Source organism: Hymenobacter sp. PAMC 26628, assembly GCF_001562275.1.
Taxonomy (GTDB): domain Bacteria; phylum Bacteroidota; class Bacteroidia; order Cytophagales; family Hymenobacteraceae; genus Hymenobacter.
This window is the reverse complement of sequence record NZ_CP014304.1, coordinates 3,810,052-3,925,394: the sequence shown is the minus strand read 5'-3', so window position 1 is coordinate 3,925,394 and position 115,343 is coordinate 3,810,052. Positions and strand designations below refer to the sequence as shown.

The following is a 115,343-nucleotide window of genomic DNA, read 5'->3' as shown; positions in this document are numbered from 1 at the left end:
GCGGCGGCGGCGGGGCCCTATATCGTGCTATTTCCGGGGGCCAGCGCCCGGCAGAAGCGCTGGCCCACCGGGCACTTTGCGCAGCTGGCGCAGGGGCTGCACCGGCACTTTGGGGCCCGGTACCGGCTGGTTACCGCCGGTAGCGCCGCCGACGATGCCTACGCCCGGCGCATCATGCGGGCTGCCGGCCCGGGCGTGCCCTTCGACAACCGCTGCGGCCAAACCGACCTGCCCGCGCTGGCCGCGCTAGTGGCCGGGGCCCAGCTGCTCATCAGCAACGACACCGTGACGGCCCACCTGGGGGCCCAGGCCGGCGTGCCGCTGCTAGTGCTACTGATGGGCGAGAACTACGGCAAGTTCTTCCCGTACCCCGCCGCTTTGCTGGGGGCCCCGTGCCGGTGCCTGTTCCCGCCCAGCCAGGAGGCGCGCTTCGCCCAAGGCGATTTCAGCCCGCCAGTCCGCGACCCGCGCATCGACCAAATCACCCCCGCCCGGGCGCTGGCCGCCGCCATCGAGCTGCTGCCCAAGGTATAAAAAGTGGTTTGAGTTAATTAAAATCTTTCTTCGGCGGTCATGCTGAGCGGAGCCGAAGCATCTCTACTGCTCAACTAATCAGGATTACTGCCGCAGGAGAGATGCTTCGGCTCCGCTCAGCATGACCGCCGAAGAAAGATTTTAAGAGCCGGGTGGTTTGTGCATAAAAAGAGCCGGCCCGCATTGCTGCGCGCCGGCTCTTTTTTGGTAGCCCCGGGGCCCTGTTACTGCTGCCCTTGCAGGTAGGGCTGAAGCACGGCAAATGCCTTCTGGGCCCGCACGGTGTCGCCGGCCTGCAGGGCCGAGCGGTACACGTATTGGAGGTTGACGAGGTGCAGGCGCTGGTCGTAGTCGAAGAGGCTGCCGTCGGGGCGGGCGGCGTAGTACGACAGCATCTGGATGGAGCGGCGCGTCATGGTGTCGAGGATTTCGTCGGCGCGCTGCTTCTCACCACCTGCAATGAGGGCCGGCACCAGCTGCGGCGAGTAGTAGTCGTAGGGAATGGCCTTGTCGGGCATCACCTGCAAGCAGTAGTCGGCCACCTCTTTGGCCTTGGCTTTGTCGCCGCGCTCGAGGTAGGTGTTGGCGAGGCGGGCAAACTTGTCGCGGTAGTTCGACGGGAATTTCAGGTTGTTCTCGTCGTAGAAAATCTTGTCGTTCGTCAGGCCGCGGTAGCTGAAAGTTTTCATCAGCTCGCGGTAGTTCAGGTCGAGGTCCACGTAGCCGTCCTCGCCCTGGGGGGTGTAGTTGGGGTCCTTCAGCGGCAGCAGGCGGTAGGCCAGGCCTTCCAGCTGGAAGTAGGGCTGGAGGTTCATGTAGTCGCTCGGCGTGACGGTGGAGCTGAAGTAGATCGGCCGCTTCCAGTTGTTGGTGGCAATCATGTCAAGAATGACCAGGTTTTTCTTCTCGATGCCGCGCTTGCCCATGCTCCAGTCCATGCGGTCCACGAGCTGCTTCTCGCGGCCCTTGGGGATGAGGCCCAGCTTCTTAAAGGCCGTCGTGTCCACGGGCAGGTAGAAGTTTGGCGTCGGGAACGACATGATGCCGGGGCCGTTTTCCTGGTACTGCACTTGCAGCAGCGGGTTGTTTTGCTGCACTAGTTGGATGAACTGCTTCACGTCCACGTCCTTCACGGCCGGGTTTTGGGCGAAGGGCAGGTAGTCGTTGGTGCCCTGCGCGTAGCCCTTGTCGCCCATGCTGATGGGCAGCGGCTGCGAGAGGTACGAGCGGCGCTTCATCTGCTGGATGTACCAGTCGGTGTTCAGGTAGCTGAGCACGGCCACGCGCACGTCGGTGCGCACGCCCTCCACCTCCTGGGCGTACCAGAGCGGAAAGGTGTCGTTGTCGCCGTTGGTGAACAAAATGGCGTTCGGCGCGCAGCTGTTGAGTAGGTTCCGGGCCGAATCAACCGAGTTGTAGCGGCCCGAGCGGTCGTGGTCGTCCCAGCCCTGGGCTACCAGAATGCCCGGCGCCACTAAGCCTAGAGCCAAGGCAATGGCCGCCCGGGGCCCTTCGCTCTTGACGACCGAGCGCAGCAAATCGGCGATGCCGAGCACGCCCAGCCCAATCCAGATGGCGAAGGCAAACGTGGCCCCCGCAAACGTGTAGTCGCGCTCGCGCGGCTCCAGCGGCGGCTGGTTGAGGTACACGATGATGGCCAGGCCGGTGAGCAGGAACAGCAGGCCCACCACCAGGGCGTCCTTGCTGTCGCGCCGGCTCTGGAAGAACAGGCCGATGAGGCCCAGAATCAGCGGGATGGCGAAGAAGTTGTTGTGGGCCTTGCTCATGCCGATGCGTTCGGGCAGGCTGTGGGCGCTGGGGCTGAAGGGCGTTACCACCCCGGCCTGCTGCACGTCGGACTCGCGCCCCACGTAGTTCCACATGAAGTAGCGCCAGAACATATGGCCCATCTGGTAGCGGAACAGAAACGATAGGTTCTGGCCCATCGTGGGCTTCACGCCGTCCTGGATGTCAACCCATTTCTTGTACTCCTGCACGTGGTTCGGCTCGGGGCTGTAGATGCGCGGGAGCAGCATCTTGTCCTCGTCGCGGTAGCCGGCTTCCTGGGCGCGGGGCAGGGCCTCGTCGTAGGTGTTGGTGGTGGGGTTGCGCACGTAGCGTGGGGCCCCGGGCTCGTTGTGGTCGGGCTGGGCGTTGAACTGGGGCCCGTAGAGCAGCGGCCGCGAGCCGTACTGCTCGCGCTTGAGGTAGCTCACGAAGCTTAGCACGTCCTCGGGGTCGTTCTCGTTGATGGTGGGGTGGTACGACGAGCGGATGGGCACGATGAGGTAGCTCGAATACCCGATCAGGATGAAGGTGAAGCACAGCATGGCCGTGTTCAGCAGCTGGCTCTTGCGCCGGAACGACACCCGGAACCCGTACACCATCAGGCCGATGAGGGCCACCACGAAGATGATGAGGCCCGAGTTGAAGGGCAGGCGCACGGTGTTCACGAAGAACACTTCGAAGTAGCCAGCCAGCGTGGGCAGGCCCGGGATGATGCCCACCAGCACGGCCGCGAGCAGCACCAGGCACACGGCCATTACCAGCACAATGCCCTTCACGTTGGGGTTGGGGTTGCGGCGGTAGTAGTAGATGAGGCCCAGGGCGGGCAGCGTGAGCAGGTTCAGCAAGTGCACCCCGATGCTAAGGCCGATGACGTAGGCAATCAGCACGATCCACTTGTCCGAGTCGGGCTCGGCGGCGTGGCCTTCCCACTTCAGCATCAGCCACACCACGGCCGCTGTGCACAGCGACGACATGGCGTACACCTCGCCTTCGACGGCATTAAACCAGAACGAATCGGTGAAGGCAAAGGCTAGGGCCCCAATGGCCCCCGCGCCCAGAATCAGCAGCGTGTCGGTGCCGGTGGGCTCCTCGGTGGGCGTGTTCACGGCCGAGCGGCGCAACACCAGCTTGGCGGCCATGCGGGTGATGCTCCAGAACAAAAACAGCACGGTGAAGGCGCTGCTCAGCCCCGACAGGGCGTTGACGAGCACGGCCACCTTGGTGGGGTCGCCGAACGAGAACAGCGAAAACAGCCGCCCCAGCAGCAGGAACGTGGGGGCCCCGGGCGGGTGCGGCACCAGCAGCTTGTAGGCGCAGGCAATGAACTCGCCGCAGTCCCAGAACGAGGCCGTGGGCTCGAGCGTGCTGAGGTAGGTGGCGGCGGCGATGGCGAACACGAGCCACCCGACGAGGTTGTTTAATCGTTGAAAACGCATAGCAAAAAAAGTGCGGCCCCGGTACCCCGTGGGGCCCGCGGGCAAATCGAAGAGGACCGGGCGCGGCTAGGAAAGCTCAAAAGTAGGCACGGGCGCCGGGCCGCCCGCCCGGTGGGCTCCAGGGCCCCGGCACGTCCATAAACACCAAAAGCAGCCGGGGGCTGCTTTCGGGAAACGAAGAAGTGTGGGCGGGGCCCCCGGCCGTCAGTTTTGCAGCACCAGGCGCTTGGTGCTGGCCACCTTGCCATCCACCATTAGGCTGTAGAAGTACAGGCCGCCGGGCAGGTCGGCCAGGTTCAGGGACAGGCCAGCGGCGCCGAGGTCGGGGCGCAGGGCCACGGAGCGAATCTCCTGGCCGATGACGTTGCTTAGGCGCAGCTGGTAGGCGGGGCCCGGGGGCTGGCGCAGCTGCACCGTCACGGAGCCGTGGCTGGGGTTGGGAAACAAGCTTAGGGCAAGGGCCGTGAGGCGGGCATTCTCGGTGGCCGTGGGGGTGCCCTGCACTGTGATGGTGCCGCTCATGCCTACGAGTACGCCGTTGCTGAACCCGCCGTGGGCTGTGCAGTGGTAAGGGTACACGCCGGCCGTGGTGAAGGTGATTTTTTTGGTGCGGTTGCTGGCATCGAGTGGAAACATGGCCCAGGCCGCCGGTGAACTATCCGACATGGTGGGGTGGCTGGACGTGCCGGTGGCGTAGCTCCACGTCACGGCGTCGCCCACGCCGATGGTGACCGTGCCGTTGCTGACGCCGCCGAAGTTGTAGGCGTTGTCGACGACGGCAATAGTCACGTCGGCGGCTAAAACTGGGCCCGCGCCCAGGGCTACTGCCGCCAATGCCAGGAGAAAACGAGTAAAGTTTTTCATCGGACGCACAGAAATTGCTGATTAATAATTGCTTGTGCCCCTGAAGGTACAAACTTTTCCGGAAAGATACCGCCGCCCGTGCTTCGTTAAATCAAGCACCGTGCCTTAATATTTACTACTCGGGGCCGCCCACCAAAAGGTTGCCTACACGTGGCGAATTTCCTGTAACCCGAACCGGCGCACCGCCCCGTCGATTTCCACCGCCAAGCGGCCGTCTTCGCCCACCCCGACAATCTGGCCGCGCACCCGCTGGCCGGCCACCTCGTAGGCGTGGGGCTCCTGGTAGCGGTACAGCACGCGCAGGTAGTTGCGGCGCAGGCCCCCCACCTGGCCAGCCCGCAGCTGGAGGTAGCGCCGCTCCAGGCACTCGAGCAGGCGGGCGGCCAGGGGCCCCAGGTCGTAGGCCCGGCCGGTGAGGGCCGCCAACGACGAAGCCGTGGGTACGCCAAATACCAGTTGGTTCACGTTCAGGCCGATGCCCACCACGCTGTGCTGAATCTGGGACCCACTTAGCGCGTTTTCGATGAGGATGCCGCCCAGCTTTTGGCCGCCATAGTACAGGTCGTTGGGCCACTTCAGGCGCAGAGCCGGGGCGGGGCCCAGTAGCGCGGTGGCCCAGTCGTGCACTGCCAGCGCCACCGCTTGGCTGAGCAGAAATTGCTGCCCAGCCGTCAAGAACGTGGGCATCCACACCACGGATAGGGTCAGGTTTTCGCCGGCGGCGGCTTCCCACTGGTTGCCGCGCTGGCCCCGGCCAGCGGTTTGGTGGCCGGTGGCCACGGTGCAGCCTTCGCTGGCCCGGTTTTCGCCAAGCAGGCGCTGGGCCTCCGCGTTGGTAGATCCGCACGCGGGCAGCCACAGCAGCTGCTGGCCCGTGAACAGGGTTTGGGGACTAATTTCCATCACCTTTGTTGTGTAACTTGCATTGAGGGCCCCGGCGGAACCGGAGTTCAAACCTAATTATACCTTATGAAAAGCACCTTGGTCCGGCAGGATTCGGACACATTGGCAGACGTAGTAGTACGCGGCATGCAGGACAAAAAAGCTTCTGACATCGTCGTGCTCAACTTAAAAGAGCTAAAAAATGCTGTGGCGGATTATTTCATCATCTGCTCGGCCAATTCCGATACCCAGATCGATGCCATTGCCCGCTCGGTAGAGGAAGAAGTAGAAAAAGTCACCGGCGATTACCCCTGGCAGACCGAAGGCCGCACCAACCGCGAGTGGGTGCTGCTCGATTATGTCGACGTGGTGGTACACGTGTTCCTGCGCGACCGCCGCAAGTTTTATGCGCTGGAAGAATTGTGGGGCGATGCCCAAATTTCATACATCGAAGAGGTAACGGCCTAGCACGGGCCTGCCGCTTTGTTTTTAAGCGTTTTCGGGACGGATTTTGCTGCCGTTGGTGTTACGTAGCTGCCCCAGGGGCCCAACGAAAAGCGCGCCGGTTGGTTAGTCCAAAATAAAACCGCGCTGGCCACGTCTACCCCGGCGGGCCCAGGGCCCCACTCCCGTAAAAATCCGTGCTTTTTAACCTCGTGTCTTATGTCTGATAAAACGCCTAACGGCACCAACAAGCGGAAAAAACCGACGCCCAACCCTACGCCCCGGCCCGGGGTGCAGCTTTGGGTACTGGCGGGCCTGCTCGTGTTCATGTTTGGGGTGATGTTCGTAAGCAACATCAACCAGCCCGCCAAAATCAACCAGCAGAAGTTTGAACAGATGCTGGCCGCTGGCGACGTCGGCAAGATTACCCTCGTCAACGAGAAGGAAGTTGACGTGTCGCTCACGCCAGCCGCCCTGGCCAAAAGCCAGTACGCCACCGAGCTGGTGCGTAAGTCGCCGTTCGGGGTGAGCGGCGACGCCCACTTCTACTTCCCCATTGTCGACGCCAAACTGTTCCAGGAAAACCTCGACCAGTTGCAAAAAGAAACGCCCCTGCCCCAGCGCCTCGCCCTCAATATCGAGTCGCGCGAGGGCCTGAGCGACTTCATCGGCAAGTGGGGCTTGCTGGCCCTGCTCGTGGTGGGCTTCCTCTTCATGATGAAGCGCATGGGCGGCGCCGGGGGCCCCGGCGGCCAGATCTTTAGCATCGGCAAGAGCCGCGCGGCCTTGTTTGAGGGCGGCGACAAAGTGAAAATCACGTTCAAGGACGTGGCCGGGCTGGAAGAAGCCAAGGAGGAAGTGCAGGAGATTGTGGAGTTCCTCAAGAACCCCAGCAAGTTCACCGTACTCGGCGGCAAAATTCCGAAGGGGGCCCTGCTCGTGGGCCCTCCCGGCACCGGCAAAACCTTGCTAGCCAAAGCCGTAGCCGGCGAGGCCGACGTGCCGTTCTTCTCGCTATCGGGCTCCGACTTCGTGGAGATGTTCGTGGGCGTGGGCGCGGCCCGGGTGCGTGACTTGTTTAAGCAAGCCAAGGCCAAGGCGCCGTGTATCATCTTTATTGATGAGATTGACGCCGTGGGCCGCTCGCGTAGCAAGGGCAACATGCCCGGCGGCAACGACGAGCGCGAGAACACGCTGAACTCGCTGCTGGTGGAGATGGACGGCTTTGGCACCGACTCGGGCGTTATCATCCTGGCCGCTACCAACCGGCCCGATACGCTGGACTCAGCCCTGCTGCGCCCCGGCCGCTTCGACCGCCAAATCAGCATCGACAAGCCCGACATCAACGGCCGCACCCAGATTTTCCAGGTGCACTTGAAGCCCCTGACGCTGGGCCCCGACGTGGACGCTAAGAAACTGTCGGCCCAGACGCCGGGCTTTGCGGGCGCGGAGATTGCCAACGTCTGCAACGAAGCGGCCCTCATCGCCGCCCGCCGCGACAAGAAATTCATCACCAACCAGGACTTCACCGACGCCATCGACCGCGTAATTGGGGGCCTGGAGAAGAAAAACAAAATCATTTCGCCCAGCGAAAAGCGCATCGTGGCCTACCACGAAGCCGGCCACGCCATCGTGGGCTGGTTCCTGGAGCACTGCGACCCATTGGTGAAGGTTAGCATCGTGCCCCGCGGCGTGGCCGCACTTGGCTACGCGCAGTACCTGCCCAAGGAGCAGTTTTTGTACAACACCGAGCAGCTGATCGACGAGATGTGCATGGCCCTGGGTGGCCGCGCCGCCGAAGAGCTGGTGTTTGGCAAAATTTCGACCGGGGCCTTGAGCGACTTGGAGCGCATCACCAAGATGGCCTACTCCATTGTGACGATGTACGGCATGAACTCGAAGCTCGGCAACGTGTCGTACTACGATTCGAAGGGCCAGAACGAGTACGGTTTCTCGAAGCCCTATTCGGAAGCTACTTCGCAAATGATTGACGAAGAAGTTCGTACCATCATCGATCAGGCCTACACCCGCACCAAAGAACTGCTCAACGAGCGCCGCCACGAGCTGGAGGTAATCGCCAAGGAGCTGCTGGAAAAGGAAGTGCTGCTGCAAGACGACCTGGAGCGCCTCGTGGGCAAGCGCCCCTACGGCGGCCAGACCAACTACCAGGCCCATATGGCCGGCACCGACCGCAGCGAAACCGCCAGCGAGCTAGTCAACGAGCACGTCGGCGCCACCATCGGCAGCGATTTGCCCGAGCTGCACCTGCCCGGCCTCGACACCGGCAGTGGCCCCAGCGAGGCCGCCGCGCCCAGCGGCAGCGCCGTAGCTGGCGTTTAGCCAATTCACTCGCCCAACAAAAAGCCCGCCTTCGGTAATCGAGGGCGGGTTTTTTGTTGGGCTTATAATTTGTGTGAGGCCCCTAAATTAATCGTTGTAGGAGTGGGTGAGGCAAATCCAACCTGGAGCCAGGGTGAGCAATACCGGCGGCACTTGATACGCCGGGTAGAACGAATGCAAGAAGTAAATGGTCATTTTATAGGTAAATAGCTAATTGGAAGGATATTAGTCTGCTACTGTTCGTAAAGATAGGTGCTAAAATAATGCCGCGACCCTGCTTAAACATGCGAGGCGAGGGACCCAAGATGCTAGGCTGGCGTGGCTGAGGGAAGCTGGGGCGCTGGCCCAACCCCAGTCGTATCTTCACCGTCTTGTTTTCTTTGTTGCATGGTTTCTGATTTTTCCGCTGCCGTGGCGCGCGCCGCCGTACTAGCCCGCATCCGCCAAGGGCTGGCACAGCCCGCGCCGCAGCCCCCGCGCCCCGATTTTGGGGTTCCGGTGCATCCGCCGCTGCCGGCCGACTTGGCTGTGGCTTTCGCCGAAAGCTTCGTGCGCGTGGGCGGCTTGTTTTTCTACTGCGTGTCCGAAGCGCACTTTATTGCGCAGTTGGGCGTGTATTTGAAGGAGCAGCAAATCAGCCGCCTGTTTGCCTGGGAGGCGGCGCTGCAACGCGTGCTCTACACGGGCCACGTACCGTTCGTGGCCGATGAAACCGAATTTTTGCCCCACGCCGACGCGAGCCTTACCACTTGTGAGGCCTTGGTGGCCCGTACTGGTAGCCTGCTGGTGGTCCCGGCCACGGCCAGCGGCCGCCGCCTCAGCGTGTACCCCGACCAGCACTTGGTGCTGGCCCGTGCCAGCCAAGTGGTGGCCGAAATTGGTGATGCGTTGCGCGGGCTGCAAGCCCGCTACGGCGACACCTTGCCCTCGATGGCCTCGCTGACCACGGGCCCCAGCCGCACCGCCGACATCGAAAAAACCCTGGTGCTGGGGGCCCACGGCCCACGCCGGCTCGTATTATTTCTTCTTGACGACGCGCCCGACGCCGGGGCTCCCGACGACCTTGCTGCATGAGCCCACTGCCCCCCACCTTGCCTCCGCTGGCCCTGCCCCCCGGCCGCCGGGTGTATTTTGCTTCTGATTTCCACTTGGGCACGCCTGACGCGGCCACTTCCGCCGTGCGCGAAAAGCGCATTGTACGCTGGCTCGATATGGCTGCCCGCGATGCGGCGGCCATCTACCTGGTCGGCGACTTATTCGATTTCTGGTTTGAGTACCGCCATGCCGTACCGCGCGGTTTCATCCGGCTGCAAGGCAAATTGGCCGAGCTGGCCGATGCCGGCCTGCCGATTTACATCTTCACCGGCAACCACGACCTGTGGATGTTCGACTACTTCACCGAAGAGCTAGGGATTCCCATTTTGCGCGAGGCCGTGACGCAGCAGATTGGCAACCAGCTGTTTCACATCGGCCACGGCGACGGCCTGGGGCCCAAAGACCACAGCTACAAGGCCCTGAAAAAGGTGTTCACCTCCGACTTGGCGCAGTGGCTTTTTGCCCGGCTGCACCCCAACCTGGGCATCGGCCTGGCCAGCGGCTGGAGCAAGCGCAGCCGCATCCAAAACACGGCCGCCGATGCCAAGTACTTTGGTGAGGACGAGTGGCTGCTGGTGTATTGCCGTGCGCTGGAAGCCCGCCAGCACCACGACTACTACGTGTTTGGCCACCGCCACCTGCCCCTCGACCTGGCCGTGGGCCCCGGCAGCCGCTACGTCAACCTCGGCGAGTGGGTCAATTATTGCTCGTACGCCGACTACGATGGCAACGACTTGGTTTTGCGGTACTTTGAGCAATAAAAACGGCGCGGCGCGCGCGCTGTGGGCCCTGCTGTTGGCCGCCGGGCCCCTGGCCGCCCAAGGCCAAGCCACCGTGCCCAGCGCGGCCTCGGTGGCCCCCGCGGCCGTGGTGGCCCCCGTAGAAACCCCGCGCCCAGCGGCCGCCCCCGCGCCGGCCGAGGTGCCCGCTGCCGGGGCCTGGGCCCTAGTGCGGACCCTGCGCCTGCCCAACCCCGGCGCGGCTTCGCTCGACCGGCGCGGGGGCCTGTACGTGGCCGATGCCGACAACAACATCCGCCAGTTTGGGCCCGAGGGCTTGCCGCTGAACACCTACGCGCCCACCCAGCCCGGCCATGTGGCCCAGCTCGAAGCCTTTAACCTTACCAACACGCTCGTTTTTTACGACGACCGCCAGCAGCTGGTGCTGCTCGACCGCTTTTTGGCCCCGCTGAGCGAGCTGCGGCTGGCCGACTACCTCGACGGCACCGTGCGGGTGGCCACGCTGGCCCCCGATAATCAAATTTGGCTGCTCGACGAAAGCACGCTTACGCTGCGCGAATTTGACCCTGGTACGCTGCGCTTGGTGCAGAACACACCGCTCGACTTGCTCATTGGCCGCACACGGCCCGATTTCCGCTTCATTCGCCAGTACCAGAACAACACGTACCTGGTGGATAAAACCACGGGCGTGTACGTGTTCGATAACCTGGGAAACTACAAAAAGAAGCTGCCGCTGCCGGGACTGAGTACAGTGGGCTTCCGGGGCGACGAAATGTATTACCTCGACGGCAGCCAATTGTGTTTCTTTCACCTCTATACCCTTACGGTACGCACGGTGGCTTTGCCGGCGGGCACCGATGTGGGGGCCCTCCGCCAAGTGTTGGTGGGTGAGAAGTACGCTTATCTTTTTACCGCCCAAGGCGTGGGCATTTACCAGTTGCCGTAGAGCCCCGGCGCAAGCTGGGCGGTAGCAACCCTGGCCGGAACGGGCCGTTGGAAAGGGGAGAAGTCCTGTTCATTTTTCCAAAACCAACCCCCAACCCCATGAAGGCATTAGTGTATCACGGCATGCGAGACGTGCGCGTCGACACCGTGGAAGACCCCAAGATTGAGGACGGCCGCGACGCCATTATTCGCGTTACCAGCACGGCCATCTGCGGGTCCGATTTGCACATTTACAATGGCAGCCTGCCCCAGCCGCGCCCCATGGTGCTCGGCCACGAGTTCATGGGCATTGTGGAGGAAGTAGGTAAAGGCGTGGGCAACAAGCTGAAAGTGGGCGACCGGGTGGTGGTGCCCTTCCCCATTGCCTGCGGCACGTGCTTTTTTTGTAACCACGACCTGCCCGGCCACTGCGAAAATTCCAACCCCGACCACTATGGCCCCGAGGGTGGCCTGCTGACGCAGAAAGGTGGGGCCCTGTTTGGCTACACCGACCTGTACGGCGGTTACAACGGCGGCCAGGCCGAGTACGTGCGCGTGCCCTACGCCGATTTTGGGCCCCGGGTCATTCCAGATTCGCTCACCGACGACCAAGCCCTGTTCCTCACCGACATCTTCCCCACCGGCTACTCGGCCATCGACTGGGGCAACGTGCAGGGCGGCGAAACGGTGGCCATTTTTGGGGCGGGCCCCGTGGGCATCATGGCGGCCAAGAGCGCCTGGCTGCGCGGCGCGGCCCGCGTCGTAATCGTCGATACCTTGCAGTACCGGTTGGACATGGCCAAGAAATCGGCCAATGTGGAAACCATCCTCTGGGAAAACCACGACGACGTGGTGAAGCAAATCCGCGAGCTGACCGGCGGCCGCGGCGCCGAAGTGTGCGTGGACGCCGTGGGCTTCGAGCCCGACCGCAGCCTCGTGGACCGCGCCAAGGCCGTGCTGAACCTGGAAAAAGGCTCGCCCAAAATCATCGAAACCTGCATGAGCGCCGTGCGCCGCGGCGGCATCGTGTCGGTGGTGGGCGTGTACGCCACGCCGTTCGACAACTTCCCCATCGGCCAGTTCTTCGACAAGGGCATCACCCTTCGCGGCGGCCAGGCCCCCGCCCAAAAGCACATCGACAAGCTCCTCCAGTACGTCGTCGACGGCAAGGTGCAGCTCGACGACATCATCACTCACCACATACCGCTCGCCGACGCCGCCCACGGCTACGACATCTTCCGCAACAAGAAGGAGAACTGTGTGAAGGTGGTGTTGAAGCCTTAGGGCCCCAGCGTCTGCCTACCAGCAAAAACGCCCTTCGCAAGCTTGCGAAGGGCGTTTTTAGTTTTAAGCCAAGGCTGAGCTAGCTTCGGCAAGCTACCGAAGGATCCAGCCCGGCGAAAGGCTTAGGTCAGGCCTTCGGCCATGGTGCGCATTTGAATCTCGATGATGCGCGAGCCCGCCGACTGGGTGCAGGCCAGCAGCACCGCCCCGGCTACGTCCTCGGGCTCCAGCATGCCCGACTGGGCCACGCTATCCTCGGTGCGGCCGCGGCCGAGGGCAAACTCGGTTTTGACGCCGCCGGGGCAAATAACCCCGACCTTGATGCCATGGGGGCGCAGTTCCTTATCCAAGGCTTGGGTGAAGCCGACCTGGGCGAACTTGGTGGCGCAGTACACCGCCTCGCCCGCGAAACCGTAGATGCCGGCCATCGACGAAAGCATGAGGATGGTGCCCGAACCCTGCTTGATGAGAACCGGCGCCGCGTGGCGCGTGAACAGGAACGTCGAGCGCATGTTGGTGTCCATCATGTCGTCGTAGTCGTCGGCGCTGGTGTCCACCAAGTTCTTGTAGTTGCCGGTGCCCGCGTTATTGAGCAGGATGTCGAGGCGGCCAGGGCCGTCCAGCGCGGCTTGCACGGCCTGGCGGGCCGTTTCCTCCTCGCGGGCGTCGCCAACGACGATAATGGGCCGGGGGGCGTGGGCCGCCAGCTCGTCGGCCAGGGTTTCGAGCCGCTCGGTGCGGCGGGCGGTGAGAATGAGTTGGGCGCCTTCGGCAGCCAACGCGCGGGCGCAGGCTTCGCCAATGCCGGCACTGGCTCCCGTGATTAAAGCTACATTGCCGGTGAGTTTTCCTGCCATAATGGAAGATGCTTGGAGATGAGTAAAGTGAAACCTGCCCCAGGGTAGAGCTTGAAGCCAAGCTAGCTGATTGTTTTCCCTAACGAACGAAAAGCAAAAGTGGCTACTTGTTTTTTGGCCGCCGCGGGTAGCCAGATGCGGTAGGTGCCGCTGCAATGCATCAGCCTTGGGAGGTAGCGCCGGCCGTCGTAGACGCGCGCCATCCAAATGCGCGGCACCGGGGCGTGCCATAACTCCTTCAGTACGCCATCGACGGTAAGGTGCAGCTCGACGACGTCATCCCCCACCACTTGCCCCTGGCCGACGACGCCCACGGCTACCGCATCTTCCGCAATAAACAAGGAAGAGAACTGCGTGAAGGTGGTGCTGAAGCCCTGGATCCCCAGCGCCTGCTTAGAGCCGGTTCCTCGGATTGGTTTACCTGAAAAGCCCGCGGCTCTGCCGCGGGCTTTTTTTATGGCCTAGCCAGGGGTTGGGGCCCCGGCGGCCGGGCGTCGTTGCGGGTTGCCCGTAGGCTTTCCGAAACGATTATCTTTGCTAGATTCCGAACTTTCTGCGGCCCGGACAAAGCGCCGCCTCACGATATATATACCCTTAGCCTAATGGCTTGTTCAACTTGTTCCTCCGGCGGCGGCTGCTCTACCAGTAAGGTGGGCGGCTGCGGCTCCAAAGGCGGGTGCAGCAGTGGCTGCACCCGCCTCAACGTCTTCGATTGGCTCGCCGACGTAGACGTGCCCGACTCGTTCGCGGGCTTTGACATTGTGGAAATCCGCTTCAAAGGCGGCCGCAAAGAGTTCTTCCGCAACGCCGACCGCCTGCCCCTCGTCACCGGCGACGCCGTGGTGGTGGAGGCCACTGGCAGCGGCTGGCACCTGGGCCACGTGAGCCTGAAAGGCGAGCTGGTGCGCCTGCAAATGCGCAAGAAGAAGGTGCCCACCGACACCAAGGACATCCGCAGCATCCTGCGCGTGGCCACGCCCGACGACGAGGAGCGCTGGCAGGCCGTGCGCGACCTCGAGAACGGCACCATGTTCCGGGCCCGGGCCATGGTGGGCGAGCTGCGCCTGCGCATGAAGCTGAGCGACGTAGAGTACCAAGCCGACCGCACCAAGGCCCTGTTCTTCTACTCGGCCGAAGACCGGGTGGATTTCCGGGAGCTGATTCGGCGGCTGGCCGACGAGTTCCGGGTGCGGGTGGAGATGCGCCAGATTTCCTTGCGCCAGGAGGCGGGCCGCATCGGCGGCATCGGCATCTGCGGGCGCGAGTTGTGCTGCTCGACGTGGCTCACCGACTTTAAAACGGTGAGCACCACCGCCGCCCGCTACCAAAACCTGAGCCTGAACCCCCAGAAGCTGGCCGGCCAGTGCGGCCGCCTCAAGTGCTGCCTCAACTACGAGCTCGACGCTTACCTCGACGCCCTGAAGGACATTCCGCAGGTGCAGCGCCCACTGCAAACCACAAAGGGCGAGGCCTTTTTGCAGAAAACCGACATCTTCCGCCGCCGCATGTGGTTCGCCATCAAGGGCGATAACAACTGGGTGATGCTGGAGGCCGCCCGCGTGCGCGAACTGCTCGAAATGAACAAGCGCGGCGAGAAAATCGAGACCCTGCTGCCGCCCCGCGAGGAGGAGCCGGAGCCCGAAGTATCGGCCATCGTGGAAGGCTCGCTCGACCGCCTCGACGACCAAATCCGAACCAACAGCAAGCGCAGCAAGCGCAAAAAAGGCAAGCCCGCCGACGGCGTTGCCGAAACCCAGGCGCCCACCGTACCCCCACGCGCGCCACGTGCCGAGCGCCCCGCCACCCGCGAGCCGCGTGAACAACGGGAACCCCGTGAGCCTCGAGGGGAACAACGGGAACGTGAGCCGCGCGAGCCCCGGGAACCTCGTGAACAACAACGGGAGCCCCGCGAGGCCCGTCCCGCCGCCGAGCGCCGGCCCGCACCAACTGCTTCAGAAGCGCCCCGCGAAGCCACCGGGGCCCCGGACGGCGGCGATGCGGCCCCCGAGCAGCGGGGCCGCCGCGGCGCCGCCGCCCGCCCCCTCAACCGCCGCAACAACCGGGGCCGCTCGGCCGACGGCCCCCGCCCCGAGGGCGAAGTCGGCGAGCCGCGCCCGCCCCGCGCCGAGCGGCCCGAGGGCCCCCGGCGCAACCCCGATGCCCCCGCCCCCCGCCCCGTGGACGACGCTGGGGCCCCGCGCGAAGGCCGCGGTGGCCGCGGCTCGCGCCGCGGCGGCGGCCGGGGCGGTGAAGGCCGCAGCGGCGCAGCTAACCCTGGTGCTGGCCCCGCGCCGGCCGGTGCTTAAGTTTTTGACAGCAAATGCCTATGCTTCGCTTTTTCGACGTGAGATTTTTGGCCCGGCCGCGGGCCTTGGTGGGGGCCCTGGGGCTGCTGGCGCTGGCTGGCTGCGACCCCAACCGCGTATTTGAGGAGAACACCGACTTCCCCAGTAATTCGTGGGACGTGCAGCGCAAGCCCGCCTTCACGTTTGCCATTGCCGACACGGCGGCGCGCTACGACGTGTACTTCGACGTGCGCAACGCCTCAGTGTACCCCTTCTACAACCTCTACGTGAAGGCCACGCTCACGGGCCCCAGCGGCCGCGTGGGGGCCCCACTGCTGCACCAAATGCTGCTGATGGACCCCAAAACCGGCGAGCCCCGCGGCAGCGGCACCGGCGACATCTACGACCACCAGATTCTGGCGCTGCCCCGCCAGCGCTTCGCCCAACCCGGCAACTACACCCTCACGCTGGAGCAGTTCATGCGCCAGGACCAGTTGCCCGGGCTGATGGCTGTGGGCGTGCGCGTGGCCAAACACCAGGCCCCGGCAAAGAAATAACGGCCGCAGCGCAACGCAAAAAAGCCGGCCCCGCAGTGCGCGGGGCCGGCTTTTTTAGGGGATAAAGGGACTACACGATGCGCGTGACGTCGACGGCGTTGGGGCCCTTCTTGCCGGCTTTGATGTTGAACTGCACCCGGTCGCCCTCCTCTATTTCGTGGATGAGGCCGGTTTGGTGCACAAAAATTTCCTCCTCCGTGCCATCGGGGATGATGAAGCCGAAGCCCTTGGCGTCGTTGTAGAATTTAACCGTACCGGTTTCCATAAGCAGCGAATCGAAAATAAAAGAGAAGCGTAGCCGGCAAAAATACGGCCCCGCCCGCAACCCGCCGCGCCGGGGCCCCAACCGTGGCCCGGGGGGCGCGTATAGTTTGGGGCCCCCTGGTCCTTCTTCCTCCCTAATCTCCTCGCCCCATGAGCACGGACAACCTCAACACCGAACCGAACGACATCGCCGGCAACCGCCTGGGCGGCCCCGCGGGCAACACGGCCACGCAGCCCGTGCCCCCGGCGGGCACGCCGCCAGTCCGGCCGGTGTCGAGCGAGCAGCTGGCCGCCGCCGAAACCAGCGTGGGCCAGGGCGGCGTCGACAGCGATGGCCAGCAGGAAAACAAGGAAGCCGACCCGGACGACCTCGCCCCCGAGCCTGGCGACCCGGCCGCGGCCGGGCAGCCCAACATCTATGGCGGCAACCTAAGCAACGCCACCCAGGCCGTGTTCGACGACGCAGCCCGCCTCGACAACCAGCAGGCCGACGCCAGCCGGGGCGAGTTTGGCCGCCAAGGCGACCACAACACCCACGGCGGCTACGGCAACCAGTACCGCGAGGCCGACTACGAACCCCACAATTCGGCCGAAGACCGCTACTACGGGGGGCCCGGTGAGCCCGGCCCGCAGCACAACTCCTACCTGCCCGACCGCGACCAGCTGGTTCACGCCAACTCGCCCGACGCCGCTCTGCCGCCCGCGCCGGGCCCCGAAACGCCGGGCCCCGACGGCCGCGGCAACCAGCACGATACCCGCAACCTGCCCGGCCGCACCGACGCCCGCGCCAACCAGCAGAACGACAACAGCGCCGGCCCCGCCCAGGGCCCCGGCTACGCCGCCGACTACGGCCACACGGCCTTTGGTGGCGGGGCCCCCACGCCCACGGCGGCGCCCACCGCTACGCCCCAGCGCAACCAGGGCGAAGACGACCGCTCGTCGCGCGGAGGCTACGACAACCAGGGCTCGGCCAACGGCCCCGGCGGCTCGGCGGCCACCGGCGCGGCCCCGGCGCCTCCCGCCACGGGCGGCACCCCCGCCCCGGATGCCGCCGGCGAAGGCTACGGCGACAAAGGCCGCCAGGGCGAAGCCAACCACCCCGATTACGCCACCGGCAACGACCGCAGCGGCTTCGGCGGGGGCCCCAACGCGGCCCAGCAAGCCAACCACGAAGGGTTCGGCTCGAAGGGTGGCTCCTACGACGACCAGTACGCCGCTGGCCAGCCCGGTGCCACTGGCGGCTCGCCGGCCCTGGGCGACTATACCCAGCACCAGCGCGACGCCAAAAACAGCGGTTCCGCTGCCCAGGAAAGTTCGCGCCCCGCCAGCACCCCTGATGAGCAAGCCGACACGGCCCCGAAGCCCAACGCCGGCCGCGCCACAGCCGACGAGCAATAGCCCAGCGCTCGCGCTTAAACCAAACAGCCCAGGCTTTCCAATTGCTGGAAAGCCTGGGCTGTTTAGGGCTTTCGTACGTTGGGCCGGCCGCGGCTTTGGAACTGCCCGCGCCAAACGGTGGAGGCCCGCTGAACCGAATTGAGTGACTGGCTGTAATATTACACTCCAGTAAGCGTCTTCCTGCGTATGCCTGCGCTCCCCCGTGCCACTTCCGATTTCTTCGACGACCTCACCAACGCTCTGTTGGTGTTGCGGGTGCAGGCGCAGCGCCGGTTTCGGCTACTGGGCCCCGAAGTGCTGAACCGCCGCCCGGGCCCGGGCCCGGGGCCCTGGAGCGTGGGCGAGTGCTTGGAGCACCTCAACATTGTGGGCGGCTACTTTCTGCCCACCATCGGCGCCCGCCTGCGCCGGGCCCAGGAGCGTGGCAGCCAGCCGGCCCCCATAGTGAAGCACGGCCTGATAGGCGCCCGCCTAGTAGCCAGCCTGCGCATACCTGCCGCCGAAAAACCCCGCGTGACGCCCCAGCGCTACGCCCCCACCGGCACCCGCCTCACCCGCACCGTGACGGAGGTGTACAGCCGCCAGCTCGACGAGCTGCTGAGCATCGTGCTGCGCGCCCGCCAGGTGAACGCCAACGCGGTGCGCATCCCCAACCCGCTGTTTCCCTTGCTGCGCCTGCGGTTGGTGGACCAGCTCGAATACCTTGTGGTGCACTTGCAGCGGCACGCCGCCCAGGCCGAGCGCGTACTGGCCGCACTGCCCGTGGTGGCCAGCGAATAGCGCCGGGCCGCTTATAAGTATAGCCCGGCCATGTGCTGCCAGGCCGGGGGCGCGTGCGCTTCACCGGCCCACACGTGCAGCTGGTGGGCAATGCCCTTGGCGTGGAGCAATTGGCTCAGAAACAAGTTGTCGGCCAGGAATGCATCTTCGGCCCCAACCGCCAATGTGATTTCCAGCCGCCGCAGGCTGGCCAGGTAGTAGGCATCGGTGAGGTTGGCCAGGAAGCGGTTGGGCGTGTTCAGGTACACAGCTTCGTCGACGTAGCCCTGGAACAAGTCCTGGAAGGAGGCCATCGGCTGGGTCAGGTCGTAGCGCCCGCTCAGGCCCAGCACCTTGCCGAACAAGTGCGGGTGCCGGAAGGCCAGGTTGACGGCGTGGTAGGCGCCCATGCTGCACCCGGCGGCCATCAGGCAGGGGTGGGGGTTGCGCTGGGTGAGGGGCAGCACCTCGTCGAGGAGGTAGCGCTCGTACTGCAAGTGGCGCCCGATGCGCTCGGCCGGGTGCTTGGCGGCGCAATAGAGGCTCTCGGCATCGATGCTGTCGAGGCAGTAGAGCTGCAAGTAGCCGCGCTCCACCTTGGGGCGCAGGGCCTCCACCACGCCCCAATTCTCGTAGTCGAAAAAATGGGCCCGCCGGGTGGGAAACAGCAGCACCCGGGCCCCGGCCTCACCAAAAACGAGCAGCTCCATTCGCCTACCCAAAGCCGGGCTAAACCATTCGTGATATTCGCGGTGCATGGGCAGGGCGGGGGCTAAGTGAAGGCAGATCAAGCGGGTTCCGGCGGCAAGGCTTGCAGGTGCATCCGAATCAGCTGGGCGTCAATTTGTTGCTGCCAGAGGGCGTAGCCCTGCGGCGAGAGGTGCAAGCCATCGGCCACGAACAAGGCCGGCTGGGGGATGCCGCGCCCGTCCAGCATCCGGTCGTAGACGTTGAGAAAGTACAGCGGGGGCCCCACCGCCGCCACCCGCTGGGCAATGCAGGCGTTGGCGTACTCGATGCGGCCGCGCAGGTGCAGCCGGGCCGGGCTGGGCTTTATGGACACGAAGCACAGCGGCACGGCCCCCAGGGCCGCCGCGACCGCAGCCCGCAGGTGGTCGAAAAACAACACCACTTCCTCGGCCGTGCGGCCGTCGCCCAAGTCGTTGTCGCCGGCGTACACCAGCAGGGCATCGGGCCGGTGCGGGGGCACCACCTGCGCAAAAAACCAGGCGCAGGCCGCCAGCGTCGAGCCCCCAAATCCCAGGTTAACGGCCTCCACTTGCGGGAAGGACCGCTCCAGCCCCGGCCACTGCGTGAACGTGGAGCTGCCGTAGAACGCAACCTTGGGCCGCCCGCCCCGGCCCGGGGCCTTGGCCAGCAGCCGCGCTATTTCTTCCTGGTACCACTGCATTTGTTGCAAAGAAAGGGGCGGGCCCCGGCCGCCCGCGGGGCCCCGGCGGCTGTTGCCACGGATAAATAATTTATGTTTTCCGGCCAGAGAAATACCCCGCCCAAAGATCGGCTTCCGGCAATATATAAACCTTATGGCGCAGATTATCAGTAAATGATGTTTGCGGCGGGCGGGTGGCGGGCGAAACGCATTTAATTGCGCGGCCCGTGTGGAATCTGGTGGAGCCCGGCATCTTTAAGGCCCCAACCTCTCCCTTCGTTGCCGATTATGCGCCCGTTTCTGCTTGCTTGCCTGCTGTTACTGCTGACCTTTTTTGCCGACCGCGCCGCGCCGGGCCCCGCCACGCCGTACCCCGCGCAGTGGAAAAAAATCGACGCCCTCCTGCAAAAAGAGCAGACCGCCACCGCCGCGCCGCTGGTCGAAAAAATCTACCAACAGGCCCGGCGCGAAAACAACGCCCCGGCCTACGTCCGGGCCCTGCTCTACAAAATCCGGCTGCTGGAGAATAAGGAAAACGACGCAGACGAGAAGGCCATCGCCCTGCTCGAAGCCGACGTGAAAACGGCCCAGTTCCCGGCCCGGCCTGTGCTGCACTCGCTGCTGGCCGGCCTCTACGCCGACTACTACAACCAGCACCGCTACCAGCTGTACCAGCGCACCGCTGGGGCCCCGCCCACCGCCGACGGCGACACGCCCGGCGCGGCCGACGGCGGCACCACCCTCGCCACCTGGGACGCCGCCCGGCTCGGCGCGGCCATCGTGCGGCACTACTTCCAGTCGGTAGAAGACGCGCCCGCCCGCCAGCTTACCACCACCCTGGCCGACCTCGGCGACCTGGCCACGGGCGGCGACGCCGAGGGCCGCGCCCTGCGCCCCACCCTCTACGACCTGCTGGCCCAGCGCGCCATCGCCGGCCTGCAAAACCAGGAACTGTACCTCACCCGGCCCGTGCAGCAGTTCCAGGTAACTGATCCTCAGCTGTTCGGCAGCGCCCAGGAGTTTGCCGGCCTGCCGCTGGGGGCCCCGGCCGCCGACCCGCTGAACGGCCCGCGGCTGGCGCTGCAGCTGCTGCAGCGCCTCACCGCCGCCCGCCTGCCGCTGGCCGCCGCCAACCCCGGGGCCCTGGCCGCCGTGGACTTGCAGCGCCTCGACTACCTGCACCGCCTCACCCAAAACACCGATTTGGCCGATGCGTACGGCCCCGCCCTGGCCCGCGCAGCCGACGCCTACAAAGCGCTGCCCATCAGCACCGAATTCTTGGCCGCCCAAGCCGTCCTGGCCCGCGACAGCACCCCGGTGGCCGCCGTGGCCCGGGCGCGGACTGCCGAAGCGCGGTTCCCCAAGTCGCGCGGGGCGGCCCGTGCCCGGGCCCTGCGCGCCGAAATCGAGCGGCCAGAGCTAACCTTTTCCGCCGCCGAAATTGTGGTGCCCGGCCAGCCCTGGCGCCTCGACGTGACGGCCCGCAACGTGACGGAGCTGCACGCCTGGGCGTATCGGGTTTCGCTGAAGGAGTGGGAAAAGTCGGGCGATTACGATGAGCGGCCGCTTTCTAAGCAATATGCCCGTGCCTTACGCGTTGCGCCCGCGGCCACCTGGGCCGTGCCAGTGCCCACGCACCCACGCGATTACAAAGACCAAAAAATAGCGGCTGCCGGAACAGGGTTGCCGGCTGGGTATTACCTCGTACTGCTGAGCAACAAGGCCCGGCTTTCTACTGATGCGGCGGCTTCATCAGCACAGGCGGGTACCGTAACGGCGTATGCATTCGTGGGCGCTAGCGAATTAAGTGCCGTGAAACGGGTGAATGGGCAAACGGGCGTTACGACGCTGTTGCTACTGAACCGGCAAAGTGGGGCCCTGCTAACGAACGCCACGGCGCGGGGCATATACCAGGCTTACAACCGTACCAAATCCCGAACTGATATTCGCCTGGGGGAAAAAATAAAAGCCGCCGCTACTGGCGAAATAGCCGTGCCCGCGCCACTTCTACTAACGGCGCCGACAGAGCACGAGCGCCTAGCCACGGCGCAGGTTTGGCAAGGCCGCGACACGTTGCTGGTGAACATAGAAAACGAGCAGTATGCTACGTCCGGTAAACCCCTTGTTGAACAGCCCGCGCGCCGCACATTTCTTTTCACTGACCGAGCCATTTACCGGCCGGGGCAGACGGTGTACTTCAAGGGCATTCTTACGCAGGTGCTCCGCGGCAAAGCCGACCTGCTAGCTAAACAGTCGGTAAGCGTGCGGATGGTGGACGTGAATGGCCAAACCGTGCAAACGCAGCCCTTTGTTACGTCCGATTTCGGCAGTTTTAATGGCTCACTGGTGTTGCCTACTGGGTTGCTCAACGGCGAAATGACGTTGCGGACGGACGATAATAGTATTCAGTTTGCCGTGGAAGACTACAAGCGGCCCACCTTCTACGTGCAGCTCGACTCGGTGCCCGGCCGCCCGCAGCTGGGCCAGCCGCTGGCCGTGAGCGGCCACGCCCGCGCCTACGCTGGGCAGGCTACCGACGGGGCCGCGGTGAATTACCGTGTCACGCGCCGCGAGCTGTACGCGCTGTTTGACTACAATTTTCGCCGCGGCGGCTACCGCCCCGGCCCGGGCGCTGGCAACCAGGAAATTGCCCACGGCACCGCCACCACCGACGCCGACGGCCGCTTCAGCGTCACGTTCACGCCGCCGCTGGGGCCCCCGCGGGCCGGCCGGAGCGGCTGGGAGCCAAGCTACTTGTTCGAAGTGACGGCCGACGTGACCGACGCGGCCGGCGAAACCCGCAGCGCCACCCGCGGCTTTCCCATCGGCCGCAACCCGCTCAGCCTGAGTATCCAGGGCCCCGGGCTGGCCGACAAGCAGCACCTGCCCACCTTCCGGCTGCTGGGCACTAACGCCACCGGCGAGCCGCTGCCGGCCGCCGGCACGCTGCGCCTGCTGGCCCTGCGCTACCGCCCCAACCCAGCCGGCGTGCCCGGTCTCGCGCCCGAAACCGTGGAGAACGAAGCTGCGCCAGAGTTGGTCAAAACCCTGGCTTTCGACACCAACGCTAGCCCCGCCCTCGCCCTGAGCGCCGCCCTGGGGGCCCTGCCCACCGGCCGCTACCGCCTCGAAGCCCGTGCTGCGGGCCGCGATTCGGCGCGGGCATTGCACAATTTCACGCTCTATGACTCTGGGGCCCCCACCGTGCCCTTCGCTACGCCCGACTGGTTTGTGGCGCTGGCCGACACTGTGGCCCCCAGCCAATCCGCCGCCATCTTGCTGGGCAGCAGCGAGGCCGAGACACGCATCCTGCTCGAAGTGGAGCACGGCGGCCAGCTACTGCGCCAGGAGTGGCTGACGCTGCGCGCCGGCGAGCAGCGCCGCGTGGCCGTAGCAAGTGGCCCCGCCAACGCCCCGGGGCCCCTGTACATCCACACCACGCAGGTGCGCGCCAACCGCCTCTACCGCCACGACGCTACCGTGCAGGTAACCGAAAAGCCGCAGCCGTTGCAGCTCGCCATCAGCACCTTCCGCGACCGGCTCCAACCCGGCCAAAAGGAAACCTGGCGCATCGCCATCCACCAAGCCACCGGCCAAGCCGCCGCCGCCGAGCTGCTGGCCACGCTTTACGACCAGAGCCTGGACGTATTCCGGCCGCACAGCTTCCAGGGATTGGGCTTTGGGAACCGGTATTACCCGCCGCGGTTTGGGTGGCAGGGGCAGTTTGGGGAGTTGAATTCTGTTTCGTTGGCGGAGCCGGGTGCGGAGCCTAGGCAATTAGCGGTGAGCTATCCAATATTAAACGACTGGGCTTTGGCCTTTGAAAATAGATTGATGGGGCGCGGGGCCCCTGGCAATAGGATAAGTGTCAGGATACGAGGAATTTCAAGCGTCGCTGCCGCAACCCCGATGATGGCTGATAGTCAATCATTAAACGAAGTGGTGGTAGTGGGCTATGGGACGCAAAAACGCTCCGACCTGACGGGTGCCGTGAGCGCCGTTGCGAAGCCGGCCCAACCCGACCTCTCCACCGTGCCCACCCGCACCGATTTCCGCGAAACGGCCTTATGGGAGCCGGCCTTGCGCACCGATAAGAACGGCGACGTGGTGCTCGAATTCCAGATGCCGGAGGCCGTGACGCGCTGGCAGCTGCTGGCCCTGGCCCACGACCGAAACTTGCGCACCGGCCAGCTGGCCCGGCAGCTCGTTACCCAAAAGGAAGTGCAGATTACGCCCAACGCCCCGCGCTTCCTGCGCCAGGGCGACACGTTCACCTTCCCCGCCAAGTTCTCGAACCTGACCAACTACGCCACCAGCGGCACGGCCCAGCTCTTCCTGCTCGACGCCGCCACCGGCCAGGACCTCACCGCTCACCTGCTGCGGGGCCCCGCCCAGCAGCCCGTGGCCGCCGGGGCCCACCAAAGCGCCGCCCTGGGCTGGGAATTGCGCTTGCCCGCCGACTTTGCGCCGGTAGCCGTGACGTATCGGGTAGTTGTTAGTTCTTCGTTGTCGGTTGTTAGTGAGCAAAAAAACGCGGCTGACAAACTAACAAAGAGCCAACGGAAGGCCCGCAAAAAACGAACAACTGACAACGAACAACTGACAACTACCTACACCGACGGCGAGGAAAACACGCTGCCCGTGCTGCCCAACCGCATCCTCGTCACCGAGAGCCTGCCGCTGCCCATGGTGGGCCCCGGCGCCCGCACCTTCGAGCTGAAGAAGCTGACCGGCCCCGCCTCGCCCACGCGGCGTAACTACTCCCTCACGCTGGAAATGACGGCCAACCCCGCCTGGTACGCCGTGCAGAGCCTGCCCTACCTGATGGAGTACCCCTACGAGTGCTCTGAGCAGGTGTTCAGCCGGCTCTACGCCAACGCATTGGCCGCCCAAATCCTGCGGTCCAATCCCCGCTTCAAAGCCGTGCTGGCCGAGTGGAACCGCCAAGCTCAGAGCGGCACCTCCTCCCAGCGCAACGCCCTGGAAAGCAAGCTTAACCAAAACCAGGAGCTGAAAAACCTGCTGCTGCAAGAAACCCCCTGGGTGCGCGACGCGCAGGGCGAAACCGAGCGCCTGGCCCGCCTCACCACCCTGTTTGATACCGTGCGGCTGCGCACCGAAACCGCCCGCGCCCTGGCCAAGCTCCAGGCCATGCAGGGGCCCGGCGGCGCGTTTCCGTGGTTCGAAAAAATGCCCGCCGACCGCTACCTCACCCAGCTCATCGTGGCCGGCTTCGGCAAGCTGAAAAAACTGGGGGCCCTCGACGCCAGCCAAAACGCCGCCGCCCGCCCCCTCCTGCAAAACGCCCTGCGCTACCTCGACGCCGCCACCGCCCGCGACTACGCCGAGCTGCGCCGCCAAAAGGCCGTGAAGCTGGCCGACAACCACCTCGGCGACCTGCAAATCCAGGCCCTGTACGCCCGCAGCTTCTGGCCTGGCCAGCCCGTGGCCAAAGCCGCGCAGCCCGCCTACGCCTACTACCGCGGGCAGGCCGCCCAGTTCTGGCCGGGCCAAACGCGCTACCTGCAAGCGCAAGTGGCGCTGGCGCTGTTTCGGGAAAGCAAGGGGGCCCCGGCGGCCCAGCAAATCCTGCGCGCCCTGGCCGAAAACGCCTTGCATTCGCCCGCGCTGGGCATGTACTGGAAGGAGGTGGCCGGCGGCTACTACTGGCGCGAAGCCCCCACCGAAACCCAGGCCACGCTCATCGAAGCCTTCGACGAAGTGAAAAACGACCAGAAATCGGTTGACGAAATGAAGCTCTGGTTGCTCACCCAAAAGCAAACCCACCACTGGCCCAGCACCCGCGCCACCGCCGACGCCTGCTACGCCCTGCTGCTGCGCGGCTCTGACTGGCTGGCCGCCCCGCAGCCGCTGCAAATCAGCGTGGGGGCCCAGCCCGTGCGGCCCGAAGCGGCCCAGGCCGGCACTGGCTATTTCAAAACCAGTTGGCCGGCGGCCGAAATCCTGCCCGCGCAGGGCAACGTCACCGTCGCCAAGGCCGATGCGGGCGTGGCTTGGGGCGCGCTGTATTGGCAGTATTTTGAGGACATCGACCGGATTACGCCCGCCGCCACGCCCCTCAGCCTGGAGCGCCAGCTCTACCGCGAAACCCGCACCGCCGGGGGCCCCATGCTCGAAAAGCTAACCGCCGCCGCGCCCCTCAAAGTGGGCGACGCCTTGGTGGTGCGCCTCGTGCTACGCACCGACCGGGCCCTAGAGTACGTGCACCTCAAAGACCAGCGCGCCGCCGGCCTTGAGCCCATCGGTCAGCTCAGCGGCTACCGCTACCAGAACGGGCTGGGCTACTACGAGAGCCCCCGCGATGCGGCCACTAACTTTTTTCTGAGCGCCGTGCCGCGCGGCACGCACGTGTTTGAGTACCGGCTGCGGGCCAGCCAGGCCGGCGATTTCTCGGGCGGCCTAAGCCAGGTACAGTGCCTGTACGCGCCCGAATTTGGGGCCAATTCGGCTGGGCAGCGGCTAATCATTGCGCGGTAGGAGGGGGGCAAATCGGGGCCCCGGGCGGGGGCAAACGGGGTGGCCGCCGGGCCAGGTGGGGGCCCGGCGGCACTTGCATCTTGCCAAGAATGGGCTTAGCTTTGCCTTTCGACCAATTGGATAATGATTATACTATGAAGCAGTTGTTAGCCCTGGCGGCCCTATTTCTGACCCTGGGCACGGCCCACGCCCAGACGCCCGTAACGAAACTTCCCGGCGAAGAAAACCTGAGCCTGCGCGAGCGCGCCGAGCGCGATTTCCTGATGCCGGTGCGCCGCAAAAAGGCCGAAACCGTTCGCGCCGCCGCTACTGACGATGCCACCGCTTCGCCCGAAAACGACGCTACCGCCCACGCCACGGCCAGCGCCGAAGAGGCCCGGCCCGAAGAAGCCACCGTAGCCACCCGCGAAGCCCACACCACCCGTTCCTACGCCGCCCGCCACGCCGCCTGGCTATCCGCCCGCCGCGCCGAGGCCCGGGCCGAAGAGCGCGCCTCCGAGCGCCGCGCCGCCCGCCACAGCAGCAGCAAGCACAGCTCAAAAGCCAGCCGCAACAAAGCCGCCAAGACGAAAACCAAGTCGAAAGCCGCCCGCGCCAAGGAGGCCCGCGCCGCCAAAAGCAGCAAGAGCCACCACAGCACGACCAAAACCAAGCACAAGGCCGCCGCTAAAAAAGTGACCGCGCACAAAAAGTCGTCGTCTGCCAAAAAGAAGGCCACGGCCAGCCACAAGAGCAGCAAGAAGCACCGCCGCTAGATTCGGTTTTTGCCACAAAAAATCCCCGCCAGTTACTGGCGGGGATTTTTTGTGATTTGTAGCGTGGACTCTGCGAGTTCGCGCGTTAAACGGTCGCCCAACGATTATCGGCAGGACGAAGCGAGTGACGCGGACGCGCAGCGGCCACGCTACAGCGCATTACCCAGCGATGCGCACGACCAAGCCGTCATTACGCGGCTCGAGGCGAATCTGGCAGCTCAGGCGCGAGCCTTCGTACACGTGGGGCAGGGTTTCGAGCATGTCCAGCTCGGCGTCCTGGGGCTCCGGTAGGACGGGGCCCGCTAGCACCTCCACGTGGCAGGTGGCGCACAGGGCCATGCCGCCGCACGTGGCCTGAATGGGGTAGTCGTTGGCCTTGAGCAGCTCCATCAGGCTCAGGCCCATGTCGGTAGGGGCCTCCAGCTCGCGGCGCTGGCCGGGGGCCTCCTCTACGTAAATGCGTATGTCGTTTTCCATATAATTAGTGAGTCAAATAAGGAAACAAGCAGAACGTCATGCTCATCTGTCGTCCGCGCAGCCGAAGCATCTCTCCCGCAGCAGTAAACCAATCGATTAGATTAGTTACGCGGGAGAGATGCTTCGGCTGCGCGGACGACAGATGAGCATGACGTTCTTTTCTCTCGTTTACAAAGTGGGCACCCCGTTCACCGTCGTGTACTTGAGGGTGTATTTTTTGTCGGGGTAGATGTATTTAAATGCGCCCTGGCACATCAGCGCGGCCTCGTGGAAGCCGCAAAGGATGAGCTTGAGCTTGCCGGGGTAAGTGTTGATGTCGCCGATGGCGAACACGCCGGGCGTGGACGTGCTGTAGTCCAGCGTGTTTACTTGCACGGCGTCGTTCTCCAGGCCCAGGCCCCACTCGCCGATAGGCCCCAGCTTGGGCGTGAGGCCAAACAGCGGCACGAAGGCGTCGAGCGGCACGGTTTCGGCCACACCGTCGTTGCCGGTGATGGTGACTTCCTGCAAGTGGCCGTTGCCGTGCAGGTGCGTCACATTGGAGCTGAGTACGAGCTTGATTTTGCCGGCCTCGTGCAATTTCTGCACTTTCTCGGCCGAGTCGGCGGCCCCGCGAAAGGTGGTACCGCGGTGCACGAGCGTTACCTCCGAGGCTACGTTGGCTAGAAAGTTGGTCCAGTCGAGGGCCGAGTCGCCGCCGCCGGCAATCACGATTTTCTTGTCGCGGAAGTGCTCAGGGTCGCGCACCATGTAGTGCACGCCCTTGCCGCCCTCGAAGCGCTCCAAATTTTCGACGGCCGGCTTGCGGGGCTCGAACGAGCCCAGGCCCCCGGCGATGGCCACGGCTTTGCACTGAATCTCGGTGCCATCGGTGGTGTAGAGCTGGAAGGTGCCGTCGTCGAGCTTGGCGAACTGCTCCACTCGCTCGCCCAGCGTGAAAGTGGGGTGGAAGGGCTCGATCTGCTTCATCAGGTTGTCGACCAGGTCGCCGGCCAGCACTTCGGGGAAGCCCGGGATGTCGTAAATCGGCTTCTTGGGGTAGATTTCGGTGAGCTGGCCGCCGGGCTGCGGCAGGGCGTCGACGACGTGGCAGCGGAGCTTGAGCAAGCCAGCTTCAAATACGGCAAACAGGCCCACTGGGCCGGCCCCGACGATGCAGATATCGGTGGAAATTACGTTGGGCATAAACGAGCTAAGTCTCTGAAACAAGCGGCCGCAAAGGTAGCCGTTGCGGCCGGGGCCGCCAACGGCCCCGTACTAATACAACAACCCAGGGCCCGAAATCGTTGGCTGTTTTGGTGTTGGCCGCGCCGCTTTGGCCTGCTATGTGCAGGGAGCGGCCGGGCCGCGCGCCGGCCCTACCTTGTTGCCGGAAACCTTCGCGGTGCCCGTTGCCTCTCCCTACAGTCCGTTTCCCGGCGCATGATTTCAGCTTCGATTCTTAGAAAATACGCCCTGCTGCTGCCGCTGAGCGGGCTGGCCGTGGCCTGCGGCTCCGGCGGTGAGCCCGTTAAAATTGCTGGGGGCAAGCCCGCCGCCGGGGCCCCCGCGGCCGCCGATAAAATTAATCAGCTCAACGTGTTGGTCGACGCCTCGGGCGGAATGCAGGGCTTCATGCACGCCAACGCGCCCGGCGAGCCTGGCAGCAACTTCCAGCAAACGGTGGCCGCGCTGCTCTCGGATGTGAACGGCCAGCACGGCGCCCCGGCGGCCTACTACTTCGTGAAGGAAGCCACCGGCGCCGACCCGCGCATCCTGGTGCCCACCAGCTACGGGGCCCTGACCAGCGCCGTGAGCACCGGCATCCAGAAGCCCGCCCTGGGCACCGAGCTGCCCCTGATGCTGGCCGAGGCCCTGAAGCTGCACGCCAAGCGGCCCGGCACGGTGAGCATCATCGTGTCCGACTTCATCTACAGCCCCAAAAACGCTGGCGAAACCTGGCGCGTGAAAACCGACGTGAAGGACGCCCTCGGCACCGCCGACGCGGCGCAGCTGGCCGTGTCGGTATTCGCTGGCACGTCGGAGTACCGGGGCAATTTTTACCCCGGCAACCGCACCCGCCCGCAGGCCTTGCGGGGCGAAAAGCTGCCCTACTACATCTGGGTGGTGGGAGCCCCGGCATTGGTGGGCCAGGTCGACGGCACGCTGCTGAAGCGGCTGGCCGGCCAGCCCCAGGCGCACTTCAACACCCGGTTTGCGCCGCCCTACGCCGCGCTCGACCACTTCCAGAACCAGGGCGAATGGTACAAGGCCGACCCGGTGAACGGCGTGCCGGCCCTGAGCTTCACCAAAAGCGTATCGCGCAAGGAGCCGGCTGAGGTTGTGTTTGGCCTCGACCTGAAAGGCGTGCCCGCTGAGTGGCAGAAAGCCGCCGCCCAAGGCCTGCGCCTCGACGCCGCCGCCACCGACGCCACACTGCTGCGCACCTGGCCCGTGGCCCAGGAGCCCAGCGCCGCCACCCACGCTAACTTGCAGCAGTACACGCACCTAGCCAAAATAAAGCTGGGCCAGGTGCCCGGCGCCGGGGCCCTGCTGCACCTCACGCTGCCCCGCCCGCAGCCCGCCTGGGTCGCCCAAACTTCTACCGCCAACGACAGCAACATCGCCAAGCAGGGCCCCAAAACCTTTCTCCTCACCGACGTCATGCAGGGCGTGGCCGACTACTTTGCCGACCAGCCCAGCGCCCAGCAAGCCCTCGATTTGCTCATCCGCGTGCAGCGCGCGGAGTAGCGTGGACGCTGCGAGTCCGCGCGTTGAACGGTCGCCGAACGGTTATCGGTAGGACGAAGCGAGAGCCGCGGACTCGCAGAATCTACGCTACAGCGCTGGGGGCCCAATTTTTATACAATCTGCCAACCCAACCCCTTTATGTTTCAACAGCTTTTCACTTCGCTCTACCAAGCCTTACTGGGTACGCCGGCGCCGTCGTCGCTTATTCCCGTGTACCAAAAAAGCATCTTCCCCGGCGTGGGCCTCAGCACGTTTTTCGCCGTGGCGCTGGGCATGGCCCTGGTGTACTACGTGGTGCTGAACCGGGTGCTGACCACGGCGTTGTTCAAAACTTCGCACTGGCTGCTATTCGTGCTGCTCACGGCCGTGGTGGCGGCGGGGCTGGCGTATTCGCAGGCGCACTCGGTGGTCACGGAAAGCCTCAACAGCAGCGGCGTGGCGCTGGAAGGCATTGAGCAGTCGGCTTATAACCGCTACGTGCTGGGCTTTTTGTGCGTAAACGCGTTGTTCGGGGCCCTGTTTTTCGTGTTTTGGTCGTTTGTGGTGAAATTCTTCTCCACCAGCGCCCGCACTACACCGGTGCGCTGGCCAAATTAGGGCCCTCATTGGAATACCTTGAACGTCATGCTCATCTGGCGTCCGCGCAGCCGAAGCATCTCTCCTGCGGCAGTAAATACTAGTTAGTGAGCGGGAGAGATGCTTCGGTTGCGCTCAGCATGACGGGCTAATTACTTTTTTACCCTATTCTACCTCAATGGCTAAACTGTTTTTATTCGGTATCGGCGGCACGGGCTCGCGCGTGATTCGCTCGCTGACGATGCTGCTGGCGGCGGGCGTCGAAATCAAGAACTGCGACACGGTGGTGCCCATCATCATCGACCCCGATGCCCGCAACGGAGACATGAACCGCACCGTGGAGCTGCTCAAAACCTACGCCCGGCTGCGCAAAGGCTTGCAGCCGGCCCCAGCCGTGGGCGACTTCTTCCACACCGACATCAAAACGCTCTCGGCCATTGCCCAAACCGGCAGCGGCGACGTGAAGGACGCTTTCGTATACGATTTCGGCAACATCAACGAGAGCTTCCGCGACTACCTGCACTACGACCGGATGCCGGTGGAAAGCCGCCACCTGGTGGATTTGCTCTTCACGCCCGAAAACCTGGCCAGCCCGCTCACCGTGGGCTTCAAGGGCAGCCCCAACGTGGGCTCGGTGGTGCTGAACGGGCTGATGGGCTCGGCCGAAATTCAGGCGTTTGCCAACAACTTTAACGAGCAGGACGGCGACCGGGTGTTTTTCATCAGCTCCATCTTCGGGGGCACCGGAGCGGCGGGTTTCCCGCTGCTGCTCAAGAACCTGCGCTACCCCGACCTGAGTGGCGGCCAGCGCCTGCCCAACGAAAAAGCCCTGCGCGAGGCCCCCATGGGCGGCCTCTCGGTGCTGCCCTACTTCAAGGTGAACCCAAGCGCGGAAAGCGCCATCGACTCGCGGTTTTTCATCACCAAAACCAAGGCGGCCCTCAGTTACTACGAAACTAATCTGCGGGGCCTCAACTCGTTGTACTACCTGGCCGACCCCGTCACGAAGAGCTACGACAACCAGGAAGGCGGCGCCAATCAAACCAACGGGGCCCACTTCATCGAGCTGGTGGGGGCCCTGGCGGTATTCGATTTTATGGCCCACAGCAAAGCCGAGCTGCAAGGCCAGGAGCTGTTTTTTGAGTACGGCCTGGAGAAGGACGACCGGCCGGTGCGCTTCGGCTCGCTCGACGCCGACAAGAGCCTGCAGCTGCTGGGCCGGGCCCTGACGCGCTTCCAGCTCTTCGCCATCTTCCTCACCCACGGCTTGCCCGGCACGATGGACGCGGTGTTCGCCAAAACCCTGCAACTGCCCGCCGACTGGAAGCACGACGACTTTTATAGGGCCCTGCGCGAGCTGCTCGACAACCCCGCCTACGGCTTCACGCCCTGGCTCAAAGAGCTGAGCGCCAACGACCGCGCCTTTGCGCCGTTCCAGCTCGGCTCGGCTGACTACAACGATTTGGTGTACGGCCAGCGCGTCGAAACCGGCTTTTTCGACAAGGGCATCGTCACCAATTCGCTGCGCAAGTCGCTGGACGACAGCGCTACCAAAACGAGCCACCCCACCCGGCCGGGCCAGTTCGTGGAGCTATTCAGCAAGGTGATGCGCGAGACGGTGGACAGTAAAATCAAGGGGTTTTAGCAGATTGCCAATGGCGCGGGGTTCTGCCCCGTGCCGGCTATGTTTGGGAGGCTCTGCCTCCCGCCGTTAGGTTCGTTGCCACCGTAAGCCGTTCAAACCGGGGAGGCAGAGCCTCCCAAACGTAATCGGCACGGGGCAGAGCCCCGCGCCAGCAGTGAAATAGTAGAGCTAGATAACTCATTATGAGCACCATCCTTCGCCTGCACCAGCAGGGTAAATCGTTGCTTCGCGGCTGGCAGCAGTCCGACCGCATCAGCGACAACCAGATTAAAACCATTGCCGACCCTGACGGCGGCTCGGCGCACGTCACGAGCACGTCGATTCCGACGCCGTTTGGGCAGCTGCACCTGCTGGCCGAGGCGTTCGAGTTTGTGCGCCACGAGCCGAACGGCACCTCTGTGTACCACCACTTGGTGACGCACTGCTTGGACTTGCTGGAGCTGCTGTTCTTTCGCCAACAGTTTGCCAACTATAGCCTTACGCTGCTACCCTGGCACAAAGACGACCAGCTTAGGGCCCTGCAAAGCAACGATGCTACCCGCCTGATGGGCCGCACGTTGGGCCTGTACCTGAACGACCCGCAGTTTGCGGGCGTCGAAACGCTGTTCCTGATTTTTGGGGAGGCGCGCGGCAGCGGGCGGCGCGAGCTGCTGGGGCTGACGTCGCCGTTTACGCTGGTGTTTGCGCGGCAAGGGCTGCGGGCGCTGGATATTCAGCGGGTGAACGGCACCGGGCGCTACTTCGACCAGGCCATTGTGCCGCTGGCGCAACGGGCCCCGGAGTTTCAGAAGTTTCTGTACGGTTGGTTCGACGTGAACAAGAACCTGCGCGATAAGACGTTTGCCAATAGCCTGTTCCGCTACTTGCAGGACACCGACCGGCAGCGCGTGAACGACGTGGCGGGCCAAAACCTGAGCCCCACCGAGTTCCTGGCCGACTACGAGCCGCTGCCTTACGAGGGCGGCGTGGTGCGCATCAAAGGGGCCGAATTGTACCAGGCGCGCGTGTCGCAGAAGCCGGGTACCAGCGACTGGTTCATTGCCGCCACCCGCGTGCTGGAGGGCCCCGCGCCGCTCGTGCTCAAGCCCGACCTCGACCTGACGGGCAGCAACTACTACGGCGGCACCAAGGGCGCGGCCGGCATGGGGGCCCAAATCGGCTGGGCCGACGCCGAGCCCAACCTGGCCGCCCGCGTGCTGCCCGCACTGGGCATCACCTACCCGTACCTGACGGTGAACGACCTGCTGGAAGACTTCCTCGTGGAGCTGCCCTACGGCTTGAACCGCGACAAATTTGCCGCCGGCCGCCAGCCGGTTATCTACGCGCCGGGGGCCCGGAAGGCGTACCAGTACACCGACTTTGACACGGATGCGGACTTGCAGTTCCCGTTTCTACTGCCGATTAAGAAACAGTTCTTCAACTACTTCACCCCGGAAGACGTGAACCGCCTGGTGCAGTTCACGGTGGAGATAAACTACGTGACCGTGACCCTGACCGTGCCCGTACAGCACGGCCAGCCCGTGGTGTACGAGCGCCACTACTACCGCAAGCTGCCCAGCGCTGTGAGCCAGCGCCCTGAAAACGGCTTCCTGGTGGAGACGCTGGTGAACCTGGGCGTGTTTCCGTTCTACAAGCACGAGCGGGCCGAAATCAACAACACTTACGAGGTGATGCTGGTGGACGATAACTCCGGCGCGACGCTGGCCGACCTGCACTTCCACGACGCCCAGGGGCCCCGGCAGGCCGAAAAACAGGTGCGCGTGGCCCGCAACCCGTTTGGCGCGGCCAGCATCTATTACCAGTTGCGGCAGGCGCCGTTTGATTTTGTGGAGCTGGAATGCCCGCTGCCGGATGCGCCGGGCACGCCCTTTCGCACGGTGCGCAACGTGGTGGTGCCGCGCTGGAAAGCAGTAACGAGCGGCCCAGCTAACTTCACGTTTGCTGTCGATTTTGGCACCACCAATAGCCACGTGGCCCTGATGCGCGGCGCCGACACCACGCCCGAGCCCTTCCGCATCGCCACCGAGGACGAGCTGCAAGTGGTGACGCTGAACCAACCGCTGAAGCGCGCCAACTCCCTGCCCGAGCGCTACAGTACCAGCTTCGGCAGCCTGGCCTACGCCCGCACGGTGCAAAACCGCGAGTTCGTGCCCGCCTTCATCGGCACATCGGGTGCCGACTACGCCTTCCCGATTCGCACGGCGACCTGCGAAACGCCCATTTTTGCGGGCCAGATTACCCAGCTGTTTGGCAACGTCAACATTGGCTTCAACATCAACCGCGACGAGCTGAACGGGGCCGTGGGCCACTACCGCACCAACCTGAAGTGGGAAACCAGCGGGGCCGACAACGAGGCCGGCCAGCGCCGGATGCGTGCCTTTCTGCGGGAAATGCTGCTGCTCATCAAGCACAAAACGGCCCTCAACAACGGCGACGTGAGCAAAACCCAAGTGGTGTGGTTCCGGCCCTTGAGCATGAACGCCGCCGCCCAGCTGGTGTTCGAAAACACCTGGGCCGAGGAGTACAAGTGGGTGTTTGGCGAGCGCCAGCAGTTCCCGCCGCGGGTGCTGAGCGAGTCGCTGGCCCCGTACCTCGACCTGGTGAAGCAAGGGGCCATCGAGCCGCGCGACGGCGTGAACGCCGTGAACGTGGACATCGGCGGCGGCACCACCGACGTGCTGTTTGTGCGGGGCGAAAAGCCGGCCGCCATCAGCTCGTTCCGCTTCGCCGGCGACGTGCTGTGGAGCGACGGCTCGCGCCAAACCCGCGGCGGCCGCCTCAACGGCTTTTTGCGCTACCAGGACGCGCTGGTGGGTAAGATGGTGCCCGACGAAACGAACAAAGACGCTTTCCAAAAGGCGCGCAACGCGTTTGAGAAGGCCATGAAAAACGGCGATTTCTACGCTTCCGACGTGGTGAGCCTGCTGTTTGGGTTCGACGACCAGCTGCGGTTCAGCGAGAAAATCATTCTGGCCCAGCACCTGCGCGTGGTGCTGCTGCTGCACTTCGCGGCCATTGCGTACCACGTGGGGCAGGCGGCGCAGGCCCAGGGCCTCAGCCCGTTGCCGCGCCACCTCAGCTTCAGCGGCAAGGGCAGCACCTACATCAAGCTGCTCGATTTCCGCCCCGGCCAGCCCACGGCCACCAAGCTGGCCCGGCTGGTGCTGGCCTTTGCCACCGGCCAGCCCGTGCCCGCCGACTTCCGCCTCACCGTGGCCACCGACCCTAAGGAAGCCACCGCCAACGGCGGGGCCCGCCTCTTCGCCGCCCAGCAGGGCGAGCACCTGGCCCTGCAGGACCTGATGGAAAACATGAAGGCTTCCGCCATCATCGGCGACACCTTCCCAAAAGACGCCGACGGGGATGAAGCGCCTGATGCCGCCGGGGCCCCAGCCGCGCCGCCGCTCACCGGCCGCGCCGCCCAGCCCACGCTGGCCCAGGCCCGCGAGCGGCGCGACGCGGTGCTCGTGAACGCCCAGCGCCTCATCGACTTCCTGGCCAACGACCCCGATGTGGAGGAGCTGCTGCCGCGCCTGAACGTGGAGTTCGACGCCGATTTCCTGAGCGAGTTCTTCCGCCAGGAGATGGGCGACAGCCTCAACGCGGGCTTCAACCAGCTCTCCGCTAATACAGCCAAGGAAACGTCGGCCATTAGCGAAACGCTGTTTTTTTTCGCCTTCCGCGACGCGCTGCCCAAGCTTACCCAACGCCTTTACGAACGCCATTATGCTGCGCAAACTGCTTAATTTCGGTGGCCGGGCGGCCCGTGTGGCGGCTTGCGCTGCGCTGCTGGCCGGCGGGCATGGGGCCCTGGCCCAGGGCATTCCAAGCCCCGAACCTACAGTGGCCACAGAGGAAGCAGCTGCCCAACCGGTGGCTGCCCAGGCCGTGTCGCCCAGCCGCGACTGGAGCGAGTGGGCCTTGGCCTTGTCGGTGCTGAGCTTGATTGGCGTGGCTTTTTTGGTTGTGACCCGGCCCAAGCACCGGCACCGCTCGTCGTCAAGCAGCGGCTCCGGCAGCCCAACCACGCGCCTGGCAGGTGCAACCGATGAGTTGACGCCCGGGCAGTTCAAGGAAGTGCAGAAGATGATAGCCCGGGCCCTGGCCGACCAAAACCGGCCAGGGCCGGGCCCGGCTGGGCCCGCTGCTGCTTCAGCGGCCAGCAACTCAGCCAACCGTCCTAAGCTGGCAGCCAATACGCCCCGTCCCAAAACCGCCTCGACTGCCCTGCCGCCGCCCGAGGCGCCGGCCGCGCCAGTTGCCGCCGAGCCGCAAGCCGCTGCCGAGCCCGCGGTAGCCGCTGAGCCGGCGCCCGCCCCGCCCGCGCCAGTGGGGCCCCGGCGCGCCTACGTTAGCTCGGCGCCGGTGAACGGGCGGTTCCGGCGCAACGTGTTGCAGGGCCAGCCGGCCCACAACAGCATTTATGAGTTGACCTGGGACCCCGCCCGGCCCGACGAAACCACGTTCCAGGTGAACCCCGACGTGGCCTCGCACCCGCGCCACATCAGCTCCTACGCCGACGTGCTGGAGCCGGCCTGCGAATTTAATTTGCCCCAGGGCGCGGCCTCGCGCATCGTGACGGAGGCGCCCGGCCTGCTGCGCCGTGTGGACGGCGACGACTGGGAAATCGTGCGAAAGGCGCGCATTTATTTCGCCTGATGCGGGGCCCCACCCCTGGCCCCTCCCCGGCGGTGAGGGGTGCCTTCAACAAGCTGTTAGCTGACGACTGGCACCCCTCCCCATCGGGGAGGGGCCGGGGGTGGGGTCGAATCGGTAACGCATTCTAAAACAACTCTATGCTGGTAATAATTGAGGCCCTGGCCGTCATCCTGCTGATTGGCTTGCAAGTGCGCGCCTTCCTGGGGGCCCGTGCCCAGATTGGCCGTTTAGAGAAACTATTCCCCGGCGCCGGGGCCCTGCTTCTCACCAAAGTCAGCGACCCGGCGACGCACCGCGAAGTGGATACGGTGGCCAGCACCGCGCCCTCGCCGGAGTTTGCCGAAGTGCTGGCCAACACCAACGTGTACCTGCTCAAAAACAAGGGCACGGCCGACTTCAACATCCTGCAAGACCTCACCGAGCGCCGGGTGGGGGCCCTGGACAGCGAAATCCAAGCCACCACGTCGCTGCCGCTCTACCTGGGGCTAATGGGCACGTTTGGCGGGGCCATTTTGGGGCTGGTGAGCCTGGTGCTGGGCGACGGCAAGTTTGACGACGCGGCCATCGCGGGCTTTCTGCGGGGCATCACAGTGGCCATGGTGGGCAGCCTGTGCGGCCTGGGCCTCACGCTGTGGGGCAATGCGCTGTACCGCGGGGCCCGCCGCCAGGCCGAGCGGCTGCGCAACGACTACTACTCGTTTTTGCAGGTGGAGCTGCTGCCGATTTTGCACTCCGACATGGCCGGCAGCCTGAGTACCCTCAAAACCGTGCTCGACGGGTTCAACGTTAAGTTTGTCAACGATATTCAATCCATCGGCCCGGCCTTTGAACAACTGCGGCCGCTCATCGACCAGATTATCAGCAGTACGGAGGTGCAGCGGCGGTTTCTGGAGCGGCTGCAGGGCATTGGGTTCACCGAGATGGCCAACGCCTCGGTGGCCGTGTTCGACCGGATGGACCGCAGCGCCCACATGTTCGAGGACTTTTTGGTGTACCAGGAAAAACTAAATGCCACGCTGGCCGCCGGGGGCGAGGTGGTGCGCAAGGTCGAAGGCCTGCTGAGTCGCCTCACGGGTCTCGAAACCGGCCTCAACCAGGTGCCGGCCATGCTCCAGCAGCACAACGACACGGTGGACCGCCAGTTCCGCTTCTTCAACCAGAGCCAGGAGCGCATGGACCGCATGGGCGCCGACACGGAGCAGTACTTCGACAAGGCCAGCCGCCAGCTCACGGGCATGATGAGCACGCGCCTGGCCCACTTCAACGCCGACGCCGAGAACGCCCAGGCCGAGTGGCAGCGCCGCTTCGACACGCTCAAGGCCGACAACATTTACCAGCGCATCGTCGAGTACCTCAACCCGTTCAGCCAGCTGCCGGCCCAGCAGCAGGCCCTGAACCAGCTACAGGAGCGCCAGGCCCAGCAAACGGCCCAGGCCATCCAGGCCCTCCAGCAGCGCCTCGACGCCGACACGGCCTTGCAGCAGCAGCTGCTGTTCCAGGTCACGCGCACCAATGCGGTGCTCGAGCAGCTCACCGAGCGCAGCTGGTTGCAGAAAGCGCTGGGCCTGAACAGAAAGTGAGATTTTAGTTGCTGGTTGTCCGGGCTCCATGCCCTCACCGTGCCATTCATGGCCGTCATGCAGAGCGCAGCGAAGCGGAGTCGAAGCATCTCTACCGCAGCACTAACTCAATTGATTGAATTACTTACGCAGTAGAGATGCTTCGACTCCGCTTCGCTGCGCTCTGCATGACGGCCTGGGCCCCCCAGATGGCGGACAACTAGCAACGAACAAATAGCAACTAAAAATGAACCAGGACCGCAAAGATTTCTTCTGGCCCAGCTACGTGGACCTGATGACGGCCCTGTTTCTGGTGATGCTGGTGCTGTTCGTGCTCAGCTACAAGCGCTTCCAGGACAAGCAGCGCACCAACGAAAACCTGATTGCCGAACTGAAGGTGCAGGTGCAGGAAAAGCGCAAGCTCGACGAAATCAAGGCCGCGCTGCAACGCCTCGAAAGCAGCTACTTCACCTACAATCAGCGCTACAAGCGCTACGAGCTGAACTCCGAAGTCACGTTTGCGCCCAAGAGCGACGTGCTGCCCGCCGCCGCCCAGGGCCCCCTGGTGCAGGCCGGCCGCTTCCTGCTGCGCCAAATGCAGAGCCTGAACAAACAGGATAACGTGCAGTACCTCATCGTAGTGGAGGGCCGCGCCGCTAAGGACCTGCGCTACCCCGCCACCGACCCGCACAACCTCGACGGGCCCGCCGTGCGCCAGCTCAGCTACAGTAGGGCCCTGGCCGTGCTGCGGCTCTGGGAGCAGGCCGGCCTGCGCTTCCCAACCAACCTGGAGGTGGTAGCCGCCGGCAGCGGCTTCCGCGGCGCCGGCCGCTACACGGGCGCCGAGGAAGCCAAGAACAAGCGCTTCATCATCCAGATTCAGCCCAAGATTGGCTCCATCGGCAAATAATAACCTGGGGATAACAACCGGGGCCCCCGGCGGGCCGTTGGAGGTTGATTACCAATGGCCCGCCCCCATGAAACGCGACGAAATTATTCCCCGCCAAACCCGCATCGTGTACGCGTTAATGGCCTTCGCGGCGGCGGCGGGCTTCGTTTGGGCCCTGTGGGAGCACTTCCACCGCGCCGCGTAGGCCGCGGCCGGCTTACAGCTTGGCGTCCTGGGTTTTATCGGTCATGGCGGCCTGCAAGTAGCCGAGCATGGTCTTGATTTCGTCGTCGGTGTTGACGCGCAGCAGATTCCAGGTTTTTTGCATGAGGGCATCCGTTACTGCGTCGGTGTAGGCCGAGGCCAGGTGTGGCTTTTCCCGCTCGAAGGGGCCCATGCCGTAATCGCCGGTGGGGGTAGGGTGGGTGTTCACAAAGTGGGTCACGTCGTACTGGTACTGCCCTTCCTTGAGGACGTGGATGCTGAGCACGTGGCCCACGGGCCCGCAGCTGTGGCCGTTCACCAGGGCCTGCGTGCGGCCCTTAACGATGATGTTGCCGGTGGCTGCGTCCTGCACTTGCAGCACCGCCGCGTCGCCCTTGTAGCGGCGCAGGGCCCAGGCACGGGCCCGGCGGTACAGCTCGCTTTCGGTGGCCCCGGGGATTTCGACCACGGCGGAGTAGGCCACCAGGTGCGTGGTGGGGTCGATGGGCAGCGCGGGGGCATCTTGGGCGCGCACGGCCGGCGCGGCCAGCGCGGCCAGCGCCAGGGATAAAAAGAGTAGCAGGCTTTTCATAAAACTAATGGGTTGGTAGATAGAGGGTATAGTGTGGGAGTGAAGGGCGACTGTGAGCGGCGCATTGCGGGCCGCGGGATAGAAAAACTATTTAATCGGGCTTAAATCATAGTGATTGGCGCATAAAAAAAAGGCCCTTGGCGCAGTGCCGAGGGCCTTTTAGGAAAAATCGAGGCGCGAACGTTGCGTTCGCCAGATTTGGTGCATCATTTGAAACAGAGCGCGGCGGGGTAGGGCCGTTGCGCGGAGCAAAGGTAAGCACGCCGTCGTCAGTGGGCTTGTCGTGCCGGGGCCCTTTGGATCAGGCCTATTTTAAAAAAAACGCAATAAAAAAGCCCCTCAGCGTGATGCTGAGGGGCTTTTCGTGGTCGTGTAAGGAGTCGAACCTTAAACCTTCTGATTCGTAGTCAGATGCTCTATCCAATTGAGCTACACAACCATTTCCCGCGTTGGGAGCACAAAGGTAGGGAGGCTTTTTGAGCTGCCACAACTTTGGCCTGACTTTTTTTGCTGCGCCGCGGCAAACCCGTTCAGTATCAGGGCAAGATTTTTGCGTCGGTGGCCGCATTTGCCTGCAAGCTGCGCTTCAGGGCCCGGTTGAACACGAAAAACAGGCCAAATAGCGATGCTGCTACCAACCCCACCAGTACAAGCTTGCTCAGGGCCCCCTGGTCGGGGTCGCGGAGCAGGGCCAGCACGTCGGAGGCCTCGGTGCCGAGCCAGTAAAAAAACAAGCTGCGCGGCAGCATCCCCAGCACCGAGGCGGCCAGGAAGCGGCGGCGCGGCACGCCCACCATCGCCAGCACGAACGTCATGAGGGCAAAGGGCAGCACCGGCGAGAGGCGCGTGAGGACGATGAGCGACCAGCTCTGGGATTGTAATTGGTCGACCACGCCCCCGGCCTTGGGGAACAGGTGCAGGAACTGGCGCAGCTTGCCGTGGTCGAGGCGCAGGGCCAGCTCGTAGCCGATGGCGGCGGCCACGGCGTAGGCCGCCACCATGCCCGGCAGCCCCGCCCAGCCAAAGTAGTAGCCCGTGGCAATGGCCACGAACGTGGTGGGCGTGAGGGCAAAGGCCATCGTGACGGCCGTGAGGGCGAAGTACAGCAGCGCGGGGCCCCAGCGCAGCCCTTCCAGCAAGTGCTGGTTCCGGAGGAGCAGCGCCGCCACCGCCGTCGAGCCCAGCAGTGGCACGGCCACCAGCAGGAACATGGTGAGCAGGGTGGAGAAATTCTTCTGGAAAAGCGCGCGCAAAAAAGCCATCGGGAACGGTAAGGGTAGGGCCGGGGCCCCAAAGAAACGGGCCCACGCCGCCACCGGCCGGAGCCGGGGCGGGTGGGCCCGTTTACGGCGGCGCGGCGCGCGCGGCCCAGTCAGTGGCTTTTACACCGTCCAGAGGCGCAGGCTCATCCAGCCATAAGCGCCCAGCACCGCGGCCAGCCAGCCCAGGGCCCCGTAGGTGAGCAGCAGGTACCAGGCCACCGCCGGGCGGCGGAACCGCTTGAAGTACCGCACCGTGAGCACCGCGCCGGCGATGATAAAGGCCACGAACACGAGTGGCCCCAGCGAAGCGGCCACGGAGGACACCAAGCTCAGATGGCCGTCCGTCGTGAGGTGCTCGACAAGGCTGGTAAGGGCACCTGCTGTGGCCACCAGTGCACTCGTAGCTAGCAAGGGCAGCAGACGGGGCAATAGCTGCGCCCGCGGAAGCTTGCGGCGCAATACCCGCACTAGGCCCACCAGCGCGGCCAGGCTGCTGGTGGTAATTAGTAGCACGGAGAGGGCCAGCAAGGCCGGGGGCAGCCACCACCAGAACCCCGCCGCCAACGCATAATCAGCTTGCGCTGTTGGCAGTGTGGTTATCAGTACCCGCCGGCCTTCTTTGTCTTGCGTGAGCACGGTGGTGGCCGTTTGCTCATTCGGGTGGCGGAAGGTGAGCGGGCCGGTGGGCATCAGGGTGTCGGCCTTGCCAATGAGGGGCTCCAGCAGCAGTAGATTTCCTTGCCGGCGCAGATTGGCGCCACCGGCCAGATAGTCGGCAAGGCCGGTCAGCTCTTGGCGGGGCGCGGCGCTCCGGTAATGGCCGAGGTAGGGCGCCACGGCCGCGGCATCGAGCGGCACCGCGGGCGACGGCCCGCGCGTGGGCAGCTGCCGCAGCAAAAATGCTTGCACCAGTTGTTCCAGCTTCGGGGCGCGCTGTCCGCCGTTGTTCGAGAAAGCATAGCCCATGCCCAGCTCGCGGTTGTAGCCGAAGGCGCTGATAAACCCGGCCATGCCGCCGCTGTGCCCCCGGAAAAGCGCTTTGCCCTGCAAGCCAAGGGGCCAGTTGGCCAAGCCATAGCCGGCGGGCAGGCCGGCGCGGCTGGCCAGGGTCGTGTGCACGGTTTCCAGCTCGCGCAGGCTGGCGGGCTGGAGCAGGGCGCGGCCATCCGGGGTGCGGCCCTCGTGCAGAAAAAACTTCACCCACTGCGTCATGTCGGCCGCCGAGGCACTCATCGAACCGGCCGGGCCGAGGTAGATGGGCAGAAGGGGGAGGGACTGGTAACGCCCATCGGCGTAGCTGTAGCCCCGCGACATGCCGGGGCCGGGGGTGATGTGCAGCGCCGGGCTGGCATCAGGCATGGCCAGCGGGCGCAAAAAGTGCGCAGTGAGGTACTGCTCGTAGGGCTGGCCGCTGAACTTTTCGAGCAGGTAGCCCGCCACCTGGTAGCCGGGGTTGGCGTAGCTCATGCGCTCGCCGGGCCGCCAGCGGCAGCGCAGCTCGTTTCGGAATATCGCCAGGGCGGCCGGCCCGCGCGGGTCGGTGGGCGTGGTATTTTGAAAGTGGTTGATGCCCATGTCGTCGAAGCCGGCGGTGTGCTCAAGCAGGTGCACCACGCGCACCGGGTCGGTCGCTTCCCAGGGGTTGTCGATGGGGATTTCGGGCGCGATTTTATGCACCTCGTCGTTCAAATGCAGCTTGCCCTGCTCGATGAGCTGCATGAGGCCGGCGGCCACGAACGTCTTCGTGATGGAGCCGATGCGGAAGCGCGTGTGCGCCGTCACGGGCCGCTGGGTGGCCACGTCGGCCAGCCCCAGGCCGCCTTCGAACAGCACCGAGTCGTGGCTGACCAGCGTGAGCATTAGCCCCGGAATGTGCTCGCGGGCCATCACGGCCCGCAGCGAATCCTGGAGCTGCGCCAGCGTGCGCATGGGCGGAATGCCCGGCTGGGCCCCGGCCGGGGCCCCCAGCCCCAGGGTTAAAAGAATAGCGAGCAGTAGGTTTTTCAGCATGCGAGAATAGCGCGTGAAAGGAGCTGGTGAACAAGTAATTCGGGGCAATTGCAGGGCAATGGGCTGTAATAAAGCCAAATATATATAGCCAAACCAATACTGCGATGTACCGCCCGCCCGTGGCTTGCCTTACGGGCGCGGCCCCCGACCTTTGTTGTCCGCTTTTACGTTCACCGGCTGACCACCTTTTGCCCCGCCCATGAAATTTGCCACCAAAGCCATCCACGCTGGCGTGCACCCCGACCCCGCCACCGGGGCCATCATGACGCCCATCTACCAAACCTCGACCTACGTGCAGTCCTCGCCCGGCAAGAACATGGGCTTCGAATACTCGCGCACCCACAACCCCACCCGCACCCAGCTGCAAGACGCCCTGGCCGCCCTCGACGACGGCCGGCACGGCCTGGCCTTCGCCTCGGGCATGGCGGCCATTGATTGCGTAATGAAGCTGCTCAAGCCCGGCGACGAGCTGATTTCGACCGACGACCTGTACGGCGGCAGCTACCGGCTCTTCACCAAGGTGTACGAGCCGCTGGGCATCGTGTGCCACTTCGTGCCGATGCGCGACCTGGCCGCGGTGCGCGAAAAAATCAGCCCCCGCACCAAGCTCATTTGGGTGGAAACGCCCACCAACCCGCTACTCAACGTCATCGACATTGCCGGCGTGGCCGCCATTGCCAAGGAGGCCGGGGCCCTGCTGGCCGTGGACAACACCTTCAGCACGCCCTACTTGCAGCTGCCGCTGGCGCTGGGGGCCGACATCTCGGTGTACTCGCTCACCAAGTACATGGCCGGCCACTCCGACACCGTGATGGGGGCCCTGGTCTTTAACAGCGACGAGCTGCTCGAGCGCCTGAGCTTCTACCAGAACGCCTGCGGCGGCACGCCGGGGCCCCAGGATTGTTTCCTGGTGCTGCGCGGCCTCAAAACCCTGCACCTGCGCATGCAGCGCCACTGCGAAAACGGCCGCGCCGTGGCCGAGTACCTGCGCCAGCACCCCAAAGTGGAGCACGTGTACTGGCCCGGCTTCGAAACCCACCCCAACCACGCCGTGGCCGCCCGGCAGATGCGCGACTTTGGGGGCATGATTTCGTTCGTGCTCAAAGGTGATAAAAAGGAGGACGCCATTGCCGTGCTGGAGAAATTCAAGCTCTTCACCCTGGCCGAAAGCCTGGGCGGCGTGGAAAGCCTCAGCGGCCACCCCGCCACCATGACGCACGCCAGCATCCCGCCCGAGCAGCGCCGCAAGGCTGGCCTCTCGGATTCGCTCATCCGCCTGAGCGTGGGCATCGAGGATGCCGAGGACTTGATCGAGGACCTGGCCCAGGCCATCGGCTAGGGCCCCGTGGAACGTCCGCCCGCCCCGCCGCCCATCGACGTGCTGCCACTATTTCCGGTGCTGGACCGGCTGCTGCTGGAGCTGCTGCGTGGCCTGGCCCCGGCCGACTGGCAGCGCCCCACGCGGGCCCGGCAGTGGGCGGTGAAGGACGTGGCCGCCCACCTGCTCGACGGCAACCTGCGCACGCTCTCCATGTTGCGCGACGGCTACTACGGCGAGCCGCCGGGCGCAATCACTTCCTACGCCGACCTGCTGGCCTACCTCAACCGCCTGAACGCCGAGTGGGTAGCGGCCGCCCGCCGCCTGAGTCCGGTCGTGCTCATCGACTGGCTGGCCGCGTCGGGAGCCGAGTACGCGCAGTTCCTGGCCACGCTCGACCCCGGGGCCCCGGCGGCCTTTGCCGTGGCCTTGGCCGGCGAAACCGAGTCGCCCAACTGGTTTCACGTCGCCCGCGACTACACCGAGAAGTGGCACCACCAGCAGCAAATCCGCGAGGCCGTGGGACAAACCGCCGCTTTGCTGACGCCGGAACTGTTCCGGCCCTTCCTCGAAACCGTGGTGCGCGGCCTGCCGCACGCCTACCGCGCCGTGGCAGCGCCCGTGGGTACCTTGGTGCAGGTAGCGGTGCAGGGCCCCAGCGGCGGCACGTGGCGGCTGGCGCGGGGCCCCGGCGCCTGGCAGCTGCTTGATGCCAGCGCCCTGGCCGGGGCCCCCGCCGCCGCGGTGGCGCTGCCGCCCGCCACGGCATGGCAGCTGTTCACCAAAGGGCTGGCTCCGGCGGCGGCCCGGGCGCAAGCAGAAATAATTGGTGACGAACGGCTTGCCCTGCCGGTATTGCAGCTGGTGGCCGTGATGGCCTAGCAGCAGCCCCCGTTTGCCCGATACGACCGGCCGTGCGCGGCGTAGGTAGGGGGCCCTGGCCGTTAAAAGTTCGTTCCCGTGCGTTTCTTGCCGTTGCTATCTGGTGTTGTCTTGTCCTCCTGCGCCACCAATTCTGGCGTTGCTTCTATGTACACTCCTGCTCCAACTCCGGCCCCGGTCGTCCCCAGCACCACCTACCTGGCCTTGGGCGATTCGTACACCATCGGCGAAGGTGCGGCCGAAGCCGACCGCTGGCCCGTGCAGCTGGCTAAATTGGCGCAGCAAACCGGGCTGGGTGTGCAAGCGCCCGACATCATTGCCCGCACCGGCTGGACCACCGCTGAGCTGCAAGGGGCCATCCAAGCCAGTGGCAACCACCGCACCGATTACGGATTGGTGTCGCTGCTGATTGGCGTCAACAACCAGTACCGCGGCCAAACCCAGGCCCTGTACCGTACCGAGTTCCGGCAGCTGCTGGCCACGGCGGAGCAGTTTGCCGACGGGCGGGCGGGGCACGTGGTGGTGCTTTCGATTCCCGACTGGGGCCAAACGCCCTTCGCCAAAGGCCGCGACCAGGACCGGATTGGCATCGAAATTGACCAGTTTAACGCCGTTGCCCGCGACGAGTGCCGCCAGGCCGGCATCGCCTACGTCGACATTACGTTCTTCACCCGGTCCGCCGCCGGCGACGCCAGCCAGTTCACTACCGACGGCCTGCACTACACGGGGCCCCAAATGCGCCTGTGGGCCCAGCAGGCGCTGCCCGTGGTGCAGGGGTTGCTGAAATGAAATAATGGGCACCACCGGTGCAACGTTTTGGGGGCAAACGGTATCCCGAAGCTGTTGCGTTCTGCCAGCTTTCTACCCAATGCCCGCGCCAGTGAAAAAACGCTTACTACTCGTTCCAATGCTGGCCATAGCTGCGCCAGCAGTTGCCCAGCACATCGAACTGATTGGCCGGGCCGGCGCCAGCTTTTCCCACTACCGGGGCAGCGGCACCGAAGCCACGTCGTTCGTCAACTACAGCAACTACGCCGGCTACGAGCGCGGCTACACCAACAACCCCTACGGCAGCCGGCTGGGCACGGGCTTCGCTTTGGGAGGGCGCGTGCAGCGGGTGGGCCGGCGCCAGGGCCTGCTGGCGTTTGACCCGGGCTACGATTGGGCGCGGAGCCGCACGGCCATCGCCGCCCTCTACTACTCGGCTGGCTACGCCAACACGGCGTACGCCGCCACCGGCAGCGCGTACCTGCGGTCGCAGGACCTGACGGCCTTCTTTGGCCTGGGCCACCGCTGCCGAATGGGGCCCCTGGCCCTCGATGTGCTGGTGGGCCCCGAGCTAGCGGGCCAGCTCAGGGCCCGCGAAACGGGCCACGGCACCTACAACAACGGGGCGGCGTGGGCCACGGACACCGACCGCAGCGGCCGCTTCCCCCTCGATGGCCGCCTGCGGGCCGACGCTACCGTGTGGCGCGGCCGGGTGGGCGTCAACGCCAGCTACTCCTACGGCTTCGCCAACGCCCAGGCGGGGCTGGTGGGCGGGCCCGTGCGCGAAGCTTACACCCGCACGTTGCGCTGGGGCTTTGCCTACCGGCTGCGCTAGTGCTGCTTGCTTAATTGCGGGAAATAAGTACGAAACAGTGGCAGGTTTTTCGTAGCCTTGCGGCAATACGGCGCATGCCGTGCGCCAGCGTGCCCTGTTTTGTGAAGAAATATTGCCAACTGGTGGCGCGATGTTTAAGCCTGCGAAGGTTCTGAATGCCAGTATCTGGCCAATCTATTGTATTTTGGAGGGAATAACTATTGCGATGTATGTAACTTGCGCCTAGTGCCTCGCTGCTGGGCAAGGCGTAAAAACAAAATTTCCCTCCGCAATCGCCGCATCTTTTCTTAACCGTTCTCCTGTATGAAAAAACGCTTACTTACGCCCCTGTTTGCGGTCACGGCCCTGGCCGTACACGCCCAGAGCGTCACCGTTACCGGCCGCGTGCTGGGGGCCCAGGGCGAGGCCCTGCCCGGGGCCACCGTACTCGAGCGCGGCACCACCAACGGCACCGCCACCGGGGCCAACGGCGACTTTTCGCTGAGCGTGGCCCCCACGGCCACCATCACGGTGCAGGCCATCGGCTTCGCCGCGCAGCAGATTCCGCTCAACGGCCGCACCCGCCTCGACGTGCGCCTGGTGACCTCCGCCACCGACCTGGGCGACGTGGTGGTGACCGGCTCGCGCGTGACTGAAGGCCGTTCCAACGTGCTGACCACGGCCCCGGTAGACGTGATTTCGGCCCGCGAAATCAAGGCCTTTGCCCAGACCGACGTGAGCCAGGTGCTCACCTACGCCGCGCCCTCGTTCCAGTCGTCGCGCCAGTCCATTTCCGACGGCACCGACTTCGTGGACCCCGCCAGCTTGCGCGGCCTGGGCCCCGACCAGGTGCTGGTGCTCGTGAACGGCAAGCGCCGTCACAACTCGGCCCTCGTGAACATCAACGGCACCATCGGCCGCGGCTCGGTGGGCACCGACTTGAACGTGATTCCGACGGCCAGCATCAAGCGCATCGAAGTGCTGCGCGACGGCGCGGCGGCCCTCTACGGCTCCGACGCCATTGCGGGCGTGATTAACATCCAGCTGAAGGATGACTCGACCGGCGTGAGCAGCAGCGCCCTGTACGGCCAGACAACGCAAAGAGACGGCAAAACCGAGCAGGTTGATTTCAACGTGGGCATTGGCCTGAACAAGCGCGGCTTCCTCGACCTCAGCGGCCAGTTCCTGAACCGCGCCTACACCGACCGCGGCTTCACCGACCAGGCCCCCCTCATCTACCTGGGCAACAACGGCGGCAACTACCCCGCCTCGGCCACCACCGAGCAGAGCCGCCGCGACCTGAAAGCCCAAGACGACGCCCTGGTGGCGCAGAACGGCTTCGACCGCAACGACTTGCGTGTGGGTCAGTCGGCCACGCGCAACTTCGGCGGCTTCCTCAACGGCGGTTACCGGCTGGGCGGCGGCTACGAGCTGTACGTGTCGGGCGGCGCCTCGTACCGCACCGGCCGCGGCTCCGGCTTCAACCGCCTGCCCAACCAGGCCACCCAGAGCGACCTGAACCTCTTCCCCAACGGCTTCCTGCCGTTCATCAACACCACCATCTATGACCAGTCGGCCATCGTGGGCGTGCGCAACAACTTCGCAGGCTTTGCCGTGGATTTGAGCAACACCTTCGGCCGCAACGAGCTGGCCTACAACGTAGATAACTCCGTGAACGCCTCGCTGCCGCAGGATGCCAACCTAGTGGGCGTGAACCCCACCAGCTTCTACGCCGGCCGCCTGGCCTTTTTGCAGAACACGACCAACCTGGGCTTCTCGCGCCGCTTCATCGAAGTAGGGCCCCTGGCCAACCTCAACGTGGCCTTCGGCGGCGAGTTTCGCTACGACAATTTTCTGATTGGCAAAGGCGAGTACGCCTCGTACATCAACGGCGGCCGCACCGTGAACGGGGGCCCCGCGGCCTCGGGCTCACAGGTATTCCCCGGCTACCAGCCGCAGGACGAGGTGAACAAGGGCCGCACCAACGTGGCGGGCTACCTCGATTTGGAGAGCGACATTACCGATAAGCTGCTCATCCACGCCGCCGGCCGGGCCGAGCGCTACAGCGACTTCGGCGGCAACGTGAGCGGCCAGGTGGGCCTGCGCTACAGCATCGTCGACGCGGTGGCCCTGCGCGGCTCGCTGGGCAACGGCTTCCGGGCCCCCTCGCTCCAGCAGCGCTACTTCACCAACACCAGCACCCAGTTTGTGAGCGGCGTGGCCAACCAGGTGCTCACCGTGAACAACGACAACCCCATTGTGCGCAACAGCTACGCGGCCGGCGGCACCGGCCAGCAGGGCTTCGGCGTGGAGCCGCTCCGGCAGGAAAAATCGACCAACTACGGCGTGGGCGTCACCGGCAAAGCCGGCGGCTTCACCCTCACGGCCGACGCGTACCTGATTGACATCAAGGACCGGATTGTGCTCTCGGCGCAGTTCACGCGCACCAACCCCACCGTGAACGCCATCCTGGGCACGCTGCCCGTGAGCCGGGTGCAGTTCTTCGCCAACGCCGTGAATACCCGCACCAAGGGGGTAGACGTGGTGCTGAACGAGCGCCTGCCGCTGGGCGACAAAAGCCGCCTGGTGCTGACAGCCGCCGCCAACTTCAACCAAACGGTGGTGACGAATTTCAACAGCTCGTCGGCCACGGTGAACAACGACCAGACCGCCGGCACCAGCAACCTGCAAAACACGCTGTTTGACCGCGCCCAGCGCACCCGCCTCGAAAGCGGCAACCCGCGCAGCAAAATCGCCCTCTCGGCCGCCTATACCTTCGGCATCTTCGGCATCGAGGGCCGCTCGGTGCGCTTCGGCGAAATCAAAACCGCCGACGCCGACCCCGCTCGCGCCTTCCTCGACCAAACGTTCTCGGCCAAGTGGATTACGGACCTCACGCTCAGCGCCCAGGTTGCCAAGCAAGTGGGCCTCATCATCGGGGTGAACAACTTGTTCAACGTTTACCCCGACCAGCTCATCGTGAACCCGCGCAACAACGCCACCAACTTCTCGGTCGACCCCAACCTGAGCTACAACTCGGGGCTGGACAACTCGAACCGCGGCCGCTTCCTCTACAGCGCCAACCAGTTCGGCTTCAACGGCGCCTACTACTTCGCCCGCGTGAACATCACGCTGTAAACGAAGCGCTTCCAACGCTAAAAAGCCCGCCCTGGTCGTCAGGGCGGGCTTTTTTGTAGCCGGTTGGGATTGGCCAGCGGTGGCGTTTACTTGATAAATTTTGCCAGCACGGTTTGCAGCTCCTCGCCGCGTAGGTTGGCGGCCACGATTTTGCCGGTGGGGTCAATCAGGAAGTTCTGCGGGATGGCCTGCACGTGGTAGGTTTGGGCGACGGCGTTCTGCCCGCCGCGCAGGTCCGATACTTGCGTCCAGGGCAAATGGTCGTCCTGAATGGCTTTTAGCCACTTCTCGCGGCCGTTTGCGCCGTCGAGCGACACGCCCAAAATGTCAAAGTTGCGGCCCTTGTAAGCCTCGTATGCCTTGATAACGGCCGGATTTTCCTGGCGGCATGGCTTGCACCAACTGGCCCAAAAATCAATCAGCACGTACTTGCCGCGGTAGTCGCTCAGCGATACAGTTTTGCCCTCGGGCGTTTGCTGGGCGAAGTTGGGCGCCGGGGCCCCAATGGCCACGTCCTTCAGGCCTTGCACCATAGCGCCGTAGCGGCGGCCTTCCGGGCTGTTCTTGAGGGCGGGGCTCAGCGCCTCGTACAGGGCCCCCTCCACCGCGTACTGGGGCACGGTCATCGTACTCAGGCCCGTCAGCGCGTACAGGCTCACCCAGGAGTTGGGGTTGGCTTTGATGAAGTCCCGGTCCGACTGCGCAAATTCCTTGGTAATGGCCTCGTACTGCGCCCGCTGCCGCGCCGCAAACGCGGGGGACTTGCCCTCCTCCGCGGAGGCTTTTTTCGCCGCGTCCCCAATCGAATTCATCTTGGCCTTTATGCGGTCGGACGAAGCCACCAGCCGCTGGTAGTCGGCCGCGACGGGGCCCCCGGTAACGCGGGCGTTTTGCACTGAATCGGGGCTGGTGACGACAATCGGGGTTGGCTCCAGAAACACCCGGACGTACTTAATGGGCCCCAGTACACCGTTGCCCAGCTTGCCGTCGCGCTTCACCAAAAGGTCCACTGCGCGGGGCACGTCGCTGGTGCCCTTCAGCTCAAACGCCCCGTTTTTGAACGTGGCGGAATCCGTGGGCTCCATCCCGCGCATGAGGTAGACCTTGGCCGGCGCGTTCAGGTTACCGATTTTGCCCTTGATGGTGAAGGGAAAGGACGTTTGGGCGAGGGCCAGCCCCGGGGCCAGCAGTAGGCAGCCAAGCAAGTGCTTCTTCAAGTGGTCGTGGGGATATAAATATTTAGGTCCCTGAAATTCAATGTGCTAGTGAACTAGCGCTTGGAAACGCGTCGAGCTAGTAGTTAGTATCCGCGGCCCGCAGCAAGCGCGCCAGGGGGCGGCCGTCGGCCCCGCGGGCCACGTACAGGCCCGCCGGCAGGGCGGCGGGCTGCCACACCACGCGGCCGTCGGCCTGGGCGCGCAGTTGGGCCACCACGCGCCCCAGCTCATCCACGATGGTGATGGCCTGCCCCGGGGCCCCGGCCTGGAACTGCACCTGCTCGCGGAACGGCGTGGGGAAGGCGGCCGACTTAGCCTCCCCGGCGGGACGGGTGCCCAGGGTGGTGGCCGCCGTCACGAGGAAAGCCAAGGTTTGCTCTTCGCTGGCGCTGGGGCAGCCGTCGTCCGTTACGGCCACCGTGGCCGTGTAGCGGCCTGGCGGCAGGGCGGCGGGCACCTGCCAGGTCAGCTGGGTGCGGGTGGGCCCCAGGGCTTGCAAGCTCAGGCCGGGCACGCTGCCCACGGCGTCGCTGGCAAAGCTTAGGGTTTGGCCCGCGTCGGGGTCGGCGGCGTCAAGGGCCAGCACCACGGTTTGGCCGGCCCGCACCCGGATGAGCTCGTTGACGGGCTGCGCCGCCGGGGCCCCGCCCACGGTGAGGGCCGTGAAGCCCGGGGCCCGGTTGGTGGCGTTCAGGAACAAGTAGCTCACGTCGCGCATTACCCACCCGATTTGCTGCCAACTGCCGTTCAGCTGTCGGTACTCGTCCACGCGGGCCGCCATGATATAGCGGCCCGCGTCGGTGGCCGTGGTGGCCGGGGCGGTGAGGGCCCCCGTGGCGGCGTTGAGCCGGAAGTGGGGCGAGGGCGTGCTCGGAATATCCGCCCCGCATATCAATTGGGCCCCCGTGCCTGCCTGCGGCGTCACGAAGCGGTACACCAGCGAGTCGCCGTCGGCGTCGAACGCGCTGAAGCTGTAGCGTTCCGCCTGGCCGCTGGCTACGTATGGCAGGCGCGTGGATAGGAACACGGGCGAGGTGTTTTGGGCCACCAGCTCGGTGTTCAGAAAAGCGCTGCAATAAACCCCGTAGGTTTGGGACTGCAGGTTGGTGACGTTTTTAACACCACCGGCCCGGTTTTGACCATTAAAGCCCATCGTCCATTGCCCCCGGGTCAGGTCCACGTCGGTTTCGTAGAGCTGCACGGTGTACGCCAGGCCCCCCGTGCAGCTCTGCCCGTAGGTTTTCAGCACCTGCGTGATGGGGACGTTGACGGAGAAGCTGCCGGTGCCAACGGCGTCGCAGCCGTTGCGGCTGAACGTCAGCGTTGCTGATGGCTGCCTCGCCGACCCGGGTGACAAATCAACGTACAGCCGGAGTGTGACGTGGTAGCGCGGCGTGCCGGCCGTGGTGGCGGCCACCGGCGCGTAAGTAATGTCCGTGCTTATAATGTGCGAAGCCTGCGCCGCCAGCGCAGAGCCCAGCCACAGCAGCAAAGCCGGTAGCAAGCGGGAGTAGAAAGATGAATACATAAAGGCAGAAAGGGGAAAGGACTTTCTGCCGATAAGTTAGGGAGGGGAAAGGGATTTGGCGCTGAGCAGCTTACCAACTCATTTGCCCGGCGCTGGGGCCCCGCTGCTACTGTCTAATATCTGAAACAGCTCGTCGAGCTTCGGGGTCAGGATAATCTCGGTGCGGCGGTTCAGGGCCTTGTTCTGGGGGGTGTCGTTGGGGGCCACGGGCACGTACTGGCTGCGCCCGGCGGCCGTGATGCGGGCCGGGCCCACGCCGCCGGCCGCCAGCAGGCGGGCAATGTCGGTGGCGCGCAGGGCGCTCAGGTCCCAGTTGTCCTTGGCCCCGTTCACCACGCCCTTGATGGGCACGGTGTCGGTGTGGCCTTCCACCACCACGTTCACGTCGGGCTGCTCTTGCAGCACGGCGGCCAGGGTTTTCAGGGCGGCCTGGCCCTTGGGGTCCACCTTGGCCGAGCCTGATTTGAAAAGCAGCTGTTCGGAGAGCGACACGTACACCTTGCCGTCCTTCAGCTTCACCTGCAAGTCGTTGGCGTTGAAGCTGAGCAGGGCCTTGCTCACGCGGGCCTTGAGGTCGTTCACGGCCCGGTCCTTGTCGGCCAGGGCCTGGGTGAGTTCGGCCAGCTTGGCCTCGCGGGCCTTAAGGTCGGTGCCGAGGCGGTCGTTGTCGGTTTTGCTGGTGCGCAAGCTGGCGTCGAGGGCCCCCAGCTCGGCCTCGCGGCGGGCCAGGTCGCGGGCCACCTTGTTGTAGTCCGACGACTTGTTGGCCAGCTCCTGGCCGCTGTTTTTCAGCAGGCGGTCGTAGCTGTCGTTCAGGTCGCGGTTGAGGCCGCGGGACTTGCGCAAGGCCGTGCCGGTGGCCAGCGAGTCGTCCTCGAGGCGGCGGTTGTCGAGGCGCAGCTGGGCCAGCGCGTCGGAGGTTTTTTGCAGCTCGGCGGTGGCGGCGCGGTACTGGCGCTCGGCCTCGGCTTTGCCCTGGGCATCGGCCCGCTGGCGGGCCTGCAGGTCGTCGTACTTGCGGGCTGCCACGCAGCCCGGCAGGGCCCCGGCGGCGAGCAAACCCAGGCCCAGTAGGGCCGGCGTGAAATTTTTCAGGCGCATAATAAAATAGAAACGGGCCCCCGTGCCGCCGCCGGGCTCGCCGCCAGCCGCATGGCTCCAAACGCTGGGGCAAGGTACGGCTCGACCCGCGCTCCGCCCCAGTAGAACGGGACCGGGGCCCCGGGGCACGTTTTGCCGGCGGCCGGACCAGGGTGGGGGCCCCGGCCGGCCGGCGTTTGTGCCGCGGTTTTACTACTTTGCTGCCCTTGCGCGCCGGGTGGGGCCCCGGGCAGGCCCTCTGCGGGCCAGCGCGTATTTTTGTGGTCAGTTTTATTGTATCCAAAGCTGGCGGCCCGCCGCTCACAGCTTGCAGCTCCCGAACAAATGGCTTGGTTTAAGCGCGAGGAAAAGGGCATCAACACCCCCACCGAACAAAAGAAAGAAACGCCCGATGGCCTTTGGTACAAGTGCCCCGAGTGCAAAACGGTGGCCACCATGGCCGAGCACAAGCGCCTGCACTTTGTGTGCGGCCACTGTGGCCACCACGACCGCATTGACGCGGCCGACTACTTCGACCTGCTGTTCGACGAGGGCCAGTTCGAAGAACTCAACGCCGACTTGACCTCGGGCGACCCGCTGCACTTCGTCGACACCAAGGCCTACCCGCAGCGCGTGGCAGCCACCGAAAAAAATACCGGCCTGAAAGACGCCGTGCGCACCGCCCATGGCCTGAGCGACGGCCAGCCGCTGGTGGTGGCGGCCATGGATTTTAAGTTCATCGGCGGCTCGATGGGCTCGGTGGTGGGCGAGAAAATTGCCCGCGCCATCGACTACGCCCGCCAGCACCGCGTGCCGTTCCTCATGATTTCGCGCTCGGGCGGGGCCCGCATGATGGAGGCCGGCTACTCGCTGATGCAGATGGCCAAAACCTCGGCCAAGCTGGCCTTGCTTTCTGAAGCCGGCGTGCCCTACGTGAGCCTACTCACCGACCCCACCACGGGCGGCGTCACGGCCTCGTTCGCCATGCTCGGCGACTTCAACATTGCTGAGCCCGGGGCCCTCATTGGCTTCGCGGGGCCCCGCGTCATCAAGGAAACCATTGGCAAGGACTTGCCCAAAGGTTTCCAGAGTGCCGAGTTTGTACTGGAGCACGGTTTCCTGGACTTCATCGTGGACCGCCGCGACCTCAAGCGCCGCCTCGCCGACCTGCTGCATTTGCTGCGGCCGGCGGCTGGGGCCCCCGGCGCGGCGGTGCCGGTTGCCGGCGCCACCGCCGCGGCGCCGAGTCGCAGCCCGGGCAAGGCCCGCTAGGGCCCCGGCGGCGGCTTCGGCACACTTCTTGAAACCCCGCTCCCATCCCCGGAGCGGGGTTTGCCGTACAATACGGCAGTCAGCTTTTTCACTTTTTGTTTTTTTACATGACTACTCCCAAATCCCTGCTCTCGATTTTTATGGCCTGCGTGCTGTTGTTCAGCTCCTGCGCCTCCACGCGCCAGCCGGCCGACACGTCAGCCAACGGCACCGGGGCGCGCAAAACCGGCATGAACAAAGCTACCAAGGGCGGCTTGCTCGGGGCCGGCGGTGGCGCGGCCGCGGGGGCCCTACTAGGCGGCTTGCTGGGCGGCGGCCGCGGTACGGCCATCGGTGCCATCTTAGGGGCAGCCGCGGGCGGCGGGGCCGGCGTGCTCATCGGCAAGAAAATGGACAAGCAAGCCGCTGACTTGCAGCGTGACATGCAGAATGCCAAAGTGGAGCGCGTGGGCGAAGGCATCAAGATTACCTTCGATTCGGGTATCCTGTTCGACACCAACTCGGCCACCCTGCGGGCGGCTTCGCAAGCCGACATCGTGAAGATGGCTGCCACGCTCCAGAAATACCCCGACACCAACGTGCTGGTGGAAGGCCACACCGACAACACCGGTACCGACGCCATCAACCTGCCCCTGAGCCAGCGCCGGGCCCAATCGGTGGCCGACGCCACGGTGGCCCAGGGCGTGAGCAGCAGCCGCATCACCACCAAGGGCCTTGGCTCGTCGGACCCGGTGGGCGACAACTCGACGGCAGAAGGCAAACAGGCCAACCGCCGCGTAGAAATTGCCATTTTCGCCAACGAGAAAATGAAGAAAGCAGCCGAAGCTGGTACGCTATAGTTTAGCTGCCAAGCCAGTTGCCCCTTGTAGCAGCTGGGTTTTGAAAGCAAAAAAGCCGCCCACAGGGCGCCTTTTTTTGTGCAGAGCGCTGGGTGCAAGCCAACGGTGGGTAACGCCAGCTAAGCGACTTGCGTTAAAATCACTGTCTCGCTTATCTAATTTCACTTAACCTTCGCTTCCATGAAACCCTTCAAAATTGCCTTCGCGTTTTTATTGATGGTTTTTCTATTGGCAGGCTCGGCCGCGCAAGCCCAGGACGCTAAAAAGGGCTGGAGCCGCAAAGCTAAAGGTGCGGCCATCGGCGGAGGGGCAGGGGCCGTGACCGGGACCGTGCTCGGCGGTGGCAAAGGAGCCGTTATTGGCGCGGCGGCTGGCGTGGTAGGTGGTGGCCTGATTGGCCGCAACCAAGACAAGAAAAAAGACCCGGCCCGCTACAACGGCTACCGCAACAAAAAATAAGGGGGCGCGCTGGCTTAATAACCTGCTCAGCAAGCGCGAAAAAGCCTGACCTTGCCGCCAGGCTTTTTTGTGGGGCCGGGCCCTCGGCGGCGAGCGCAAGTTTGGCAAGATGGTTGTAAAAGGCGTATTTGCCGGCCATTTGGCGGGCCGGCTCCCATTTTCTCACTGCGGTTCATTCCGTTCTTGCCAAAATTCATTTTCCCGTTACCCATGAAAAATTTTCGCACTCCATTTTCTTTCTTGCTGGCGCTGCTGCTATTGGTTGGCCAATTAGCACAGGCTCAAAGCACCACTGTGAGCACGGCCAAGCCCAAGGGCATGTCCAAAACACTGAAGGGCGGCCTCATTGGCGGCTTGGGCGGGGCGGCCGGCGGGGCCCTGCTGGGCCGCGTGATTGGCGGCAAATCGGGCACGGCTAAGGGCGCCATCCTCGGGGCCGTGGTCGGCGGCGGGGCCGGCGTACTCATTGGCCGCAAAATGGACAAGCAAGCCGCCGAGCTGCGCCGCGACCTGGAAGGCGCGACTGTGGAGCGCGTGGGCGAGGGCATTAAAATCACGTTTGCCTCGGGCATCCTGTTCGGCAGCAACTCCTCAACGCTGACGCCCGCCGCTGCCGGCAACATCGACGAGCTGGCCACCACGCTCCAGAAATATGCCGATACCAACGTGGTGGTGGAAGGCCACACCGATAGCTCGGGTTCCGACGCCATCAACCAGCCCCTAAGCCAGCGCCGCGCCCAGGCTGTGGCCAACGAGCTGACCAGCAAGAGCGTAGACTCGGCCCGCATCACGGCCACGGGCTATGGCTCGACGCAGCCCGTGGGCGACAACGCCACTGTGGCCGGAAAAGCTGCCAACCGCCGCGTGGAAGTGGCCATTTTCGCCAACGAGAAAATGCAGAAAGCCGCCAAAAAAGGCACGCTGTAAACCCGTCTGAACCACGGATTTATCGAATGGGTCGGATGAGTCGGATTTTGGGGACGGCCCCGGCGGCCCCATACTAGCAAAACCAAACAATAGAAATAAAAAGGTCGCCTTCGGGCGGCCTTTTTTCGTAGCTGTACGGTAAGGCTTCAAGGCCCAGCGCCTCATGCTGCTGGAATCGTCCCCAAAATCCGACCCGTCCGATAAATCCGATAAATCCGTGGTTCAGACAACCGTTACCTACGCCGCTGAGGCCGCCGCCAAGGCCTTGGCCGACCACGAAATCCTCGACCAGTTTTACGGGCACCTGCCGCCGGTGGCGCGGCGCACGCCCATGCGCGAGCTGATTTCGACCGTGCTCTCGCACCGCACCACCCACGCCGACGAAGAGCTGGCCTACGACCGGATGCTGGAGGCCTTTGGCGACTGGCCGGGCGTGCTGGGGGCCCCAGGGGAGGAATTGATTCACGCCATCCGCACCACGCGCTGGCCGGCCACGCAGGCGCCGCGCATCCAGGAAATTCTCCGGCGCATTCAGGTCGAAACGGGCGGCAAGTTCGACCTCGATTTCCTGGCCGACTGGCCCACCGACCGCGCCATGGCCTGGCTGACCGACATGCCCGGCATCGGCCTGAAAACGGCGTCACTGGTCTTGCTTTTCAACTACCATCACCCCGTGCTGCCGGTGGATGCGCACGTGCACCGCGTGGCCCAGCGGGTGGGCTTCTTGGGCCCCAAGGTGTCGGTAGAGAAGGCGCACGCCGTGCTGCTGGCCCTGCTGGGGCCCCGGCTCGACGCTGAAGGGCTGTTCAATTTCCACAAGCACAACTACTGGCACGGGCAGCAAATCTGCTTTTTCCTGAAGCCTAACTGCCCGCGCTGCCCCCTCAAAGGCTTCTGCAGCTACTACCAGGAGCACTACGGCGCCGCCACCCCCGAAGCCCTGGCCGCCACGCCCACCGCCTGGGACGCCGCCGCCTGGGGCAAGCTGCCGCACTAACTTCGTGGGGTGGAGCGGCCGGGACCTATCGGGCCCCGGCCGCTCCACCCCACTGCCTATGCGCCTCGTCAAGCATCCCGTCCTCTGCAACTATTACGTCACGTACCGCTGCAATGCAAAGTGCGCGTTTTGTGATATTTGGGAGAAGCCGTCGCCCTACATCACGCTGGTGGACGTGGACCGTAACCTGCGCGACCTCAAACGGTTGGGCGTGTCGGTGATTGACTTTACCGGGGGCGAGCCGCTGCTGCATCGGCAATTGCCCGACTTCCTGGGGCTGGCGCGGGAGCTGGGGTTCATTACTACGGTGACCACCAACGGCCTGCTTTATCCCAAGAATGCGGAGAAGCTACGCGGGCTGGTCGACATGCTGCACTTCTCGCTCGACTCGGCCGACCGCGATACCCACGACCGGGGCCGCGGCGTGGCCTGCTACGATTTCGTGCTCGAAAGCATCCGCGTGGCCAAGGAGCTGGGCGAGCGGCCGGACATTCTCTTCACCGTCTTCCGCCACAACCTGCAAGACCTGGAGGCCGTGTACCGCGACGTCACGCAGCCCAACGGCCTGGTGCTCATCCTCAACCCGGCCTTCGAGTACGGCGAGGTGGAAACCGGCGAGCAGCTCACGGCTGAGGAGCTGGACTACCTCTCCGCGTTTGGCCGGCGTAAGGGCGTGTACCTCAACGAGGCCTTCATCGCGCTGCGGCGCGACGGCGGCAACCACGTGGCCGCGCCCGTGTGCCGGGCCGCCAGTACCACGCTCGTTATCTCGCCCAGCAACGAGCTGGTGCTGCCCTGCTACCACCTGGGCCAGCAAAAATTCCCCATCGACGGCCGGCTCTTCGACCTCTACGGGGCCCCCGAAACCCAGCGCCTCGCCGCCCTCGAAGGCCGCCTGCCGGCCTGCGAGGGCTGCACCATCAACTGCTACATGCAGCCCAGCTTTGCCGTTGAAACCAGCAAGTACTTTTGGCAAGCCCTGCCCAGCACCCTCAAGTACAACTGGGACAAAGGCACTTGGAAGCGGCTGCTGCGCACCTAGGGCGCCCGCCGGGGCCCTACATTTGGGTTCATCCCTTGCTTTCAGCTATGCCCGCCCTCATCCTGCCCGTTCGCGGCATTTATCCCGAAATCCCGGCCGACTGCTTCGTGGCCGACAACGCTACTGTGGTGGGCGACGTGGTGCTGGGGCCCGGCTGCACGGTGTGGTTCAACGCTGTGGTGCGGGGCGACGTGAACAGCATCCGCATCGGGGCCGGCACCAACATCCAGGACGGGGCCGTGCTGCACTGCACCTACCAAGGCGCGGTCTTGCGCATCGGTGCGCGCGTCAGCATTGGCCACCGGGCCCTGGTGCACGGCTGCACCGTGGAAGACGACGTGCTCATCGGCATGGGGGCCATTGTGATGGACCACGCCGTGGTGGGCGCGGGCTGCCTCATTGCCGCCGGGGCCGTAGTGCTCGAGAACACCATCTGCGAGCCCGGCTACCTCTACGCCGGCGTGCCCGCTCGCCGCATCAAGCCCGTGGGCGAAGCCCAGCGCGCCGGCCTGCGCCGCACTGCCGAGAATTACCAGCTCTACGCCAGCTGGTTTGCGGCCCCAGCTGCTGCCCCCGATGCGCCGGCTGTGTGAGCTGTTGGTCTGCAATTCTCGCCTCGTTAGGGCCCCCGCAGCCGACTACTGCGGCCCCGAAGCCCGCAGAAAAAAGGTGCGCGCGCCCGAATCACGCCAAGTGCTGAACTGTTTAGCGGTTTTCTTGCGGCAGTTTTGGCGTTTTTTTAAAAAATTAAAACAAATAAAAACAGCGGGTTATAATTTGAAAGGTTAAGGTTGAGTGCTTACGGAGAATAAACAGGATAATCGCTGCTGCGCGGAGCGCGTATAAAATCATATCCTTTCATTCTTCAACTAATCCTTCGCTTAACCATGAAAAAAGCCTATTCTCTCACGCTTGCCCTAGGGGTAATCGTTGGCTCACTGAGCTCGTGCAGCCGCACCAATTATGCGTTCAATCCGCAAACGCCCTCCTACTTGGGTACCACGCAGGCCATGGCCGCACCCGCCGCCGCCGCAACTGCTCCCGAGGTAACCGTTGAGGCTCCCGCCGTGGCTCCCGTAGCTGCTGCTACGCCAGCAGTTGCCACTGCTCCGGTAGCCGAGCCCGCTGCAAAAACTACCCTGGCGCGCACCTACTCGGCACAAGTTGTGGCCCAAACCGTGGCCCAGCCTGTCGCTAGCACCGCCAAGCCCACGCTGTTGCAGCGCATGGCCATGAACAAGGTGATGAAGCAAGTAGCCAAAGCAGAAGCGCGCCAGCAAAACACGGCCAGCACCACGCACGCCGCCGCCGCCGGCGCATCGCTGACGGTAGCGCTGGTAGGTTTGGCCGCGCTAATCATCGGCCTCATCGTTAGCTCGGGCTTCCTCATCACCGTTGGTTCCATCGTACTGGTGGTTGGCCTGGTGCTGTTCATCCTGAAGGCACTCTAAGCCCCCTGAACCGCTGGTTCGCAAAAAGCCCCGGCATCTGCGCAGATGCCGGGGCTTTTTGCGAACCAGCGGTTCGTGGAAACGGATGTTTAAATCTCGGCGCTTAGGTCGGTGCGGGGCTCGGCTTTTTCCTCGGCGCGCACCACGCGCAGCTGCACCAGCTCGATGACGCGGCGCGAGCGCTCCAGCACCCGGAACTCGTAGGGGTCGAGCACGGCCACGTCGCCCACTTCCGGAATGCTGCCGTAGACCACGTTCAGCAGGCCGCCCACGGTTTCGTAGTCCTCGCTTTCCGGCAGCGGAAAGGGCAGGTACTCGTTGGCGTCGGAGATGGACGTAGCGGCGGCCACGCGGTACTCATCGGCCGACATCTTCTCTACCACGGGTACCTCGTTGTCGTACTCGTCCTGGATTTCGCCCACCAGTTCCTCCATGATGTCCTCGATGGTGACGATGCCCGACACGCCGCCGAACTCGTCGCTCACGACGGCCATGACCGTGTGCTTGCGCTGGAAATTGCGCAGCAAGCGGTTGATTTTTTTGGTTTCGGGTACGAAGTAGGGCGCGCGCATGATGCGGGCTAGCTCCACGGGCTCGTTGCGCCGGATGATGGGCAGCAGGTCCTTCACGTTCAAGATGCCCACGATGTTGTCGATGTTGCCCTCGTACACCGGCAAGCGCGAGTAGCCCTCGCTGAACACCGTTTCCAAAATCTGATCTTCCGAAGCGTTTATGTCGAGGGCGGCCAGCTTGGTGCGCGGTACCATAATCTGGCGCACCATGCGGTCGTTGAACTCAAAAACGTTCTCAATCAGCTCGTGCTCAGAGTCCTGGATTTCGCCGCTCTGCTTGCTTTGGTCCAGCAGCAGGCGTAGTTCGTCGGAAGTGTGGGCTTCGGTACCGTGGGCCTGAGTGATGCCTACTGCTCCCAGCAGCACGTTGGAGGCCTTCGACAAGAACCACGTCAGGGGCAACGTAGCGAAATAAAATACTCGCAGCGGCAGCACCAAGGCCAGGCTCACGGCTTCGGGCCGCTGGATGGCCAGCGTTTTGGGAAACAGCTCACCAAACAGCACGTGCAGGATGGTGATGAAAATCAGCCCCACAACCACTGCCGTGCTATGGGCCGCGGCCGGCGAAATGGCAATGCTGAACCGGCTCATGGTGTTCAGAATGATTTCGGTGGCCACTTCTTCGCCCACGGCCCCCAGGATAAGGGAAGCAATGGTAACCCCTAGCTGCGTGGCTGATAGGTAGCTGTAGAGGTTGTGCAGCACCTTCATTGCCTGGCCAGCCAGGCGGCTGCCCTCTTTGGCTTTGAGCTCGAGTTGCGAAAGACGGATCCGAATGAGCGAAAACTCAGCGGCTACAAAAAACCCGTTGGCTATGATGAGTAGCAGGGTGATAAGAATTTTTAAACCCATGTCGGCGGCCCCCGCGACGCGGACGGTCTGGGGGCCATTGTAGCCCAAAAGTACGGATTTTGGCGCGCGGGGTTAGGCGTTTGAACTTTTCAAGCAGCCGATTGTGCTTAGGAAGCCTAATTTTACGGCTTAATGCTGATTAATTCTGTATGAATATTCGCCGGTTTTTTAAATTTCTACTGCTCTGCTGGTTGCCGGCCCTGCCCGTAGCAGCTCAAATTTTGGTGCCTACGCACCTCAGCACGGCCCTCAGCCAGCCCACCGCCAAGGTGGGCCAGGAAGTGGAATTGCTGGTGAACGCGCGCATCGACGACAAGTGGCACCTCTACGCCACCGATTTCAGCGAAGACGTGGGGCCCGTGGTGTTTACGCTCAAGTTTGCGCCCAGCGCGGCCTACGCCCTAGTGGGCAAGCCGCAGTCGGTGCACTCGCACCACCAGATGGACGAGGTGTTCAAAGGCGAGGTGGCTTTCTGGGAAAAAACTGGCCAGATTCGCCAGCGCATCAAGGTGCTCCAGCCGGGGCCCCTTGCCATCAAAGCCGAAGCCGACTACCAAAGCTGCACCGACGTAGACGGCCGCTGCGTGCCCGGCAACGAAACCCTGGCCTTCGGGCCCCTGCAAGTGAGCGGGGCGGCCGCTGCTAGTGCCGCTGCCGCACCCGCTGCCAAGCCCGGGGCCCCCGTGGCTACGGCAGCCGCCGTAGCCGCGCCCGCCGTAACAGCGCCCGCCGCTGCCTCGCCCGTTGCGGCCGCTACTCCAGCTGCCGTTGTGGCACCGTTGGCGCCTGCTCCTACGGCCGTTACCAATGAAACAACCGCCGGGGCCCCCGCTGTATCGGCGGCAGTGGCCGCGGCCGCGCCGGTTTCCGACGCGGGCGGGCTGTGGAGCTTTGGCGTGCTGGCCTTCATCTCGGGGCTGGCGGCGCTGCTCACGCCCTGCGTGTTTCCGATGGTGCCGATGACGGTTTCCTTCTTCACCGGGGCCCAGGACAGCCGCGGCCGCGGCATCCTCAAGGCCGTGGTGTACGGGCTCAGCATCATCGTGATTTACACGCTGATTGGTGTGGTGGTGGCCCGCCTGCTGGGCGAAGACGGCCCCAACTTCATGGCCACGCATTGGCTGCCGAACCTGCTGTTTTTCGTGGTGTTCGTGGTGTTCGGCCTCTCGTTTTTGGGCTTGTTTGAAATTACGCTGCCTAGCGGCCTGGTGAACAAGGCCGACGCCCAGGCCGACAAAGGCGGCTGGCTCGGGGTGTTTTTCATGGCCTTCACGCTGGTACTGGTCTCGTTCAGCTGCACGGGGCCCATCGTGGCCACGGTGCTGGGCCTGGCCGCCCGCGGCCAGACGCTGGCCCCGGTGGTGGGCATGCTGGGCTTCTCGCTGGCCTTTGCGCTGCCGTTCACGCTGTTCGCCATCTTCCCGTCGTGGCTGAAAAGCCTGCCCCGCTCGGGCGGCTGGCTGAACACGGTGAAGGTGGTGCTGGGCTTCGTGGAGCTGATGCTGGCCCTCAAGTTCCTGAGCATGGTGGACCTGGCCTACCACTGGGGCATCCTCACCCGCGACGTGTACCTGGTGCTGTGGGTGGTGCTCTCGGCCTTGCTCGGGCTGTACCTGCTGGGCAAGTTCCGCCTCTCGCACGATTCGCCGCTGGAACACCTCAGCGTGGGCCGGCTGCTGATGGCCGTGCTGGCGTTCAGCTTCATGACGTACCTGGTGCCGGGCCTCTTCGGGGCCCCGCTGCCGCTGCTGGCCGGCTACCTGCCGCCCCAGAGCCGCCACGACTTCTCGCTGGCCGCTGGGGGCCCCGCCCCGCCGGTGCAGGCCACCGCCAACGCGCTGGGCGAAACGCCGCGCTTCGGCGACTTCCTGGAGCTGCCCCACGGCTTGCAAGGTTACTTCGACTTGCCGCAAGCCATCCGCGCCGCCAAACAGGCGCACAAGCCCATTTTCATTGACTTTACCGGCCACGCCTGCGTAAACTGCCGCAAAATGGAGGCCACCGTGTGGAGCGACCCGGCCGTGCTCACCCAACTGCAAAACGACTACGTAGTGGTGGCCCTGTACGTGGACGACAAAACCGAGCTGCCCCAAAAAGAGTGGTACACCTCGGCGCGCGACCACCAGCAGAAAACCAGCCTGGGCAAGCAAAACGCTGACCTCCAGGTGACCCGCTACGGTTTCAATGCCCAGCCCTATTATGTGTTGTTCAATCCCGACGACCCCACGGGCAAGCCGCTCGTGGCGCCCATCGCCTACGAACCCAACGTGGCGCAGTTTGCGCAGTTCCTGAAGGAGGGGCGGCGCAGCTACCAGGCCCGGCACGGGGCCGTAGCGGCCCGGTAGCTGCAAAATAAAAAATGCTAAAACCTAAAGAGGCGACTTTGTTTATAAAGTCGCCTCTTTAGGTTTTTGGCTGTAGCGGAAGGACTTGAACCTCCACGAAGTGGTTAGCCGGCCGGGGGGCCGATTTATCCCGAACCTTCACCCTCGAGAGAGGAGGGTGTGTCTGCCAGTTCCACCACACTACAAGTTATGAGCAAAAGCCTTTCGCTCTGGCCGGGTGCAAAGGTAGAATAAGATTGGACAAGTTTCAATATTAAAAATATGATGAAAACGACACAACAAACGATTGTTAGTTTATAAATGGTTGAAATATAATAATATGCATGCAGTAAATTTTTAATTTTTATTATTTCGAGGGCTTCTGTGAAGCGGCTTGCGCACTAGTTGCATAGCTTATTTGAACCGAATGCGCCGCTGTGCTCGGCGGCAAAAGACGCGAATTGCCGGGGCCCCGGTGGCAGGCGTTTAGTACGGATTTATCCGCCGGTTACGCGCTAAAAAAAGCCCTTCCCGGGTGGGGAAGGGCTTTGAAAAACTGGGGTGAGTTGCCCCAAAATTACATCGTTTTCTTGGTCGTCGTATTCGAAGTTTTGTTGGCTTTGTAGCGCATGTCGGGCGTACCGTCGGCCTTCATTTTGGCGGTGGTCGTGGTGCTGGTTTTGGCCATCTTGTTCTCCTTGTAGCGCATGTCGGGCGTGCCATCGGCCTTCATTTTGGCGGTCGAAGAGGACGACACGGTGGCCGTCTTTTTCGTGCCGGTGGATGTCGTGCCCATCATCCCGGCTTTCGACGTGCTGGTGTGCGTCGTCGTGGCTGGGGTTTGCGACATTTTAGTCGTCGTCATTTTCGACGAGCTCATTGTGCCAGTAGCGGGGGCCGTGGCTTGGGCGTGAGCAGCGCTGCCCAATAGGCTGAGCGAGAGCAGAAAACCGAGGAGGCGTTTCATAAAAAAGACTGGAAAAAGGTGAGTGGGAGGTGAAGAAGTTCGCGTGGCCTGGGAATAGCCCCGATGCCGCTGGAAATGTAGCACTGCGGCGCTTAATTTATTAGACCGAGCCCCCGCAGCCGCATTTATTCATTTGCAAGCGCCGTGCCAAAACCACGCAAAAAAGCCCGGACCGCAGGGCCCGGGCTTTCGCATTTATAAACAGAAGTACGGACACTTAGGCCGTCACTTGGGCTTCGAGTTTCTGGGCGAGCACGTGCTTGGGCACGGCGCCTACTTGCTTGTCAACGATTTGGCCGTTCTTGAACACGAGCAGCGTGGGGATGCTGCGGATGCCGAACTTGGCCGAGGTTTGGGGGTTGGCGTCCACGTCAACTTTGCCCACGATGGCTTTGCCTTCGTATTCGCCAGCCAGCTCTTCCACTACCGGGCCCACCATGCGGCAAGGGCCGCACCATTCGGCCCAGAAATCGACCAGCACCGGCTTGTCGGAGTTGATGATGGACTCGAAATTGGCATCGGTAATCTCAATTGCTTTATGTCCCATTACAGTAAGAGTTGCGGTTTAAATAGATTCTGGCGTGTACGGCCAACGGGGTCGCAAGGTAGCAGATTGGGGGCTTAACAACGGGCTCCATAGAAAGTTCATACTCGCCGCGGGGCGCGTTGTTAGGTAGCAAACCCGGCGCGCAAGCATTAGGTTCGGGGCCGTCAGATGAGCTGACAGGCGTCCATTTCCATCTCCTGCATCTTTTCGATAAATACTTTAGGCTCAATCTGAAACTTGCGCGAGAACATGTCCACCGCCAAGTGTTCGTGGGGCTCGGCAAACTGGATTTCGAGGCGCTTGCGGCCGGGCGCGGCCTGGATGGCTTCCTCTAGCCGGTCGAGCATGGGGCCCGTCACGGTGCGCAGGTCGAGGCGCACGCGCACACCCTTGCTCAGCTTTTCAGCCACCTCGCTCAGCGGCTGCATGTTCAGGATGCGTAGGTCCCACTGGTCCTGGGTGCCGCGGCGCAGCTCCTGCTTGAGGCGCACGAACATGGGCGGCACCTGCTCGTTGGCGTAGTTGCGCGGGTTGATGAGCGGCGCAAACCGCGTGTAGTCGTCGCGGAACAGGGCCGGGCTGATGCTCGTCTCGTAGTCCTCCAGGGTGAAGGTGGCGAACGACTGGCCCATCTTGGTGGTCTTGAAGGCCACGTTGGTGATGAGGCCGGCCACGTTGATTTCCTTGTTTTTGTGAGTCTCCACTTTTTCCAGGCCGCAGGTGCAGTAGGCGTCCAGCTCCAGCTTGTAGCTGTCCAGGGGGTGGCCCGAGAGGTAGAAGCCCACCACTTCTTTTTCGCGGCGCAGCTGCTCGGTTTTGGTCCAGGGCTCCATCTCGTGCATCTTGGGCAGCGGCGCGGCCACCGCCCCGAAGGCCGAGGCCCCGAACAGGCTGTGCTGGCTGCTTTCCTTAGCGGCGGCGTGCTGCTGGCCCAGCTTCATGGCCTTTTCGATGAGTGGCTGGTCGCCGGCCGGCGCGTCGAGGTACAGGCGGCGGTGCTTGCCGAAGTCGTCGAACGCACCGGCCTGGGCCAGGCTCTCGAAGGTTTTCTTGTTCACGGTGCGCAGGTTCACGCGCTTGGCGAAGTCGAAAATGTCGGAGTAGGGCCCTGCCTTTTCGCGCTCCTCCACCATGCACTCCACCGCCAGTTCTCCCGCGCCCTTCACGGCGGCCATGCCGAAGCGGATTTTGCCCTCCTGGTTCACGTTGAATTTCAGCAGACTTTCGTTCACGTCGGGGCCCAGCACGTCCACGCCCTGCTTGCGGGCTTCCTCGATGAAGAAGGTCACCTTCTTGATGTCGCCCATGTTGTTGGTGAGCACGGCGGCCATGTACTCGGCGGGGTAGTTGGCCTTCAGGTAACCAGTCTGATACGCTACTACCGAGTAGGCGGCCGAGTGCGAGCGGTTGAAGCCGTACTCGGCAAACTTCTCCATCACGTCGAACACTTCGGAGGCCTTCTTCGCCGGAATCTTATGGATTTCGCCGGCGCCTTTCACAAATTTCTCGCGCTCCAAGGCCATCTTTTTCATGTCCTTTTTGCCCATCGCGCGGCGCAGCAAGTCGGCCCCGCCCAGCGAGTAGCCGGCCAGGATCTGCGCCGTCTGCATGATCTGCTCCTGGTACACCATGATGCCCTGGCTGTACTCTAGGATGGGCTTGAGCAGCTCGTGCGGGTACACCACTTCCTCGCGGCCGTGCTTGCGGTTGATGAAGTTCGGGATGAACTGCATGGGGCCCGGGCGGTACAGGGCGTTCATGGCAATCAAGTCCTCGATGTTGGTGGGCTTCAGGTCCTTGAGGTACTGGCGCATGCCCTCGGACTCGAATTGGAACGTGCCAATCGTGTCGCCGCGCTGGTACAGGGCGTAGGTTTTCTCGTCGTCGAGCGGAATGTCGTCGATGTCGATTTTTACGGCGTGGTTGCGCTCGATCAAGCGCAGGGCGTCTACGATGATGGTCAGGGTTTTGAGGCCCAGAAAGTCCATCTTCAGCATCCCGGCGCTCTCAATCACCTTGCCGTCGAACTGCGTCACGAGCAGGTCCGAGTCCTTGGAAGTTGAAACTGGGATGTACTTCGTGATGTCGTCGGGGGCGATGATGACGCCCGCCGCGTGGATGCCCGTGTTGCGCACCGAGCCTTCGAGCTGCACGGCTAGCCGCAGGATCTGGCCCTTGAGGTTGTCGGGGCTTTCGTCGCGCCGGATCATGTCCAGCTCCATGTTCTCGGCGAAGGCCTTGGCCAGAGTGGTGCCCACTTGCTCGGGCACCATTTTGGTGAGGTCGTTCGTCTGAGGCAGGGGCAGCTCCATGGCCCGGGCCACGTCCTTGATGGAGCTTTTGGCCGCCATCGTGCCGAAGGTGATGATTTGGGCTACCTGGGTTTTGCCATACTTCTGCACCACGTAGTCGATGACTTTCTGGCGGTTCACGTCGTCAAAGTCAATGTCGATGTCGGGCATACTCACGCGCTCCGGGTTCAGGAAGCGCTCGAACAGCAGCGAGTACTTAATCGGGTCGATGTTGGTGATGCCCACGCAGTAGGCCACCGCCGAGCCCGCCGCCGAGCCCCGCCCGGGGCCCACCGCCACGCCCACCGAGCGGCCGTGGTTAATAAAATCCTGGGTAATAAGAAAGTAGCCCGCAAAGCCCATCGTCTGGATGATGCGCAGCTCGTAGTTTAGGCGCTCCTCTACTTCCGGCGTGCGCTCGGAGTAGCGCGGCTTGGGCCCCTCAAACGCGCCCTTGAAGGTGAGGTCGCGCAGGAACTCGTCGGCGTTGGCGAACTGGGCGGGCAGCGGGAAGTTGGGCAGCAAAATATCGCGCGCCAGTTTGGGCGGCGTGATTTTGTCCACAATCTCATTCGTGTTGTCCACGCTGTGCGGCACGTCGGCGAACAGCGCGTTCATTTCCGCCTGCTTCTTGAAGTAGAACTGGTCGTTGGCGAAACCGAAGCGGGTGTGCGGCTTGGGCTTTTGCAGCTCCTCGTCGATGCGGCGCAGCTGCTTCTGGGCCCGCTCGTCGCGGCCGTGGTTCTGGCGCAGGTTATCCAGCAGGTCGTAGCGCACCGTGCCGTCGGTGGTGAGCAGGGTGTAGTAGTTCGTGCGAATGTCGCCGACCGGGATGCTGTGCTCCTCGCCGGTGTTCACGCACAGCAGCAGGTCGTGGGCCGCGAAATCGGTCTGGTCCACATAGTGCGAATCGTTGGTGCAGATGACCTTGACGCCGTGCTTGTGGGCCAGGCGCAGCAGCACCTGGTTCACGTCCTCCTGGCTTTTGCCGGTACCGTCGAAATTCATCAGCCCGTGCCGCTGGATTTCGATGTAGTAGTCGTCGCCGAACAGGTTCAGCCACCACTTAAGCTTCTCCTCGGCCTCGGTTTCGGAGCGGAACAGGATGGTTTGCGGAATCTCGGCCCCGATGCAGCAACTGGTGGCAATGAGCCCCTCGTGGTACTGCACCAGCAGCTCCTTGTCGATGCGCGGAAACTTGGAGTACGAGCCCTCGATGAAGCTCAGCGAGCAGAGCTTGCTCAGGTTGTGGTAGCCGGCCTGGTCCTTGGCCAGCAGCAGCTGGTGGTGGCGCACGTCCCGCTCGCCCTTCTCGCGGCTGAAGGCTTTTTTGTGGCGGTCTTCCACTAAGTAGAATTCGCAGCCCACGATGGGCTTCACGTTGTACTTGTTGGCTTCGGCCACGAAGTTGAAGGCCCCGAACATGTTGCCGTGGTCGGTGAGGGCCACGGCGGGCATGCCGTCGGCCTGGGCTTTTTTCATGAGGGCCCCGATGCTGGCCTGGCCGTCGAGCAGCGAGTATTGGGTGTGGCTGTGGAGGTGCGAGAAAACGGGCATGGCGGCGGGCGAAGCAAAACGAGGGGTTAGGGTAAAGATAAGGCCGGGGCCCCCGGGATGGTTCGCCCGGCGGGCCCGGCCCGGGGCCCCCGAAAGCCGGCGCGCCCGCCAGCCGATTGATAATTTGAAAGTTGCGCCGCCGCCGCCGGGCCCGCCGTTTGAACTAGTTTTGTACGGTTGGGTTTAGGATTAATACTTAGGCATCCCAACTAATACGTAGGCGCACCGTTAGCTCAGGGCCCGGCGCTCACTTCCTCCTTGCCTCCTTTGGGTTTAGTCGCCTGTGGGTTCGTACCCATCGGCCGTCCGGCGCGCCAGGTAGCGAAAAAAGGCTCATTTCAACTATGAAAGACCTCGCTACCTCCACCGACCCGGGCTACGCCCCAGTAGCCGCCCCGTCGGGGTTCCACCAATTTGCCGCCCGCTACGTGCAGGACGAGCGCGACCTGCCGTTTGTGTATCTGCTGCTGCAAATTTCGCTTACCATGCTGCCGCTGGCGGGGCTGCTGTTCACGCCCGCCCTGCACGGCGCGGCGTGGTGGGTAGCGGCCGGGTTATATTTTTTCCTGGGCACGTTCTACTTCAAGGGGCCCCTGGGGCTGATGATGCACTGCACCACGCACCGCCCGCTGTTCAAAAAGGCGCACAAGTGGCTCAATAAGTTTACGCCCTGGGTGGTGGGGCCCCTGTTTGGCCAAACCCCGGAAACGTACTTCACCCACCACATGGGGATGCACCACCCCGAGAACAATATGCCCGACGACGAGAGCTCGACCATGTTTTACCAGCGCGATTCGGCCTGGGGTTTTTTGCACTACTTGGGCGATTTTTTGGTGCTGGGCGTGGCGCGGCTGGTGGGCTACCTGGGCCGCACCCGCAAGTTCACGCTGCGCTACCGGGCGGTGCGCGGCGAGCTGGCTTACGCGGCCGTGGTGCTGGGCTTGGCGTTCATTAACCTGCCGGCCACGCTGGTCGTGTTCCTGGGGCCCCTGCTGGTCACGCGCATCGTGATGATGCTTGGCAACTGGAGCCAGCACGCCTTCATCGACGGCGCCGCGCCCGACAACTGCTACACCAACAGCGCCACCTGCATCAACACGGCCTACAACCACAAGTGCTGGAACGACGGTTACCACATCAGCCACCACCTGCGCCCCGGCCTGCACTGGACCGACCACCCCGCCAACTTTCGCCAAAACGTGGACAAGTACGCCGCCAACGACGCCGTGGTGTTCGACGGCATCCACTACCTGCACATCTTCGCCTTCCTCATGCTGAAGCGCTACGACTTGCTGGCCAAGAACTTCGTGAACCTGGGCGGCCGCTACGGCTCCGACGCCGACGTGGTGGTCCTGCTGCGCGCGCGCACCCAGCGCATTGCCCGGCCGGTGCTGGTGGCGGCGTAAAAAATTGCGCTTTGCCGATTTTTGTTGGGCCTGCTTCGCAAACCGCGAGGCGGGCCCAACTGGTTATTAGGCTTGAAAATTCTTAATCAGCGCCACGTAAAACCGAATTACCCGCTCGTAATCGGCCACCCGAATGCGCTCGTCTGTGCCGTGTAAGCGCTGGACGTCGGCCTCAGCCATGGGCAGGGGCGAGAAACGGTAGGTATCGGGGCTGAGGCCGGCGTAGGTGCGGGCGTTGGTGACGCCCACCAGCAGGTAGGGCGCCGCCAGGGGCCCCGGAAACCCGCTGCCGACGGGGAGCGGTGTCGCAAAAACGCCACGAATCACCCAAACTGCGCCATGTCCGTCTGGGAAAAATCGGTGGTCGACACGGGTGCGGGCGGCGGCTGGGGCCCCAGCTGGTGCCGAGGCACGCGAACGGGTTCACCATTAATACCGCCCCAACACCAGCAGCGCTAAACCCACCAACCGGATGAATGCGCGCCTAGCAACCGAACAAAAAAGGCGTGTTTAATTAAAATTCTTTTTCAGCGTGACCGTTTTCATTAACTCGAACAGCTTTTGAGAAAACGAAAAAACTAGCGGGCGGGCGGGGCGTTCATGCGCAGCACTTCGCCCAGGCGCACGCTGGCGTCGGGTTTGTGGTTCCAGGCCAGCAGGTCGCTTACGCTCACTGCGTAGCGCTTCGAGAGGCTGTAGAGGGTTTCGCCAGCCAGCACTGCGTGCCACACAGCGGGCGTCGTAGCGGCTGGGGTAGCCGGGGCTTCCGTCACTGGCGCGGTGCCTGGTGTCGGTGCGGCCCTTGGCTGGTACACGATGCCCGTAGTGCTTGGGGCCCCGGCGGTGGTCGGCGGCGTCAGGCGCAGCGTTTGGCCCACGGTGAGGCCGGCGTTGGGCGGCAGCTGGTTCCAGGCCAGCAGGTCGGCGGGGCGCAAGTTGTAGCGGCGGGCAATGGCGTACACGCCCTCGTGGGGCAGCACCTGGTAGCGGCTGGGCACGGCGGGCGCGGCCGTGGCTACGGGTGCCGCGGGCACCGGCTTGGGTGCCACCGGGCGCGCCGGGGCTGGAGTAACTACGGGCCGTGTGGGGGCCCGCACTACTACCGGGGCGGTTTCGGGGGCTGGTGGCGTGGGCCGGCGCACGGGTACGGCCGGAGCGGGCGGCGGCGTGGGCTCTTCCTCCTCCACCTCGGGAATGGGGGTGGGCACAGGAATGGGCTTCGACGGGGCGGGCTGGTACACCACGGCGGGCGTGGGCGTGGGGCCCGCCGTGGGCAGCGGCGCCGCGCGCCGGGGGCGCGTGGGCAGCGGGGCCGGCCAGCCCGCCCGCGCATCCGCCGAATCGTCGGCGCCGGCCGGGTCCGCATCCGGCAGCGCGGCGACGGGCGCGGCTGGGCGCGGGACGGCGGCTACGACAACGGGGCTGGGGGCCCTGGTTTCGGGCGAGGTACGGTACTCCACGGCCACGTTGCGGGGGCGGGTGTGCTGGAGCCACAGCACCCGGCCGGGTCGTAGGGCCTCAAAAGGGGCCAGGCGGTTTTTGTTGGACAGCGCGTGCCGGCGCACCCCAAACTTCTGGGCCACATCGGCCACGGTTTCGTTGGGCTGCACCACGTAGTACTCCACTTCCGCGTCGTCGCGCTTGCCTTCGAGGTAGTAGGGGCGGCCAGGCACGGCGGCGTCAAACGGGCGCAAGTCGTTGTCGCGCAGGAAGCGGGGCAAGTGCTGGCCGCCGCGCCGGGCCAGGTCGGCGGTGGTTTCGCCGGGCAGGGCGATGAGGGCCCGCAGGCCATTCACGCGCACCTCGGCGGGGTGGCGGGCGTCGGCCACGGGGCGGGCGGGCAGGTCGGGGCTGGCGCCCTGGCCCTGGCGGGCCAGCACGGCGGCGGCCTGGGCATCGGTGGCCACGGGCACTACCAGGGTGTAAGGGCGGCCGTCGGCGGGCACGGTGGCGGCCAGCAGCCAGTGGTTTTGGGCGGCCAGGGCGTCGGGCGGCACGCCCAGGGCCTGCGCCTGCTGGGCCAGGCCCTGGCCCGGCGTGGCGGGCAACTCGCGCAGCCGCGCCGGGTGCGGGTTCAGGCCGCAGGCGGGCTCGTAGGCCACCTTTTGGGCCAGGAACATTAGCACATAGGGCGACGTGTCGGCCGTAATGGCCATTTCGGTGGCCCCGGCGTCGGTGGGCAGGGTGTAGGGCTTCACGCCGCCCAGGCCGGTGTAGTAGCTCAGCAGCGCGTCGAGCCAGTTGCGCAGCGCGGCATTGCTCTGGCTGAGGTAGCGGGCGGCCCCGCGGGTGCTGGCGGCCAAGTGTTTGCGCTCGTCCACGGCGCCGTCCACGCGCAGGCCCAGGCCGGTGGCAGTTTCGCGCTTGAACTGCCAATAGCCCACCGCGCCGTGCGCGCTTTCGGCGTCGGGCAGCAGGGCGCTTTCCTGCAAGGCCAGGTACCGGAAATCGCGCGGCACGCCCGCCTGCTGCAAGGTTTGGTCGATGAGCGGAAACGCGGCGTCGGCCAAATCGACGCGCGCCTGAAACGAGGGCTGGTGCCGGCACAGCGCATCGGCCTTGAGCTGCACCAGGCGCTGGGCCTCCTCCGTCAGCACCAGGTGCAGGCCCAGGGCGTCCATCTCGGCCGGCACGTCGGGGTGGGCCGCGGCCGGGCGCTGGGCCGCCGCCGGGGCCCCGGCTAGTGCCAGTAGCCCCAGCAGCAAAAAGCGGGTGTTCATCGGGAAACGCAAGGGAAGTAGCAGGCTAGCAAAGTACAAAGAACGGCCTTTGCGCGAGTTGGAGCATTACTGCCACAGATGGTTCGCGAAAGCCCTGCGTGCGTGAGTAGCCGCCCAGGTTATCGATGATATGGCTGCTGAGTACCCAATTTGATTACGAAGTCATGGGGAAGGATTTTACTATAATTTTCTGATAATCAAAATGAAAAAAGCCGCCCCAACGATTCGGGGCGGCTTTTTTCAAGGGTAAACAGCGACTGTATTAAGGTTGAATCATCACTTTCTGGCGCTGGCTTTGCCCGTCGGCGGTGCGCAGCACGAGCTGGTAGAGGCCGGTAGGGGTTCCCGCGGCTTCCACGGGCAGCACGTTGGGGCCGGCTTGCAACTGCACCTGCTGCCGCCGCACCACGCGGCCCAGCTCGTCGGTGAGCAGCAGCGTGGCGGCCTGCGCCACGGCGGCCGTGCAGGCCAGGGTGAAGCGCCCGGCGGAGGGGTTGGGGTACACGCTCACGCCCGATGGCGCCGGGCCTTTGGGGGCTGCCTGGGCCAAGGCCCCGCGGCTGGCGGCCTGGGCCGGGCCGCCGCTCAGCACCTCGATGGCCGAGAGCTTGGGTTGGTCGGCGCCGCCGCTCAGGTAGGGCACGCTCAGGTCGAGGTTGAGCACGCCGTCGGTGACGGTGACGACGAAGGTCTCCGTGGTGGCCGTCAGGGCCCCCACCTTGCGGACGATGTCGTAGTGGTCGAGCACTTTGGTGCCTTCCAGGGCGGCGTCGAACACGCGCTGGCCGGGCTTGGTCCAATAGATTTCGGCGAAGTGGAGCACGACGCTGTACTGGCCGTTGGCCACGGGCAGCGCGTAGCTGAGCTTGCCGTCGGTGCCGTAGCGCTCGGTTTGGTAGAGGGCCGGGTCAGAGGTACCGGCGATAGGAGCCGTGGTGGTGAAGGCGGCGCTGGCGGCCGAGTAGGACTGGTCGGCGGCAAAGGCCCCGCGGGTGGTGGCCAGGGCCCCGCCGCCGGCGTTCAAGCGGATAGCGGCGGGCAGAACGGGCAGCACTTCCAGGGCCGAGAGCTTGGCTTGGTCCATGCCACCGCTTAAGTAAGGCACCGTGAGGTCGAGGTTCAGGATGCCGTCGGTGACGGTGACGGTGAAGGTTTCGGTGGTGGCCGTCAGGGGCCCCACTTTCTTAACGATGTCGTAGTGGTCGAGCACTTTTTGGCCTTCCAAAGCGGCGTCGAAAACACGCTGGCCGGGCTTGGTCCAGTAGAACTCGGCGAAGTGGAGCACGACGCTGTAAGAGCCGTTGGGCACGGGTAGGGCGTAGCGGAGGGCGCCTTGGGTGCTGAACCGCTCGGTTTGGTAGAGGGCCGGGTCGGGCGTGCCGGCGATGGGGGACTTGGTGGAGAAGGCGGCGCTGGCGGCGGTCGCGTCGTAGTACTGGTCGGCGGCGAAGGCCCCACGGGTAGTGGCCAGGGCCGGGCCGCCGGCGTTCAGGCGGTAGGCGTTGGGCACGAGGGTCTTCGCCTGGTTTAGGCGGACGCTCACGATGCTATTGTTGTTGTCGGGCGAAGGAAGCGCGCTGGCGCTGCCGGCGAGGATGTCCAAGGTGCCGTCGTTGTCCACGTCGCCCAGCGCCACGGCCCACAATCTCGCCTCCTCCGAGGCGGCAATGGTTACCGCTACCTGCCGGCTGCCCGTAAAGTGGCCCTGGCCGTCGTTGAGCCGCACGCTCACGGTAGTGGCCCCCGCGCCCGCCCCCACCACGGGGGGACCCGCGCCGGCCCCCACCAAGTCGAGGTCGCCGTCGCCGTCCACGTCGCCCAGGGCTAGGTAGACATCGGAGACTTGTATATTAGGATCTGCTAGCGCTACCGCCGGGCTAGTGGTGAAGGCCCCCGTACCGTCGTTGAGGCCGATGTTGATCGTGCCATCTTTGATTGTGCTATCGTAGGAGGCCCCCGCCACGTCGAGGCTGCCGTCGCCGTTCAAGTCGCCCAGCACGAAGCGGCCCGCGTAGATGTCGTTATTATTTATGCCCAACGGCTGGGCAGTCCCAAAAACACCCTGCCCGTCGTTCAGGCTCAGGATCACCACGCCGCGCAGGCTCCCGAACAGGTCGAGGTCGCCGTCGCCGTCCGCGTCGCCCAGCGCCAGGTAGGAGGTTTGCTGTTCCAGGGTCTGGGTACCGCTGAATACGCCGTGGCCGTCGTTGAGCCGCACCGCCACGACAATTCTATAAGTTCTTCCTGTGCCAGGGATGCCCGCGGTGCTCACGCCCAGAAAATCCAGGTCGCCGTCGCCGTCAATGTCGCCCAACACGGTTTGGCCGACATCGAAGCCCAGCGGCACGGAGCCGCTGGCTGTGAAAGTACCCTTGCCATCGTTGAGGTATTCCAGCGCGGCTCCAGGAGCATGACCATTATCTATGATAGAGGTTAGCAGTAAATCCAGGTCGCCGTCGCCATCCACGTCGCCGATTGTTAGGCCCCTTAGTTGTTGGCCCGAGCTGCCCACCAAAAACGAGTGGGGGCTGTTGGTGTACGTGCCGTCGCCGTTGTTGAGGCGGATGCTCACGTCGTTGGAGGCACCGAACGTGTTGCCGCCGTTGATCGTAATGATGTCCAGGTCGCCGTCGCCGTCCACGTCGCCCGTCACCAGGTCGGTGAGCCCCTTACTCGTTGGCGCGTCGGAGCCCCCCCCGAAGAGGCCGTTGGTCGGGCTGGTGGCCGTGGTAAACTGGAATACCTGCGGCTGGGCCGCGACGCCGGTGCTGCTTTGGGCCGCGGCGGTGACGGTGGCCGACACCGTTTCGCCCGCTTTAAAAGTCGTGGTGGGCTGGAAGCGCAGGGTGCTGCCGCTGACGGCGGCCGTGCCGGCCTTCAGGCCGCCGGCTTGCTGGCTGAACACTTTCAGGGCCCCCTGGGTAGCGGCGTTGTTGGCCAGGGCCTGGTTGAAGGTAACGGCCACGGGCGTGGGGCGCGGCGCAGCCACGGCGTTACGTGCGGGCAATAGGCTGGTGACGGTGGGGCCCTGGGCGCGGGCCGCGCCAGCGGCCAGCAGTAGCCCCGCTAGGAGCGGGCCGGCGCACTGGCGCACGGCCGCCGGACGGTACGAAGCAGTAAAATTTGGGAGCATATTAGGAGGGACGAGAAATGTGGAAACGCTTAGGCCAGCCGCGGGTACAGCCAGCTAATTGATCCAAATTTATCGCACAGATTCATAAACCCCTATATCATATTGAATAAGTCATAAACGGGCCGCTTGGCGCTGGACGAGAAGGCCGCCCGTGCGAAGACAAGGAGGCCGTTGCCGCGCTGGGAAGCCAGGGCCAGCCGACAGGGAATGGCCGATCAAGTAAAAATTATGCTGCAATAATGCCATCGGGCGCAGCGGGCTTAGGGCCCCTGCACGTTGCCGCTGCTGTAGGCACAAAAAAGCCGCCCCATAGTGGTGGGGCGGCTTTTTGCAAGGACAACGAGTAAGACTACTACGGTTGAATCAGCACTTTCTGGCGCTGGGTCTGGCCGTCAGCGGTGCGCAGCACGAGCTGGTAGAGGCCGGCGGGGGCGCCGTTGGCGTCCACGGCCAGGGCGTTGGGGCCGGCCTGCAGCTGCACCGGCTGGCGGCGCACCACGCGGCCGAGCTCGTCGGTGAGCAGCAGCGTGGCGGCCTGGGCCCCAGCGGCGGTGCAGGTCAGGGTGAAGCGCCCAGTGGATGGGTTGGGATATACGCTCAGGCCCAGCGGAACATTATTTTTGGGAGTTGCCTGGGCCACGGCCCCGCGGCTCGCGGCCTGGGCCGGGCTGCCGCTGAGCACTTCGAGGGCCGAGAGCTTAGGCTGGTCCATTCCACCGCTTAGGTAAGGCACCGTGAGGTCGAGGTTGAGCACGCCGTCAGTGACGGTGACGGCAAACGTCTCCGTGGTGGCTACCAAAGGCCCTACCTTCTTCACGATGTCGTAGTGGTCGAGCACCTTGGTGCCTTCCAGGGCGGCGTCAAACACGCGCTGGCCGGGCTTGGTCCAGTAGAATTCGGCGAAGTGGAGCACTACCGTGTACTGGCCGTTGGCCACGGGCACGGCGTAGCGGAGGGTGCCGTTGGTGCCGTAGCGCTCGGTTTGGTAGAGGGCCGGGTCGGGCGTGCCAGCGATGGCCGCCGTAGTGGCGGCGGCGGCGCTATTCGCCGAGTAGTACTGATCGGCGGCGAAGGCCCCGCGGGTGGTCATCAGGGCCCCAGCGCCAGCATTCAGGCGGATAGCGGCGGGCAGGACGGGCAGCACTTCCAAAGCCGAGAGCTTGGCTTGGTCCATGCCGCCGCTCAGGTAGGGCACGCTCAGGTCGAGGTTGAGCACGCCGTCGGTGACGGTGACGGCAAACGTCTCCGTGGTGGCCGTCAGGGGCCCCACTTTCTTGACGATGTCGTAGTGGTCGAGTACTTTTTTGCCCTCCAGGGCGGCGTCGAAGACGCGCTGGCCAGGCTTGGTCCAGTAAAGTTCGGCGAAATGGAGCACGACGCTGTACTGGCCGTTGGGCACGGGCAGGGAGTAGCTGAGCGTGCCGTGGGTGCTGAACCGTTCGGTTTGGTAGAGGGCCGGGTCGGGCGTGCCGGCGATGGGGGCCTGGGTGGTGAATCGGTCGCTATTGGCCGCGTCGTAGTACTGGTCGGCAGCAAACGCGCCGCGGGTGGTCGTCAGGGCCCCGCCCCCGGCGTTCAGGCGATAGGAGGTCGCAGTGGTTGGTGGCGTAGGAGTGGCCTGGTTTAGGCGCACGCTCACCGTGTTCGTTTCGCTGCTTGGCGCAACCACATCGAGGGTGCCGTTTCCGTCCAAATCGCCCAGTGCCAAGCTAAAGGGTGGGCCATTGGTCGCTACTTCCTGGGTCCCGCTAAACTGGCCCCGGCCGTCATTTATTCGGACGCTCAACGTAGTGGCCGCCGCTAACAGGTCGAGGTCCCCGTCCCCGTCGATGTCCCCCAAGGCAACACTTAAAGGAGATTCCAAAGGAGAACCGTTTACTGGAACCTCTTGGGTTCCTGAGAATACCCCGCTGCCGTTGTTCAGGCGTACACTCACGGTGCCTCGGCTGTTGGATACTAAATCCAAGTCGCCGTCGCCGTCTACGTCGCCTAATACGATACCCCGCGGCGTAGTAGCACCCCGGCCCACGGAAACGCGCTGGCCACTATCGGTAAAGCCCCCGTTGCCGTTGCCCAGGTTTACGTAAACAGTGCCTCCGGGGGACTCGTTTGCTAGTATATCCAGGGTGCCATCACCGTTAATATCCCCGAGCGCTACGCTCGATATAATGAGCCCACTTTTAAATGATTGCGTGCCGAAGCTAAAAGAGCCTTGGCCATCGTTGAGGTAGATGTCTATATTCGAACCAAAAAAATTGCCAGCCCCCTCTACATTGGGCGCAATAAGATCTAAGTCACCGTCTCTGTCGACATCCCCTACTACCAAATCAAAGTACGTTACGGTTTGCCCTCGTCCGTATACAATGTCGGAGCCTCCACCAAACACCCCTTGGCCATTGTTGAGGCGCACACTTATTCGGCTGCTGTTGACTTGACCGCTGCCATTGGCCGTGAGTAAGTCTAAGTCCCCGTCTGCATCAACATCCGCTAGCACCACTGTTCGTGGAGATGCGCCAACGGCTACTTCTTGAGTGCCACTGAAAATAGCGCTGCCGTTGTTTAAACGGACGCTTACTGTATTGGCCGCCGTGTTGGCGGAAACCAAGTCCGAGTCCCCGTCTCCATCCAAGTCCCCAACTGCAACGCTGCGAGGATCTGTGCCTACCACCACGTCCGAGCCGCCGCCGAAAGTGCCCGCGCTGGGGGCCGTGGCCGTGGTGAATTGGAACACCTGCGGCTGGGCCGCGGCGCCGGTGCTGCTTTGGGCCCCGGCCGTGACGGTGGCCTGCACCAACTCGCCCGCCCGGAAGGGCGTGGTGGGCTGTAAGGTGAGCGTGCTGCCGCTGACGGCGGCCGTGCCGGCTTTCAAGCCACCGGCCTGCTGGCTGAACACCTTTAGGGCCCCCTGGGTGGCGGCGTTGTTGGCCAGGGCCTGGTTGAAGGTGACGGCTACGGGCGCGGGGCGCGGCGCGGCCACGGCGTTGCGCGCGGGCGACACGCCGGTGATGGTGAGCGGCGCAGTAGGCGTCGGCTGGTTCAATTGCACGCTAAGGGCTTGATAGCCTTGCGTAGTTAAATCCAGGGTGCCGTCTCCGTTGAAGTCGGCTAGGACTATGTTAGCGGCTGCGCTTACGGTGGTTACCTCGTTGCTGCCGCTAAATGTACCCATCCCGTCGTTTAAACGGATGCTTACGGTGCCCTTTTCGGCATTGGTTGCCAATATGTCTAAAAAGCCATCCCCGTTGATATCGGCCAGCGCCACGCCCCGTTTGCCGCTGTTGCCGTCGGCCGGCACTTCCTGGCTGCCGCTGAAGTTGCCGTGGCCGTCGTTGAGGCGTACGCTCACGCTGCCCGGGTGTCTGGCCACGAAATCCAAGAAGCCGTCCCCGTTCACGTCGCCCAACGCCACCGATTCAGGACCAGTGTCTGCATTCGGGGTTATGGCCACAGCGGCGCTCTCGCTGAACACGCCTTGGCCATTGTTCGTGAACACGTAGACTGGTGGGCCGCTAAAGGTGCCAGCGGTCAGCAGGTCTAAGTCACCGTCGCCATCGATGTCGCCCAGGGCCATGCCGTCCACAAAAGCACGGGATTGAGGCTGGTCAACGAATATAAGGCCCCCTTTGCGGTCGTTGACGAACGAAACAAACGAGCTATTAATGCCAGTGGAAGCCAAGACGTCGAGGTAGCCGTCGCCATTGGTGTCGCCCAGCACGAGGTTCTGAATGTCGAAGCTACCGAATTGAAAAAGACCCGCCCGCTTGGGGGGCGCAAAAGTCCCCGTCCCGTCGTTGAACGCTATGTTTACCGTCTGAATACTCTGTAAATCAACGCCTACTACCAAGTCCAAATCCCCGTCGTTATCCATGTCCCCCAGGGCCAAACTCGTGGGGCTAACGCCTACTTCAACTGCTTGGGCACTGCCGAAGGTGCCGCGGCCGTCGTTTAAGCGCACGGTCACCGTGTGGGCAGCCTTGGTGGCCGTACTATTTTTGTCGATGAAGAGCAGGTCTGGAAAACCATCGCCGTTCACGTCGCCTATGGCTACGTCTTTGCCGTTTTCCAAGCTTTGGTCGAGGCTCCGGGTAAATGTGCCGGTACTAGGGGCCGTGGCGGTGGTGAACTGGAACACCAGCGGTTCCTCCCTCTTAAGGCCTTCGCCGCTTCTGCCCTGCACCGCCAGGGTTAATAGGGCTGATACCGTTTCACCGGCTCGGAAGGGTGTGGTGGGCTGGAAGCTTAGGGTGTTGCCGCTAACGGTGGCTGTGCCAGCTTTGAGACCCCCGGCCTGCTGGCTGAACACTTTTAGGGCCCCCTGGGTGGCGGCATTATTAGCTAAGGCTATGCTGAAGGTGGCGGCTACGGGTGCGGGGCGCGGAACGGCCACGGCGTTGCGCGCGGGCGACACGCTGGTGAGAGTAAGGGGTTGGGCGTGGGCCGCGCTGGTGGCCAGCAGCAGCCCCGCCAGGAGCGGGCCGGCATACCGACGCATGGCCACCGGGCGGTGCAGAACTGTAAAATTTGGAAGCATACAGGAGGAACGAGAAATGTGGAAACGATTGGGCCAGCCGCAGGTGCAGCCAGTTAATTGGTCCAAATTTATCGTACAGATCTATAAACCCCTATATCATATTGAATAAGTCATAAATAGGCTGCCGGATGCTGATTAAACAAGTGGTTGCTGCAAACAACAGCAAGCCGCTGCCGCGCCTGAAAACCAGCCGCCAACCGGTAAAAAATAGGTTGTTAAATAAAAATATGTGGTAATAATGACATTCGGTGCGAAGGCATCGGTGGCCCTAACGCCCCCGCCGGCTACGCCCCGCCGGGCGGTGGGCCGCCCATACCCGGGGCCCCACCGCCGGGGCCCCCGCCGCCATCGGGCCGGCCGAAGCCGCCTCGCCGCCCGCCGCCCTCGCCGCGCCCGGGGCGGTCCTCGCTGGGGCCCTGGGGCACCTGCACGTTGCCGCTGCGGATGTTGTAGGTGAACATGAGCATGAAGTAGCGCTGCAAAATGGTGGTGCGTACTTGCTCGTAATAGGCCTCCGTCACGTTGACTTGGGCGCTGCGGTTCTGGCCCAGCAGGTCGAAGGCGTAGACTTTAATTTCGCCGCGCTGGCCCGGAAACACTTTCTTGCCCAGGCTGGCGTTCCAGAGAACGTATTGCTGGTTGTAGCTCCCCGACAGGCCGGCGTAGGCCTGGTGGGCCACGTCGGTTTGGATGTTGATGCCGGGGCCCACAATCCAGCCCAGGCGCAGGCGCGTCACCTGCGAGTAGTAGTTGGTGTTGAGGCGGGTTTGCAACGTGTTGCGCACGTAGCTCTGGGTGGCGTTGGTCGAGAGCGTGAAGTCGAGCTCCGGGCTGATGTTGGAGCTGAGCACGATGCCCGCGCCCAGGGCCGGCGTGCGGGCGTAGTTCAGGCCCCCGTTCACGATGCCCGGCGCCTGCGCGTAGCTGGCGTTCAGGTTCACGTTCAGGTTGGTTTTGATGGCCTTGAGGGGGCGGCCGTAGCTGGCCTGGGTGCGCACGCTGTACTGCTGGCTCAGGTTGGTGGGCTGCGTGAGCTGGGCCCCGGCGGGCAAGGCCACCAGGCCCGCGCCCTCGGGGGCCACGGCCGTGTCGCGGGTGGCCACGAGGCTGCGGTTGGCAATGGGGTTCTGGGTGAACGAGCCCGAGAGCAGGGCGAAGAAGTTGCTCGACGCCTTCAGGTTAGAAGCCGAGTAGCGCAGCACCGCCGAGTGGCCGTATTCCTGCCGCAGGTTGGGGTTGCCGATGGTGAGCTGCAAGGGGTTGGAGTTGTTCACCACGGCCTGCAGCTGGCTGATGCTGGGCGGGTTGGTGCTGGTGCGGTAGAAGATGCGCAGGTTCTTCTGGCGCGAAAACCGGTAGTTCAGCATGGCCTGGGGCAGCAGGTTCACGAAGGTGTAGCGCCCCGTGCCCTCGCGCGGGAACTGCGCCGTGCTCATCAGCTCCGAGTACTGCCCGGCCACGCCCAGGCTGGCCTGGTACTTGGGCGTGACGTGCCGGTAGCTGAGGCCCCCGGCCTGGGTGAGGTAGTAGTTCTGGAACACGTTGCTCAGGGCCGTGTCGAGGCGCGGGTTTTGGCGGCCGGCGTCGGCGTAGTCCAGCGTGCGCTTGTCGGAGTTGTTGGGCGCGTAGTTGAGGTTGTAGTTGGCCTGGAGCTGGTCGGTTTTGCTCAGCGGCTCGGTGTAGGCCAGGTTGGCCCCTACGTTGCTGCCGTACTGGGCCAAGTCGCTGTGCTGGTTGAGGTTGGCACGGGGCGAGCCGGTGTTGGTGGTCAGCAGGTCCGAGTTGCCGTTCTTGTTGTTGTAGCCGCCGCTCACGTTCAGCGAGAGGGTGCGGCCCACGCGGCGGTAGCGGTGGCGCAGCAGCAGGCTGCCGCTCGTGTTCACGCCGCTGTAGAGGGCCGCGTAGTCGCTGTTGATCTGGCTCTGCACCACGCCGCCGCGGGCCGTGAGGCCCTGCAAGCTGCTGGTGCCGTTGTTGCGCTGGAAGCTCAGCCGCGGGATGAACAGCAGCGAGTTGGCCGAGTCAAGCTGGTGCTCCAGGCGCAGGTTGAAGCGGTGGTTGGTGTTCAGGCTGCCCGTGTTGGCGTCCTGGTTGTAGGTGCTGCCCGCCGCCGTTACGTAGTAGCGCTGCGTGTTGCTGAGCACCCGGTTGTCGGCCCGGTTGAAGAAGTAGCTGCCCGTGAGCTGGGTTTTTTTGTTCCATACGTTGGAGTAGTTCAGGCCCAGCGCGTTGGTTTTGGTGATGCCGCCGCTCTGGTTCACCAAGAAGTTATTGGCGGCCCCGCCGCCGCCCTGGCCGCCGCCCCCACCCCCGCGGCCCCCGCCGCCCTGGTTCGAGTTGCCCACCACACCCAGCAGGTCGTCGGTGCCGAAGTTCTGCTCGTTCACGTTGTTGCTCTGCGCCAGCACCGAAATGCGGCGGTCGCCGTGGAAGTTGTTGAGGTTGCCGTTGAGGCGGTAGCGGGCCGCGTCGTTGCTGGCCGCGTCGCGCTGGCCGGAGGGCCCCACGCCGCCCACCACGCGCCCGAAGCTGCCGTTGCGGTACTCGGCCTTGGTGATGACGTTGATGGTTTTGGTGGTGTTGCCGTCGTCGAAGCCCGAAAACCGGCTCTGCTCGCTGCGCTGGTCAAACACCTCGATTTTGTCGATGGCGTCGGCGGGCAGGTTCTTGAGCACCGCGTCGGGGTCGGTACCGAAAAACGGCTTGCCGTCCACCAGTACCTGCTGCACGGTTTCGCCCTGGGCCTGCACCTTGCCGTCGGTGCCCACCGTCACGCCGGGCATTTTCTGGAGCAGGTCGCCGGCCGTGGCGTCGGGGTTGGTTTTGAAGGCCCGGGCGTTGAACTGCGTCGTGTCGCCCTTCTGCGAGGCCAGCTGGGCGGCGGCCGTCACCACCACGCCCTTCAGCTGCACGCCGCCCGCGGCCAAAGCCAGCGTGCCCAGGCGCAGCGGCTCGGCCCCGACGGTGACCGCCTGGCGCAGGCGCTGGTAGCCCACAAACGAGGCATCGAGCAGGTAGCGCCCGGGGGCCACGTTGTCGAACTGGAACCCGCCCTGGGCATCGGCCGCCACGCCGCTGCGCACCGAGTCGGGCAAGTGAATCAGCAGCACGTTGGCCCCGATGAGCGGGCTTTGGTCCTTGCCGTCGGCCACGCGCCCACTCACGGGCACGGCAGTGGTTTGGGCGTGGGCAGCGAGGGCGGGGCCCAGGCACAGCGGCAATAAGTAGCGTTTCATCAACAAGCGGTAGGAGCGGGCGGCGAAAAGGAGGACAGGCAAGCTAGGGCCCCGGGGCCCCACGCGGGGCCCTACTTTTTGCGCAGCAGCAGCAAGCCGTCGCGCAGGGGCAAGAACACGGGCTCGACGCGCGGGTCGCGGGCCACCTGGTCGTTAAAGGCTTGTACGGCGGGCGTGTCCTTGTCGCCGGGCTTCAGCGCGTGGCCCGGCAGCACCTTGCCGCTCCACAGCACATTGTCGACGATCAGGAGTCCGCCCGGCCGTACCTGGCCGATAACTGCTTCAAAGTAAGCGGCGTTGGCGCGCTTGTCGGCGTCAACAAAGACCAAGTCCCACACTTCATCGGCCAACCCGGTCAAAACTTCGTGCGCGTCGCCGATGTGCAGCGTCACGCGCTCTGCCAAGCCCGCCGCTGCCACGTAGCGCCGGATGCGCGCCTCCCGCTCGGGGTTGATTTCGATGGTGTGCAAGTGCCCGCCCGCGGCCAGCCCCTCGGCCAGGCACAGGGTGGCGTACCCGCAAAACGTGCCAATTTCAAGCACCCGCCGGGGCCCCATCAGCTGGCTCAGCATACTCAAAAAGCGCCCCTGCACGTGCCCGCTGCTCATGCGCGGCAGGAGCAGTTGCAGGTGGGTTTCGCGGGTGAGCTGGGCCAGCAGCGGCGGCTCGGGGGCCGTGTGGGCGGCGGCGTATTGCTCGGAGGTCATTCTGGGGTAGGAGGGTAGGAGGGTAGGAGGGAGAATAGGGTCATTGCAGGGGATATTCCGCGCACCGAGCGGCGTCAATCCGTCCCGGTTTTCAACGGCCAACCGCCCGATGCGACCAACCATTTTCACCGTGCGGGAAAGATTTGTCACAAGAAAAGGCGCGGCGCTGAAACCCGCACGGATTGCCGCCGCTCGGTGCGCGGAACGTTCCGTGCACCGGCCCTCAAACCCGCCTACCCCCTCACCCGCCTACCCTGAACCCACCCCTCACCACCGCGCTTCGCGCCGCCAGTTGCCAATGGGTACCACCCGGGCCCGGAAGCCGTCGGCCAGGCGCGGGCCCCGGGCCGCGCACTGCCGGCGGCGCGCAGCAAAGGGGAAGGGCGCGTACCAGGGGATGCGGTCCTGGCGGTTTTGCAGCACCACCAGGGGCGGCAGGGGCAGGGCCTGCACGGCGATGGTGGGGTAGGGGGCCGGCCACACCAGCCGCCGGGGCAGCGTCAGCACCCCGCTGCGCCCGGTCACGCCGTCTACGCCGCTGATGCCCTTGATGCCGCCGATGCGGCCCAGCAGCCACAGCAGCCGCACCCGCTCGGCGAAGGAGCGCCGCGGCTTCTCCCAGAAGACGCGGACGAACTGGCCCGGCGTCCAGATGTCGGTGCGGATGAGGTGCGGGTATTGGGTGCGGAAAAAGGCCGTGTCGGCGGGCGCGGCCAGGCGGCGCTGCACGTCCCGGTACTCGGCCGGGCCGAGGGCCGGCGGAATGATGTAGTGGCGGTACTCGACGGCCAGCGGGCTGGCGAGCAGCAGCGCCCCGGTGGCCCCGGCGAAGGCCCCGGCCAGCGCCCGGGGCCGGTGCCGCGCGGCCGGCCACAGCACCGGCACCAGCAGCAGGGCCAGCGCGCTGAACAAAAAGCCGTAGCCGAACCGGAACGCCGGGGCCAGCAAAAACCAGAACGCCACCCCGCCCAGGGCCACGGCCAGCGCCGCCAGCAGCTGCGGGGCCTGGGGCAGCCGCCCGCGCCGGTGCTGCCACCCGCCCAGCGCCGGGCTCACGAGCAGCAGCCCCGGAATGGCCAGCAGCACCAGCTTGTTGGCGACGAACTGCTGCCGCCACCACAGCGGCAGCCAGAACCGCCAGGGCTTGCCGTGCACGCTGATTTGGTTGTAAAAGTCTGAATTGCGCGCGTACTCCGTGATGTATTCGCCGTGCAGGCGCAGCTCGGCCAGCGGGAATTTCCAGCTGGGGTGGAACAGGTCGACGGCCGCCACCGGGAACAGCAGGTAGCCGCTGAGCAGGTAGTTGCGCACCAGCCAGGGCCCGGCAATGGCCAGCCCCAGCCCCACCATCCCGCCCACGAAGCGCCCGTTGAATAGGCGGCCCGAGCGGGCCGCCCACCACAGCGCCAGCAGCAGCACGGGCAGCGTGGAGAGCTTCATGGTAAGGGCGAACACGCTCAGCAGCATCACCGCCGCGTGCGCCGTGCCCAGCGGCTGGCCGGGCCGGGGCGGCGGCAGCCGCAGGGCCTGCACCGCCACAAAAAACAGGAGCAGCGTCACGGCCGGGTCGGGCGAGAGCGAGGCCAGGTCGTCGATGACCCAGAACAGCATGGCCCCCGCCAGCAGCAGGCGCACCACGTCGGAAGGCGCGGCGCGGCCCCGGAGCAGCGGGCCGAGCCCCGCCAGGCCGTACCAGCCGAAGAGCACGAAAAATACCAGGTTGAGCACCTGCAACGGGCTGCCCACGTAGCGGCCCCAGCTAAAAAGCGCTTCCGGCACGAACCACGCCGAGTTGAAGCCGATGTGCAGCTCGACGTTGGCCAGCCCCGGCACGGTGCCCATTTCCTCCAGCCACCGCACCGACTGCGCGTGGTAGTAGCCCGTGTCGATGTTGATGGGCGGCATGGCGGCCACGGCCAGCGCGCACAGCGCCAGGGCCCCGCCCAGTGCTTGCACCACCCGGGGCTGCTGCCGCGCCGCCCGCCACTGCCGGCGCAGCAGCGCCCGGCTTTCCGGCTGCCACAGCCCCGCCCCGCCCACGGCCGCCGCCGCCAGGTGGGCCCCCGTGTGCAGGGGCCCCAGCAGCGACCATCCTTCCAGCAGCACCGTCAGCAGGGCCACGCCGCCCAGCCAGGTCGTCAGGGCCGAAACCGGCTCCTCGTCCGTCAGCCCCAGGCTGGCGCGCACGAGGCGCAAAAACCAGCACCCAAAGCCCAGCGGCAGAAGCAATGCGTAGCAACCGGCAAGTACGAGAATAACCATGGGGCGCGTCCGAAGTGATGGCCGGTGATTTTAAAGGCCTATGTTGTTGGTATTCAAAACAGAATAGACAGTAACGAGGCCCGCCAAAGCTACCGCTAAAACGCGGTTTCTTTGATATGGGCTAACAAATGGCTGGATTTTCATAAAAACGTGAAGTAGCCGTTGGGCCACTACTTCACGTTTCTCCGGCCAGGCCCCGAACACGGCGCGCCGCCCGACTAGCGGTCCGAGCAGCCAGGCAAGCGTTTCCAAAATCCGACCAATCCGCGCGAGTCCGCGGCTCAGGCAGGCTCCAGCCGGAACTGCCACACCCGGTAGCCCGACTTGCCGGTAACGTACTCGTGCGCCACCACTTGGAATAGCCCTTCGTAGCGGAACTGCTGGGCTGCCGGCGAAGGGGCAATGCGCCGAAACACCCGCACCGGCCGGCCCGTGGCCTGGCTGCGGGCCAGGCCCTGGTTGCGGTAGTTCAGGTCCTGGTCGGCGGCTTGGCGGCCGGTTTTGGGGTCGCGCCCGCCGTGCCCGGCGTACCAGAAGTAGTCGTCGTGGATGTCGTCGTCCTCGTACTGGTCGGCCAGGACGATGCTTTCGGCCCCGTGCTGGGCCGTGGCGCACACGCCCGCCCGCAGCGGCCGGTGCTGGCCCAGTTCGGCCAGCTCGTGGCGCGAGGCGAATAAGTCGCCGGCCCGCGCCGTGCCCACGTGGCCAAACACCGGCGCCTTGGGGCTCATTTCTCCTCGGGCAGGTATTGCAGCACGCTCAGGTGCTCCTCGGTGAGCAGTTCGTTGGCCATGTCGCGCAGCAGGGCGGCCGTCACGTGCTCAATCTGGCCGAAGATTTCGCTCAGCGGCTCCACGCGGCCCAGGTCGAGGGTGCTCTTGCCGAGCAGCTGCATCAGGCCCGAGTTGCTTTCCTCGCTCATGGCCAGCTGGCCCATGAGCTGGTTTTTGGCCACGTGCAGCTGCGTGGTGGTCAGGGCTTTGTCGCGCAGCAGCTTCAGCTCCTTCTGCACCAGGCCCAGGGTGCGCTTCACCTGCTTGCCCTCGGTGCCGAAGTAAATGCCGAACAACCCCGTGTCGGTGTAGGGCGAGTAGGTGCTGTCGATGGTGTACACCAGGCCGTACTTCTCGCGCACGGCCAGGTTGAGGCGCGAGTTCATGCCGGGGCCCCCGAGGATGTTGTTGAGCATGAAAAACGGGATGCGGCGCGCGTCGGCCAGCGGGTAGGCGGGCCCCCCCACCAGGCAGTGGGCCTGCGAAATGGGCCGGCTTTCGAGCTGCGTTTTGCGGGCGTAGGGCCCCACGCCGCGGCGCGCCCGGGGCCCCAGCCGGGCCGGCAGCGGCGCCAGAAATTTGTCGGCCAGCCGCTTCACTTCCTTAAACGGCAGGTTGCTGACGGAGCTGAACACCAGCCGGTCGGTGCGCACATTCTCGTGGTAGAAGGCGTGGAAATCGTCGGACGAAAAGCCGCTCACGCTCTCGCGCGTGCCCAAGATGTTGACCCCCAGCGGGTGCTCGCCGAACACCACCGTGTCGAAATCGTCGATGATGGCGTCCTCCGGCGCGTCCTGGTACATGCTCATCTCCTCCAGAATCACGCCGCGCTCCTTCTCCAGCTCGCGGCCGGGGAAGGTGGAGTTGAACGTGAGGTCCGTCAGCAGCTCAAACGCCCGCTCGAAGTGCGTGCTGAGCAGCGTGGCGTAGAAGCAGATTTTTTCCTTCGTAGTGTAGGCGTTCAGCTCGCCGCCCACGGTTTCGAGGCGGTTGAGGATGTGGAACGACTTGCGCTTGTGGGTGCCCTTGAAGGCCATGTGCTCCCAGAAGTGGGCCAGCCCCTGCTGGTGGGGCCCCTCGTCGCGCGAGCCCACGTCGAGCAAAAAGCCGCAGTGCGCAATCTTGGTGTGCAGCACCTGCTTGTGCAGCAGGCGAATGCCGTTGGGGTACTCGTGGATATCGTAATCAATCATAGAGACCACAAAACTACCGCCGCCGGCCGGAGGTTTCACCTGCCGTTCAACCCCACCCCCGGCCCCTCCCCAATGGGGAGGGGTGCGTTCAACGATTCACGTACTGGCACCCCTTCCCACCGGGGAGGGGCCGGGGGCGGGGTTACTCGCCCAGCGGGGCCAGCAGCTGCGCTACCCGGATGGTGTGGGCGCAGCGGAAATGCCCCAGCGGGCAAGCCGCGTGCCCGTGCAGGCCGCAGGGCCGGCAGTCGAGCCGCTCCTCGGTTTCCACCACCGCCGCGGCCGGGCCCAGGGGCCCAAACCCGAAGGTGGGCACGGTGCTGCAAAACACTGCCACCACCGGGGCCCCCACCGCCGAGCACAGGTGCAGCGGGGCCGAATCGTTCACGTAGTTCATCCGGGCCCCGCGCATGAGGGCGGCCGAGGCCAGCAGGCCCAGCTGCCCAGCTAGGCTCACGACGTTGGCGCGGCCGCTGTTCACGGCCAGGCGGTCGCAGACCAGTACGTCGGGCGGGCCCCCCAGCAGGTACACCGGCAGGCCGGGCGGCAGGGCGGCCAGCAGCTCCAGCCACTTGTTTTCGGGGTACTGCTTGGTGAACCACACCGACGTGGGCGCCAGGCAGAAGTAGGGCCCCCGGGCGGCGTAGGGCGCGGCGGCCGCCTCGTCGGCCGGGGTGGGGTAGAGGCGCGGGGCCAGGCGGGGCAGGCCGGCCGGGCGGGGCCCCCGGCGCTGGTGGCGCGGGTTGGTGCTGCGCGAGGGGGCCACCAGGGCCAGGTTGCGCTGCACCTCGTGGGTGCCGTTGCCGATGACGTGGGGCACGCGCCGCGTGAACCACCGGCTAAAAGGATTCTCGGCAAATCCCACCCGCTCGGGGGCCCCCGAAAACGCCGTGAGGAACCCCGTGCTGGCGAAGCGCTGCAGCGTGACGACGCGCCCGTAGCCGCCGGCCCGCACCTGCTGCGCCAGCTGCCAGAGGTTGGCGTATTTGCGGTACTTCTTGTCCCATACCAGCACCTGCCGGATGTGTGGGTGGCCCTGGAGCAGGGCCTCGTTGCCGCGCCGCACGAGCACGTCCACGGGCGTGGCGGGCTCGTGCTGGGCCAGGTATTCCACCAGGGCCGTGGCCAGAATTACGTCGCCGATGAAGGCCGTTTGGATGAGCAGGATGGGGCGAGTGGCGTCGGGCATGGCGGGGGGCAAGGGGGCAAAACTAGGGCTTGCCTGGCCTTTGCCCAACACCCCGATTTGGAAAATTCCAAACCGCTGCTTTACATTTGGCACAGCAGTTCTTTCTGAAAGGATTGTTTTTATAAAGAGGCGCGGAGAGACAGGCTCGATGAACCGCCGGCAACCCCCAGCTACCCGCTGGTACGGTGCCAATTCCTGATCATATAAAAACGAATTGCCATGCGCCCCCACTTCCCCCCGTCCGGTACGTTTCTGCTCGCTCCCCTGGCTTCGGCTCCGCGGTGTTGGGCCCCCGTGATGCCCGGCCGGGGTTGTTGAGGCCGCTCAACTTTCCCCGGCTATCGGCGCAGGCCCGCGGGTCGCGCCCCCAGTGCTGCCGCTAGCGGCGCACCCGTCCGGCGGTCCTTTTTCCTTGCTTTTGGGTAGTTGTGCGTCCGGTTCGCCGGGCTGGCCGGTGCGTGTTGGTGCGCCGGGTTAGTTCGCTGAATGGATGGTGGGTAACTACCTGTGGGCGAAGGAAAAGCGCAGAAATAAGGACGGAACATCCCTTTCATTCTCACATCTCCACATTCTCACATCATCACATTTTTTATGCCCCACCTCGAAGTATTGCCCCGCGCCCAAGCCCCCGCCGCCGCCCAGCCCACCTACGACGGCCTGCACGGCAAACTGGGCTTCGTGCCCAACCTCTACGCCACCTTCGCCCACTCGCCGGCGGCCCTCAACGGCTCCATCGGCTTCGGCGCGGCCCTGGCCAAGGGCGAGCTGGACGGCCGCGAAATCGAAACCATCTACCTCGCCGCCTCCGAAGCCAACGCCTGCGACTACTGCGTCGCCGCCCACACCACCGTGGGCCAGCTCCAGGGCCTGAGCGAAGCCGAAACCCGCGGCGTGCGCACCGCCAGCACCGGCGACGCCAAGCTCGACGCCGTGGCCGCCCTCACCCTCGACGTAGTGGCCAGCAACGGCCGCCCCGCGCCCGCCAGCCTCGACCGCTTCTTCGCCGCTGGCTACAGCAAGGCCGCCCTAGTGGAACTCATTGGGTTCGTGGCCCTGAACACGTTCAATAACTACGTGCAGCACATCGCCCAAGTGCCCATCGACTGGCCCGCGCTGCAAGAACAGGAAGCGTAGTAGTGCTTACAACGCAACAGGGCGCTTCCCCAGCCGGGGAGGCGCCCTGTTGCGTTGCCGAGGCCCTGCTGTATTCTAAAAGAACGTTTGCGAGAAATAGCGGTGATTCCAGAACGGAATGTACGTTTTGGTAAAATCAGCCTTGGTGATGACGTGCTTATCGAGTAGCCGCAGGCCCACCAGCGTAGGGTGGTACACAAAAACGTACAGGAAAACTAACGCCAAGGAGATGCTTGGGCCCAATGCTTCCCTGCCAAGGAACATGTGGAGCGGCAGGGGCCCCAGGATAAGCAAATAAAACAAGAATGTTTTCACTGCTGGTTGTAAATCGCTGTAGGGCAAATTTTTAAGCCGCCTTGTCGGCCGCGGCGTTCTTCCTGATGGCCAGGCCCAGCGCCACCGCCAGCCCTACCGCAATGGCGAAGCCCGCCGACGACGTGGCGATGCGCCAGGGCTCGTGCGTGGCCAGGGCGTGCAGAAAACCGCGCAGCGCGAACAGCATAAACAGCGAGTTTAGCACCAGCGGCAGGGCGAATTTTTTCATGGGCGGCGGTAATTAGCGGCTGGAGATGGAGCCGTTTGCGCCGGCAACTTACGGCCCGCCGCCGGAACGCCCAGCGCCGGGGCCCCGGGCTGCCCGCCGGGGCCCCGGGCTGCCCGCTGGGGCCCCGGCACCCGCCGCGCCGCTAACTTGCGGCCCCTAACCCACCCCACCTCCGCTATGCGCTACGCCCCCCTGGCCCCCGAGCTTTTTGTTGAGAACCGCCGCCGCTTCCGCGAGCTGCTGCCGGCCAATTCGTTGGCCATTTTCCAGTCTAACGACGTCATGCCCACCAACGCTGACGGCTCGATGGGCTTCCGGCAGAGCAGCGACTTGTTTTACTTGTCGGGCGTCGACCAGGAGGAAAGTATCCTCGTGCTGGCGCCGAACGCGCGGCTCGAAAGCCACCGCGAAATCCTGTTTTTGAAGGAAACCTCCGACCTGATTTTGGTGTGGGAAGGCCACAAGCTGACCAAGGAGCAGGCCCGCCAAAACTCGGGCATCCCCACCATTATGTGGCTGGAGAGCTTCAAAACCGTGCTGCCCGCGCTGATGAACGAGGCTGAGCAAGTGTACCTGAACTCGAACGAGCACATCCGGGCCGTGGTGGACGTGGAAACGCGCGACGCCCGCTTCATTAAGGCCATCCAGCAGCAGTACCCGCTGCACACCTACCGCCGCGCCGCGCCGCTACTGCACCGGCTGCGCGCCATCAAGGGGCCCCAGGAAGTGGAGGCCCTGCGCACGGCCTGCGCCATCACCGAAAAAGCGCTGCGGCGGGTGCTGGGCTTCGTGCAGCCGGGCGTGTGGGAGTTCGAGATTGAGGCCGAAATCGTGTACGAGTTTTTGCGCAACCGCAGCCGGGGCCCCGCCTACGGCAGCATCATCGGGAGCGGCAAAAACGCCACCGTGCTGCACTACACCACCAACGACGAGCAGTGCCAGGCCGGCGACGTGATTCTGATGGACTTCGGCGCCGAATACGCCAACTACGCCGCCGACCTCAGCCGCAGTATCCCCGTCAGCGGCAAGTTCAGCCCTCGCCAGCGCGAGGTGTACGAGGCCGTGCTGGCCGTGATGCGCTACGCCGAAACCCAGCTGCGCGCCGGCAACGAAATCGAAGCTTACCACAAAAGCGTGGGCGAAAAAATGGAGCAGGAGCTCGTCAAGCTCGGCCTGCTGAAAGTCGAGGACGTGGCCGCCCAAAACCCCGACCAGCCGCTCTACAAGAAGTACTTCATGCACGGCACCAGCCACTACCTGGGCCTCGACGTGCACGACGTGGGCGCCAAGTACCGCACCTTCGAGCCGGGCATGGTCTACACCATCGAGCCGGGCATCTACATTCCCGACGAAAACCTGGGCATCCGCCTTGAAAACGACTACCTCATCACCGCCGACGGCAACGAGAACCTAATGGCCACCATCCCGCTCGAAGCCGACGACATCGAGCGCCTCATGCAGCGGTAAACTTGATGCAGCGGTAAGACTGTAGCGTGGACTCTGCGAGTCCGCGCGTTTCGCTTCGTCCTGCCGATTACCGTGCGGCGACCGTTCAAACGCGTGGATTCGCAGAGTCCACGCTACACGCAAAAAGGGGCCCCGGAACATTGTTCCAGGGCCCCTTTTTCTTGATGAGGGTAAGAAAAAACGGTCATGCTGAGCGCAGTCGAAGCATCTCTCCCGCAGCAGTAATCAGTGATTAGTGGAGCAGTGGAGATGCTTCGACTGCGCTCAGCATGACCGTTTTTTAGCCTAACAGCCAACTTAACTATTTCCCCGTGGCTTGCACCAGCGCCGGCAGGTACTTGCTGAGGGCCTGCACCTGGGCTTGGGTGAAATTGCCCTGCACCGACACCAGCACGAAGGAATTGGCCTCGTCGGGCAGCTGGCCCACGGCGGCAAACTCCGACACCTTGTCGCCGCTGCCGCGGGTGGATACCTGGTAGCTGCTGGCTGCCGGGGCCCCCGCGCTCAGGGCGGTGTACTTTTCGCTTTGCAGCACGCCGGCCGCTTCGCTGCGCAAGCCCTGCTGGGCCAGCCCCTGCGCGGCCGCCGATACGGGCAAAAAGCTGATGAACCGAGCCGACCGGATGCCCGTGATGCCGTCCGTCAGCTCGGAGCCGCCGAGCAGCTTGGCGGCCTTCACTAGGGCCAGGCGCTGGAGCAGATCGGCCGACCATTGGGTGGTGTGGAAGCCGGGCTGGCCTTCGTACTTGTTGAAAAAAGCGGCCACCGTGCGGGCCGGGGCCCCACCGGGCCCGCTGGCGCGGCAACCCGCCAGCAGCAACAAACCCAACAGGAAAAACGAGGAAAATGGGGCGATAACGCGCTTCAGCATGACGAAAAGGCGGCGGGGAAATGACGGCCCGCCGCCCGCGCCGCCTCGCAAACGCCGGGCCATTTAGTTGTCAGCTATTCGTTGCCAGTTGTCAGATGGTCCATAGGTTGTTAACCAACAACTAACAACGAGTAACTGACAACCTATTGCCCCGGGGTCCTAATTCACTAGTTGTCAGTTGCTCGTTGTCAGTTGTTCGTTTGCTAATAAATCGTTGACTGACAACTGACAACTGACAACTGACAACTAGCAACGATCAACTAACTTAAAACGCCACTGCGTTCAGGAAAAACACGTCGCGGTCGGGGGCCCCGGGGCGGCGCACGCGCTGGTAGCCGCTGGCCACGAAGCGGGTACCAAACCAGGGCAGCAGCTCGTCGGGCTCCGAGTCGAGCACCTTGTCGGGCGAGCCGGCGGGGGGCGTGAACAAGGGCACGGCCAAGTCGTTGGGGCCCGTCGCGTCGCGGTCCACCAGCTTGTAGTGCAACTGGTCTTCGCGCAGGTAGGCCAAGGCTAAGCGGCCGTCGGGCAATGACTGGAGGCGCACGGTTTCCTCCAAGTCGCGGCGGTGCACATCGTTCAGCACGTAGGTGTTATCCCAGAGCAAGGCCCCGGCGCGGTCGAAGCCGCAGACCACCACGTGGCTGGTTTGGTAGCCGTCGGCGTCGCGCGGGTTGCCGTAGGCGCTGTTCATGCCCAGGGGCAGGTCGAGGGGCAGGCCGGCGTAGCCGGGCAGGCTGCGGCCGTAGCCACCGTAGCCCGAGCCGTAGTAGCGGCTGCCGGCGTAGGCGCTGCTGCGGTAGTGGGGGGCGTACACCTCGGCCACCAGCACGTAGCCGCCGTCGGCTTGGGGCAGCAACTCGTGCAGCAGCAGGCGGTAGCGCCAGCGCTGGGGCTCCGCAGCGTTGGCGTCGATGCGCTCGTTGCGGCGCTCCAGGCGGGCCAGGTGGGCGGGGTTGAGGTAGTCGAAAAAGTGCTTCAGCCGCCGAAAGTCATAGAACCGCAGCGATGACTGCCCCACGGCCGCCGCACTCAGGTCGGTGGCAAACAGGCCCTGGGCGTAGCCCGGGTCGCGCAGCGAGTAGGTGCCCGTAAGCAGGCGTGTGCTGGTGTCCTGGGGTGGGCTGAGCTGGGCCGTGATGAGGCTGCGGTCGCTCTGGGCCTGCACGTACTCGGAGCTGACGAGCTGCCCGCGGTCGGTGAGCTGCTTGAGCTGCAGGCGGCTCTTGCGGCCGTTAGTTTGGGTGAGCACGTATTCGGCGCGGCCAACGGCAGCGTCGGCCACGAAGCTGAGCTGGGTGGGCAACTGCTCGTACACCGAGGCCAGGAATTGCAGCCGGCCGGTGGCCACGTCCAGCAGCAGCGCCGTGAGGTGCTGGCCGTCGTTGAGCGTCACGGTGGCAAACAAGTGCCCGTCCATCGCCTTGAGGTCCACCACTTCGCGGGCCGTTTTCGTTTCAAACACCTGCGTGAGGGCCTGGCCGCCCTGGGCGTCGTAGGCCGCCACCAGAAACCGCCCGGGCACCCGCGTCGAGCCAAACAGGGCGTACACGATGCGCGGCTCGGCGCATAAGCGCACGAAATTGAACTCGTCGGGCACGTCCACCGGCCGCTCGGTGCGCAGGCGCAGGTCGCGGTCGTACTGCTGAAACGCAAACAGCGTTTCGCGGCCCCCCGGCCGGCCGGGCCGGCCCAGCAGCAGCACCACCGAGCTGTCGGCCGGCAGGGCCTGCACGTGGGCCTCGCTGGTGCTGGGGTCCAGGTCCAGCTCGATGCGGGCCGCTTGGGTGGGGGCCCCGGGGGGCGGCGGCAGGGGCGCGCCGCCCCGGTCTTGGGCGCGAAGGGGCCCGCCGGGGCCCAGCAGCAAGCACGCTGCCAACAGCAAGGAGTACAGTGTTTTCATGCCCGTTCCGCTAATGGGCCGCCCAGGGGGTGGGGCCCCGGGAACGGCAGTATTTTAAAGGTACGCCCCGCGCCGCTAGTACGCAAGCCGGGCCGCGCTGGCTAACGCGGGCCGCGGGCAAGTCGTTCGGCCGGGGCCCCGCCTCACGCCGCGCCCAAGGCCAAAATCAGGTCAAACTCGTCGGGCCGCACGGGCAGCACCGACAGGCGCGATTGCCGCAGCAGGGCCAGCCCGGCCAGCCGCGCGTCGGCCTTGAGGGCGGCCAGCGCCACGGGCCGGGCCAGGGGCCCCACCGGGCGCAGGGCCACCGCCACCCAGGGGGAGCCGGCTTCGGCGGTGGCGTCGGGAGCGGCCCGGGCAGCCACTTCGGCCAGGCCCACCACGGCTTTCTCGCTCATGCTGTGATAAAACAGCACTTGGTCGCCGGGCTGCATCAGGTTCAAGTTGTTGCGGGCTTGGTAGTTGCGCACGCCGGTCCAGGCCGTGCCGTCGTCGCGGAGGAAGTCGGCCCAGGAATACGCTTCGGGTTCGGATTTGACGAGCCAGTAGTTCATGCAGCAGGGGAGGGGAAAATAATTTCCAATGAAACAATGTATGTACATTTAATGTATATACATTTGTAAACCGTTTGCGCACGGCGCTGCGCCGACGCTTTGGTTCTGGCTTCAAAATTATTCCGCCCTTTTCGTATGGCCCCCTCCGTTCTGCATTTGGCCGCCACCCGCGGCCACGCCAACCACGGTTGGCTCGATTCGTTTCACACCTTCAGCTTCGCCAACTACCACGACCCGGCCCGCATGCACTTTGGGGCCCTGCGCGTGTTGAACGACGACACCGTGGCCGGGGGCCGGGGCTTCGGCCGCCACCCGCACCAAAACATGGAAATCATTTCCATCCCGCTCGCCGGCGATTTGGAGCACCAGGATTCGCTGGGCAACAAAACCGTGGTTCGCCAAAACGACGTGCAGGTGATGAGCGCCGGCACCGGCGTGGCCCACTCCGAGAAAAACCACAGCCTGCACGACGCAGTCAAGTTCCTGCAAATCTGGGTGATACCCAACGCCGAAAACGTGGCTCCACGCTACGGCCAGCAAACCTTTCCGCCCGAAGCGCGCCACAACCGCCTGCTGCAAGTAGCCTCGCCGAGCCCCGACGACGCCGGCGTGTGGCTGCACCAAGACGCCTGGTTTCACCTCGGCACCCTCGACCAGGGCTTCGCCGCCGAGTACCGGCTCAAGCAGCCCGGCAACGGCGTGTACGCCTTTGTGCTGGCCGGCGACGTGACCATCAACGGCCAGGCCCTGCACCGCCGCGACGGCTTCGGCCTGTGGGAGGTCGATAAGCTCGCCATCACGGCCGACAGCAACACCGAATTGCTACTGATGGAAGTGCCCATGCTCGGCTAGGGGCCCGGCGCTGATGCCCCGGCCGCGCCGCGCGCCGGGGCCCTAATATTTACCATAACCCACTCATTTCCAATGCAAACTCACCTCACCCGCGCCGCCGACCGTGGCCGCAAAGACATTGGCTGGCTCAAAAGCAATTTCACGCTGAGCTTCAGCTCCTACGCCAACCCGCTGCGCAACGGCTTCGGGCTGCTGAAGGTGTTCAACGACGACTTCGTGCAGCCCGGCGGCGGCTTCGGCATCCACGGGCACGCCAACATGGAAATCATTTCCGTGCTGCTCGCCGGCTCCATGAACCACAAGGACTCGCTGGGCTACTCGGAAGTGATAACGCCCGGCGGCGTGCAAATCATGAGTGCCGGCTCGGGCCTGCGCCACGAGGAGTACAACGTGGGCGAAGACGAGGTAAACTTCCTGCAAATCTGGATCGAGCCCAAGCTGCAAAACGTGGGGCCCCGCTACCAGCGCCGCCAGTTCCCGGAGGAGAAGCGCCGCAACCAGCTCACCACCATCGTCAGCAACGAGGAAGGCCAGGCGCACTGCTGGATCAACCAGAACGCCAAGCTCTCGCTGGGCCACTACGAGCAGCCCACCGCGGTGGACTACGCCCTCAAGCCGTTGAATAAGATGGTGTTCCTGTTCGTCATCAGCGGCACCGTAACCGTAGCCGGCCAGGAAGTAGGCACCCGCGACAGCCTGGGCATTTGGGATACGGATACGATTCGCTTCGAAACCAGCGCCGACGCCCGGTTTTTATTGATTGAGGCCCCCATTAATCACTAATTTGTTGATTTTTAATTATAAAAAGGTCGTCATGCTGAGCGTAGCCGAAGCATCTCTCCCGCGGTAGTAAACCCAATCGATTGGATTAGTTGAGCAGTAGAGATGCTTCGGCTACGCTCAGCATGACGGCCTTTTATATTCCTTGTAAACAGCTATTTTCTTATCTACTAGAGTTTTAACCACGTCACCCCATGAGCAACCAACTCTTAATCGGCATCGACAGCTTCGTGGCGGCGGGCATCGACCCGGCCACGGGCCAGCCCATCGGCCCGGCCGACCGGATGGAGCAGCTGCTGGAGGAAATTGCGCTGGCCGACGAAGTGGGCCTCGACACCTTCGGCATCGGCGAGCACCACCGGCGCGACTTCCTCGACGCGGCCCCGGCCATGATTTTGGCGGCCGCCGCGGCCCGCACCAAGCGCATCCACCTCAACAGCGCCGTGACCGTGCTCAGCGCCGACGACCCGGTGCGCGTGTTCCAGAACTTCGCCACGCTCGACCTGCTCTCGCAGGGCCGGGCCGCCCTGATTGTGGGCCGCGGCTCGTTCACGGAGGCGTTTCCGCTCTTCGGCCTCAACCTGAACGACTACGATTCGCTCTTCACCGAGAAGCTGGACTTGCTGCTGAAAATCCGGGACAACGCCACCGTTACGTGGTCGGGCCGGCACCGGGCCCCGCTCAAAAACCAGGGCATTTACCCGCGCCCGCTGCAAGAAAAGCTGCCCATCTGGCTCGGGGTGGGCGGCACGCCCGAGTCGTTCGTGCGCGCCGGGGCCCTGGGCTTGCCCCTCATGATTGCCATCATCGGCGGGGAGCCCCACCGCTTCCGCCCGCTCGTGGACCTGTACCGCGAGGCCGGCCGCCGTGCCGGCCATCCCGCCGAGCAGCTGAAAGTGGGCGTCCACGTCTTCGGCTTCGTGGGCGACACCACCCAGCAGGCGGCCGACGATTTCTACCCAGGCTACGCCAAAATGTTCGCCACCATCAGCAAGGAGCGCGGCTTCCCGGCGCCCACCCGCGGGCAGTACGACGCCACCCGGGGCCCCCGCGGCGCCTTCATGATCGGCGACCCCGAGACGGTAGCCGCCAAGCTGCTGGCCGTCAGCGAATCGCTGGGCGGCCTGGCGCGCATTTCCCTCCAAATGACCAACCTGCTGCTGCCCCACGCCAAAATGCTGCACGCCATCGAGCTGCTCGGCACCCGCGTGGCCCCGCTGGTGCTGGTGTTGGCTTAGATATTAGTTGAGAAACTAAGCTAAGAAAGGTCGTCATGCTGAGCGCAGTCGAAGCATCTCTATTGCGCAAGTAATCATGTTTACTGCTGCGGTAGAGATGCTTCGACTGCGCTCAGCATGACGACCTTTCTTTATCCTGTTCTTTCAGAAATAACTATTTGCCCAGCAACGTTTTTAAGTACGCCTCGAAGCCCGCGGGGCCCCCGCTGACGTAGCCAATCTTGCCCAGGATTTTGCCGTCGGGCGCCACCACCACGGCCAGCGGAAACTCGCCCTCGCGATTGAGCTGGGCCTTGGCTGCGTCGTTGCGCTTGATTTGCTCGGGCGACGGCTGGTTCTGCGGTTTTTGTGGGAAGTCGAAATGGGCCAGTACCAGCCGGTCCTTGGCGTAGGCCACGAAGGCGGGCTGGGCAAACACCTCGCGCTCGTACTTCACGCACGGCGCGCACCAGTCGGAGCCCGAAAACACGGCCACGATGGGCCGGCCGGTGGCCTTGGCCCTGGCTTGCGCGGCGGCCAAATCGGTAAGGCCCCAGTTGGCTACCAAATTAGCCGCTGGGGCCCCCGGCGGGGTTTGGGCCGCGGCGGGGTGGAAGGGTGCGGCGGCCAGGGCCCCCAGTAGGGCAAAGCGGAGTAGCATAGGGAGGAAATAAAAAATTGTCATTCCGAGCGAAGCGAGGAACCTGAAGCAATGCTTGGCCCAGGTTCCTCGCTGCGCTCGGAATGACAGCAAGGCAAAAACTACGCCCGGGTGGCGGGGGTGCCGTAGCCGAAGTTTTCGGCCGGCTCGCCGGTGGTGGCCAGCGGCACGTCGTCCACATCATCCACGGTGAGGGTGAGCAGACCGGCGATGATCATGGCGGCGCCGCCCACCATTAGCGTGTAAATGGGCTGATCGTGGAAAACGTGCTTGGTGAGGGGCCCCAGGATGAGGCCGGCCGCGCCCTGCGGCAGCACCACGAAAAAGTTGAACACGCCCATGTAGTAGCCCATTTTGTTGGAGGGCAGGGCCCCGGCCAGCATGGCGTAGGGCACGCTCAGGATGCTGGCCCAGGCAATGCCCACGCCCACCATCGACAGCAAAATATAGTGGTAGTCGTGGATGAAGTAGATGGAAATCAGCCCCAAGCCGCCCAGCACCAGGGCCAGCATGTGGGTGAAGCGCCGGCTGGTGCGGCGCGCCACGATGGGCAGCAGCAGCGCCATCACGGCCGATAAGCCGTTGTAAACCGAGAAGCACACGCCCACCCAGTCGCCGCCCTTGTTGTAGAGGGCCGAGGTGGTGTCGGTGGTGTGGAACACGTGGCTGGTGACGGCCTGCGTGGTGTAAATCCACATCGAGAACAGCGCGAACCACGAGAAAAACTGCACCACGGCCAGCTGGCGCATGGTTTTGGGCATCTTGAAAATGCCGGCAAACGACTCCCGAAAGCCGTGCGCGATGCCGGCCGTGCGGGCCTTTTCGGCCTCAAACTCGGCCAGGTCGGCCGGCGGGTACTCGCGGGTGCGCAGCACCGTCCAGAGCACCGCCAGGAAAAACACCACGCCGCCCGCCGTGAACGAGTAGCGTACCGACGCCGGGATGTGGCCCGCCGCCGCCACGTTGGCCACGTGGAACCAGTTGGTGAGCACCCAGGGCAGCGACGAGGCCACCACGGCCCCCACGCCGATAAAAAACGTTTGGGCCGCGAAGCCCGTGGTGCGCTGCTCCGAGGGCAGCAAGTCGCCCACCAGGGCCCGAAATGGCTCCATGCTGATGTTAATGCTCGAATCCATGATCCAGAGCATGCCGGCCGCCATCCACAGGGCCGTCACGTTGGGCATCACCAGCAGCGAAATCGAGGCCAAAATGGCTCCTACCAGAAAGTAGGGCCGGCGGCGGCCCCAGCGCGGGCTCCAGGTGCGGTCGGAGAGATAGCCGATGATGGGCTGCACGATGAGGCCCGTGGCGGGCGCGGCCAGCCACAAAAAGGCGATTTCATCGGTTTTGGCGCCCATCGTCTCGAAAATCCGGCTCACGTTGGCGTTTTGCAGGGCAAAGCCGAACTGGATGCCGAGGAAGCCGAAGCTCATGTTCCAGATTTGCCAGAACGTGAGGCGGGGCTTGGCGTGGGTAGAATGGGCGGACGTAACGGCTCCAGCGGCCATAGAAGTGGGTGGGATTTAGGGAGATGCGCGATGAAGATGGGGCCCGGGGCCCCATCTTCCAAATCTATTTTTTTAACTCGACCACCATTACCGTGCGGGCAGGTACGGCCAGGGTTTTCAGGTCGGGCACGGGGGCCCCGGTCACCACGTCCTGGCCCGAGGCGAAGCCGGCGGTGCGCTCGGCGAAGCGGTTGCCGTCCACCTGCTTGGCGTCCTTGGTGTTGTTGGCGATGACCATCACGCACTCGCCGGCGTCGGTGTAGCGGAAGTACGTGTACACGCCGTCCTGCGGGATGAACTGCATCAGCTTGCCGCTGCTGAGCACGGGGTGGCTTTTGCGGTAGTTGGCCAGCTTGCTCACGTAGTCAAAGGCCTCGCCGGCCTGGCCCGGGCGGGCCGCGAAATAGTTGGTTTTGTCGCCGGCCCAGCCGCCGGGGAAGTCTTCGCGCACCTTGCCGTCGGGGTCCGAGAAGTTCTTCATCAGCACCTCCGTGCCGTAATAGAGCTGCGGTGTGCCACGTAGCGTGAGCAGCCAGGCCAGTCCCATTTTGTACTTAGCAAAGTCTTCACCAATAACCGAGTAGAACCGGCTCATGTCGTGGTTGTCGAGAAACGGCACGTTGCGCGTGGCGTCGGTGTACATCCAGTCGCCCTGCAAAGCGCGGTACAGCTTGGTCAAGTCGCCGCCGTCGCCCTTCAGCACGTCGCCGATGCCGAAGCAAATCTGGAAATCGAGCACGCCCGGCAGGTTCGACTTAAAGCCGTTGACGGGCGGAAAAATGTTCTGCGCGAAGAACGCCTGCTCGGCCTCGGTGCCCTCCCAGGCCTCGCCAAACAGCGCCAGCTTGGGGTACTCGTCGGCAATGGCCTTGCCCCACGCCATGAGAAATTGCGGCTCGGAATAGGGGTACGTGTCGATGCGGTAGCCGTCGAGGCCGGTGCTTTCCACCCACCACAGGAAGTTCTGGATCAAGTACGTGGCCACCAACGGATTGCTCTGGTTCACGTCGGGCATGGTGGTGTCGAACCAGCCGTCGTTTTCCAGTTTGCGGTCGATTTTGGAGCCGTACGGGTCGTTGAGGACGAAGGCGTTGTAATTGCTGCGCGTGAAGGTGGGAAACGCGTGGAACCAGTCGGCCGCCGGCTGGTCGCGGAACAAGTGGTGGTAGCTGCCCCAGTGGTTCAACACAATGTCCTGCACCACTTTAAGGCCATGGCCGTGCGCATTTTTCACGAACTGCACGTACTCGGCGTTGGTGCCGTAGCGCGGGTCCACCTTGTAGCAATCCGTCACAGCGTAGCCGTGGTAGCTGGCCTTGGGCATGTCGTTTTCCACGATGGGCGTGGGCCAGATGGCCGTGGCCCCCAGCTGTTTAAAATAGCCGAAATGGTTCTCAATTCCCTTCAGGTCGCCGCCGTGGCGGGCGTACATCGAGTCGCGGGCGATGTGGTTCACACGGGTGCCTTTCACCACGTCGTTCTTCGGGTCGCCGTTCGAAAAACGGTCGGGCATCAGCATGTAAATGAAGTCGGCCTGCGTAAGGCCCTGCGTGCGCAGCGGGTCGGCATTACGGGCGCGTAGCTCGTAGCTATAGGTGAAGTTCTTAGCGCCTTTGAATTGCAGCTTAATCTTGCCCGGCTTGGCGTCGGGCCGCACCGTGAGGCTGAGCAGCAGGTAGTTGGGGCTGGTCAGCTTCTCTACCTTGTCGAGGGTGACGCCGGGGTAATTAGGCTGCGTCACCGTGCTGCTGGCCAGGCCGGGGCCGTGCACCAGCAGCTGCACCTGGGGGTTTTTCATGCCCACAAACCAGTAGGTGGGGTCAATGCGGTCGATAGCCGCGCTGGCTTTTTGGGCGTGGGCCGGCGTTTCTTTGGGGCCCCGCAGCGGGGCGGCGTGCACCGCCGAAGCGGCCAGTGCCCCGGCCAAAGCCAAGGCAGACAACGGGAATATTTTCATGGACAGAGCGAGGTAAGTAACGCAGGAAGTAGCCGCTGCCAATGCTGCCGCGCCGTGGCGGTGCAACGGCCGGGGTGCACAAACGCGGGCACGGGGCCCCACGCGGGCCGCCGGGCAGCGTGGAAAATTACGGCTACGTGCCGAAACTTTGATGAAAAAGTATCAATTACCCCGCCGGCCCAGGGCCCCTACGGCCGCTTCAGCTTTAGCACGCCGTGGTGCAACGAGATGATTTCCAGGGTGTAGTCGGGCGCGCTGTTGTCGGCCAAATGGATGCGCAGGTGGTCAGGGTTAAGGGCCGTCCAGGTGCCGTCGTGTCCAATCAGGCCGTCGGTGGGCGCGATGTCAAACTCGGTGAAGCGCCCCGCCGTCCCGATGGCAAAGCCCGTGCGGCCCCGGCTGGGCCCAAACTTATAAGTGTTGGGCCGGTACACCAAGGTGTCGCCGCGGGTTTCTTCCTGCGCCTGTAGCCACGTGCCTTGCAACGCGGCGGGGTTGACGGCCGCCCGGTTGGAGCGGCGTTGCTGGCACGTGGCCGTCAGAAGCAGCAGTAGCAGCAATCCTAACGAGCGGGACGGAGCAGAGACCATAAGTGTGGAAGTTAACGTAAACGCACCTAGGCGGCGGGTCCTCTGCGGGCCCCCAGCCGCCGCCCGCAAGCTACGCCCGGCGGTACCTTCGCTCACCCAAACGACCTATTCCTGTGGACAACCGCGCCCTTACCCGCGCCTTTCGGCTGGCGGCGCAGCTCATGGAGCTGCACGACGAAAACCCCTTCAAAATCCGGGCCCTCGAAGGCACCGCCGCCTCGCTGGAAGCCCTGAGCTTCCCGGTGGCCGAGGTGGAGCGCTCCGGCCTGCCCGACCGCACCGGCCTGAGCAAAACCGCCGCCGCCAAAGTGGCCGAGCTGCTCGACACGGGCACGTTCTCGGACTTGCAACGCCTGCTCGACGCTACCCCACCCGGTGTGGTGGAGCTGCTGAAAATTAAGGGCATCGGCCCGAAAAAAATTAGGGCCCTGTGGCGCGAGCTGGGCATCGAAAGCGCCGAGCAGTTGCGCGACGCCGCCGAGGCCGACCAGGTGAGCAAGCTCAAGGGCTTCGGCCAGAAAACCCAGCAAGCCATCCTGGAAGCCCTCGAATTCACCGACCAAAGCAAGGGCAAGCTCCTTTACCCGCAGGCCGAAGAGCTGGGCGAAGCCCTGGCCCGCCGCCTGCGCGAAGCCCTGGGCACCGACCAAGTGGCCGTAGCCGGCGAAACCCGCCGCCGCCTCGAAACCGTGGAAACCGTGGCCCTGGTGGCCGCCACCGACGCGCCCGAAAAGGCGCACGACCTGCTCAACTCGCTCGACGGCTTGGTGCCCGCGCCGGCGCAGTCGGGGCCTTTTGCCTGGCGCGGCACCGCCGCCGGCTCGGGCGTGGCCGTGGAAGTGCTGCTGGTGGCGCCGGAAGATTTCGTGAACGAGCTGTTCCTGCAAACCGCCACCGAAGCGCACCTCGCCGAGCCGCTGCCCAGCGCCGCCGGCCAGGGCCCCGGCCAGCCGGCCACGCTGCGCCAGTGGGCCCGCCGCGAGAAATTCGAGCGCGAAGAAGCCCTTTACGAGCGCGCCGGCCTGCAATACCTGGTGCCCGAGCTGCGCGAGGGCCTGGGCGAAATCGCGCTGGCTGCCGAAAACAAGCTGCCCCGCCTGCTCGAAGACGGCGACATCCGCGGCTCGCTGCACAACCACAGCACCTACTCCGACGGCAACCACTCGCTGCGCGAAATGGCCACCTGGCTCCGCGACCACGGCTTCGAATACCTAGGAATATGCGACCACTCGCAGGCCGCCCACTACGCCAACGGCCTCAGCGCCGACCGCGTGCGCCAGCAGCACCAGGAAATTGACCAGCTCAACGCGGAGCTGGCGCCGTTCCGCATCTTCAAGGGCATTGAGAGCGACATCCTCAGCGATGGGGCCCTGGACTACACGCCCGACGTGCTGGCGAGCTTCGATTTCATCGTGGCCTCGGTGCACTCCAACCTGAAGATGGACGAGCGCAAGGCCACCGACCGCCTGCTGCGCGCCATCGCCAACCCGTACTGCACCATGCTGGGCCACCCCACCGGCCGCCTGCTGCTGCGCCGCCAAGGCTACCCCATTGATTACAAGGCCGTCATCGACGCCTGCGCTCAGCACCAGGTCATCATCGAAATCAACGCCAACCCCTGGCGCCTCGACCTCGACTGGCGCTGGGTGCGCTACGCCCTCGACCAAGGCGTGCAGCTCAGCATCAACCCCGACGCCCACCACACCGACGGCTACGCCGACACCCGCTACGGCGTGCTCATGGGCCGCAAGGGCATGCTAACCAAGGAGATGACTTTCAACACCAAATCGGTGGACGAAGCCGCCACCTACTTCGCCGCCCGCAAAGCCGCCATCAAGCCGTCCGAGGTGTTTAGAACGTCGCTGTTTGAGTAAGCTGTCATTACTTAGGCTGGTAGGCTCAAGTTAGGCCGTCATGCTGAGCGCAGCCGAAGCATCTCTACTGCTGAGTAATTCAATCAATCGGTTTACTGCCGCGGTAGCGATGCTTCGACTCCGCTGCGCTGCGCTCAGCATGACGGCCTCATTGGACGGTCTTATTAGCATGATGGCCTGATTGAACGGCCTTAATTATCAGGGCCCCCAGTTCTAAAATGAAGATCCTCGTCCTCCGCTTTTCCTCCATCGGCGACATTGTGCTGACCACGCCCGTGGTGCGGGCCCTGGCGCAGCAGGTGCCGGGCGCAGAGGTCCACTTTGCCACCAAGCCCGCCTACCGGGGCCTGTTGGAGCCCAACCCGCACATCGCCAAAGTGCACGTGCTCAGCGGGTCGCTGCGCGACTTGGTGCGCGAGCTGCGAGCGGAGAAATTCGACTTCATCGTCGATTTGCACAACAACCTGCGTACCCGGCTGCTCAAGCTGCAGCTCAACGTGAAATCGGCCAGCTTCGACAAGCTGAACCGCCAGAAATGGCTGCTAGTTAACTTCAAAATCAACACCCTGCCCAAAGTCCACATCGTGGACCGCTACCTGGCCGCCGCCGCCCCGCTGGGCGTGCGCAACGACGGCCAGGGCCTCGACTACTTCATCCCCGACGGCCAGGAAATCGACCTGCGCGACCTGCCCACGGGCTTCCAGCGCGGCTACGTGGCGGTGGCCATCGGGGCCCAGCACGCCACCAAGCGCCTGCCCGTCGAGAAGCTCATCGCGCTGTGCGCCAAACTCAACCGGCCCATCGTGCTGCTCGGGGGCCCTGAGGACGAGACTACCGGCCACGTTATCGAGCTGGCGTTTGACGCGGGCGCGGGCCGCGCCGAGCCCACGGCCCGCATCCCCGAGAGCCCGTACTATTTCCCGAAGAACGCGCCGGCGCCGTTCGCTAGTCCGCTCATTCACAACGGTTGCGGGCGCTACTCGCTGCACCAGTCGGCCTCGCTGCTGCGGCAGGCGCAACTGGTGGTGAGCCACGACACAGGCCTGATGCACATCGCGGCGGCGTTCAAAAAGGAAATTTTCAGCGTGTGGGGCAACACGGTGCCCGCCTTTGGCATGTACCCCTACAAAACCGAGTTCAGGGCCCTGGAGGTGCTGAACCTGAGCTGCCGCCCCTGCTCCAAAATCGGGTTTGCGAAGTGCCCGCAGGGCCATTTCAAGTGCATGAACGACCAGGCGTTAGATTTGAATCTGCCGCCGCCTCGCGACGGCCGCTAGGGGCCCCAGGATTAGTTGTCAGCTACTCGTTGGCAGTTGTCAGTAAACCACTTACGAACCTAACAACTGACAACGAGCAACTGACAACTAAAAAGCCACCATGTCCGACATCTGCCAACACCTCGCCCACATCACCCACATCATCCACATCATCCCGGATGCCCAGCACGTGTGCCCCGAGTGCGTGGCCCTGGGCGACGCCTGGGTGCACCTGCGCACCTGCCAGGAATGCGGCCACATCGGCTGCTGCGACGACTCGAAGAACAAGCACGCTACCCAGCACTTCCACGCCACGCAGCACCCCGTCATCGCCTCCGCCCAGCCCGGCGAGCGGTGGCTCTGGTGCTACATGGACGAGCAAATGGTAGAGTATTAGGGCCCCGGTAAAAGTCTGCCGGAGCCATAAAAAGGATCAGGCAAACTTTTTGCGCTGTATCCGTATATTTGTCTCACAAAAAATAAGGGGCCGAACCTCACGGCCCAGCCCCTTATCCTACTTAATCCAGTGTTCGGCGGCTGTTAAGGCTCCACCGCCCACTAGAAACCAAAGCAGCCATTTTACTAGCCCTTCGGGTATTCGGACGTCAAGCCTGAACTTAACCTCCGATTTCGCACGTTCCTTTTCCATCTGGATGAGAAGATTAGGTGCTTCAACACCTACTTCTTGAACCCTCGGTTGTTACCAGCAGCCGGGGGTTCACCGTTTATAGGCAACCGCGTTGGCGAGGTGTATACCGTGCGTTGGGCCAAAGGTAACGGCTTGCGAGATGCAGAAGGGCCCTGTTGAGTATTCAACAGGGCCCTTCTGCATCTCATATTTTAGTTTGTTTGCCACCAGTTTGCAATATCATTCAATAAATGGTTTTCCCTATCAGTGGCTTTTTCAAGATTTGCAGGGTATACACTTACTCCTAGATAAATATTGTAATGAAGGACGAACAACGCGCCTTCGTACCGAAAAATCCAATACAAAGTATCGAGGCCATCAAGTTTATTGATAAACGCCACGTTAAATCTCGTTTCTAATTTATCAGCAGTACTATAGAAAAAACTATAATCGCAGTTGTCATCAATAATCAACTCATTGTATCCATTCACCCTGTTTATCTTAACCATTTTATGTACAGGATATGCCTAAAATACAAACCAAACAACTACCCAATCTTGCTGAAGCCGCAGTAGCTGTGCAGCACCTCGGGCAGCTCGATGCCGTCGGCGGTTTGGTTGTTTTCCAGTAGGGCGGCTACGATGCGGGGTAGGGCCAGGGCCGAGCCGTTGAGCGTGTGCAGGAGCTGGGTTTTGCCGCCGTCGGCGCGGTAGCGGCACTTGAGGCGGTTGGCCTGGTAGGTTTCGAAGTTGGACGCCGACGACACCTCGAGCCAGCGGCCCTGGGCAGCGCTCCACACCTCCAAATCATACGTTAGGGCGCTGGCGAAGCCCATGTCGCCGCCGCACAGGCGCAGCACGCGGTAGGGGAGGCCTAGCTTTTGGAGCAGGCTTTCGATGTGGGCCACCATGCCGTCGAGGGCCGCGTAGCTGTTTTCGGGCTGCGTGATTTGCACGATTTCCACCTTGTCGAACTGGTGCAGGCGGTTGAGGCCCCGCACGTCGGCGCCCCACGAGCCGGCTTCGCGGCGGAAGCAGGGCGTGTAGGCCGCGTTGCGGATGGGCAGCTGCTCGACTGGAATAATCTCGTCGCGGTAGAGGTTTGTCACCGGCACCTCGGCCGTGGGGATGAGGTAGAGGTCGTCCTTGGCATCGTGGTACATCTGGCCTTCCTTATCAGGCAGCTGGCCGGTGGCGGTGGCGCTGGCCTCGTTCACCACAATGGGGGGCTGCACCTCGGTGTAGCCGGCCTCGCGGGCCTCGTCGAGGAAAAAGTTGACTAGCGCCCGTTGCAGCCGGGCCCCCTGGCCTTTGTACACCGGGAAGCCGGCGCCCGTGATTTTGATGCCCAGCTCAAAATCGATGATGTCGTACTTTTTAATCAGCTCCCAGTGCGGCTGGGCGCCGGTGTACAGTTCGGGCTTGGCGCCGTGCGCGCACACCAGCTCGTTGTCGGCGGCGGCGCGGCCTTCGGGCACGCTGGCGTGGGGCAGGTTGGGCAGCTTGTAGAGCAGCTGCTGGATGGCAATTTCTACCTGCGTGAGCTCGTCGGCGGCAGCTTTGGTGTGCTGTTTCAGCTCCGTGGTGCGGATTTTCAGGGTTTCGGCGCCGGCCCGGTCGTCGCTTTTCATCAAGGCCCCAATCTGGCGGGCGAGGTCGTTGGCTTCGGCCTGGGCGGCGTCGTGGGAGGTTTGTAGGGCCCGGCGGCGCTGGTCGAGGTCGAGGATAGCAGCCACGTCGGCGGGGCCGGTGGGGTAGTGTTTTTTGGCGAGGCCGGCCAGTACCCGGTCGGTTTGTTCTTTGAGGACGGAAACTTGCAGCATGGGACGCGGGTTGTGAAGAATCGGCAGCAAAGGTAGACCGCCGGGCATCCGATTTGGCAGTTTGCCCGTAATGCCCTAACATTGCGGTAGCAACCGGCCCCCGTGGCCGGGCCGTGGGCCCAGGGGGTGCCGCTGGCCCGCACCCATCCCTGCCTTTTCATAAGTAGCGCCGGGTTGCCCCCATTCGTATTGCTCCATCCGATTAGTGTTGTTGTGCCGCGCTGACGCGGTTCTTCGGCCGGCGGCTTATACGCCCCGTTGCCGCCCGTGCGCCTTTGGCGGCCCCGAGCCCGCCCACCGGTCCCTCCCCGATATTCCCTCCCTCTAATTTTTATATGCACACCCTCAACGAGTTGAAGGACCGTTTGCTGCCCGACCTCAAAGAACTTGCCGAGCAGCTCAACGTTGGCAATTTCAAGCGGCTCAGTAAGCAGGATTTGATTTACAAGATTCTGGACCAGCAGGCCGCCCAACCGGGCCCCGAAGCCGCCGCTGAGGCCGCCACGGCCGCTGCGCCCGCCGCCAAACCGGCCCGCGCTCCCCGCGCCGCTGCTGCCGCCACCGGGGCCCCTGCCGTGGCCCGCACCAGCCGCCGCGTCGCGCCCCTGGTGCCCGAGCAGCCCTTCTCCGACGTGGCCCCGCCCGCCGCGGAGGGCCCCTCCGCCGTGCAGATAGCTCCAATTCTGGTCGAAACGGTTGCTGTTGCCCCCGCAGCCGTGGCTGCCCAGGAGGAAGCACCGGCTGCTGAAGCTGCTCCTGTTTCAGCCCAGCCCACGGCTGAAACTCCTGCGGAAGGTGCCGAAGCTGCTCCGGCGGCTGATGGGGCCCCTGCCGAGCGCCACCGCCGCGAGCGGGTGGGCCGCAACGGCCGGCCCATCAGCGAGAACCGCGCCGCCGAGCAAGCCGCCCAAGCCGCCCGCGACGAGGCCCGCGCCGCCCGCGAAGCCGTGGAAAGCAGCGAGGGCAATGTGGCCCTGCCCGCGCCCAGCGCCGAGGCTTCGGCCACCGACGCCGCCGGCCGCCCCAACGGGTCCCCCCGCGACAATCCCCGGCGCGATTACGGCGCCGATGACTATGCCAACCGCCGCAACGACCGTGACCAGCCCCGCGCTTTCCGGCAAGACCAGCCCCGCAATGGCCAGGACCAGCAGCCCCGCGAGTACCGCAACGACCAGCCCCGCGAGTACCGCAACGGCAACGGCCAGGACCAACCCCGCCAGGATCAGCCGCGCAGCGACCAAGCGCGGCAAGACCAGCTCCGCAACGGCCAAGGCCAGGACCAGCCGCGCAACGGCCAGGACCAGCAGCCCCGCATGACCCGCGAGGAGCGCCAGGCCCAGCGCGACCAGCAACGCCAGCAGCGCCGCGACGAGCAGCGCGCCAACGGCCAAAACCCCGACCAGCCCCAGGGCCAGCCGAACCAAGGCCAGAACCCAAACCAAGGCCAGAACCCGAATCAAAACCAGGGCCAGGGCCAAAATCAGGGGCAAAACCAGAATCAAAACCAGCGCCCCGCCCGCCAGGAAATCGACTTGGTGGTGCCCGGCAACGGCACGTTTGAGCTGATGCCCGACGGCGGCTACGGCTTCCTGCGCTCGCCGTTTTACAACTACCTGACCTCGCCGGACGACATTTACGTGTCGCCGCAGCAGGTGAAGCAATTTGCCCTGAAGCCCGGCGATACGGTGGCGGGCACCATCCGGCCGCCGCGCGAAGGCGAGAAGTATTTTGCCCTGGTGGGCATCGACAGCATGAACGGGCGCACCGTGGAGGAAGTCCGCGACCGGGTGCCGTTCAGCCACTTAACGCCGCTGTTTGCCGACGAGCGGATGCAGCTCAGCACCAAGCCCAGCCAAATCAGCACCCGCGTGCTTGACATGTTTGCCCCGATTGGCAAGGGCCAGCGGGGCCTCATCGTGGCCCAGCCCAAAACCGGCAAAACGGTACTGCTCCAGGAAATTGCCAACGCCATTTCGGAAAACCACCCCGAGGTGTATTTGATGATTTTGCTCATCGACGAGCGGCCGGAGGAAGTGACCGACATGGCCCGCACTGTGAAGGCCGAAGTACTCAGCTCGACCTTCGACGAAACGGCCGACCGCCACGTGAAAATTGCCGAAATGGCCCTCGACAAGGCCCGGCGCCTCGTGGAGTGCGGCCACGACGTGGTGATTCTGCTCGACTCCATCACCCGCCTGGCGCGGGCCTACAACACGGTGCAGCCCAGCAGTTCGCGCATCCTCTCGGGCGGCATCGACGCCGGGGCCCTGCAAAAGCCCAAGCGCTTCTTCGGCGCGGCCCGCAACGTGGAGGGCGGCGGCTCGCTCACCATCATCGCCACGGCGCTGATTGAGACGGGCTCGAAAATGGACGAAGTAATCTTTGAAGAATTCAAGGGCACCGGCAACATGGAACTGCAACTGGACCGCAAGCTGGCCAACAAGCGCGTGTTCCCGGCCATCGACATCCCGGCTTCCGGTACCCGCCGCGAAGACCTGCTGATGACCAAGGAAGAGCTGGGCCGTGTGTGGGTGCTGCGCCGCTTCATGACCGACATGAGCGCCACCGAAGCCATGGAATTCCTGAAAGACCGCATCAAAGGCACCAAGGACAACCACGAGTTCCTGCTTTCGATGAACGGCTAACGCCGGTTGCAGAAGCCCGTTTGCCACCGAAAGCCACCGCCAAAAGCGGTGGCTTTTTGCGTTGGGGCCCCAAAAGAAACGGCGAGTGCTTACCGAAAAACCTGCTTTCTTTAGGCGTTAAATCTGCCACATGAAAACGCTCTGTCTCGCGCTGTTGCTGCTGTCTGGCTGGTCGGCTACGGCCCAAACGGCTCCTGCCTGCCCGGTATTTGCCACCGATTCCAGCGCGCAGGCGTGGGTGGCCAGCGTGCGCCAACTGCCACTAAAGCAGCAAGTAGCAGCTTTGCAGCAGCGCGTGGCCTGCGATGGCGGCGTGCGGGGCTGGGCCCCGGCGGTGTGCACCCTGCCGCTTTCGGCAGCGCAGCGGCAGGTCTACGAGGAAAATTGTCGGCGGGCGGAAGCGGCTGACCCGCGGCCACGGGCCGCCGTGCTGCTGTGCGTGGTAAATGGGCGGCTGGTGGCGCCTGGGGCCCCAGCGGAATTACAGCGGCTGCTGGCCAACAAAAAAATACGGCGGCTTGAGTTTCTGGAAGGGGCCCCGGCAGCGGCGCTCTACGGCAGCCGCGGGGCGGCGGGCGTGGCCCTCGTCACCGCTAAATAGCCTTAGCGCACGCGGATGGTCTGCTTTTTCAGGGGCGACCAGGCGAGGCGCTGGCGGTCTTCCTTGCCCTTTAGGTAGTCGAAGCCAATGGTGCCGGGGCGCCGCTTGAGGTCGGCCCAGGTGGTTTGGTCAAGGTTTTCGACATTACCGGGAAATGTGGCCTGGGGCCCTACGGCGGGCGTCTGGAACTGTGCAGGCTGGAAAAACTGGTCGATGCGGCGCAGTACGTACGCCTCGCGCTCGGCGGGCGTGGCGGTCGGGGTTTTCAGTTCGTACACCAGGGCCGCTTCGAGGTCGGGCTCGGTCAGCATCTCGCGGAAAATAACCTGGCCGCTGGGATCGGTAATCGTGAACTCGGCGGTGCCTTTTAGCACCGAGGGGCCCCGAAACACCAGCCGGAACGCATCGGCCGGGCCCTCGGACCGGCTGAAGTTGTGCCGTTGGCGCACTACGCGCAACGTATCGCCGAGGGCCGAAACGGCTTTGGCGCGGGCCGTGTCGGGCGGGGGCAGGGCCCCGGCGGCGGGCGCGGCGGGCTGGGCAGCGGGCGGTGCGGCGGCGGTTTCGGTAGTGGTTTCGGTGGTGGCCGTGGGGGCGGTGTTGCAGGCCGCCAGCAGTAGCAACAGCAGGAGCGGGAAGAGGCGCATGGAATTAAGAAAGGGATGACAGATAGTTACTTACTACGCAGCCGGGGCCCCTGCGCGCTGCGGCCGCCCGCGCTTGGCCGGGTTTCAGCGCCAGAGCAGTATGGCGATGAAAGCGGCGCTGAGGCAAAGCGACGATACTTGGT

Annotated in this window: 86 protein-coding genes, 2 tRNA genes, 3 pseudogenes and 1 riboswitch (2 of these 92 only partly in view); of the genes and pseudogenes, 46 read left to right on the top strand and 45 right to left on the bottom strand. The window is 64.4% G+C overall.

From position 1 onward, the window contains the following. Positions 1 to 534 carry the final stretch of a glycosyltransferase family 9 protein gene (locus AXW84_RS17015; protein ID WP_157887087.1) on the top strand. It extends 690 nt beyond the left edge of the window, so 534 of the gene's 1,224 nt are visible here — the last part of the coding sequence; the start codon falls outside the window, past its left edge; its stop codon occupies positions 532 to 534. A 224-nt stretch (positions 535 to 758) separates the two neighbouring features. On the opposite strand, the gene AXW84_RS17010 is transcribed toward AXW84_RS17015, so the two are convergent. The 3 genes from AXW84_RS17010 to AXW84_RS17000 all read right to left on the bottom strand — a co-directional run bounded on the left by AXW84_RS17010 (position 759) and on the right by AXW84_RS17000 (position 5,525). After that, positions 759 to 3,758 carry a glycosyltransferase family 117 protein gene (locus AXW84_RS17010; RefSeq protein WP_068239616.1) on the bottom strand — a complete coding sequence of 1,000 codons (3,000 nt, stop codon included), beginning with the start codon at positions 3,756 to 3,758 and terminating at the stop codon, positions 759 to 761. A 204-nt stretch (positions 3,759 to 3,962) separates the two neighbouring features. Further along, entirely contained in the window at positions 3,963 to 4,622 is a 660-nt protein-coding gene (locus AXW84_RS17005) for a T9SS type A sorting domain-containing protein (protein ID WP_068235930.1), read from the bottom strand. Positions 4,623 to 4,766: 144 nt separating this feature from the next. Beyond that, positions 4,767 to 5,525 (bottom strand): biotin--[acetyl-CoA-carboxylase] ligase, encoded by a 759-nt coding sequence (locus AXW84_RS17000; protein WP_068235925.1) that lies wholly within the window; start codon positions 5,523 to 5,525, stop codon positions 4,767 to 4,769. Positions 5,526 to 5,591: 66 nt separating this feature from the next. Between AXW84_RS17000 and rsfS the strand changes: the two genes are divergently transcribed. The 6 genes from rsfS to AXW84_RS16970 all read left to right on the top strand — a co-directional run bounded on the left by rsfS (position 5,592) and on the right by AXW84_RS16970 (position 12,331). Then, positions 5,592 to 5,972 (top strand): ribosome silencing factor, encoded by a 381-nt coding sequence (gene rsfS / locus AXW84_RS16995; RefSeq protein ID WP_068235924.1) that lies wholly within the window; start codon positions 5,592 to 5,594, stop codon positions 5,970 to 5,972. Between the two features lie 195 nt (positions 5,973 to 6,167). Then, complete coding sequence (gene ftsH, locus AXW84_RS16990; RefSeq protein ID WP_068235922.1) at positions 6,168 to 8,288, top strand: ATP-dependent zinc metalloprotease FtsH; 2,121 nt, start codon at positions 6,168 to 6,170, stop codon at positions 8,286 to 8,288. Positions 8,289 to 8,675: 387 nt separating this feature from the next. Then, the gene (locus AXW84_RS16985; protein ID WP_068235919.1) at positions 8,676 to 9,362 is read left to right on the top strand and encodes a LutC/YkgG family protein; all 687 of its coding nucleotides are present in this window, start codon (positions 8,676 to 8,678) and stop codon (positions 9,360 to 9,362) included. Beyond that, positions 9,359 to 10,144, top strand: a complete 786-nt coding sequence (locus AXW84_RS16980; RefSeq protein WP_068235918.1) for a UDP-2,3-diacylglucosamine diphosphatase — start codon at positions 9,359 to 9,361, stop codon at positions 10,142 to 10,144. Before AXW84_RS16985 ends, AXW84_RS16980 begins: the two co-directional genes overlap by 4 nt. Continuing rightward, on the top strand, positions 10,134 to 11,069 hold the full coding sequence (locus tag AXW84_RS16975; RefSeq protein ID WP_068235917.1) for a hypothetical protein: 936 nt from the start codon (positions 10,134 to 10,136) through the stop codon (positions 11,067 to 11,069). The genes AXW84_RS16980 and AXW84_RS16975 overlap by 11 nt, the downstream gene beginning before the upstream one ends. Positions 11,070 to 11,167: 98 nt before the next feature. Next, positions 11,168 to 12,331, top strand: coding sequence for a zinc-dependent alcohol dehydrogenase (locus AXW84_RS16970; protein ID WP_068235915.1), 1,164 nt, complete (start codon positions 11,168 to 11,170; stop codon positions 12,329 to 12,331). A gap of 122 nt (positions 12,332 to 12,453) precedes the next feature. On the opposite strand, the gene AXW84_RS16965 is transcribed toward AXW84_RS16970, so the two are convergent. After that, on the bottom strand, positions 12,454 to 13,188 hold the full coding sequence (locus AXW84_RS16965) for an SDR family oxidoreductase (protein WP_068235913.1): 735 nt from the start codon (positions 13,186 to 13,188) through the stop codon (positions 12,454 to 12,456). 62 nt (positions 13,189 to 13,250) lie between these two features. After that, complete coding sequence (locus tag AXW84_RS16960) at positions 13,251 to 13,529, bottom strand: hypothetical protein (protein ID WP_068235911.1); 279 nt, start codon at positions 13,527 to 13,529, stop codon at positions 13,251 to 13,253. A 261-nt stretch (positions 13,530 to 13,790) separates the two neighbouring features. Between AXW84_RS16960 and ricT the strand changes: the two genes are divergently transcribed. Beyond that, positions 13,791 to 15,494 (top strand): PSP1 domain-containing protein, encoded by a 1,704-nt coding sequence (gene ricT / locus AXW84_RS16955; RefSeq protein WP_082773953.1) that lies wholly within the window; start codon positions 13,791 to 13,793, stop codon positions 15,492 to 15,494. A 20-nt stretch (positions 15,495 to 15,514) separates the two neighbouring features. Then, complete coding sequence (locus AXW84_RS16950) at positions 15,515 to 16,030, top strand: gliding motility lipoprotein GldH (protein WP_071891462.1); 516 nt, start codon at positions 15,515 to 15,517, stop codon at positions 16,028 to 16,030. A gap of 70 nt (positions 16,031 to 16,100) precedes the next feature. Here AXW84_RS16950 and AXW84_RS16945 read toward each other — a convergent pair whose 3' ends face one another. Further along, positions 16,101 to 16,295 (bottom strand): cold-shock protein, encoded by a 195-nt coding sequence (locus AXW84_RS16945; RefSeq protein ID WP_068235909.1) that lies wholly within the window; start codon positions 16,293 to 16,295, stop codon positions 16,101 to 16,103. Between the two features lie 149 nt (positions 16,296 to 16,444). Between AXW84_RS16945 and AXW84_RS16940 the strand changes: the two genes are divergently transcribed. Continuing rightward, positions 16,445 to 17,692, top strand: a complete 1,248-nt coding sequence (locus AXW84_RS16940) for a hypothetical protein (protein WP_068235905.1) — start codon at positions 16,445 to 16,447, stop codon at positions 17,690 to 17,692. Between the two features lie 186 nt (positions 17,693 to 17,878). Next, positions 17,879 to 18,472: a DinB family protein gene (locus AXW84_RS16935; RefSeq protein ID WP_068235902.1), complete on the top strand. Its 594-nt coding sequence runs from the start codon at positions 17,879 to 17,881 to the stop codon at positions 18,470 to 18,472. Positions 18,473 to 18,483: 11 nt separating this feature from the next. On the opposite strand, the gene AXW84_RS16930 is transcribed toward AXW84_RS16935, so the two are convergent. Both AXW84_RS16930 and AXW84_RS16925 read right to left on the bottom strand, forming a co-directional pair. Next, a complete protein-coding gene (locus tag AXW84_RS16930; protein ID WP_236943153.1) occupies positions 18,484 to 19,161 on the bottom strand; it encodes an esterase family protein in 678 nt (225 codons plus the stop codon). A gap of 77 nt (positions 19,162 to 19,238) precedes the next feature. Then, on the bottom strand, positions 19,239 to 19,862 hold the full coding sequence (locus AXW84_RS16925) for a GDSL-type esterase/lipase family protein (RefSeq protein WP_068235896.1): 624 nt from the start codon (positions 19,860 to 19,862) through the stop codon (positions 19,239 to 19,241). A gap of 267 nt (positions 19,863 to 20,129) precedes the next feature. On the opposite strand from AXW84_RS16925, the gene AXW84_RS16920 reads away from it, so the two are divergent. Together AXW84_RS16920 and AXW84_RS16915 are read left to right on the top strand one after the other, a co-directional pair. After that, a complete protein-coding gene (locus AXW84_RS16920) occupies positions 20,130 to 26,339 on the top strand; it encodes an alpha-2-macroglobulin family protein (protein ID WP_068235893.1) in 6,210 nt (2,069 codons plus the stop codon). Between the two features lie 134 nt (positions 26,340 to 26,473). Then, positions 26,474 to 27,094, top strand: coding sequence for a hypothetical protein (locus AXW84_RS16915; protein ID WP_068235887.1), 621 nt, complete (start codon positions 26,474 to 26,476; stop codon positions 27,092 to 27,094). 159 nt (positions 27,095 to 27,253) lie between these two features. On the opposite strand, the gene AXW84_RS16910 is transcribed toward AXW84_RS16915, so the two are convergent. Together AXW84_RS16910 and AXW84_RS16905 are read right to left on the bottom strand one after the other, a co-directional pair. Continuing rightward, positions 27,254 to 27,571: a 2Fe-2S iron-sulfur cluster-binding protein gene (locus tag AXW84_RS16910; RefSeq protein ID WP_068235884.1), complete on the bottom strand. Its 318-nt coding sequence runs from the start codon at positions 27,569 to 27,571 to the stop codon at positions 27,254 to 27,256. 168 nt (positions 27,572 to 27,739) lie between these two features. Beyond that, positions 27,740 to 28,756, bottom strand: a complete 1,017-nt coding sequence (locus AXW84_RS16905) for an NAD(P)/FAD-dependent oxidoreductase (protein WP_068235882.1) — start codon at positions 28,754 to 28,756, stop codon at positions 27,740 to 27,742. Positions 28,757 to 28,993: 237 nt separating this feature from the next. Here AXW84_RS16905 and AXW84_RS16900 point away from each other — a divergent pair, with 237 nt between their 5' ends. From AXW84_RS16900 to AXW84_RS16870, 7 genes are all read left to right on the top strand, one after another. Then, positions 28,994 to 30,301, top strand: a complete 1,308-nt coding sequence (locus AXW84_RS16900; RefSeq protein ID WP_068235879.1) for a hypothetical protein — start codon at positions 28,994 to 28,996, stop codon at positions 30,299 to 30,301. 138 nt (positions 30,302 to 30,439) lie between these two features. Next, positions 30,440 to 30,898, top strand: coding sequence for a hypothetical protein (locus tag AXW84_RS16895; RefSeq protein ID WP_068235876.1), 459 nt, complete (start codon positions 30,440 to 30,442; stop codon positions 30,896 to 30,898). A gap of 157 nt (positions 30,899 to 31,055) precedes the next feature. Further along, positions 31,056 to 32,522 (top strand): hypothetical protein, encoded by a 1,467-nt coding sequence (locus AXW84_RS16890; RefSeq protein ID WP_068235873.1) that lies wholly within the window; start codon positions 31,056 to 31,058, stop codon positions 32,520 to 32,522. A 182-nt stretch (positions 32,523 to 32,704) separates the two neighbouring features. Continuing rightward, complete coding sequence (locus AXW84_RS16885; RefSeq protein ID WP_068235868.1) at positions 32,705 to 36,268, top strand: hypothetical protein; 3,564 nt, start codon at positions 32,705 to 32,707, stop codon at positions 36,266 to 36,268. After that, positions 36,249 to 37,181 carry a hypothetical protein gene (locus tag AXW84_RS16880; protein WP_068235865.1) on the top strand — a complete coding sequence of 311 codons (933 nt, stop codon included), beginning with the start codon at positions 36,249 to 36,251 and terminating at the stop codon, positions 37,179 to 37,181. The genes AXW84_RS16885 and AXW84_RS16880 overlap by 20 nt, the downstream gene beginning before the upstream one ends. A gap of 137 nt (positions 37,182 to 37,318) precedes the next feature. Then, entirely contained in the window at positions 37,319 to 38,761 is a 1,443-nt protein-coding gene (locus AXW84_RS16875; RefSeq protein ID WP_068235862.1) for a hypothetical protein, read from the top strand. 226 nt (positions 38,762 to 38,987) lie between these two features. After that, a complete protein-coding gene (locus AXW84_RS16870; RefSeq protein WP_068235857.1) occupies positions 38,988 to 39,650 on the top strand; it encodes a hypothetical protein in 663 nt (220 codons plus the stop codon). A gap of 196 nt (positions 39,651 to 39,846) precedes the next feature. Here AXW84_RS16870 and AXW84_RS16865 read toward each other — a convergent pair whose 3' ends face one another. The 4 genes from AXW84_RS16865 to AXW84_RS16850 form a co-directional block, all read right to left on the bottom strand. Further along, a complete protein-coding gene (locus tag AXW84_RS16865; RefSeq protein ID WP_068235855.1) occupies positions 39,847 to 40,425 on the bottom strand; it encodes a DUF4468 domain-containing protein in 579 nt (192 codons plus the stop codon). A gap of 365 nt (positions 40,426 to 40,790) precedes the next feature. Beyond that, a tRNA-Arg gene (locus tag AXW84_RS16860) sits at positions 40,791 to 40,864 on the bottom strand. A gap of 97 nt (positions 40,865 to 40,961) precedes the next feature. Further along, complete coding sequence (locus tag AXW84_RS16855) at positions 40,962 to 41,687, bottom strand: TVP38/TMEM64 family protein (RefSeq protein WP_068235850.1); 726 nt, start codon at positions 41,685 to 41,687, stop codon at positions 40,962 to 40,964. Positions 41,688 to 41,807: 120 nt separating this feature from the next. Then, positions 41,808 to 43,697, bottom strand: coding sequence for a serine hydrolase domain-containing protein (locus tag AXW84_RS16850; RefSeq protein WP_068235847.1), 1,890 nt, complete (start codon positions 43,695 to 43,697; stop codon positions 41,808 to 41,810). 199 nt (positions 43,698 to 43,896) lie between these two features. Here AXW84_RS16850 and AXW84_RS16845 point away from each other — a divergent pair, with 199 nt between their 5' ends. The 5 genes from AXW84_RS16845 (at position 43,897) to AXW84_RS16825 (ending at position 50,617) form a co-directional block, all read left to right on the top strand. Beyond that, a complete protein-coding gene (locus tag AXW84_RS16845; RefSeq protein WP_068235845.1) occupies positions 43,897 to 45,036 on the top strand; it encodes a cystathionine gamma-synthase in 1,140 nt (379 codons plus the stop codon). Between the two features lie 6 nt (positions 45,037 to 45,042). Then, on the top strand, positions 45,043 to 45,897 hold the full coding sequence (locus tag AXW84_RS16840) for a maleylpyruvate isomerase N-terminal domain-containing protein (protein WP_068235835.1): 855 nt from the start codon (positions 45,043 to 45,045) through the stop codon (positions 45,895 to 45,897). 147 nt (positions 45,898 to 46,044) lie between these two features. Continuing rightward, complete coding sequence (locus AXW84_RS16835) at positions 46,045 to 46,686, top strand: SGNH/GDSL hydrolase family protein (protein WP_068235832.1); 642 nt, start codon at positions 46,045 to 46,047, stop codon at positions 46,684 to 46,686. Positions 46,687 to 46,804: 118 nt separating this feature from the next. Then, positions 46,805 to 47,500, top strand: a complete 696-nt coding sequence (locus tag AXW84_RS16830; protein WP_068235827.1) for a hypothetical protein — start codon at positions 46,805 to 46,807, stop codon at positions 47,498 to 47,500. A gap of 303 nt (positions 47,501 to 47,803) precedes the next feature. Beyond that, positions 47,804 to 50,617, top strand: a complete 2,814-nt coding sequence (locus AXW84_RS16825; RefSeq protein ID WP_068235824.1) for a TonB-dependent receptor — start codon at positions 47,804 to 47,806, stop codon at positions 50,615 to 50,617. Positions 50,618 to 50,703: 86 nt separating this feature from the next. Here the strand turns inward: AXW84_RS16825 and AXW84_RS16820 are convergent, their stop codons facing one another. From AXW84_RS16820 to AXW84_RS16810, 3 genes are all read right to left on the bottom strand, one after another. Continuing rightward, positions 50,704 to 51,834, bottom strand: a complete 1,131-nt coding sequence (locus AXW84_RS16820; protein ID WP_068235820.1) for a TlpA disulfide reductase family protein — start codon at positions 51,832 to 51,834, stop codon at positions 50,704 to 50,706. 76 nt (positions 51,835 to 51,910) lie between these two features. Further along, positions 51,911 to 53,362 (bottom strand): hypothetical protein, encoded by a 1,452-nt coding sequence (locus AXW84_RS16815; protein WP_157887086.1) that lies wholly within the window; start codon positions 53,360 to 53,362, stop codon positions 51,911 to 51,913. Between the two features lie 78 nt (positions 53,363 to 53,440). Next, positions 53,441 to 54,463: an OmpA family protein gene (locus AXW84_RS16810; protein WP_071891460.1), complete on the bottom strand. Its 1,023-nt coding sequence runs from the start codon at positions 54,461 to 54,463 to the stop codon at positions 53,441 to 53,443. A gap of 324 nt (positions 54,464 to 54,787) precedes the next feature. Here AXW84_RS16810 and accD point away from each other — a divergent pair, with 324 nt between their 5' ends. From accD to AXW84_RS16770, 8 genes are all read left to right on the top strand, one after another. Beyond that, the gene (accD, locus tag AXW84_RS16805; RefSeq protein ID WP_082773952.1) at positions 54,788 to 55,714 is read left to right on the top strand and encodes an acetyl-CoA carboxylase, carboxyltransferase subunit beta; all 927 of its coding nucleotides are present in this window, start codon (positions 54,788 to 54,790) and stop codon (positions 55,712 to 55,714) included. Positions 55,715 to 55,821: 107 nt separating this feature from the next. Then, on the top strand, positions 55,822 to 56,553 hold the full coding sequence (locus AXW84_RS16800; RefSeq protein ID WP_068239601.1) for an OmpA family protein: 732 nt from the start codon (positions 55,822 to 55,824) through the stop codon (positions 56,551 to 56,553). A 180-nt stretch (positions 56,554 to 56,733) separates the two neighbouring features. Next, the gene (locus AXW84_RS16795) at positions 56,734 to 57,012 is read left to right on the top strand and encodes a YMGG-like glycine zipper-containing protein (RefSeq protein WP_068235815.1); all 279 of its coding nucleotides are present in this window, start codon (positions 56,734 to 56,736) and stop codon (positions 57,010 to 57,012) included. Positions 57,013 to 57,222: 210 nt separating this feature from the next. After that, positions 57,223 to 57,939: an OmpA family protein gene (locus AXW84_RS16790; RefSeq protein ID WP_071891457.1), complete on the top strand. Its 717-nt coding sequence runs from the start codon at positions 57,223 to 57,225 to the stop codon at positions 57,937 to 57,939. Positions 57,940 to 58,102: 163 nt separating this feature from the next. Next, positions 58,103 to 58,936, top strand: a complete 834-nt coding sequence (locus AXW84_RS16785; protein ID WP_082773951.1) for an endonuclease III domain-containing protein — start codon at positions 58,103 to 58,105, stop codon at positions 58,934 to 58,936. Between the two features lie 58 nt (positions 58,937 to 58,994). Continuing rightward, positions 58,995 to 59,978 carry a radical SAM protein gene (locus tag AXW84_RS16780; RefSeq protein WP_068239592.1) on the top strand — a complete coding sequence of 328 codons (984 nt, stop codon included), beginning with the start codon at positions 58,995 to 58,997 and terminating at the stop codon, positions 59,976 to 59,978. A 47-nt stretch (positions 59,979 to 60,025) separates the two neighbouring features. Continuing rightward, on the top strand, positions 60,026 to 60,571 hold the full coding sequence (locus tag AXW84_RS16775) for a gamma carbonic anhydrase family protein (RefSeq protein WP_068235811.1): 546 nt from the start codon (positions 60,026 to 60,028) through the stop codon (positions 60,569 to 60,571). A 294-nt stretch (positions 60,572 to 60,865) separates the two neighbouring features. Further along, positions 60,866 to 61,429, top strand: a complete 564-nt coding sequence (locus tag AXW84_RS16770) for a hypothetical protein (protein WP_068235807.1) — start codon at positions 60,866 to 60,868, stop codon at positions 61,427 to 61,429. Between the two features lie 89 nt (positions 61,430 to 61,518). On the opposite strand, the pseudogene AXW84_RS26575 reads toward AXW84_RS16770, so the two are convergent. Continuing rightward, positions 61,519 to 61,740 (bottom strand): annotated as a pseudogene (locus AXW84_RS26575) (transporter associated domain-containing protein); the annotation flags it as partial. Positions 61,741 to 61,749: 9 nt separating this feature from the next. Between AXW84_RS26575 and AXW84_RS26570 the strand changes: the two are divergent. Beyond that, positions 61,750 to 62,013 (top strand): annotated as a pseudogene (locus AXW84_RS26570) (hypothetical protein); the annotation flags it as partial. Here the strand turns inward: AXW84_RS26570 and AXW84_RS16765 are convergent. After that, positions 61,909 to 62,853, bottom strand: a pseudogene (locus AXW84_RS16765) (hemolysin family protein); the annotation flags it as partial. The pseudogenes AXW84_RS26570 and AXW84_RS16765 sit on opposite strands and share 105 nt — an antisense overlap. A gap of 224 nt (positions 62,854 to 63,077) precedes the next feature. Between AXW84_RS16765 and AXW84_RS16760 the strand changes: the two are divergent. Beyond that, positions 63,078 to 65,198, top strand: coding sequence for a protein-disulfide reductase DsbD family protein (locus tag AXW84_RS16760; RefSeq protein ID WP_236943151.1), 2,121 nt, complete (start codon positions 63,078 to 63,080; stop codon positions 65,196 to 65,198). Between the two features lie 67 nt (positions 65,199 to 65,265). Here the strand turns inward: AXW84_RS16760 and AXW84_RS25135 are convergent. The 4 genes from AXW84_RS25135 to dnaE all read right to left on the bottom strand — a co-directional run bounded on the left by AXW84_RS25135 (position 65,266) and on the right by dnaE (position 70,539). Then, a tRNA-Glu gene (locus AXW84_RS25135) sits at positions 65,266 to 65,383 on the bottom strand. 371 nt (positions 65,384 to 65,754) lie between these two features. Next, positions 65,755 to 66,144, bottom strand: a complete 390-nt coding sequence (locus tag AXW84_RS25130; RefSeq protein WP_071891453.1) for a hypothetical protein — start codon at positions 66,142 to 66,144, stop codon at positions 65,755 to 65,757. 217 nt (positions 66,145 to 66,361) lie between these two features. Continuing rightward, positions 66,362 to 66,691: a thioredoxin gene (trxA, locus tag AXW84_RS16750; protein WP_068235800.1), complete on the bottom strand. Its 330-nt coding sequence runs from the start codon at positions 66,689 to 66,691 to the stop codon at positions 66,362 to 66,364. Between the two features lie 164 nt (positions 66,692 to 66,855). Then, the gene (gene dnaE, locus AXW84_RS16745) at positions 66,856 to 70,539 is read right to left on the bottom strand and encodes a DNA polymerase III subunit alpha (protein ID WP_068235797.1); all 3,684 of its coding nucleotides are present in this window, start codon (positions 70,537 to 70,539) and stop codon (positions 66,856 to 66,858) included. 344 nt (positions 70,540 to 70,883) lie between these two features. On the opposite strand from dnaE, the gene AXW84_RS16740 reads away from it, so the two are divergent. After that, positions 70,884 to 71,945, top strand: a complete 1,062-nt coding sequence (locus tag AXW84_RS16740) for a fatty acid desaturase family protein (RefSeq protein WP_068235794.1) — start codon at positions 70,884 to 70,886, stop codon at positions 71,943 to 71,945. A 66-nt stretch (positions 71,946 to 72,011) separates the two neighbouring features. Here the strand turns inward: AXW84_RS16740 and AXW84_RS16735 are convergent, their stop codons facing one another. The 10 genes from AXW84_RS16735 to AXW84_RS16690 form a co-directional block, all read right to left on the bottom strand. After that, positions 72,012 to 72,272: a hypothetical protein gene (locus AXW84_RS16735; RefSeq protein ID WP_068235792.1), complete on the bottom strand. Its 261-nt coding sequence runs from the start codon at positions 72,270 to 72,272 to the stop codon at positions 72,012 to 72,014. Positions 72,273 to 72,523: 251 nt separating this feature from the next. Further along, positions 72,524 to 74,665, bottom strand: coding sequence for a LysM peptidoglycan-binding domain-containing protein (locus AXW84_RS16730; RefSeq protein ID WP_068235788.1), 2,142 nt, complete (start codon positions 74,663 to 74,665; stop codon positions 72,524 to 72,526). Positions 74,666 to 74,927: 262 nt separating this feature from the next. Continuing rightward, complete coding sequence (locus tag AXW84_RS16725; protein ID WP_082773950.1) at positions 74,928 to 77,798, bottom strand: malectin domain-containing carbohydrate-binding protein; 2,871 nt, start codon at positions 77,796 to 77,798, stop codon at positions 74,928 to 74,930. 352 nt (positions 77,799 to 78,150) lie between these two features. Continuing rightward, complete coding sequence (locus tag AXW84_RS16720) at positions 78,151 to 82,329, bottom strand: FG-GAP-like repeat-containing protein (RefSeq protein ID WP_082773949.1); 4,179 nt, start codon at positions 82,327 to 82,329, stop codon at positions 78,151 to 78,153. Between the two features lie 284 nt (positions 82,330 to 82,613). Beyond that, a complete protein-coding gene (locus AXW84_RS16715) occupies positions 82,614 to 85,565 on the bottom strand; it encodes an outer membrane beta-barrel protein (protein WP_068235777.1) in 2,952 nt (983 codons plus the stop codon). 71 nt (positions 85,566 to 85,636) lie between these two features. Beyond that, on the bottom strand, positions 85,637 to 86,272 hold the full coding sequence (locus AXW84_RS16710; RefSeq protein ID WP_068235773.1) for an O-methyltransferase: 636 nt from the start codon (positions 86,270 to 86,272) through the stop codon (positions 85,637 to 85,639). Between the two features lie 267 nt (positions 86,273 to 86,539). Next, positions 86,540 to 88,534, bottom strand: coding sequence for an LIC_10190 family membrane protein (locus AXW84_RS16705; protein WP_157887085.1), 1,995 nt, complete (start codon positions 88,532 to 88,534; stop codon positions 86,540 to 86,542). A gap of 281 nt (positions 88,535 to 88,815) precedes the next feature. Continuing rightward, a complete protein-coding gene (locus tag AXW84_RS16700) occupies positions 88,816 to 89,265 on the bottom strand; it encodes a YDG/SRA domain-containing protein (RefSeq protein ID WP_068235765.1) in 450 nt (149 codons plus the stop codon). Further along, positions 89,262 to 90,500 carry a M16 family metallopeptidase gene (locus tag AXW84_RS16695; protein WP_068235762.1) on the bottom strand — a complete coding sequence of 413 codons (1,239 nt, stop codon included), beginning with the start codon at positions 90,498 to 90,500 and terminating at the stop codon, positions 89,262 to 89,264. Before AXW84_RS16695 ends, AXW84_RS16700 begins: the two co-directional genes overlap by 4 nt. A 142-nt stretch (positions 90,501 to 90,642) precedes the next feature. Continuing rightward, complete coding sequence (locus AXW84_RS16690; RefSeq protein WP_068235759.1) at positions 90,643 to 91,689, bottom strand: glycosyltransferase family 9 protein; 1,047 nt, start codon at positions 91,687 to 91,689, stop codon at positions 90,643 to 90,645. A gap of 116 nt (positions 91,690 to 91,805) precedes the next feature. After that, positions 91,806 to 91,899, top strand: a riboswitch (SAM riboswitch). Between the two features lie 381 nt (positions 91,900 to 92,280). Here AXW84_RS16690 and AXW84_RS16685 point away from each other — a divergent pair. Next, entirely contained in the window at positions 92,281 to 92,823 is a 543-nt protein-coding gene (locus AXW84_RS16685) for a carboxymuconolactone decarboxylase family protein (RefSeq protein WP_068235751.1), read from the top strand. Positions 92,824 to 92,898: 75 nt separating this feature from the next. On the opposite strand, the gene AXW84_RS26270 is transcribed toward AXW84_RS16685, so the two are convergent. Both AXW84_RS26270 and AXW84_RS16680 read right to left on the bottom strand, forming a co-directional pair. Further along, positions 92,899 to 93,021 carry a hypothetical protein gene (locus AXW84_RS26270; RefSeq protein WP_257722068.1) on the bottom strand — a complete coding sequence of 41 codons (123 nt, stop codon included), beginning with the start codon at positions 93,019 to 93,021 and terminating at the stop codon, positions 92,899 to 92,901. A 148-nt stretch (positions 93,022 to 93,169) separates the two neighbouring features. After that, positions 93,170 to 93,367: a hypothetical protein gene (locus tag AXW84_RS16680; RefSeq protein ID WP_068235747.1), complete on the bottom strand. Its 198-nt coding sequence runs from the start codon at positions 93,365 to 93,367 to the stop codon at positions 93,170 to 93,172. A 177-nt stretch (positions 93,368 to 93,544) separates the two neighbouring features. Here AXW84_RS16680 and AXW84_RS16675 point away from each other — a divergent pair, with 177 nt between their 5' ends. Further along, a complete protein-coding gene (locus AXW84_RS16675; RefSeq protein ID WP_068235744.1) occupies positions 93,545 to 94,834 on the top strand; it encodes an aminopeptidase P N-terminal domain-containing protein in 1,290 nt (429 codons plus the stop codon). Between the two features lie 301 nt (positions 94,835 to 95,135). Here the strand turns inward: AXW84_RS16675 and AXW84_RS16670 are convergent, their stop codons facing one another. From AXW84_RS16670 to AXW84_RS16660, 3 genes are all read right to left on the bottom strand, one after another. Then, a complete protein-coding gene (locus AXW84_RS16670; RefSeq protein ID WP_068235741.1) occupies positions 95,136 to 95,705 on the bottom strand; it encodes a DUF4252 domain-containing protein in 570 nt (189 codons plus the stop codon). 265 nt (positions 95,706 to 95,970) lie between these two features. Further along, positions 95,971 to 97,608, bottom strand: a complete 1,638-nt coding sequence (locus AXW84_RS16665; protein ID WP_068235738.1) for a hypothetical protein — start codon at positions 97,606 to 97,608, stop codon at positions 95,971 to 95,973. Positions 97,609 to 97,751: 143 nt separating this feature from the next. Further along, a complete protein-coding gene (locus AXW84_RS16660; RefSeq protein WP_068235736.1) occupies positions 97,752 to 98,162 on the bottom strand; it encodes an EVE domain-containing protein in 411 nt (136 codons plus the stop codon). A gap of 135 nt (positions 98,163 to 98,297) precedes the next feature. Here AXW84_RS16660 and AXW84_RS16655 point away from each other — a divergent pair, with 135 nt between their 5' ends. The 3 genes from AXW84_RS16655 (at position 98,298) to AXW84_RS16645 (ending at position 101,032) form a co-directional block, all read left to right on the top strand. Continuing rightward, positions 98,298 to 99,014 carry a pirin family protein gene (locus AXW84_RS16655; RefSeq protein ID WP_068235734.1) on the top strand — a complete coding sequence of 239 codons (717 nt, stop codon included), beginning with the start codon at positions 98,298 to 98,300 and terminating at the stop codon, positions 99,012 to 99,014. A gap of 72 nt (positions 99,015 to 99,086) precedes the next feature. Then, positions 99,087 to 99,797 (top strand): pirin family protein, encoded by a 711-nt coding sequence (locus AXW84_RS16650; protein ID WP_068235732.1) that lies wholly within the window; start codon positions 99,087 to 99,089, stop codon positions 99,795 to 99,797. A gap of 191 nt (positions 99,798 to 99,988) precedes the next feature. Then, positions 99,989 to 101,032 carry an LLM class flavin-dependent oxidoreductase gene (locus AXW84_RS16645; RefSeq protein ID WP_068235728.1) on the top strand — a complete coding sequence of 348 codons (1,044 nt, stop codon included), beginning with the start codon at positions 99,989 to 99,991 and terminating at the stop codon, positions 101,030 to 101,032. 154 nt (positions 101,033 to 101,186) lie between these two features. On the opposite strand, the gene AXW84_RS16640 is transcribed toward AXW84_RS16645, so the two are convergent. The 4 genes from AXW84_RS16640 to AXW84_RS16625 all read right to left on the bottom strand — a co-directional run bounded on the left by AXW84_RS16640 (position 101,187) and on the right by AXW84_RS16625 (position 105,727). Further along, positions 101,187 to 101,672, bottom strand: a complete 486-nt coding sequence (locus tag AXW84_RS16640) for a thioredoxin family protein (protein WP_068235726.1) — start codon at positions 101,670 to 101,672, stop codon at positions 101,187 to 101,189. A gap of 101 nt (positions 101,673 to 101,773) precedes the next feature. Continuing rightward, complete coding sequence (locus tag AXW84_RS16635) at positions 101,774 to 103,180, bottom strand: MFS transporter (RefSeq protein ID WP_068235724.1); 1,407 nt, start codon at positions 103,178 to 103,180, stop codon at positions 101,774 to 101,776. A gap of 64 nt (positions 103,181 to 103,244) precedes the next feature. Next, entirely contained in the window at positions 103,245 to 105,137 is a 1,893-nt protein-coding gene (locus AXW84_RS16630) for an alpha-amylase family glycosyl hydrolase (RefSeq protein WP_068235722.1), read from the bottom strand. A gap of 188 nt (positions 105,138 to 105,325) precedes the next feature. Continuing rightward, a complete protein-coding gene (locus tag AXW84_RS16625) occupies positions 105,326 to 105,727 on the bottom strand; it encodes a hypothetical protein (RefSeq protein WP_068235719.1) in 402 nt (133 codons plus the stop codon). Between the two features lie 113 nt (positions 105,728 to 105,840). Here AXW84_RS16625 and AXW84_RS16620 point away from each other — a divergent pair, with 113 nt between their 5' ends. The 3 genes from AXW84_RS16620 to AXW84_RS16610 all read left to right on the top strand — a co-directional run bounded on the left by AXW84_RS16620 (position 105,841) and on the right by AXW84_RS16610 (position 109,254). After that, entirely contained in the window at positions 105,841 to 107,601 is a 1,761-nt protein-coding gene (locus AXW84_RS16620) for a helix-hairpin-helix domain-containing protein (RefSeq protein ID WP_068235716.1), read from the top strand. Between the two features lie 218 nt (positions 107,602 to 107,819). Further along, the gene (locus AXW84_RS16615) at positions 107,820 to 108,878 is read left to right on the top strand and encodes a glycosyltransferase family 9 protein (protein ID WP_068235714.1); all 1,059 of its coding nucleotides are present in this window, start codon (positions 107,820 to 107,822) and stop codon (positions 108,876 to 108,878) included. Positions 108,879 to 108,978: 100 nt separating this feature from the next. Continuing rightward, on the top strand, positions 108,979 to 109,254 hold the full coding sequence (locus AXW84_RS16610) for a UBP-type zinc finger domain-containing protein (RefSeq protein WP_068235712.1): 276 nt from the start codon (positions 108,979 to 108,981) through the stop codon (positions 109,252 to 109,254). Between the two features lie 778 nt (positions 109,255 to 110,032). On the opposite strand, the gene serS is transcribed toward AXW84_RS16610, so the two are convergent. Then, on the bottom strand, positions 110,033 to 111,307 hold the full coding sequence (gene serS / locus AXW84_RS16600; RefSeq protein WP_068235704.1) for a serine--tRNA ligase: 1,275 nt from the start codon (positions 111,305 to 111,307) through the stop codon (positions 110,033 to 110,035). A 335-nt stretch (positions 111,308 to 111,642) separates the two neighbouring features. On the opposite strand from serS, the gene rho reads away from it, so the two are divergent. Together rho and AXW84_RS16590 are read left to right on the top strand one after the other, a co-directional pair. Beyond that, positions 111,643 to 113,952 (top strand): transcription termination factor Rho, encoded by a 2,310-nt coding sequence (gene rho / locus AXW84_RS16595; protein ID WP_068235697.1) that lies wholly within the window; start codon positions 111,643 to 111,645, stop codon positions 113,950 to 113,952. 130 nt (positions 113,953 to 114,082) lie between these two features. Continuing rightward, positions 114,083 to 114,553 carry a hypothetical protein gene (locus AXW84_RS16590; protein WP_068235694.1) on the top strand — a complete coding sequence of 157 codons (471 nt, stop codon included), beginning with the start codon at positions 114,083 to 114,085 and terminating at the stop codon, positions 114,551 to 114,553. 2 nt (positions 114,554 to 114,555) lie between these two features. Here AXW84_RS16590 and AXW84_RS16585 read toward each other — a convergent pair whose 3' ends face one another. Both AXW84_RS16585 and AXW84_RS16580 read right to left on the bottom strand, forming a co-directional pair. After that, positions 114,556 to 115,200: a hypothetical protein gene (locus AXW84_RS16585; RefSeq protein ID WP_068235692.1), complete on the bottom strand. Its 645-nt coding sequence runs from the start codon at positions 115,198 to 115,200 to the stop codon at positions 114,556 to 114,558. An 84-nt stretch (positions 115,201 to 115,284) separates the two neighbouring features. Next, a protein-coding gene (locus AXW84_RS16580; protein ID WP_068235689.1) for a UbiA family prenyltransferase crosses the window boundary here: on the bottom strand, positions 115,285 to 115,343 show its 3' portion. The gene runs 814 nt beyond the window's last position; the window shows 59 of its 873 coding nt (coding positions 815-873); the start codon falls outside the window, past its right edge; its stop codon occupies positions 115,285 to 115,287.

Bases quoted from the DNA above. Each gene is read 5' to 3' on its own strand.
- AXW84_RS17010 (WP_068239616.1), bottom strand. From the start codon at position 3,758: ATGCGTTTTCAACGATTAAACAACCTCGTCGGGTGGCTCGTGTTCGCC.
- AXW84_RS17005 (WP_068235930.1), bottom strand. From the start codon at position 4,622: ATGAAAAACTTTACTCGTTTTCTCCTGGCATTGGCGGCAGTAGCCCTG.
- AXW84_RS17000 (WP_068235925.1), bottom strand. From the start codon at position 5,525: ATGGAAATTAGTCCCCAAACCCTGTTCACGGGCCAGCAGCTGCTGTGG.
- rsfS (WP_068235924.1), top strand. From the start codon at position 5,592: ATGAAAAGCACCTTGGTCCGGCAGGATTCGGACACATTGGCAGACGTA.
- ftsH (WP_068235922.1), top strand. From the start codon at position 6,168: ATGTCTGATAAAACGCCTAACGGCACCAACAAGCGGAAAAAACCGACG.
- AXW84_RS16985 (WP_068235919.1), top strand. From the start codon at position 8,676: ATGGTTTCTGATTTTTCCGCTGCCGTGGCGCGCGCCGCCGTACTAGCC.
- AXW84_RS16980 (WP_068235918.1), top strand. From the start codon at position 9,359: ATGAGCCCACTGCCCCCCACCTTGCCTCCGCTGGCCCTGCCCCCCGGC.
- AXW84_RS16970 (WP_068235915.1), top strand. From the start codon at position 11,168: ATGAAGGCATTAGTGTATCACGGCATGCGAGACGTGCGCGTCGACACC.
- AXW84_RS16965 (WP_068235913.1), bottom strand. From the start codon at position 13,188: ATGGCAGGAAAACTCACCGGCAATGTAGCTTTAATCACGGGAGCCAGT.
- ricT (WP_082773953.1), top strand. From the start codon at position 13,791: ATGGCTTGTTCAACTTGTTCCTCCGGCGGCGGCTGCTCTACCAGTAAG.
- AXW84_RS16950 (WP_071891462.1), top strand. From the start codon at position 15,515: ATGCTTCGCTTTTTCGACGTGAGATTTTTGGCCCGGCCGCGGGCCTTG.
- AXW84_RS16945 (WP_068235909.1), bottom strand. From the start codon at position 16,295: ATGGAAACCGGTACGGTTAAATTCTACAACGACGCCAAGGGCTTCGGC.
- AXW84_RS16940 (WP_068235905.1), top strand. From the start codon at position 16,445: ATGAGCACGGACAACCTCAACACCGAACCGAACGACATCGCCGGCAAC.
- AXW84_RS16935 (WP_068235902.1), top strand. From the start codon at position 17,879: ATGCCTGCGCTCCCCCGTGCCACTTCCGATTTCTTCGACGACCTCACC.
- AXW84_RS16930 (WP_236943153.1), bottom strand. From the start codon at position 19,161: ATGGAGCTGCTCGTTTTTGGTGAGGCCGGGGCCCGGGTGCTGCTGTTT.
- AXW84_RS16925 (WP_068235896.1), bottom strand. From the start codon at position 19,862: ATGCAGTGGTACCAGGAAGAAATAGCGCGGCTGCTGGCCAAGGCCCCG.
- AXW84_RS16920 (WP_068235893.1), top strand. From the start codon at position 20,130: ATGCGCCCGTTTCTGCTTGCTTGCCTGCTGTTACTGCTGACCTTTTTT.
- AXW84_RS16915 (WP_068235887.1), top strand. From the start codon at position 26,474: ATGAAGCAGTTGTTAGCCCTGGCGGCCCTATTTCTGACCCTGGGCACG.
- AXW84_RS16910 (WP_068235884.1), bottom strand. From the start codon at position 27,571: ATGGAAAACGACATACGCATTTACGTAGAGGAGGCCCCCGGCCAGCGC.
- AXW84_RS16905 (WP_068235882.1), bottom strand. From the start codon at position 28,756: ATGCCCAACGTAATTTCCACCGATATCTGCATCGTCGGGGCCGGCCCA.
- AXW84_RS16900 (WP_068235879.1), top strand. From the start codon at position 28,994: ATGATTTCAGCTTCGATTCTTAGAAAATACGCCCTGCTGCTGCCGCTG.
- AXW84_RS16895 (WP_068235876.1), top strand. From the start codon at position 30,440: ATGTTTCAACAGCTTTTCACTTCGCTCTACCAAGCCTTACTGGGTACG.
- AXW84_RS16890 (WP_068235873.1), top strand. From the start codon at position 31,056: ATGGCTAAACTGTTTTTATTCGGTATCGGCGGCACGGGCTCGCGCGTG.
- AXW84_RS16885 (WP_068235868.1), top strand. From the start codon at position 32,705: ATGAGCACCATCCTTCGCCTGCACCAGCAGGGTAAATCGTTGCTTCGC.
- AXW84_RS16880 (WP_068235865.1), top strand. From the start codon at position 36,249: ATGCTGCGCAAACTGCTTAATTTCGGTGGCCGGGCGGCCCGTGTGGCG.
- AXW84_RS16875 (WP_068235862.1), top strand. From the start codon at position 37,319: ATGCTGGTAATAATTGAGGCCCTGGCCGTCATCCTGCTGATTGGCTTG.
- AXW84_RS16870 (WP_068235857.1), top strand. From the start codon at position 38,988: ATGAACCAGGACCGCAAAGATTTCTTCTGGCCCAGCTACGTGGACCTG.
- AXW84_RS16865 (WP_068235855.1), bottom strand. From the start codon at position 40,425: ATGAAAAGCCTGCTACTCTTTTTATCCCTGGCGCTGGCCGCGCTGGCC.
- AXW84_RS16855 (WP_068235850.1), bottom strand. From the start codon at position 41,687: ATGGCTTTTTTGCGCGCGCTTTTCCAGAAGAATTTCTCCACCCTGCTC.
- AXW84_RS16850 (WP_068235847.1), bottom strand. From the start codon at position 43,697: ATGCTGAAAAACCTACTGCTCGCTATTCTTTTAACCCTGGGGCTGGGG.
- AXW84_RS16845 (WP_068235845.1), top strand. From the start codon at position 43,897: ATGAAATTTGCCACCAAAGCCATCCACGCTGGCGTGCACCCCGACCCC.
- AXW84_RS16835 (WP_068235832.1), top strand. From the start codon at position 46,045: ATGTACACTCCTGCTCCAACTCCGGCCCCGGTCGTCCCCAGCACCACC.
- AXW84_RS16830 (WP_068235827.1), top strand. From the start codon at position 46,805: ATGCTGGCCATAGCTGCGCCAGCAGTTGCCCAGCACATCGAACTGATT.
- AXW84_RS16825 (WP_068235824.1), top strand. From the start codon at position 47,804: ATGAAAAAACGCTTACTTACGCCCCTGTTTGCGGTCACGGCCCTGGCC.
- AXW84_RS16815 (WP_157887086.1), bottom strand. From the start codon at position 53,362: ATGTATTCATCTTTCTACTCCCGCTTGCTACCGGCTTTGCTGCTGTGG.
- AXW84_RS16810 (WP_071891460.1), bottom strand. From the start codon at position 54,463: ATGCGCCTGAAAAATTTCACGCCGGCCCTACTGGGCCTGGGTTTGCTC.
- accD (WP_082773952.1), top strand. From the start codon at position 54,788: ATGGCTTGGTTTAAGCGCGAGGAAAAGGGCATCAACACCCCCACCGAA.
- AXW84_RS16800 (WP_068239601.1), top strand. From the start codon at position 55,822: ATGACTACTCCCAAATCCCTGCTCTCGATTTTTATGGCCTGCGTGCTG.
- AXW84_RS16795 (WP_068235815.1), top strand. From the start codon at position 56,734: ATGAAACCCTTCAAAATTGCCTTCGCGTTTTTATTGATGGTTTTTCTA.
- AXW84_RS16790 (WP_071891457.1), top strand. From the start codon at position 57,223: ATGAAAAATTTTCGCACTCCATTTTCTTTCTTGCTGGCGCTGCTGCTA.
- AXW84_RS16785 (WP_082773951.1), top strand. From the start codon at position 58,103: ATGCTGCTGGAATCGTCCCCAAAATCCGACCCGTCCGATAAATCCGAT.
- AXW84_RS16780 (WP_068239592.1), top strand. From the start codon at position 58,995: ATGCGCCTCGTCAAGCATCCCGTCCTCTGCAACTATTACGTCACGTAC.
- AXW84_RS16775 (WP_068235811.1), top strand. From the start codon at position 60,026: ATGCCCGCCCTCATCCTGCCCGTTCGCGGCATTTATCCCGAAATCCCG.
- AXW84_RS16770 (WP_068235807.1), top strand. From the start codon at position 60,866: ATGAAAAAAGCCTATTCTCTCACGCTTGCCCTAGGGGTAATCGTTGGC.
- AXW84_RS25130 (WP_071891453.1), bottom strand. From the start codon at position 66,144: ATGAAACGCCTCCTCGGTTTTCTGCTCTCGCTCAGCCTATTGGGCAGC.
- trxA (WP_068235800.1), bottom strand. From the start codon at position 66,691: ATGGGACATAAAGCAATTGAGATTACCGATGCCAATTTCGAGTCCATC.
- dnaE (WP_068235797.1), bottom strand. From the start codon at position 70,539: ATGCCCGTTTTCTCGCACCTCCACAGCCACACCCAATACTCGCTGCTC.
- AXW84_RS16740 (WP_068235794.1), top strand. From the start codon at position 70,884: ATGAAAGACCTCGCTACCTCCACCGACCCGGGCTACGCCCCAGTAGCC.
- AXW84_RS16730 (WP_068235788.1), bottom strand. From the start codon at position 74,665: ATGAACACCCGCTTTTTGCTGCTGGGGCTACTGGCACTAGCCGGGGCC.
- AXW84_RS16725 (WP_082773950.1), bottom strand. From the start codon at position 77,798: ATGCTCCCAAATTTTACTGCTTCGTACCGTCCGGCGGCCGTGCGCCAG.
- AXW84_RS16720 (WP_082773949.1), bottom strand. From the start codon at position 82,329: ATGCTTCCAAATTTTACAGTTCTGCACCGCCCGGTGGCCATGCGTCGG.
- AXW84_RS16715 (WP_068235777.1), bottom strand. From the start codon at position 85,565: ATGAAACGCTACTTATTGCCGCTGTGCCTGGGCCCCGCCCTCGCTGCC.
- AXW84_RS16710 (WP_068235773.1), bottom strand. From the start codon at position 86,272: ATGACCTCCGAGCAATACGCCGCCGCCCACACGGCCCCCGAGCCGCCG.
- AXW84_RS16705 (WP_157887085.1), bottom strand. From the start codon at position 88,534: ATGGTTATTCTCGTACTTGCCGGTTGCTACGCATTGCTTCTGCCGCTG.
- AXW84_RS16700 (WP_068235765.1), bottom strand. From the start codon at position 89,265: ATGAGCCCCAAGGCGCCGGTGTTTGGCCACGTGGGCACGGCGCGGGCC.
- AXW84_RS16695 (WP_068235762.1), bottom strand. From the start codon at position 90,500: ATGATTGATTACGATATCCACGAGTACCCCAACGGCATTCGCCTGCTG.
- AXW84_RS16690 (WP_068235759.1), bottom strand. From the start codon at position 91,689: ATGCCCGACGCCACTCGCCCCATCCTGCTCATCCAAACGGCCTTCATC.
- AXW84_RS16685 (WP_068235751.1), top strand. From the start codon at position 92,281: ATGCCCCACCTCGAAGTATTGCCCCGCGCCCAAGCCCCCGCCGCCGCC.
- AXW84_RS16680 (WP_068235747.1), bottom strand. From the start codon at position 93,367: ATGAAAAAATTCGCCCTGCCGCTGGTGCTAAACTCGCTGTTTATGCTG.
- AXW84_RS16675 (WP_068235744.1), top strand. From the start codon at position 93,545: ATGCGCTACGCCCCCCTGGCCCCCGAGCTTTTTGTTGAGAACCGCCGC.
- AXW84_RS16670 (WP_068235741.1), bottom strand. From the start codon at position 95,705: ATGCTGAAGCGCGTTATCGCCCCATTTTCCTCGTTTTTCCTGTTGGGT.
- AXW84_RS16665 (WP_068235738.1), bottom strand. From the start codon at position 97,608: ATGAAAACACTGTACTCCTTGCTGTTGGCAGCGTGCTTGCTGCTGGGC.
- AXW84_RS16660 (WP_068235736.1), bottom strand. From the start codon at position 98,162: ATGAACTACTGGCTCGTCAAATCCGAACCCGAAGCGTATTCCTGGGCC.
- AXW84_RS16655 (WP_068235734.1), top strand. From the start codon at position 98,298: ATGGCCCCCTCCGTTCTGCATTTGGCCGCCACCCGCGGCCACGCCAAC.
- AXW84_RS16650 (WP_068235732.1), top strand. From the start codon at position 99,087: ATGCAAACTCACCTCACCCGCGCCGCCGACCGTGGCCGCAAAGACATT.
- AXW84_RS16645 (WP_068235728.1), top strand. From the start codon at position 99,989: ATGAGCAACCAACTCTTAATCGGCATCGACAGCTTCGTGGCGGCGGGC.
- AXW84_RS16640 (WP_068235726.1), bottom strand. From the start codon at position 101,672: ATGCTACTCCGCTTTGCCCTACTGGGGGCCCTGGCCGCCGCACCCTTC.
- AXW84_RS16635 (WP_068235724.1), bottom strand. From the start codon at position 103,180: ATGGCCGCTGGAGCCGTTACGTCCGCCCATTCTACCCACGCCAAGCCC.
- AXW84_RS16630 (WP_068235722.1), bottom strand. From the start codon at position 105,137: ATGAAAATATTCCCGTTGTCTGCCTTGGCTTTGGCCGGGGCACTGGCC.
- AXW84_RS16625 (WP_068235719.1), bottom strand. From the start codon at position 105,727: ATGGTCTCTGCTCCGTCCCGCTCGTTAGGATTGCTGCTACTGCTGCTT.
- AXW84_RS16615 (WP_068235714.1), top strand. From the start codon at position 107,820: ATGAAGATCCTCGTCCTCCGCTTTTCCTCCATCGGCGACATTGTGCTG.
- AXW84_RS16610 (WP_068235712.1), top strand. From the start codon at position 108,979: ATGTCCGACATCTGCCAACACCTCGCCCACATCACCCACATCATCCAC.
- serS (WP_068235704.1), bottom strand. From the start codon at position 111,307: ATGCTGCAAGTTTCCGTCCTCAAAGAACAAACCGACCGGGTACTGGCC.
- rho (WP_068235697.1), top strand. From the start codon at position 111,643: ATGCACACCCTCAACGAGTTGAAGGACCGTTTGCTGCCCGACCTCAAA.
- AXW84_RS16590 (WP_068235694.1), top strand. From the start codon at position 114,083: ATGAAAACGCTCTGTCTCGCGCTGTTGCTGCTGTCTGGCTGGTCGGCT.
- AXW84_RS16585 (WP_068235692.1), bottom strand. From the start codon at position 115,200: ATGCGCCTCTTCCCGCTCCTGCTGTTGCTACTGCTGGCGGCCTGCAAC.